At 62.6% G+C, this 113,211-nt stretch carries 107 protein-coding genes (1 of these 107 cut by a window edge); 39 read left to right on the top strand and 68 right to left on the bottom strand.

The window, feature by feature from the left end:
- Positions 1-601, top strand: the 3' portion of a protein-coding gene (locus tag PDMSB3_RS24025; RefSeq protein ID WP_007176506.1) for a helix-turn-helix transcriptional regulator. The gene continues 401 nt to the left of window position 1, outside the view; the window shows 601 of its 1,002 coding nt (coding positions 402-1,002); its start codon lies beyond the left edge, outside the window; it ends in the stop codon at positions 599-601.
- Positions 602-699: 98 nt separating this feature from the next.
- Here PDMSB3_RS24025 and PDMSB3_RS24020 read toward each other — a convergent pair whose 3' ends face one another.
- From PDMSB3_RS24020 to PDMSB3_RS24010, 3 genes are all read right to left on the bottom strand, one after another.
- Positions 700-1,461 carry an ABC transporter permease gene (locus PDMSB3_RS24020; protein ID WP_007176505.1) on the bottom strand — a complete coding sequence of 254 codons (762 nt, stop codon included), beginning with the start codon at positions 1,459-1,461 and terminating at the stop codon, positions 700-702.
- Positions 1,458-2,384 carry an ABC transporter ATP-binding protein gene (locus PDMSB3_RS24015; RefSeq protein WP_035517087.1) on the bottom strand — a complete coding sequence of 309 codons (927 nt, stop codon included), beginning with the start codon at positions 2,382-2,384 and terminating at the stop codon, positions 1,458-1,460. The genes PDMSB3_RS24020 and PDMSB3_RS24015 overlap by 4 nt, the downstream gene beginning before the upstream one ends.
- 130 nt (positions 2,385-2,514) lie before the next feature.
- Complete coding sequence (locus PDMSB3_RS24010; RefSeq protein ID WP_157187686.1) at positions 2,515-2,904, bottom strand: response regulator; 390 nt, start codon at positions 2,902-2,904, stop codon at positions 2,515-2,517.
- Between the two features lie 21 nt (positions 2,905-2,925).
- On the opposite strand from PDMSB3_RS24010, the gene PDMSB3_RS24005 reads away from it, so the two are divergent.
- Entirely contained in the window at positions 2,926-3,330 is a 405-nt protein-coding gene (locus tag PDMSB3_RS24005) for a hypothetical protein (RefSeq protein ID WP_007176501.1), read from the top strand.
- Positions 3,331-3,497: 167 nt separating this feature from the next.
- On the opposite strand, the gene PDMSB3_RS24000 is transcribed toward PDMSB3_RS24005, so the two are convergent.
- From PDMSB3_RS24000 to PDMSB3_RS23990, 3 genes are all read right to left on the bottom strand, one after another.
- Complete coding sequence (locus PDMSB3_RS24000; RefSeq protein WP_007176500.1) at positions 3,498-5,168, bottom strand: tannase/feruloyl esterase family alpha/beta hydrolase; 1,671 nt, start codon at positions 5,166-5,168, stop codon at positions 3,498-3,500.
- Positions 5,165-6,298, bottom strand: coding sequence for an OpgC domain-containing protein (locus PDMSB3_RS23995; protein WP_007176499.1), 1,134 nt, complete (start codon positions 6,296-6,298; stop codon positions 5,165-5,167). The genes PDMSB3_RS24000 and PDMSB3_RS23995 overlap by 4 nt, the downstream gene beginning before the upstream one ends.
- Positions 6,299-6,417: 119 nt before the next feature.
- On the bottom strand, positions 6,418-6,741 hold the full coding sequence (locus PDMSB3_RS23990; RefSeq protein WP_157187685.1) for a hypothetical protein: 324 nt from the start codon (positions 6,739-6,741) through the stop codon (positions 6,418-6,420).
- 116 nt (positions 6,742-6,857) lie between these two features.
- On the opposite strand from PDMSB3_RS23990, the gene PDMSB3_RS23985 reads away from it, so the two are divergent.
- From PDMSB3_RS23985 to PDMSB3_RS23975, 3 genes are all read left to right on the top strand, one after another.
- Positions 6,858-8,033 (top strand): acyltransferase family protein, encoded by a 1,176-nt coding sequence (locus PDMSB3_RS23985; protein ID WP_007176498.1) that lies wholly within the window; start codon positions 6,858-6,860, stop codon positions 8,031-8,033.
- A gap of 217 nt (positions 8,034-8,250) precedes the next feature.
- Positions 8,251-9,045: a sulfite exporter TauE/SafE family protein gene (locus PDMSB3_RS23980; protein ID WP_007176497.1), complete on the top strand. Its 795-nt coding sequence runs from the start codon at positions 8,251-8,253 to the stop codon at positions 9,043-9,045.
- 84 nt (positions 9,046-9,129) lie between these two features.
- Complete coding sequence (locus PDMSB3_RS23975) at positions 9,130-9,384, top strand: hypothetical protein (protein ID WP_007176496.1); 255 nt, start codon at positions 9,130-9,132, stop codon at positions 9,382-9,384.
- An 84-nt stretch (positions 9,385-9,468) separates the two neighbouring features.
- Here PDMSB3_RS23975 and PDMSB3_RS23970 read toward each other — a convergent pair whose 3' ends face one another.
- Entirely contained in the window at positions 9,469-11,379 is a 1,911-nt protein-coding gene (locus tag PDMSB3_RS23970; RefSeq protein ID WP_007176495.1) for an ATP-dependent metallopeptidase FtsH/Yme1/Tma family protein, read from the bottom strand.
- A gap of 841 nt (positions 11,380-12,220) precedes the next feature.
- A complete protein-coding gene (locus PDMSB3_RS23965; protein ID WP_007176494.1) occupies positions 12,221-12,493 on the bottom strand; it encodes a hypothetical protein in 273 nt (90 codons plus the stop codon).
- Between the two features lie 287 nt (positions 12,494-12,780).
- On the opposite strand from PDMSB3_RS23965, the gene PDMSB3_RS23960 reads away from it, so the two are divergent.
- Positions 12,781-13,821, top strand: a complete 1,041-nt coding sequence (locus PDMSB3_RS23960) for an AraC family transcriptional regulator (protein ID WP_007176493.1) — start codon at positions 12,781-12,783, stop codon at positions 13,819-13,821.
- Between the two features lie 3 nt (positions 13,822-13,824).
- On the opposite strand, the gene PDMSB3_RS23955 is transcribed toward PDMSB3_RS23960, so the two are convergent.
- Complete coding sequence (locus tag PDMSB3_RS23955; RefSeq protein WP_165187970.1) at positions 13,825-15,135, bottom strand: MFS transporter; 1,311 nt, start codon at positions 15,133-15,135, stop codon at positions 13,825-13,827.
- A gap of 242 nt (positions 15,136-15,377) precedes the next feature.
- On the opposite strand from PDMSB3_RS23955, the gene PDMSB3_RS23950 reads away from it, so the two are divergent.
- On the top strand, positions 15,378-16,001 hold the full coding sequence (locus tag PDMSB3_RS23950) for an ABC transporter ATP-binding protein (RefSeq protein WP_035516493.1): 624 nt from the start codon (positions 15,378-15,380) through the stop codon (positions 15,999-16,001).
- Between the two features lie 141 nt (positions 16,002-16,142).
- Here PDMSB3_RS23950 and PDMSB3_RS23945 read toward each other — a convergent pair whose 3' ends face one another.
- The 7 genes from PDMSB3_RS23945 to PDMSB3_RS23915 all read right to left on the bottom strand — a co-directional run bounded on the left by PDMSB3_RS23945 (position 16,143) and on the right by PDMSB3_RS23915 (position 21,744).
- Complete coding sequence (locus tag PDMSB3_RS23945; RefSeq protein WP_007176490.1) at positions 16,143-16,457, bottom strand: antibiotic biosynthesis monooxygenase family protein; 315 nt, start codon at positions 16,455-16,457, stop codon at positions 16,143-16,145.
- Positions 16,458-16,563: 106 nt separating this feature from the next.
- A complete protein-coding gene (locus tag PDMSB3_RS23940) occupies positions 16,564-17,523 on the bottom strand; it encodes an O-fucosyltransferase family protein (RefSeq protein WP_007176489.1) in 960 nt (319 codons plus the stop codon).
- Positions 17,524-17,775: 252 nt separating this feature from the next.
- Entirely contained in the window at positions 17,776-18,126 is a 351-nt protein-coding gene (locus PDMSB3_RS23935) for a copper-binding protein (protein ID WP_007176488.1), read from the bottom strand.
- Positions 18,127-18,163: 37 nt separating this feature from the next.
- Positions 18,164-19,459: a multicopper oxidase family protein gene (locus tag PDMSB3_RS23930; protein ID WP_007176487.1), complete on the bottom strand. Its 1,296-nt coding sequence runs from the start codon at positions 19,457-19,459 to the stop codon at positions 18,164-18,166.
- A gap of 1 nt (position 19,460) precedes the next feature.
- Complete coding sequence (locus PDMSB3_RS23925) at positions 19,461-20,891, bottom strand: TolC family protein (protein ID WP_165187968.1); 1,431 nt, start codon at positions 20,889-20,891, stop codon at positions 19,461-19,463.
- Positions 20,888-21,214, bottom strand: a complete 327-nt coding sequence (locus tag PDMSB3_RS23920) for a hypothetical protein (RefSeq protein WP_007176485.1) — start codon at positions 21,212-21,214, stop codon at positions 20,888-20,890. Before PDMSB3_RS23920 ends, PDMSB3_RS23925 begins: the two co-directional genes overlap by 4 nt.
- A gap of 89 nt (positions 21,215-21,303) precedes the next feature.
- Positions 21,304-21,744 carry a hypothetical protein gene (locus PDMSB3_RS23915; protein WP_007176484.1) on the bottom strand — a complete coding sequence of 147 codons (441 nt, stop codon included), beginning with the start codon at positions 21,742-21,744 and terminating at the stop codon, positions 21,304-21,306.
- A 152-nt stretch (positions 21,745-21,896) separates the two neighbouring features.
- On the opposite strand from PDMSB3_RS23915, the gene PDMSB3_RS23910 reads away from it, so the two are divergent.
- A complete protein-coding gene (locus tag PDMSB3_RS23910; protein ID WP_165187966.1) occupies positions 21,897-22,094 on the top strand; it encodes a heavy-metal-associated domain-containing protein in 198 nt (65 codons plus the stop codon).
- Positions 22,095-22,217: 123 nt separating this feature from the next.
- The gene (copM, locus tag PDMSB3_RS23905; RefSeq protein WP_007176482.1) at positions 22,218-22,613 is read left to right on the top strand and encodes a CopM family metallochaperone; all 396 of its coding nucleotides are present in this window, start codon (positions 22,218-22,220) and stop codon (positions 22,611-22,613) included.
- A gap of 158 nt (positions 22,614-22,771) precedes the next feature.
- On the opposite strand, the gene prpF is transcribed toward copM, so the two are convergent.
- The 3 genes from prpF to prpC all read right to left on the bottom strand — a co-directional run bounded on the left by prpF (position 22,772) and on the right by prpC (position 28,162).
- A complete protein-coding gene (gene prpF, locus PDMSB3_RS23900) occupies positions 22,772-23,959 on the bottom strand; it encodes a 2-methylaconitate cis-trans isomerase PrpF (protein WP_165187964.1) in 1,188 nt (395 codons plus the stop codon).
- 134 nt (positions 23,960-24,093) lie between these two features.
- Positions 24,094-26,691: a Fe/S-dependent 2-methylisocitrate dehydratase AcnD gene (gene acnD / locus PDMSB3_RS23895; RefSeq protein WP_007176480.1), complete on the bottom strand. Its 2,598-nt coding sequence runs from the start codon at positions 26,689-26,691 to the stop codon at positions 24,094-24,096.
- A gap of 301 nt (positions 26,692-26,992) precedes the next feature.
- Positions 26,993-28,162 carry a bifunctional 2-methylcitrate synthase/citrate synthase gene (prpC, locus tag PDMSB3_RS23890; RefSeq protein WP_007176479.1) on the bottom strand — a complete coding sequence of 390 codons (1,170 nt, stop codon included), beginning with the start codon at positions 28,160-28,162 and terminating at the stop codon, positions 26,993-26,995.
- A 222-nt stretch (positions 28,163-28,384) separates the two neighbouring features.
- On the opposite strand from prpC, the gene prpR reads away from it, so the two are divergent.
- The 3 genes from prpR (at position 28,385) to PDMSB3_RS23875 (ending at position 32,466) form a co-directional block, all read left to right on the top strand.
- Positions 28,385-30,346, top strand: coding sequence for a propionate catabolism operon regulatory protein PrpR (gene prpR / locus PDMSB3_RS23885; RefSeq protein ID WP_165187962.1), 1,962 nt, complete (start codon positions 28,385-28,387; stop codon positions 30,344-30,346).
- Positions 30,347-30,641: 295 nt separating this feature from the next.
- Positions 30,642-32,000, top strand: coding sequence for an MFS transporter (locus PDMSB3_RS23880; RefSeq protein ID WP_165187960.1), 1,359 nt, complete (start codon positions 30,642-30,644; stop codon positions 31,998-32,000).
- Positions 32,001-32,139: 139 nt separating this feature from the next.
- On the top strand, positions 32,140-32,466 hold the full coding sequence (locus PDMSB3_RS23875; RefSeq protein ID WP_007176476.1) for a hypothetical protein: 327 nt from the start codon (positions 32,140-32,142) through the stop codon (positions 32,464-32,466).
- A gap of 62 nt (positions 32,467-32,528) precedes the next feature.
- Here the strand turns inward: PDMSB3_RS23875 and PDMSB3_RS23870 are convergent, their stop codons facing one another.
- A complete protein-coding gene (locus tag PDMSB3_RS23870) occupies positions 32,529-33,254 on the bottom strand; it encodes a haloacid dehalogenase type II (RefSeq protein ID WP_007176475.1) in 726 nt (241 codons plus the stop codon).
- Between the two features lie 333 nt (positions 33,255-33,587).
- On the opposite strand from PDMSB3_RS23870, the gene PDMSB3_RS23865 reads away from it, so the two are divergent.
- The 10 genes from PDMSB3_RS23865 to PDMSB3_RS23820 all read left to right on the top strand — a co-directional run bounded on the left by PDMSB3_RS23865 (position 33,588) and on the right by PDMSB3_RS23820 (position 43,076).
- Positions 33,588-34,946 (top strand): MFS transporter, encoded by a 1,359-nt coding sequence (locus PDMSB3_RS23865; protein ID WP_007176474.1) that lies wholly within the window; start codon positions 33,588-33,590, stop codon positions 34,944-34,946.
- Positions 34,947-35,003: 57 nt separating this feature from the next.
- Positions 35,004-36,221 (top strand): acyl-CoA dehydrogenase family protein, encoded by a 1,218-nt coding sequence (locus tag PDMSB3_RS23860; RefSeq protein ID WP_007176473.1) that lies wholly within the window; start codon positions 35,004-35,006, stop codon positions 36,219-36,221.
- A 23-nt stretch (positions 36,222-36,244) separates the two neighbouring features.
- A complete protein-coding gene (locus PDMSB3_RS23855) occupies positions 36,245-36,796 on the top strand; it encodes a flavin reductase (RefSeq protein ID WP_165187958.1) in 552 nt (183 codons plus the stop codon).
- 2 nt (positions 36,797-36,798) lie between these two features.
- On the top strand, positions 36,799-37,506 hold the full coding sequence (locus PDMSB3_RS23850) for an EthD family reductase (protein WP_007176471.1): 708 nt from the start codon (positions 36,799-36,801) through the stop codon (positions 37,504-37,506).
- Between the two features lie 28 nt (positions 37,507-37,534).
- Entirely contained in the window at positions 37,535-38,485 is a 951-nt protein-coding gene (locus PDMSB3_RS23845) for a LysR family transcriptional regulator (RefSeq protein ID WP_007176470.1), read from the top strand.
- Between the two features lie 20 nt (positions 38,486-38,505).
- On the top strand, positions 38,506-39,405 hold the full coding sequence (locus PDMSB3_RS23840) for a LysR family transcriptional regulator (protein WP_007176469.1): 900 nt from the start codon (positions 38,506-38,508) through the stop codon (positions 39,403-39,405).
- Positions 39,406-39,529: 124 nt separating this feature from the next.
- A complete protein-coding gene (locus PDMSB3_RS23835) occupies positions 39,530-40,852 on the top strand; it encodes an MFS transporter (protein WP_007176468.1) in 1,323 nt (440 codons plus the stop codon).
- Positions 40,853-40,951: 99 nt separating this feature from the next.
- A complete protein-coding gene (locus tag PDMSB3_RS23830) occupies positions 40,952-42,001 on the top strand; it encodes an amidohydrolase family protein (protein ID WP_007176467.1) in 1,050 nt (349 codons plus the stop codon).
- Positions 41,998-42,666: an RraA family protein gene (locus PDMSB3_RS23825; RefSeq protein WP_007176466.1), complete on the top strand. Its 669-nt coding sequence runs from the start codon at positions 41,998-42,000 to the stop codon at positions 42,664-42,666. The genes PDMSB3_RS23830 and PDMSB3_RS23825 overlap by 4 nt, the downstream gene beginning before the upstream one ends.
- A gap of 11 nt (positions 42,667-42,677) precedes the next feature.
- Positions 42,678-43,076, top strand: coding sequence for a hypothetical protein (locus tag PDMSB3_RS23820; RefSeq protein ID WP_007176465.1), 399 nt, complete (start codon positions 42,678-42,680; stop codon positions 43,074-43,076).
- 24 nt (positions 43,077-43,100) lie between these two features.
- Here the strand turns inward: PDMSB3_RS23820 and PDMSB3_RS23815 are convergent, their stop codons facing one another.
- The 3 genes from PDMSB3_RS23815 to PDMSB3_RS23805 form a co-directional block, all read right to left on the bottom strand.
- Entirely contained in the window at positions 43,101-43,955 is an 855-nt protein-coding gene (locus PDMSB3_RS23815; RefSeq protein ID WP_165187956.1) for an AraC family transcriptional regulator, read from the bottom strand.
- 21 nt (positions 43,956-43,976) lie between these two features.
- Complete coding sequence (locus PDMSB3_RS23810; RefSeq protein WP_007176463.1) at positions 43,977-44,690, bottom strand: alanyl-tRNA editing protein; 714 nt, start codon at positions 44,688-44,690, stop codon at positions 43,977-43,979.
- Positions 44,691-44,817: 127 nt separating this feature from the next.
- Positions 44,818-45,594: an SDR family NAD(P)-dependent oxidoreductase gene (locus PDMSB3_RS23805; RefSeq protein ID WP_007176462.1), complete on the bottom strand. Its 777-nt coding sequence runs from the start codon at positions 45,592-45,594 to the stop codon at positions 44,818-44,820.
- Between the two features lie 198 nt (positions 45,595-45,792).
- Here PDMSB3_RS23805 and PDMSB3_RS23800 point away from each other — a divergent pair, with 198 nt between their 5' ends.
- The 3 genes from PDMSB3_RS23800 to PDMSB3_RS23790 all read left to right on the top strand — a co-directional run bounded on the left by PDMSB3_RS23800 (position 45,793) and on the right by PDMSB3_RS23790 (position 48,328).
- Positions 45,793-46,380 carry a TetR/AcrR family transcriptional regulator gene (locus tag PDMSB3_RS23800; protein ID WP_035517082.1) on the top strand — a complete coding sequence of 196 codons (588 nt, stop codon included), beginning with the start codon at positions 45,793-45,795 and terminating at the stop codon, positions 46,378-46,380.
- A gap of 191 nt (positions 46,381-46,571) precedes the next feature.
- The gene (locus tag PDMSB3_RS23795) at positions 46,572-47,576 is read left to right on the top strand and encodes an aliphatic sulfonate ABC transporter substrate-binding protein (protein ID WP_007176460.1); all 1,005 of its coding nucleotides are present in this window, start codon (positions 46,572-46,574) and stop codon (positions 47,574-47,576) included.
- A 134-nt stretch (positions 47,577-47,710) separates the two neighbouring features.
- A complete protein-coding gene (locus PDMSB3_RS23790) occupies positions 47,711-48,328 on the top strand; it encodes a hypothetical protein (RefSeq protein ID WP_232064312.1) in 618 nt (205 codons plus the stop codon).
- A 77-nt stretch (positions 48,329-48,405) separates the two neighbouring features.
- Here the strand turns inward: PDMSB3_RS23790 and PDMSB3_RS23785 are convergent, their stop codons facing one another.
- The 7 genes from PDMSB3_RS23785 to PDMSB3_RS23755 all read right to left on the bottom strand — a co-directional run bounded on the left by PDMSB3_RS23785 (position 48,406) and on the right by PDMSB3_RS23755 (position 56,341).
- Positions 48,406-49,275 (bottom strand): alpha/beta fold hydrolase, encoded by an 870-nt coding sequence (locus tag PDMSB3_RS23785; protein WP_007176458.1) that lies wholly within the window; start codon positions 49,273-49,275, stop codon positions 48,406-48,408.
- 100 nt (positions 49,276-49,375) lie between these two features.
- The gene (gene mhpT, locus PDMSB3_RS23780) at positions 49,376-50,614 is read right to left on the bottom strand and encodes a 3-(3-hydroxy-phenyl)propionate transporter MhpT (protein WP_007176457.1); all 1,239 of its coding nucleotides are present in this window, start codon (positions 50,612-50,614) and stop codon (positions 49,376-49,378) included.
- Positions 50,615-50,708: 94 nt separating this feature from the next.
- The gene (gene dmpG, locus PDMSB3_RS23775; protein WP_165187953.1) at positions 50,709-51,725 is read right to left on the bottom strand and encodes a 4-hydroxy-2-oxovalerate aldolase; all 1,017 of its coding nucleotides are present in this window, start codon (positions 51,723-51,725) and stop codon (positions 50,709-50,711) included.
- Positions 51,726-51,738: 13 nt separating this feature from the next.
- Positions 51,739-52,680, bottom strand: a complete 942-nt coding sequence (locus PDMSB3_RS23770; protein WP_007176455.1) for an acetaldehyde dehydrogenase (acetylating) — start codon at positions 52,678-52,680, stop codon at positions 51,739-51,741.
- A 24-nt stretch (positions 52,681-52,704) separates the two neighbouring features.
- Positions 52,705-53,511, bottom strand: a complete 807-nt coding sequence (locus PDMSB3_RS23765; protein ID WP_165187951.1) for a fumarylacetoacetate hydrolase family protein — start codon at positions 53,509-53,511, stop codon at positions 52,705-52,707.
- Positions 53,512-53,529: 18 nt separating this feature from the next.
- Entirely contained in the window at positions 53,530-54,480 is a 951-nt protein-coding gene (locus tag PDMSB3_RS23760) for a 3-carboxyethylcatechol 2,3-dioxygenase (RefSeq protein ID WP_165187949.1), read from the bottom strand.
- 1 nt (position 54,481) lies between these two features.
- Positions 54,482-56,341 (bottom strand): bifunctional 3-(3-hydroxy-phenyl)propionate/3-hydroxycinnamic acid hydroxylase, encoded by a 1,860-nt coding sequence (locus PDMSB3_RS23755; RefSeq protein ID WP_007176452.1) that lies wholly within the window; start codon positions 56,339-56,341, stop codon positions 54,482-54,484.
- Between the two features lie 249 nt (positions 56,342-56,590).
- On the opposite strand from PDMSB3_RS23755, the gene PDMSB3_RS23750 reads away from it, so the two are divergent.
- The 3 genes from PDMSB3_RS23750 (at position 56,591) to PDMSB3_RS23740 (ending at position 58,986) form a co-directional block, all read left to right on the top strand.
- Positions 56,591-57,403, top strand: a complete 813-nt coding sequence (locus PDMSB3_RS23750; RefSeq protein ID WP_165187947.1) for a DNA-binding transcriptional regulator — start codon at positions 56,591-56,593, stop codon at positions 57,401-57,403.
- 207 nt (positions 57,404-57,610) lie between these two features.
- Positions 57,611-57,901, top strand: a complete 291-nt coding sequence (locus tag PDMSB3_RS23745) for a hypothetical protein (RefSeq protein WP_007176449.1) — start codon at positions 57,611-57,613, stop codon at positions 57,899-57,901.
- Positions 57,902-58,302: 401 nt separating this feature from the next.
- On the top strand, positions 58,303-58,986 hold the full coding sequence (locus PDMSB3_RS23740; RefSeq protein WP_197740272.1) for a glutathione S-transferase family protein: 684 nt from the start codon (positions 58,303-58,305) through the stop codon (positions 58,984-58,986).
- Between the two features lie 73 nt (positions 58,987-59,059).
- Here PDMSB3_RS23740 and norR read toward each other — a convergent pair whose 3' ends face one another.
- Positions 59,060-60,652: a nitric oxide reductase transcriptional regulator NorR gene (norR, locus tag PDMSB3_RS23735; RefSeq protein ID WP_165189604.1), complete on the bottom strand. Its 1,593-nt coding sequence runs from the start codon at positions 60,650-60,652 to the stop codon at positions 59,060-59,062.
- Between the two features lie 111 nt (positions 60,653-60,763).
- On the opposite strand from norR, the gene hmpA reads away from it, so the two are divergent.
- Positions 60,764-61,945: an NO-inducible flavohemoprotein gene (gene hmpA, locus PDMSB3_RS23730; protein ID WP_007176446.1), complete on the top strand. Its 1,182-nt coding sequence runs from the start codon at positions 60,764-60,766 to the stop codon at positions 61,943-61,945.
- Between the two features lie 516 nt (positions 61,946-62,461).
- Here the strand turns inward: hmpA and PDMSB3_RS23725 are convergent.
- Both PDMSB3_RS23725 and PDMSB3_RS23720 read right to left on the bottom strand, forming a co-directional pair.
- Positions 62,462-62,983 carry a phasin family protein gene (locus tag PDMSB3_RS23725; RefSeq protein ID WP_165187945.1) on the bottom strand — a complete coding sequence of 174 codons (522 nt, stop codon included), beginning with the start codon at positions 62,981-62,983 and terminating at the stop codon, positions 62,462-62,464.
- Positions 62,984-63,388: 405 nt separating this feature from the next.
- Entirely contained in the window at positions 63,389-64,420 is a 1,032-nt protein-coding gene (locus PDMSB3_RS23720) for an alpha/beta hydrolase (protein ID WP_165187943.1), read from the bottom strand.
- A 297-nt stretch (positions 64,421-64,717) separates the two neighbouring features.
- On the opposite strand from PDMSB3_RS23720, the gene PDMSB3_RS23715 reads away from it, so the two are divergent.
- From PDMSB3_RS23715 to PDMSB3_RS23700, 4 genes are read left to right on the top strand one after another with little or no spacing between them, the layout of a single operon-like run.
- The gene (locus tag PDMSB3_RS23715) at positions 64,718-66,244 is read left to right on the top strand and encodes an efflux transporter outer membrane subunit (RefSeq protein ID WP_007176443.1); all 1,527 of its coding nucleotides are present in this window, start codon (positions 64,718-64,720) and stop codon (positions 66,242-66,244) included.
- The gene (locus PDMSB3_RS23710; protein WP_007176442.1) at positions 66,241-67,314 is read left to right on the top strand and encodes an HlyD family secretion protein; all 1,074 of its coding nucleotides are present in this window, start codon (positions 66,241-66,243) and stop codon (positions 67,312-67,314) included. Before PDMSB3_RS23715 ends, PDMSB3_RS23710 begins: the two co-directional genes overlap by 4 nt.
- Before the next feature lie 50 nt (positions 67,315-67,364).
- On the top strand, positions 67,365-70,094 hold the full coding sequence (gene rbbA / locus PDMSB3_RS23705) for a ribosome-associated ATPase/putative transporter RbbA (RefSeq protein WP_232064423.1): 2,730 nt from the start codon (positions 67,365-67,367) through the stop codon (positions 70,092-70,094).
- 2 nt (positions 70,095-70,096) lie between these two features.
- Positions 70,097-71,221 carry an ABC transporter permease gene (locus tag PDMSB3_RS23700; protein ID WP_007176440.1) on the top strand — a complete coding sequence of 375 codons (1,125 nt, stop codon included), beginning with the start codon at positions 70,097-70,099 and terminating at the stop codon, positions 71,219-71,221.
- A gap of 82 nt (positions 71,222-71,303) precedes the next feature.
- On the opposite strand, the gene PDMSB3_RS23695 is transcribed toward PDMSB3_RS23700, so the two are convergent.
- A complete protein-coding gene (locus tag PDMSB3_RS23695) occupies positions 71,304-71,756 on the bottom strand; it encodes a CBS domain-containing protein (protein WP_007176439.1) in 453 nt (150 codons plus the stop codon).
- 314 nt (positions 71,757-72,070) lie between these two features.
- Between PDMSB3_RS23695 and PDMSB3_RS23690 the strand changes: the two genes are divergently transcribed.
- Positions 72,071-72,577, top strand: a complete 507-nt coding sequence (locus tag PDMSB3_RS23690) for a hypothetical protein (RefSeq protein ID WP_007176438.1) — start codon at positions 72,071-72,073, stop codon at positions 72,575-72,577.
- Positions 72,578-72,612: 35 nt separating this feature from the next.
- Here PDMSB3_RS23690 and PDMSB3_RS23685 read toward each other — a convergent pair whose 3' ends face one another.
- The 27 genes from PDMSB3_RS23685 to PDMSB3_RS23555 all read right to left on the bottom strand — a co-directional run bounded on the left by PDMSB3_RS23685 (position 72,613) and on the right by PDMSB3_RS23555 (position 100,403).
- The gene (locus PDMSB3_RS23685; RefSeq protein WP_007176437.1) at positions 72,613-72,942 is read right to left on the bottom strand and encodes a chaperone modulator CbpM; all 330 of its coding nucleotides are present in this window, start codon (positions 72,940-72,942) and stop codon (positions 72,613-72,615) included.
- Entirely contained in the window at positions 72,939-73,880 is a 942-nt protein-coding gene (locus PDMSB3_RS23680) for a DnaJ C-terminal domain-containing protein (protein ID WP_007176436.1), read from the bottom strand. Before PDMSB3_RS23680 ends, PDMSB3_RS23685 begins: the two co-directional genes overlap by 4 nt.
- A 155-nt stretch (positions 73,881-74,035) precedes the next feature.
- Positions 74,036-75,043, bottom strand: a complete 1,008-nt coding sequence (locus PDMSB3_RS23675; RefSeq protein ID WP_165187936.1) for a D-2-hydroxyacid dehydrogenase — start codon at positions 75,041-75,043, stop codon at positions 74,036-74,038.
- A gap of 13 nt (positions 75,044-75,056) precedes the next feature.
- Positions 75,057-75,560, bottom strand: coding sequence for an aromatic-ring-hydroxylating dioxygenase subunit beta (locus tag PDMSB3_RS23670; RefSeq protein WP_007176434.1), 504 nt, complete (start codon positions 75,558-75,560; stop codon positions 75,057-75,059).
- A complete protein-coding gene (locus PDMSB3_RS23665) occupies positions 75,553-76,827 on the bottom strand; it encodes an aromatic ring-hydroxylating dioxygenase subunit alpha (protein ID WP_007176433.1) in 1,275 nt (424 codons plus the stop codon). The genes PDMSB3_RS23670 and PDMSB3_RS23665 overlap by 8 nt, the downstream gene beginning before the upstream one ends.
- Positions 76,828-76,900: 73 nt before the next feature.
- Entirely contained in the window at positions 76,901-77,896 is a 996-nt protein-coding gene (locus PDMSB3_RS23660; RefSeq protein WP_165187934.1) for an ABC transporter substrate-binding protein, read from the bottom strand.
- A 141-nt stretch (positions 77,897-78,037) separates the two neighbouring features.
- The gene (locus PDMSB3_RS23655) at positions 78,038-78,766 is read right to left on the bottom strand and encodes a GntR family transcriptional regulator (protein ID WP_165187932.1); all 729 of its coding nucleotides are present in this window, start codon (positions 78,764-78,766) and stop codon (positions 78,038-78,040) included.
- Positions 78,767-78,910: 144 nt separating this feature from the next.
- Entirely contained in the window at positions 78,911-79,498 is a 588-nt protein-coding gene (locus PDMSB3_RS23650) for a UbiX family flavin prenyltransferase (protein ID WP_007176430.1), read from the bottom strand.
- A 52-nt stretch (positions 79,499-79,550) separates the two neighbouring features.
- Entirely contained in the window at positions 79,551-80,555 is a 1,005-nt protein-coding gene (locus PDMSB3_RS23645) for an ABC transporter substrate-binding protein (protein WP_007176429.1), read from the bottom strand.
- A gap of 71 nt (positions 80,556-80,626) precedes the next feature.
- Entirely contained in the window at positions 80,627-82,222 is a 1,596-nt protein-coding gene (locus PDMSB3_RS23640; protein WP_165187930.1) for a UbiD family decarboxylase, read from the bottom strand.
- Between the two features lie 38 nt (positions 82,223-82,260).
- Complete coding sequence (locus PDMSB3_RS23635; protein ID WP_007176427.1) at positions 82,261-83,796, bottom strand: class I adenylate-forming enzyme family protein; 1,536 nt, start codon at positions 83,794-83,796, stop codon at positions 82,261-82,263.
- Positions 83,783-84,685 carry a VOC family protein gene (locus tag PDMSB3_RS23630; RefSeq protein ID WP_165187928.1) on the bottom strand — a complete coding sequence of 301 codons (903 nt, stop codon included), beginning with the start codon at positions 84,683-84,685 and terminating at the stop codon, positions 83,783-83,785. The genes PDMSB3_RS23635 and PDMSB3_RS23630 overlap by 14 nt, the downstream gene beginning before the upstream one ends.
- Positions 84,682-85,116 (bottom strand): PaaI family thioesterase, encoded by a 435-nt coding sequence (locus tag PDMSB3_RS23625; protein WP_007176425.1) that lies wholly within the window; start codon positions 85,114-85,116, stop codon positions 84,682-84,684. Before PDMSB3_RS23625 ends, PDMSB3_RS23630 begins: the two co-directional genes overlap by 4 nt.
- Positions 85,117-85,132: 16 nt before the next feature.
- Entirely contained in the window at positions 85,133-86,146 is a 1,014-nt protein-coding gene (locus tag PDMSB3_RS23620; protein ID WP_007176424.1) for a zinc-binding dehydrogenase, read from the bottom strand.
- A gap of 98 nt (positions 86,147-86,244) precedes the next feature.
- A complete protein-coding gene (locus PDMSB3_RS23615; RefSeq protein ID WP_007176423.1) occupies positions 86,245-87,054 on the bottom strand; it encodes an ABC transporter permease in 810 nt (269 codons plus the stop codon).
- A gap of 10 nt (positions 87,055-87,064) precedes the next feature.
- Complete coding sequence (locus PDMSB3_RS23610) at positions 87,065-87,844, bottom strand: ABC transporter ATP-binding protein (protein WP_007176422.1); 780 nt, start codon at positions 87,842-87,844, stop codon at positions 87,065-87,067.
- A complete protein-coding gene (locus tag PDMSB3_RS23605; protein ID WP_007176421.1) occupies positions 87,841-88,584 on the bottom strand; it encodes a GntR family transcriptional regulator in 744 nt (247 codons plus the stop codon). The genes PDMSB3_RS23610 and PDMSB3_RS23605 overlap by 4 nt, the downstream gene beginning before the upstream one ends.
- Before the next feature lie 191 nt (positions 88,585-88,775).
- The gene (locus tag PDMSB3_RS23600) at positions 88,776-89,825 is read right to left on the bottom strand and encodes a porin (RefSeq protein ID WP_007176420.1); all 1,050 of its coding nucleotides are present in this window, start codon (positions 89,823-89,825) and stop codon (positions 88,776-88,778) included.
- 529 nt (positions 89,826-90,354) lie between these two features.
- Positions 90,355-91,479, bottom strand: a complete 1,125-nt coding sequence (locus tag PDMSB3_RS23595; protein WP_035517070.1) for an ABC transporter permease — start codon at positions 91,477-91,479, stop codon at positions 90,355-90,357.
- Between the two features lie 14 nt (positions 91,480-91,493).
- A complete protein-coding gene (locus PDMSB3_RS23590; RefSeq protein WP_232064310.1) occupies positions 91,494-93,017 on the bottom strand; it encodes an efflux transporter outer membrane subunit in 1,524 nt (507 codons plus the stop codon).
- Positions 93,017-94,102 (bottom strand): HlyD family secretion protein, encoded by a 1,086-nt coding sequence (locus tag PDMSB3_RS23585; RefSeq protein ID WP_007176417.1) that lies wholly within the window; start codon positions 94,100-94,102, stop codon positions 93,017-93,019. The genes PDMSB3_RS23590 and PDMSB3_RS23585 overlap by 1 nt, the downstream gene beginning before the upstream one ends.
- On the bottom strand, positions 94,099-94,806 hold the full coding sequence (locus PDMSB3_RS23580; RefSeq protein ID WP_007176416.1) for an ABC transporter ATP-binding protein: 708 nt from the start codon (positions 94,804-94,806) through the stop codon (positions 94,099-94,101). The genes PDMSB3_RS23585 and PDMSB3_RS23580 overlap by 4 nt, the downstream gene beginning before the upstream one ends.
- Before the next feature lie 158 nt (positions 94,807-94,964).
- The gene (locus PDMSB3_RS23575; RefSeq protein WP_232064309.1) at positions 94,965-95,411 is read right to left on the bottom strand and encodes a hypothetical protein; all 447 of its coding nucleotides are present in this window, start codon (positions 95,409-95,411) and stop codon (positions 94,965-94,967) included.
- 123 nt (positions 95,412-95,534) lie between these two features.
- A complete protein-coding gene (locus PDMSB3_RS23570) occupies positions 95,535-97,841 on the bottom strand; it encodes a glycoside hydrolase family 65 protein (RefSeq protein WP_165187924.1) in 2,307 nt (768 codons plus the stop codon).
- The gene (locus tag PDMSB3_RS23565) at positions 97,828-98,622 is read right to left on the bottom strand and encodes an HAD family hydrolase (RefSeq protein WP_197740271.1); all 795 of its coding nucleotides are present in this window, start codon (positions 98,620-98,622) and stop codon (positions 97,828-97,830) included. The genes PDMSB3_RS23570 and PDMSB3_RS23565 overlap by 14 nt, the downstream gene beginning before the upstream one ends.
- Positions 98,623-98,625: 3 nt before the next feature.
- A complete protein-coding gene (locus PDMSB3_RS23560) occupies positions 98,626-100,008 on the bottom strand; it encodes an NAD-dependent succinate-semialdehyde dehydrogenase (protein ID WP_007176412.1) in 1,383 nt (460 codons plus the stop codon).
- 113 nt (positions 100,009-100,121) lie between these two features.
- The gene (locus PDMSB3_RS23555; protein ID WP_007176411.1) at positions 100,122-100,403 is read right to left on the bottom strand and encodes a hypothetical protein; all 282 of its coding nucleotides are present in this window, start codon (positions 100,401-100,403) and stop codon (positions 100,122-100,124) included.
- Positions 100,404-100,977: 574 nt separating this feature from the next.
- Between PDMSB3_RS23555 and PDMSB3_RS23550 the strand changes: the two genes are divergently transcribed.
- Positions 100,978-102,207 carry a porin gene (locus PDMSB3_RS23550; RefSeq protein WP_165187922.1) on the top strand — a complete coding sequence of 410 codons (1,230 nt, stop codon included), beginning with the start codon at positions 100,978-100,980 and terminating at the stop codon, positions 102,205-102,207.
- A gap of 91 nt (positions 102,208-102,298) precedes the next feature.
- Here PDMSB3_RS23550 and PDMSB3_RS23545 read toward each other — a convergent pair whose 3' ends face one another.
- From PDMSB3_RS23545 to PDMSB3_RS23520, 6 genes are all read right to left on the bottom strand, one after another.
- On the bottom strand, positions 102,299-103,054 hold the full coding sequence (locus PDMSB3_RS23545; protein ID WP_165187920.1) for a FadR/GntR family transcriptional regulator: 756 nt from the start codon (positions 103,052-103,054) through the stop codon (positions 102,299-102,301).
- 78 nt (positions 103,055-103,132) lie between these two features.
- A complete protein-coding gene (locus PDMSB3_RS23540) occupies positions 103,133-103,591 on the bottom strand; it encodes a Zn-ribbon domain-containing OB-fold protein (RefSeq protein WP_165187918.1) in 459 nt (152 codons plus the stop codon).
- On the bottom strand, positions 103,588-104,769 hold the full coding sequence (locus PDMSB3_RS23535; RefSeq protein WP_165187916.1) for a thiolase C-terminal domain-containing protein: 1,182 nt from the start codon (positions 104,767-104,769) through the stop codon (positions 103,588-103,590). Before PDMSB3_RS23535 ends, PDMSB3_RS23540 begins: the two co-directional genes overlap by 4 nt.
- The gene (locus PDMSB3_RS23530) at positions 104,766-106,073 is read right to left on the bottom strand and encodes a CaiB/BaiF CoA transferase family protein (protein WP_165187914.1); all 1,308 of its coding nucleotides are present in this window, start codon (positions 106,071-106,073) and stop codon (positions 104,766-104,768) included. Before PDMSB3_RS23530 ends, PDMSB3_RS23535 begins: the two co-directional genes overlap by 4 nt.
- Positions 106,074-106,135: 62 nt before the next feature.
- Positions 106,136-107,098, bottom strand: coding sequence for a PDR/VanB family oxidoreductase (locus PDMSB3_RS23525; protein ID WP_165187912.1), 963 nt, complete (start codon positions 107,096-107,098; stop codon positions 106,136-106,138).
- 26 nt (positions 107,099-107,124) lie between these two features.
- Positions 107,125-108,447, bottom strand: a complete 1,323-nt coding sequence (locus tag PDMSB3_RS23520; RefSeq protein WP_165187910.1) for a Rieske 2Fe-2S domain-containing protein — start codon at positions 108,445-108,447, stop codon at positions 107,125-107,127.
- A gap of 321 nt (positions 108,448-108,768) precedes the next feature.
- On the opposite strand from PDMSB3_RS23520, the gene PDMSB3_RS23515 reads away from it, so the two are divergent.
- The 4 genes from PDMSB3_RS23515 (at position 108,769) to PDMSB3_RS23500 (ending at position 112,430) form a co-directional block, all read left to right on the top strand.
- Complete coding sequence (locus tag PDMSB3_RS23515) at positions 108,769-110,112, top strand: MFS transporter (RefSeq protein WP_165187908.1); 1,344 nt, start codon at positions 108,769-108,771, stop codon at positions 110,110-110,112.
- Between the two features lie 11 nt (positions 110,113-110,123).
- Positions 110,124-111,218 (top strand): CaiB/BaiF CoA transferase family protein, encoded by a 1,095-nt coding sequence (locus PDMSB3_RS23510; protein ID WP_165187906.1) that lies wholly within the window; start codon positions 110,124-110,126, stop codon positions 111,216-111,218.
- Positions 111,219-111,721: 503 nt separating this feature from the next.
- Entirely contained in the window at positions 111,722-112,123 is a 402-nt protein-coding gene (locus tag PDMSB3_RS23505; RefSeq protein WP_007176409.1) for a hypothetical protein, read from the top strand.
- Positions 112,124-112,172: 49 nt separating this feature from the next.
- Complete coding sequence (locus PDMSB3_RS23500) at positions 112,173-112,430, top strand: hypothetical protein (protein WP_007176408.1); 258 nt, start codon at positions 112,173-112,175, stop codon at positions 112,428-112,430.
- An 88-nt stretch (positions 112,431-112,518) separates the two neighbouring features.
- Here PDMSB3_RS23500 and PDMSB3_RS23495 read toward each other — a convergent pair whose 3' ends face one another.
- Positions 112,519-112,989 carry a hypothetical protein gene (locus PDMSB3_RS23495; RefSeq protein WP_165187904.1) on the bottom strand — a complete coding sequence of 157 codons (471 nt, stop codon included), beginning with the start codon at positions 112,987-112,989 and terminating at the stop codon, positions 112,519-112,521.
- Between the last annotated feature and the right edge of the window lie 222 nt (positions 112,990-113,211).

Genomic DNA, 113,211 nt, shown 5'->3' with positions numbered 1-113,211 from the left:
GTTCGTGCTGACCAGCTACGAGTCGCAGAGCTGGCTCACGCGCTATTTCCGCGAGCGTTATTTCGAACTCGACCCGCGCGTCGCACTCGCCTCGCCGACCGGTATGCCGTTTCTCTGGAACACGGCCGACATGCGCGCCGATCTGCCGCGCGCGCAAATGCGCAGCGAGCGGCTTGGCGGCCTGATCGACATGCTGGAGGCGACCGGGCGCAAAAGCGGGATCCTCACGCAAATGCCGCTGCCCGAACCTGAGTTGAGCGCGAGCCTGTGCTTCAACTCGGAGACCGGCAATCCCCGCTGGATGACCGAATCGATCGTGGCGGAAACGCTAATGTTCGCGCACATGATCCACGAATTCATCTGGACGCACGCGAAGAGCGTGATCGGCATCGCGCCCGCGCAGCAGCAGCGCGTCACGCTGAGCGAATTGCAGCATGCGGTGCTGCGCGCGGTCGTGCAGGGTCAGCGGGACAAGGAGATCGCGTACTTCCTCGGACTGTCGCCGCATAACGTCGACTATCACCTGCGGCGTCTGCGGCAGTTGTTCAACGTGCGCAACCGCGTCCAGTTGATCAATGTCGCGCAGGCGTATGTGTCGTAGAAGTTAAGCTGGAAAGAGCGCCGTGGCCGGCATGCCGGTGGGGGTCGGCACAGGAAACGATGGCGAACCGGCCGTGCGCCGGTTCGCCATCCGCCCGGTTAGCTCTTGAGCCGGTAGCCGGTCTTGAAGATCCACGCAACGATCAGCAGAAACACCGCGAGGAACAACGCCGTCATGCCGAGGCTCACCTCGACGTTCACGTCGGCGAGCCCATAGAAACTCCAGCGGAATCCGCTGACCAGATAGACGATCGGATTGAACAGCGTCACGACCCTCCAGAAAGGCGGCAGCATATTGACCGCGTAGAAGCTGCCGCCGAGGAAAGTCAGCGGTGTGATGATCAGAAGCGGCACCAGTTGCAGTTTCTCGAAGCTGTCCGCCCAGATACCGATAATAAAACCCAGCAGACTGAACGTGAGCGCCGTGAGTACGAGAAACAGGATCATCCAGAACGGATGCTGCACCTGCAGCGGCACGAACAATCCGGCTGTCGCGAGAATGATCAGCCCCAGCAGAATCGATTTGGTGGCCGCCGCGCCCACGTAACTCACCACGATTTCCAGGTACGACACCGGCGCGGACAACAGTTCGTAGATCGTGCCGGTAAAGCGCGGAAAGTAAATCCCGAACGACGCATTCGAAATGCTTTGCGACAACAGCGACAGCATGATCAAACCCGGCACGATAAACGCGCCGTAACTAATGCCGTCCACTTCCTTGATGCGCGAGCCGATCGCCGCGCCGAACACGACGAAATAAAGCGAAGTCGAAATCACCGGCGCGATGATGCTCTGCATCAGCGTGCGCCAGGTGCGCGCCATCTCGAACTTGTAGATCGCGCGGATTGCGTAGAGATTCATTGGTCACCTCGGAGCAGACTGACGAAGATGTCTTCGAGCGAACTTTGCGTGGTCTGCAGATCCTTGAAGCGGATGCCGGCGTCGTCGAGCGCCTTGAGCAGCGCGATGATGTCGGTGCGCCCGCCCTCACCCTCGTATGTGTAGATCAACTCGTTGCCGCCCTTCGCGACGGCGAGCCCGTAGCCGGCGAGCGAAACCGGCACTTGCGCGAGCGGGCTCTCCAGTTGCAGCGTCAACTGCTTTTTGCCGAGCTTGCGCATCAACTCCGTTTTCTCTTCGACCAACATGATTTCGCCCGCGTTGATTACGCCGATGCGGTCGGCCATTTCTTCGGCTTCGTCGATATAGTGCGTGGTGAGGATGATCGTCACGCCGCTCTGCGCCAGCGAGCGCACCAGTTTCCACATGTCGCGGCGCAACTCCACGTCCACGCCGGCAGTCGGTTCGTCGAGGAACAGCACGCGCGGTTCGTGCGAGAGCGCCTTGGCGATCAGCACGCGGCGCTTCATGCCGCCCGAGAGCGTGATGATCTTGCTATCGCGCTTTTCCCACAGCGACAGGTCGCGCAGCACCTTTTCGACGTATGCGGGGTTTTTCGGCTTGCCGAACAGGCCGCGGCTGAACGACACGGTCGCCCAGACGGTTTCGAAGGCGTCGGTGGTCAACTCCTGCGGCACCAGGCCGATCAGCGAGCGCGCGGCGCGATAGTCGTTCGCAATGTCGCGGCCGTCCACCGTTACGCTGCCTTCGCTCGCTTTGACGATGCCGCAGATAATGCTGATGAGAGTCGTCTTGCCCGCGCCGTTCGGGCCGAGCAACGCAAAGATTTCCCCACGGTTGATCGCCAGATTGATGTTCTTGAGTGCATGAAAACCGCTGGCATAGGTTTTCGACAGGTTCGTGACCGAGACGATTGGCTGCATGGAATCGATGATGGCAGACACCGTTGTTTGATTGGAAGGAGCGGTGTTGAAGCGCCGCCGCACCCGCAATGTAATGGAAAGTGCGAAAGCGTGCAGCGCATTGCGGCGCAGCATCGGGAACACGTGGGGTTCAGGCTGGGGTGCGCGCCTGGCGCAACGCGCCCGGAAAGCGGCTGGCAGTCACGCGCTGAATTTCTTCGGTCGACACTGGCTTCAACAGATAGCGGTCGAAGCCCGCTTCGCGCGAACGCTGGCGGTCGGTTGCCAGCCCATCAGGGCTGGGCGAGACGCGTTCCGCAGGCGTTTCCACACTATCTCCCCGGTCGGTTTTTTCGGCGAGCGGCGCGATGTGCAGCCGATGCCTACCTTTCTGCCGCTTCTTCGGCATTCGCCAGGAATGGCCCATGCTCGCTATCAAGCATGCTGCCGTGGCCTTCGCGTTAAAGCGGACACGCTCAAGCAAGGCACACCGCTTGCGGCAGTTCATGCATGTGAGCGACAAGCGCTTGCGTGAGATCAAACCGACTTATGGAGGTCAACCATGAAACACGTTACCAGGATGGTTTTTGCTTCGGCGCTCGTGATGGCATTATCGGGCGGAGCATACGCACAGGCCGGCGGCGGTGCGGGTGGTGGTGGCGGCGCGGCAGGTGGTGGAGGAACCGGCGTGGGTGCCGGCGGCGGCACGACAGGGGGAGCCGGCGGGATCGCAACGCCCGGCGTGGGCGCCGGATCGATGAAGAGCCCGAGCGATTCGGGCTACGGTACGCCCGGCGTGACGGGCACTGGCGGTGGCGTGGGCACGGGTACTGGCGCATCGCCGAATAGCCCGTCGACGAACCGTTCCAATAGCGGCATGAGTAACGGCATGAGCAACGGCACTCGCAGCGGTACAGGCAATGGCATGAACAACGGTGCTGGCGGCACGATGCAAAACGGCCAGTAAACTCTGGTCCCGCGCATGCTTTGAATTGCTGAGTTCGAATGGGGCGGCGGCGCCTTTGAGTGGCGCCGCCCTTCTCTTTGTGCAACCGGAGCCTGCTCCGGAGCTGCAACCATGCATACCGGCTTTTCAATTTCCACGACGCTTCTTGCAATGCAAGACTCTGCCGGTCACGGCTCAGCACAGACAAAGCTGCTGGCCAGGTTCACATTGCCCTTGCCGACGTAGCGAGGAAACAGCGGATAGCGGCACAGCGGACGTGAGCGGCCATTGGTCGGCGCCGCGATATCGGTCGCCGTCAAGGTCTCGGGCGAAGCGCCGCGCGTCACCCAGTTATCGAGCGCGCCCAGCAGATCGACGGATGGAATGAACACGCCGCTGCCGTGCTGGAATCCCGGCACCATGTACAAGCGCATGAAATTATTGACCTGGTCGATGCCGAACCGCTCGACCAACGTGTCGTAATAGCTAATGGTCTGGTTCGGGCTGATGACTTCGTCGGCGAGGCCTTGCAGCGTGATGAGCTTGCCGCCGCGTGCAATGTAACGCGTAAGGTCGGGGTTCATCGCGCCGATCGTCTGCGACAGCGCGACCAGTTGCGCGCGATATTTTCCGGGGTGTTGCGGGTCGAACCGGAGCGAGTCGAAGCCGGCGTCGCGCGCAACGAAATAGCGGATGTAGCCGTCGCCCTGCGCGAACAGATAACCATTGGCGAAGAACGTCGGCACCGGCAGGCGTTCCGGCTGATGCGCGAGGCCGAGCAGGCCGTTCAGACGCGTGCCCTGAAAAATGTTGTAGCCGCTATAGCCGCTCACGTCCCAGGCCAGACGGTAGGGCAACGAGAGTCCGTCGCGCATCACGAGCAAGGCGGAGAGTTGCGTGTCGGTGAGGCATTCATCGTGAGACGGCGTGCGTCCGGCGCAGCGCAGCGAGGCGATGATGTCGGCTTCGCGCTCGCGGCACGCGGCGACGTCGCTGACAATGCCGTCCGCCGCGCCGTCGAGCCGGTCACACGTGGCGACTGTGCGTTGATAGACGTGTTCGAGCAGCAACGGCGGGATGAAGCCGCCGGGCGTGTTGTACTCCGCCTGGCCGAGCTTCACGCCGAGCAGACGCACGCCGGAAAAATTGAGTGCGGGCGAATTGGCGATCACGCCGTCGTAGTCGTCAGGAAAACGCTGCATCACGGTGTAGCCTTCGCGGCCGCCGGTCGAGCCGCCGGCGAAATACATCCGTTGCGGCGGGCGGCCATATGCGCGGGCAATCAGCGCAAGTGCGGCGTCGTGCGTTTTCTTCAGATGCGCAAAGCCGAAATTCGTGACCGCCTCATCGACAAGACCGAAGACCGCGACCGACGAATCGCCGACATGCCCCGAGTCGTCGCCGAACGTGGCGTACCCCTGCGCGAGCGGCGCGCGATTCGGCGAAAACGGCATCACGCCGGTTCCGCTGACCACAACGCCGTTATAGCCGCCGCCGCCGATCTGCAATGCGCGACCGTTCCAGCGTCGCGGCAGATTCAGATCGAAACGGATGTCGGGTGTGGTGGCTTTGACGCCCTTGATACGGCCGGTGATACGGCAATACTCGACGCCCTGCTGATTGCCCGGCGCGGTGGCGCTCACCATGGCCGCGCTTTCGATCTGCGCACCGGCGGTCGGCAAGGCAATGAGTTCGGGCGGCAGAATGGCGCCCGCGAATTCGGCGCAGCGCATGGCGAGCGGCGCCTCTTTGGGCGCGGCGAACGCCGGGTGGGCGGCGAGCCACAACAGCGCACCGGCAACCTGGATGGCCGCGCGCGACTCGCGCGCGGCACGCGCAGGATCCCAACTCGCCCTCATCCGTAACCTGCGCCATTGGCAGCCGCACCCGTCTGCTGCCCTTTCCAGCCACGCCAGCCGCGCGCGATCATGAGTACGGCGCCGATGGCGACGAGATCGCCGCCCAGTCCGATCAGCACCCCGCGAAAGCCATGAAATGTGTGCGGCGTCGCCGTATCGACGATCAGGGACACGAGCGTGCCCGCCACGAAACACACGAGCCCGGTGCGGCCGACCGTAACCACGGCGGGCAACCGCCGCGCGAGCCACGCGATGCTGCCCATGCGCACGAACTGCGCGGCGACCCAGGCAATGACGATGAAATTGATCACGCGATCGGGAGAAAGGTTCTGTTTAAACGTGCCGGGCAACGGTTGCGTCAGCACGAAGAGTTTGACGATAGCGAACGCCAGCACGGCCACGGCCGCGCCCCACGTGCACCAGCGAGCGGTGCGGGTAGCATGGAAGCGCTCGCTGACGGGCTGCACCCGGGACAGGATTCCGAGCACGAACATCAACTGCCATGCAAACGGATTAAAAGCCCAGTCGGCCACCTCGTCAATGCTGAACAATGCGGCCAGCGGCCGGGCGAGCGCCCAGATCGCCACGCTCAAACCCAGCGCCAGCAGCGGCGAACGCCGGGCCAGCGGCACCGCGAACGGCACGCACAGCGCGAAGATCACATACATGGGCAGCACGCTCGACAGATAAGGCTGGCGCCGCAGCAGCATGATATCAAGCGCTTCACGCAGCGGCTGAACCGCGAAAAGCGGCCATCCGGTCAGGTCGACCATGGGACGGTTCAGGTTCAGCATGGCGAGCACGGCGCCGGACAGCAGAGTCAGCACCGCCGTCAACAGATAGGCGCGGTAGATTTCCCAGCACCGCCGGACAAAGCGCAACTTCGCCGCACTCTCGCCACGTTTTGCGAGCACCGCCGTATAAGCCGCCGCCGACGCATAGCCGCCGAGAAACACGAACACTTCTGCCGAATCGCACAGCGCGTAGGCGTGCAGCATCAGATGCGAGAGCGTGCTGCCGGGAATATGGTCGAGCACGATGACGATCAGCACCACGCCGCGGAAGAAATCCACTTCGATAGAGCGTCCCCCAAGGGGATCTCCTCCCAGGCGGCCGCGACGGGTTTCCATTCAGGTTCTCGCAGGAATGGCGCACCCATGTCGTGCGCCGTTTTTCGTAGGAACACCATGACAATAAAACGTTCCCGCCGATGCCGCGCGGCCCATCCGCGCGCGCTGACAACCGGCCTCTAATTCCACATCGCGCAGCGGCAATCTGAAATACGGCTGTCGGCATGCGGTAATACTGAGTCGTCACCTGTTCCGCCTATTCGATTCGCGGCAAGAATTGCGCTTTTAAAGCGCCGGCCGAGAATGCAATCGGTAATGGGCGCGGAAAATAAATCGCCGGATGCGATGCACGATTTTTTTCGCTTTTTTTCATCGTAGGATGATTTCATGCACGCCCGTCGGACCTCGCGCATTTCAAGCGATGCCACCTTCGACGGCGGCCACTCATGTGGACCGGACACGCGGTCAGCCGATCCGCGATCGGCAGGCACGTCGAGCGTCATTGCGACGCCTTCTATTCGCCGCGGCTGACCTGAGCGTCACCGAGCGCCCCGGTCCTTCCATTACCGTCCAGAACGGCCGCGCCGCGCGCGCTACCTTCGCACTGGAAGACGACCACATGAACGACAGAATTGCCGGCTTCGACGGATTGCGTGCGATCGCAGTCCTGATGGTATTTTTTCAGCACCGCCTGTTCGGCGACATCGGCGAGATCGGCCATCTCGGCGTATGGATCTTCTTCGCGCTGAGCGGATTTCTGATCATCGGCATTCTTTCCGCTCAACGCACGCGCATTGAAAACGGCGCCAGCCGATTCGGCGCCGAATTGAAGCGGTTTCTGTTTCGCCGGACCCTGCGCATATTTCCGATTTACTACCTGATGCTGCTGGTGATGTGCGTACTGATGGCGTTCGGCCTGGCGAGTCCCGAACTGGCGAGCGGCATGCCGTTTCATTTTGCTTACCTGTCCAATATCTGGATCGGCTCGGTGCTGCACTACTGGCCCGGGCGCTACTCGCATTTGTGGAGCCTCGCGATCGAGGAGCAGTTTTATCTCGTGTTCGCGCCGCTATTGTTGCTGCTTGCCTCGAGACGGCATCGCGCGGTGTGCCTTGTGATCGTCGTGGCCGGACTTGTTTCGCTAATGGCGATGCGCGCGGCGCATTGGCAGGACATCACCATCTACACGCACCCGCTGACGAACTTCTGGCTGCTCGCGTTGGGCGGAATCGGCGGCTTGATGATCGCGGGCAAAGAGCGCCGCTTGCGAGCGTGGCTCGGACACGGTGCGACGCTCTTCGCGTTGAGCCTCGGGCTCGTGGCCTTCTGCGCGACCGAACCGATGTGGAGCGAGCTGGGCAACCCCATGCTGTTCACCGCGGTCAGTGCCGCGTACGGCCTATGCATCGCGGCGCTGGTGTGTTCGATTGCGTGCTGCCGCAACGCGGTGATCATCGGCCTGCTCGAAACGGGCTGGCTGGTGAGCTTCGGGCGAATCAGCTATGGCTTTTATCTCTATCACAACCTGATCCCCGACCTCACGCGCAATCATCACGCCGCCGCGCTCTTCGGCGGCGTGGTGCCCTTGTGGGCGCACGTCGCGGGCATTGCAGGGTCGTTTGCGATTGCGCTCACGATGGCAGTTCTGTCATGGCGGCTGATCGAGGAACCGATCCTGCGGTTGAAGACGCGGCGTGCGGCGGGGCCGGCGTATACGCCGGCCGCATTGCCGTCGCGTCACGAGCGAGTCGAGCCGCCATTGACGGAAGAGCGCACCGCGTCGGACGCGGTCTGACATCGGCAGGTCTTACGTTTCGCTTGCACGCGGCGCATGTGAGGGCGCGGTATCATGCGGCCTCACTTAGCCGGCTGCTTCGAATCTCGCGCGACACTCGGGACCGAACTGGCCAAACGATAACAACAAGCCACCGCCCGCGCGTTGTCCGGTCGATCCGATCCGCGCGCCGGCTCGCGGACTCCAACTCGCGGTTTGCAGCCCGCGTTTTTCAGACATGCCTCATTTCACTTTCGCCGACGGCGTTCTCGGCGCGAGCCTGCAAGCGCTCGACTTCTACGCATTGCTAGGCATTGCCGCCGCGCTCCTGCTGGGCGGCATGGTCAAGGGCGTGGTCAGCATCGGCGTGCCGCTCGTGGCGATGCCGATCCTCAGCCACTTCCTGCCGATCAAGGAAGCGGTTCTTCTGCTGTCGATGCCGATCATCCTCGGCAATATCCCGCAGGCACTCGAAGGCGGAGAGCTGCTGCCGACCGTCCGGCGCATCGCCGCGCCGCTGATCGGCACCGTGATCGGCAACATCGTCGGGGTGAGCGTGCTGATTTCGCTGGCGCCGCATCGCGCGCAAGCGGCTGCTGGCGCGTTGCTGATGATCGCGGCATTGCTGTTGCTGGCGTCCCCGCGGCTTACGCTGTCGCCGACATGGGCGAAGCCGGCGGGGTTCGTGCTGGGCTTCGGCGCCGCGCTCATGGAGAGCATCGCTTCGGTGCCGGGCCCTTTGCTCGCGATGTATCTGATCGCCACGGGCGCCACGGGTAAAGCGTTCACGAAGCAGATCGCCATCATTCTCGTGGTTTCGATCATTACGCTCGTCGCGACATTCAGCGGCGGCGCGCATGCCCGCTGGACGGATCTGGCCATATCGGCCTGCGCGAGCGTGCCGGTGATCGTGGGAATGCTGCTGGTGCGGCCCTTGCGGGACCGGTTGCCGCCCGGCGCGTTTCGGGCGCTCGTGCTCGTATTCGTGGTGGCCGCCGCGGCGCAGATGATCTGGAAATCGGGCGTTTTATAAGCCTGACCGCTGCGCCGGTTCGAAACGGCCGTGGTACGCGCATTGCTGCCCAATGGTGTCATCCTCACCAACCGGAGAGATCTCGTGGCAACCAAGGCCAATTCCCCGAACGAACACGAGCCCGAGCGCCAGGCCGAAGAAGACCCCGGCAGCCGGCCTACCGAGGTTTCCAAGCCTATTGGCGACGCCATTCCTACGCCAGTCGAACCGGGTCTCGATCAGCCGCTGCCGAAGAAAGGTGAAACGCCACCGCCTGCCGATAAAGCCAAGGACGAGGCGTTGGGCGACACTGACACGCCTGCCGGTGTTCCACCGCCCGGGCCGTCGGATTTTGCGTAGCGCGGATCGTCAAAAGACAACGGGCGGCGCCGATTGCCGGCGCCGCCCGCGAGATGTCACACAACCGCGCAGTCAGTCATTCGTTCAAGCCGCCGCCGGCTCGTGGACGATTTTCAGTGTGCTTTTGTGCTCCCTGATCAACCGGTACACGGTTTCTCCGGGCACAGTCTCCTGCTCGAGCAGTTCGTCGGCAATAGCGCGCAGCACCGGTTCGTACGCATGCAGCAGCGCATGGCACAACTCGTTCAATTCCTTGAGCAGCACGTTCGCGTGTTCGATCGCACTCTTCATCTGCAACCCCGCATACTGCGACGGCAGTGCCGCAAGGCTGAACAGGTTGCCTTCGGCGTTAAAGCCGAATTTCGACACCATGTCCAGACTGATGCGCGAAGCTTCCTGCAAATCCGAAGCAGCGCCGCTCGATGCTTCGGAGAACGTGAGAATTTCCGCGTTGCGCCCGCCGAGCAGCACCTGGATTTCATTGCGGATCTCGCTCTCGCGATACAGGTGCTTGTCCTGTGCTTTCGTGATGAGCGCAACGCCCAACGCGCCGCCGCGCGGCAGGATCGTGACTTCTTCCAGCACTCCCGTGCCCAGCAGCGCGGCAACGAGACCATGCCCCGCTTCGTGCACGGCGATACGCGTGCGTTCGTCTTCGCTCAGTGCGCGCTCGGCGCCGCTCACGTCGCCGATGCGCGCAATCTTGATCGCCTCCATGAAATGCTTCGAAGCGATTTCGGTGTCGCCGGATTTGCGCGCGACGAGCCCCGCCTGATTCACCACCATCGCCACCGTTGCCGGCGACAGGCCCGTGGTCAGTCTCGCCAGTTGGTCATAGTCGATGTCCGCGGACTTCGACTTCAGCTTCTCGGCATAGAAGCGGAAAATCTTCGCGCGGTCTTCGCGATCGGGCAAACGGACCTGCACCGTGCGATCGAAGCGGCCGGGCCGGCGCAATGCCTCGTCCAGATTGTCGGGATGATTGGTCGCCGCAACGATGATGACCCCTTCGTTCGAAGCGAAGCCATCCATCTCCGCCAGCAACTGATTGATGATGCGGTTGCTCTCGGCTTCGACCGGACCGCCGCCCGTATCCGTGCGTTTGGCGAGACCGTCCGCTTCGTCGATGAAAATCACCGTGGGCGCATTCTTGCGCGCCAGTTCGAACAGATGCTTGACCTTCTGGATGCCGACGCCGTAGTACTTCGCACTGAAATAACTGCCCGTGATCGAAATGAAGTTCGCGCCGCACTCGCCCGCCAGCGCCTGAGCGAGGCGCGTCTTGCCGACACCCGGTCCGCCCACCATGAGAATGCCGCACGGCGCGCGCACGCCCATCGACGTGAACTGTTTCGGGTCGGACAGATAGCTGCGAATGTCCGCGAGTGCCGCCTTCGCTTCAGACGCGCCGATCACGTCGTCGAAACGCAGCGCGGGCGCCCTGTCGAGAAGCCTCGCGCCGCCGCGCATTTCGCGCCGCATGAACCACACCATGCCGCCGATCAACAGCAGCGGAAGCAGCACGCTGATGGCGTCGCGGGTCTGGTCGAACACCTGCAGCCAGCGTGAGCCGCCGGTACGAATGTCCGCGTCGGGAAGCCAGACGAGCTGGTATGCGGCGGCCTCGCCGGATTTGGGTTCGCCGAGCAGAAGCGCATGCGAGAACGTCGCGTTGTGGTCCGTGACGAAGTATTTCGTGCCGTCGCGCCTCGAGATCAGGATCGCGTTGGGACTCACGCCAACCGCGGCAACGTGGCCGTCGTGAATATCGCGCAGCATTTGCGACGCGTCTTTCTCTTCATGCGTCCATGCCGAGGCATCGCGGCGCATCTGGTTCGCGACGCCGGTCAGCGCCGGCGCGACCTGCGCCGCGCGTTGCTGGTAATGCCACACGCCGAATGCGAACACCCCCCCGATGAGTGCTGCCGCCACCGACATGGCGATCTTGCGTCTGCGTGTGCGTCTTTTACCAAGCGAGTTCTTTCCCGGCTTCATGAGTCACTTCCAAAAACGGGCTCAAGGCGAGCCCCGATACTTGTCAAAATCAGATGGGCAGAGGTTGGCGAAAGGGAATCGACAGAGGCGACACCGTGCATGACCCAGAAGAAAGGACACCCAACCATGCGTCCCTTTTAACGGACAGAACACGGTCAATTATGCCGTGCCGCCGTTTCTTCAAAATCGCGGAAAAAGCCTGTTTCTACCGTCTATCCGGCGATTTTGGCTACCGGATTGCTGGGGAGCGGGCGTTGCGCGCATTGCAGTCACGAGCCGCTCCAGCGCACAGTTTATCAGCGCTAAATTCGTCGCGTATTCTGCATACCTACATTTAACCGCTCCCCAATTAAAGCGGTCAGAATTACAGTAGGACCCTCTTTTTCGACGGGCGATGCCGGCGCAACCTTGTGTATGGATTTAGTGCTAGCGCTCGCACCGCGCAGCAAACGGCGTGAGATGCCAAGCCATTGCACGCGATGGAGAATGACCAACAATCGGCATGTTTTCGCCACCGCAAAATACTGCGGGCGATCAGGAAGGAATCACGTTGTGCGCGAGGGAATTGTTCGGCGCTAATCGAGCGATGCGCACCGTTGGCGGAAGTCATTCACCGCCTCATGAGCGAGAAGGTCGTCGGAGGCCGACCCCGCAGCACGGAGTCGCGCCGCGAATGTCGATTGCAGGTCAGGCTGGGCGGATGTGCGACGGGCCTCTGCGGGCCCGTTCGCACCCTCGCCACTTTCTCTCAGGTTCTTCAGTTTTTATTACCGATGCCGGCATGCATCGATCTGGTCCTCCTCTGCTCAACCCCGGTTCTCGTGCTTGTTCTTCGGTCGGTTCAGGCGGCCGTGCGCGGCTTCAGCGCGATCGGCGCGTCACTCGCGAGTCTTTCGAGGAGTTTCGTCACACGCTGCCGCTGGGCGGCAATCAGTTCGTAAGTCTCTTCCAGCGCCCGAATGCGTTTTTCCCAATACCCGTGGTCGAGCGAATGCAGCCCGCCGGACGCGTCCCCACGCGTCACGTACTCCACCACGCTCTCGAGATGCCGCAGTTGGCCGTCCACCAGCGTGGCCGGACGCCGCGCGGTCGGCCGCCTGTCCGTGCCGCCCATTCTTGATACCCCGTGAATTGCCTGCCGGCAAAGTCTGTTTTCGCTCCCCGCGCCGCTGATAGCGGATCGGCGCGCTTTCCATGCGCAGTTGCGATTCCGATACGGCGGCAGCGGTCCACGGCGTGCCGCGCCGTCGGCGAAAACGGTCTGCATCTAGTCGCGCAACATTAATGCAGCTTTTTTGTTAGGCTTGACCATCCGTCTCAAATTTATGGCGACGGCGATAAATCTCCCATGCATTGCGCATACTCGCCGAAACCGCACTCCTCGCTCGCAGCCATCGATTCATGAATCAGCGCTCACTGCCGCATCACCTGGCCGCAGCCGCAGCCGCCCATTCGCGCTCCGCCATTTCGACAAGCCGTTTCAGCACGCACGGCCTCGCGCCCGACGAACAGTTCCTGGCCTGGCGCCAGCGCGTGGGACATGTGGTCGACGCGCCGCCGTCGAAGGCGCAGGTTGCCGGGGGATTTCGCGGTGAAATCGATTTATACGCGGTCGGCGGCATGGTGCTGACGGACTGCAGTACCGATTCGATGCTGCTGGAACGCTCGGTGGCGCGCGTGTCCACGGACTCGCGTCGCGATTACGTATTTCAGCTCTTCGTGGAAGGGGAAGTCGGCCATGTGACCGGCATGCGCAAGAAGCGCAGCGAGCCGGGTTCGGTGCAGGGCATCGTCGCGTTCGACCTGAACCAGCCGTTTCGCGCCGAACGCCCTGAATGCCGCCTCCTGAGCCTGTTCGTGCCGGCCGCCGTGGTGGACGAGGAGTTGCGCGACGGCGCCGCGATTCACGGCCGTATCGTCCAGCAGGGCTCGCCGCTGACCGGCGTCGTGCTGGATCATATGACGGCTCTCGCCCGCGAAATTCCCAACCTCGATCCGGCCAGCGCCGTCGAGGCGCTGCACGCGGGCGCGCAGTTGATGGTAGGCACGTTTCGCAAGGACGCGCGCCTGAGCGGCACGGGCCGCGCCGCGCTGCAAGCTGCGGTGATGGGCCGGGTACGCCGCTATATCGAGGCCAATCTGCATCAGGGCGACCTCACGCCGACCAGCGTGGTCCAGGCGCTGCAGTTGAAACGCGCGACGATCTATCGCTGGTTCGAGCATGAAGGCGGTCTTGGCGCCTACATTCGCCATCGGCGCCTGCGGGAGGCGGCGGACGAACTAGTTCGTTACCCGCACCTTCAGGTGACGGAAATCGCTTTCGGCCTCGGCTTTCAGAGCGCCTCCGACTTCACCCGCGCCTTTCGCCGCGCTTTCGACATGAGTCCGCAAGACATGCGCGCCCGCGCATTCGACCTACGGCAATTGCGCAGCGCGGCCTAGCGCTCAGGCGAGCGGCGGCGCAACGCTGGCGGCGCGGACGCCCGCTTCCGTCTGCTCTGGAAACGCCTTCAGCGCCGCGAGCGTGAACGCGGTCGCGCCCATCAGATACCACGCCGGAACCATCGGATCGCCGCTCCGGTTGATGAGCCACGTCACCAGAAACGGTGAAAATCCACCGAACAGGACCACGCCGAAGCTGTAGATCACCGACAATCCGGCCGCGCGCCGGTGAGCGGGGAACGCCTCCATCATCAGCACCGAACCGGCACCGGCGTTGTTCACCGCGAGCGCCACGTAAGCCGCGATGATCACGAGCGACACGAGATTGCCCGCGCCGTGCGTCAGCGCCCAGAAAGCGGGCCAGGCCGCCGCCAGCGAAGCCACGAGCGATACGTACTGCAGCGTCTTGCGGCTCGCGAGCCGGTCGGCCGCGAGCCCGATCAGCGGCGTCACCACGAGAATCACGAGGCCGGACAGACAGGCCGTCAGCAGGCTGATGGTCGGCGGCCGGTGCAATGTACGGACCAGGTAGGCCGGCATGTAGAACACAGTGACGTAGATGCTCACCGAAGGCGCCGCCATCATCAGAAGTCCGCAGACGAGCGGGCGCATGTGCTCCGCGAACAGACGCCGCGGGCTGAGCCGCGTACGCTGCTGCGGCGCCGCTGCCGGCATCCGGCGCCGCAGATACCAGCCGACCGGGCCGATCAGCCCGCCCAGCACGAACGGAATGCGCCAGCCCCATGCATGCATGGCGGCGGGCGACAGCAGCGCAGTGGTGCTCGCGCCGACCAGCGCGGCGGCGAAAGCGGCCGCGCCCTGGCTGGCGCCACGCCAGCTGACCATGAAACAGCGATGCCGGTAGCCGGCCGACTCCATCAGCGACGCCGACGCCGGGCCGATTTCGCCGCCCGCCGCGAGCCCCTGCATCAGGCGCGCGAGCACCATCAGCACGGTCGCGGTCGGACCGATCGAGGCGTAACCCGGCAGGCACGCGATCAGCCATGTGCCGAGCGTCATCAAGGCGAGCGATGCGGTGAGGCCGGCTTTACGGCCACGGCTGTCGGCAATGTGGCCGATCATGATCGCGCCGAGCGGACGCATCACAAAGCCCGCGCCAAAGGTGGCGAGCGAGAGCAACAGCGACGACGCGGGATCGTGCGACGGAAAGAACAGATTGCCGATCGCGACAGCCGCAAAGCTATAGACGGTAAAGTCATAGGCGACGAAACCATTGCCGATCACGATGGCGGCAACGATACGCCCGAGTTCTGCGCGGGATAGTGGAACCGCTTTGCCGGCAGCAGTGTGCATGAGGTGCAATCGACGAATCCGTCGAGGTATTCAGGAAGGTGGCGAGAAAAACGAGGTTGCTATTCTAACGGCCCAGGCGGGCGCAACTTTACGTCATGCAGCGGGTTCTTTCAGCCCCTGGTCTACTACAGGCTTACATGCTCTTACTCCGACGCGGCTTCGAGGCGACGGCGGAGGCCACCCACGCTGCTACACTTGCGCCACGCTACCCTGTAAAAGACACCCGGCACACGCTCCAACCCATGCTTCGATTCGAAAACCTCAGCAAGCGCTACGGCGAACGCCTCATCTTTCAGGGACTGCATGACGACATCACCTCCGGATGCGTGGCGTTGAACGATGAGTCCGGCAGCGGCAAATCGACCTTACTCGGCCTCCTTGCGGGCACGATCGAGCCCGACGCCGGCGAGGTGTGGCTCGGCGGCCATTCGTTGCGCACTGCGCCGCTCGCCGCGAAATCCGTGCTCACTTACGTGCCCGAAGACTGCATGACCTATCCGGATCAGACCGGTCGCGAATATCTGAACAAGGTGGCATCGGCGAGAAAAACCGCGGTAACGGGCGATACCCTGGACCTCGCGGACCGCTTCGGCCTGACGCCGCATCTCGACAAACGCTTCGAGCAGATGTCGTTCGGTACGCGCAAGAAGATTTTCCTGACTGCTGCCGTGCTCGGTGAGACCCGCGTTCTGATCGCGGACGAACCCGTCGGGGGACTCGACGCCGCCGCGCGCGCCGTACTGGTTGATCTGTTCAGAACCCTCGCGCAAACGCGCACGGTGTTTTTCTCGAGCTACGACACGGTTTTTACCGATGCGTGCGAGGCACGCAGTGTGACTTTCGCCGACCTCGGCGGGCGCGGCTAGGTCGTCCTGCTGGTGCCGTCGTGCACGAGCGCCCACCATGAACGGATCGCCGGTTTTGAACTGCGCTCGCGGCCGCGAACGAAACCCAACGCAAGGCGCCCCTTGGGTGACGTACGCGGCCCAATAGCCGAAGTCACGCGTTCATTTGACGGTCTGAATGACCTCGAAGCCTTCGAATTCCGGATGTCCGAGATAGAGCACCCGGTTGTCTCCACCGGCGTTGCGATGCGCCGCGCGAAAGGCCTCGGATTTCGTCCAGCCTTCGAAGGACGCGTAGTCGTTCCATATCGTATGGCTGGAATACAGAACGTGATCTTCCTTCTGTGGCCCCTTCAGAAGATGAAATTCCACGAAGCCCGGCACCTCTTTCAGATGCGTATCGCGCGTTGTCCAGAGATGTTCGAAAGCGGCTTCGGATCCGGGCGTCACTTTGAAACGGTTCATGGCAATGTACATGCTGAAGGCCTCTTTGCAGTCACGATAGATCTCGCGGGCTTTGATTATATGCCCGTCAATCTTCCGATCAATGTCACGACCGCGAGACAGCAGAAAGCGTCCGTTTTCAGGCCGCTTTGTCTTGCGCCACCTGTTCGAGCCAGAGCCGGCTGTCCGGAAACCAGAATGCATCCGGCCGCGGCGGCGATACGAGTTTCACCGGCAGCGACGGGTTGAATATTCGGGACCATGCCGATAGATACGATGGCGTCTTCACCAGATATCCGCAACGGGATAACAGCAGACTGCAGACCAATGCTTCACGACCGATTTCGAGCCCAGGGTAGCCGCTGAAATGAACCGGCGTGTTGCCGCTCGCGAGCAATTTCGCGGGCGCCACCTTGACCGGCTTGCGAAATGGCCAGGCAACGAAGAAGTCGAGAAAGGCCTGTTCGTCGCTTGAAACGAAAATGTTAGTGAGGTGCGGGTTTTCAGCGAGCGTCGTTTCCATGTGGCGACAGAAATCGCTCCATGAAACCGGAATGGCTTCCAGCGTCTTGTCCGTGCCTCTGAAATGCGCGCCGAGCGTCGACATGCCGATTTCGAGTTGCCGGCAGATGGTGTCGACCTCGTCCTGAATATGGCCCGCTGGCCGGTAATGTGCGAAGAATAGCTCGCTGGCGCTCCCGAGTTGAAGCCGGGCCTCGTAGCGTTGACGAAATCCCAGTTGCACGAGATCGCGAACCGTAGACTTTCTCACCTTGCGGGTGAGCGACGCCGTGGCCTCGCCATGCATGGAATCGAAGAAGGCCGAGAACCAGTCCATCTTTCCTTCAGGATCGCCGTAGAGCCCACCGCGAGCACTAATGCACGGCGACAGGCATTTCTCTTCGCAATACATCAGGATAAACAGGACCATTTGCATCACGGAGAAAAAACCGGAGTTCTCCTGAATTTCAATGGCAAAGATTCCCCTGTTCAAACGCTGTGTAGCATGAAGCGAAATGCGACGTGGTGTGGCCACGGAATGCTTGAACCCCTCGCTGCGTCGGATCTTTTTCGCCCGATCGACTACCTTTCTCAGCATGCCCGTCTCCTGATGGGATCTAGGTATTCTTTGAAGTCGCCCGCGTCTGTGCACAATGAAGTTCACGACGCCCGAGAATAACATTTCAAAAGCGCGCGTCGAGTAAGTTCGGCTCGACTTGGTGAGCTACCGCACAAAAGAGGCGGTAAGACTTCCCGTGAGAGACCTCGACCATGCCTGCCCAAGCTGCCTTGCCGTCCGGGAAACGCTTGCCGTCTGGCTCAGCGGGGCCGGGCAGGCACGCCGGGCCCGCTATCGCTTCTCCAGTTTCATCACCGTCAGCGCCCCGTCCACCTCTTCAGCGACGAAGTCGATGCTATCTCCGGACTTGACCTGCGAGAGCATTGCCGGATCTTTCACCTTGAACGCCATGGTCATCGCATCCATGCCGAGGTTTTCCAAAGGACCATGCCTGATGGTCAGCTTGCCGGCAGCCAGATCCACTTTCCTGACCTCGCCATGCGACATACCGGCCTTCGCGTCACCGCCCACCTGAGCGCCGTCCGCACTCGCCGCTGCATGGCTCGCCGGTTCCGCCGCATAGCTCGAAGCGGAAATCGTCAGCATGCAAACCGTCATCATCGAAATCAATACATTCTTCATCTCACCCTCGCCAAAGTTAAATATGTTCGTCACGACATCAACCGTCCGGCAACTCGCCGGTATATTCATAAGCCACTGTTCCCTTGGGATGCGCGAACCAGCCCGGATCGCGGTAATCGTCTCGCCCTAACCCTTCGCGTACTTTCACCACCGTGAACATGCCGCCCATTTCGAGCGCGCCGAATGGTCCGGTGCCGGTCATCATCGGCAGTGTGTTGTCGGGCAGCGGCATTTCCATTGCGCCCATCGAACCGCCCGTGCTACCCATCGCCATATAGTCGGGCACCAGCCGGTTGATACGTTTCGCCAGGTCTTTCTGCGGCACGCCGATCATGTTCGGAACCTGATGCCCCATCGCGTTCATCGTGTGATGCGACTTGTGGCAATGAAACGCCCAGTCGCCCGGACGATTCGCCGTGAACTCGATAGCACGCATCTGCCCGACTGCGATATCGGCCGTGACCTCGGGCCAGCGCGCGGAAGGCGGAATCCAGCCGCCGTCCGTGCCCACTACTTCGAAGTGATAGCCGTGCAGATGAATCGGGTGATTGGTCATCGTCAGATTGCCGACGCGGATACGCACGCGATCGCCCGCACGCACCGGCAACGGATCGATGCCCGGAAACACGCGCGCGTTCCATGTCCACATATTGAAGTCGGTCATCTCGTTCACGCGCGGCGTGAAGCTGCCCGGATCGATATCGTAGGCGGACATGACGAACACGAAGTCGCGGTCCACCTGCATCACGCCCGGATCTTTCGGATGAACGATGAACATGCCCATCATGCCCATTGCCATCTGCACCATCTCGTCGGCGTGCGGGTGATACATGAAGGTGCCGGGCTTTTCCAGCCGGAATTCGTACACGAACGTCTTGCCCGGCGGAATGTGCGGCTGCGTGAGGCCGCCCACGCCATCCATGCCGCACGGCAGCAGCATGCCGTGCCAGTGGACCGTGGTGTGCTCCGGCAACCGGTTGGTCACGAAAATGCGCACCTTGTCGCCTTCAACCGCCTCGATGGTCGGCCCAGGCGCCTGGCCGTTGTAACCCCATAGATTCGCGTTCATGCCCGGCGCGAGTTCGCGCACCACCGGTTCCGCGGTCAGATGAAACTCCTTCCAGCCGTTCTTCATGCGCCACGGCAGCGACCATCCGTTGAGCGTGGCGACCGGCGTGTAAGGCCGGCCATTCGACGGCGCGCGCGGCGCCTGCATGGCGGCCGTGGCCATCGTGGGCGCTTCGGGCAGCGACGCGGCGCCGGCCTTGCTGACCAGCGCGGCGCCTAGCAAAGCGGCTCCCGAGCCGCCGATAAAATGTCGACGTGACACCATGTCATTGACCTTCCGATTCAGTGGACGACGCCGCTTGCGTCGTGAATGCGAGCGGCGTCGCGATAGCAGCAACCGGCAACCGGCCGCCGAGCGCCTGTTGCAAATCGGTTTGCGCGAGCCAGTAGTCTTTCAGCGCGTCGATAGCGCTATTCACCGCGCCGATCTGCTCGCGTGAATCGGCCAGCAGTTCGAACACGCTCGCGAGCATGCCGTTGTAGCGAAGCAGCAGTTCATCGGAGATGGTTTTGCGCACCGGCACGACTTCGTCCCGATAGTGCTTCGCCAGGTCGTAGCCGGACACGTAGGCCGAATACGATTCGCGCACTTCGGAGCGCGCGTCGATCGCGGTCCCGGCAAGGCGATTCACCGACTGCATGTAGATCGCTTCCGCACGCGCCACTTTGGCGCTGCCCCAGTCGAAAACGGGAATCTCGACGCTGATCTCATAGCCCTGCTCGCGGCCGTCCGAAGTCGTGAAATTGTTCTGATAGCCGACGTCCAGCGCATTGATGAAACGCGTCGCCTTGCTCAAGCCCAGTGCACCGGCTACGCTTTGCGTTTGCAGCTTCGCGGCCTGGATGTCGAGCCGGTTCTGCATTGCGAAGGCTTCCAGATCGTGCAGTTCGGGGCGCGTGGCTGGCAGATCGGGGAGACGCGCAGGCAGTTTGTACTGTGCTTGCGAACCCCAGAGCCCCATCGCGCGAGTCAACTTTTCTCGCGCGGACACCAACTGTTGTCGCGCTCTTGCTACTTGCGCCATCGTTTCCGCGTAAAAGGCCTGCTCGCGCGCGTAATCGAGCTTGCTGAAATTGCCGGCCTGCTGCATGCGTGACGCGAGTTCGGCGCTGGCCTCGGCCGAGTCCTTCACCTGCTCCGCGTAGACCGCCGATTGCCCGGCCGCAACTGCGTTGATGTAGGCGCGCCGGGCATCGGCGGCGACTTTGAGCATGGCGTCCGCGGTGAGCAAGCGGGTCTGCTCGAAACGGCGGCTTTCGATGCGCGTCGTCAGCGGCATTGTCAGCACCCGTAGCACGCCGAGCGTGAATGTGCGGCTGATACTCAGGTCATCGCCACCATGCGTGCGGCTGAACGAGAAGCCGGGATTCGGCAGGCGGCCTGCCTGAACGAGGTCCGCTTCAGCGATGCCGAGCTCGCTATACGAAGCCTGCAGACCGCGGTTGTTCAGCAGTGCGATCTGGACCGCGTCGTCCATGCTGAGCGGCGTGGACAGCAGTTCTTGCGTGCGGCTGGCGGCGGTGCGTCGATCTTCATCCGTTTTTATCAGTACGGCGTCTTTGCCGAGCCGCTCTGAGGCCGCGGTCGAAACGGTGCCGAACCCGCCGTCTTTTGAGAATGTCGTGCAGCCGGCGAGCAATGCCGTTGCAATAGCAATTGCAATCGCGGGGGAAAATGGGAACACACGCGGCCTCATTTTGCCGCCCCTTCGTGGTGGGAGCCGTGGGCATCGTCTTTGGCTTCGGCGATACCCGGATTGACGCCCGAATCGACGCCCGAATGCATCGTGCCGTGGCTCATTCCAGCGCCATCAGAAGGATTGGTCACCGCGCGATTGAGCGCCTGCCAACTCGTTGTTTGCTGCTCGCGGTACGGCCGATAATCGGCCAGGGCGGACGGCACCTCGACCGCAGGCACGGATACGGCCGCATCCGCTGGATCGGGAAATATGGGCATGGCGTGCACGAGCGCCGGCAGATATGCCGTCGCGCCGAGCAGCGCCGCAATGAACATTCGCATGGATAGTCTCGTCGTAGACCGTGCCGATGGACGACACACGGCCGCCATCGAGACGAAATGGAACACCGCAGCGCGGGGCTGCGAGAGAACTAGACGAGAGGAAGTCGGGGAGGACGTTCGACGCCGTCGGTCAGAAACGACGCGACGCGCACAGCGGGAGGCAGAGGAACAGCGAACTGAATGGCGCTAGCGGACAGAGAGGCCGCCGGCGTGATCGGCAACGCGCCGCCGAAACAGCAGGACGCGCAGGCGGAGCAAGCGTGCACGTGATGCTCGCTGCTGCCCGGGTTGTAATGCTGAAGGTGAGCACCGGCGATAGGGTCGGCTTGAGCGGCCTCCATCCCGGCATGGTCATGATGTTGAGCCATTGAACCGGCATGCTCGTGATGCGTGGGCGCCCCATCGCCCACGTAATGCGAAGACTCGCATTTCATGGAGAGGGCCGCGAACGACTGAACCGGAAGGCTCAGCGCAAGCAGCACGACGATGAAGAGTTTGCGCCAGCAGGACATGGGTACGAAGTCTAGCATGCGGTTCCGGGAAATCGTATGACCGGGACCACGCCGCGTGTGCCCGCTTTTAGTGCGGCGATACGGTTTCGACCTGCCCGCAAAAAGACGCTTGACCTTACCGCCGTGGGAAGGTTCACGCTTAAGCCATGACTTCTCATCGGAGGTAGGAAATGGAATTCACCGTCCCGGACATGTCGTGCGGCGGGTGCGCCAACGCCATCACACGTGCTGTCATGAGTCTCGACCCGGCTGCAAAGCTCGAAGTCGATCTCCCCGTTAAAATCGTCAAGGTCATGTCGACGCTGGCACCCGCGCAATTCATCGAGGCCATCGAAGCGGCGGGCTTTCATCCGTCGCTGAGAACCTGATCACCTGAAAGCCTGACCACCTGATAGGATCGCCGCCGGGAAGCGGAAGCGGGAGCACGCCGCCGTTTTCGCTTGCCTGCATCAGCGTCGTTCGAGACAACCTTTTCCCAATGGACATCCGCTATGAAAAACCTTCGCGCCTTTCGTGCCCTCTGTCTCGTCGGCGGCTTTGCGTTTGCTGTCGCTGCCGCGCCCGTCCACGCCCAGCAACCGGCGGCCATGCCCGGCATGGATATGTCCGGTTCGGCGGACGCCGGCACCGGCGAGTCGACGCAAGCGTTCAAGGCCGCCGACGACAAAATGATGCAGGACATGAGCGCCGACTACACGGGCGACGCCGACAAGGATTTTGTCGCGCACATGATTCCGCATCATCAGGGCGCGATTGAAATGGCGCAGGTCGAGTTGAAATACGGCAAGGATCCGGAGCTGAAGCGGCTGGCAAGGAACATCATCAAGGCACAGCACGAAGAAATCGCGTTTATGAAGGGATGGCAGGCGAAGCACGGGGTGAAGTGAGCGGGCGTGCCGCCCAGGTCCGATTTCCGCTACCTCGCCCCAGCACCTCCAAACCCGCTTTCCTTCCCGACTTCGTCCTTTCTGGACGAAATCGGGAGGTCCGCAAGCTCGCGTGCCGGCGAATCGTCGATATGATGCTGACGGCGCCGGCAAGCTCCTCACCTCTCCTGCGGCACCCGCACCCAGCCTTCCATCAACACCCGCGCGCTGCGGCTCATGATCGCCTTCGTGACCGTCCACTCTCCGCCGCTCTCGCTCGCCTCGGCGCCAACCCGCAAGGTTCCCGAAGGATGCCCGAAGCGCACCGACTTCTTCGCCCCGCCGCCCGCCGCGAGATTCACCAGCGTGCCCGAAATCGCCGCCGCCGTGCCGATCGCCACCGCGGCCGTGCCCATCATCGCGTGATGCAGTTTGCCCATCGACATCGCCCGCACCAGCAGATCGACGTCACCCGCGCTGATGCGCTTGCCGCTCGACGCCACATAGTCGGCCGGCTTCGCAACGAACGCGACCTTAGGCGTGTGCTGGCGCGTCGCGATCTCGTCGAGATGCTTGATCAGCCCCATGCGCAGCGCGCCGTGCGCGCGAATGGTTTCGAACATCGCCAGCGCTTTTTCGTCGCTATTGATGGCGTCCTGCAATTCCGTGCCCTTGTAGCCGATCGATTCCGCATCCACGAAAATGGTCGGAATACCCGCGTTGATCATGGTCGCCTTCAGCGTGCCGACACCCGGCACTTCGAGGTCGTCGACCAGGTTGCCGGTCGGAAACATCGAGCCGCCCGCGCCCTCTTCTTCCGCGGCCGGATCCATGAATTCGAGTTGCACTTCAGCGGCCGGAAACGTGACACCGTCGAGTTCGAAATCGCCGGTTTCCTGCACGGCGCCATTGGTCATCGGCACATGCCCGATGATCGTCTTGCCGATGTTCGCCTGCCAGATGCGCACGGTCGCCACGCCATCGCGCGGAATCCGGCTCGGGTCGACGAGACCCGCGCTGATCGCAAACGGTCCCACGGCGGCCGAAAGATTGCCGCAATTGCCGCTCCAGTCGACGAACGCCTTGTCGATCGACACCTGCCCGAACAGGTAATCCACGTCGTGATCGGGCCGGCCGCTTTTGGCGATGATCACCGTCTTGCTGGTGCTCGACGTCGCGCCGCCCATGCCGTCGATCTGCTTGCCGTACGGATCGGGGCTGCCGATCACACGCATCAACAGCGCATCGCGCGCGGCGCCCGGCACCTGAGCGGCCTCGGGCAAATCCTGCAAGCGGAAAAACACACCTTTGCTGGTGCCGCCGCGCATATAGGTGGCGGCAATCTTGATCTGAGGTTGGTGGGCCATGAAAGTCGTGTCCTGATGTGGGCGGACGGTCCCCAAGGGGACTTCCGGCAGAGGGCGTACGGCATGCCGCGCCGTATCGCCCTGTCCCGCGTTAAAACGTTCGCTGCTTCAAGCGATCTGAAAACCAGGCGGCCTCAAGCGGCCGCTTTCGTCGATTCGAGGAAGTCCTGCGCAAAACGTTGCAGCACACCGCCGGCTTCGTAGATCGAGACCTCTTCGGCAGTATCGAGCCGGCACGTGACCGGCACTTCCACGCGCTCGCCGTTCTTGCGATGAATCACCAGCGTGAGGTCCGTGCGCGGCTTGCGCTCGCCGATCACGTCGAAGGTTTCCGTGCCGTCGATACCGAGCGTGAGCCGGTTTACACCAGGCTTGAACTCCAGCGGCAGCACGCCCATGCCCACCAGATTCGTGCGGTGAATGCGCTCGAACCCTTCGGCGACGATCGCTTCCGTGCCGGCAAGACGCACGCCCTTCGCCGCCCAGTCACGCGACGAACCCTGGCCATAATCGGCCCCGGCAATCACGATCAACGGCTGCTTGCGCTCCATATAGGTTTCGATCGCTTCCCACATGCGCGTGACCTTGCCCTCGGGCTCGATGCGCGCCAGCGAACCCGCCTTCACCTTGCCGTCTTCGAGCACCATCTCGTTCTTCAGCGTGGGGTTCGCGAAGGTGGCGCGCTGTGCCGTCAGATGGTCGCCGCGGTGAGTCGCATAGGAATTGAAGTCTTCTTCCGGCAGGCCCATCTTCGCCAGATATTCGCCCGAGGCGCTGTTCGGCAAAATCGCGTTGGACGGCGACAGGTGATCGGTCGTGATGTTGTCGCCGAGCACGGCCAGCGGGCGCATGCCCTTGAGCGTGCGCTCACCCGCGAGCGCGCCTTCCCAATACGGCGGACGGCGAATGTACGTGCTCATGGGGCGCCAGTCGTAGAGCGGGCTGGCCTTCTCGCCCGTGTCGACCGTGACCGCGAACATCGGCTCGTACACCTTGCGGAATTGCTCCGGCTTCACGCTCGACGCCACGATCGCATCGATCTCCGCGTCCGACGGCCAGATGTCCTTCAGCGTGACGGCATGACCGTCGGCGTCGATACCGAGCACGTCTTTCTCGATGTCGAAGCGGATCGTGCCCGCAATCGCATAAGCCACCACCAGCGGCGGCGACGCGAGGAATGCCTGCTTGGCGTACGGATGAATGCGGCCGTCGAAGTTGCGGTTGCCCGACAGCACGGCGGTCGCATACAGATCGCGATCGACGATCTCTTTCTGGATCGCCGGGTCCAACGCACCGGACATGCCGTTGCACGACGTGCACGCATACGCGACCACGCCGAAGCCCAGTTGCTCCAGATCGTGCAACAGCCCGGCTTCTTCCAGATACAGCGTGACCGCCTTCGAGCCCGGCGCGAGCGAAGTCTTCGCCCACGGCTTGCGCGTCAGTCCGCGCCGGTTCGCGTTACGCGCCAGCAGACCGGCCGCGATCATGTTGCGCGGATTGTTGGTGTTCGTACAGCTCGTGATGGCGGCGATGATCACCGCACCGTCCGGCATCAGGCCAGGCTCGTTCTCCACCTTGCCGCTGATGCCGCGCGCCGCCAACTCCGACACCGGCAGACGGCGATGCGGATTGGACGGACCGGCCAGCGTGCGCACCACGGTGGAGAGGTCGAACTTCAGCACGCGTTCGTACTCCGCATGCTTGAGGCTGTCCGCCCACAGGCCGGTTTCCTTCGCGTAGGTTTCCACCAGTTTGACGAGCTCGTCGTCGCGGCCGGTGAGCTTGAGGTACTTGATGGTCTGTTCGTCGATATAGAACATCGCGGCCGTGGCGCCGAATTCAGGCGACATGTTGGCGATGGTCGCGCGGTCGCCGAGCGTGAGGTTGGCCGTGCCGGGGCCAAAGAATTCGAGGTACGCGCCGACCACTTTTTCCTTGCGCAGGAATTCGGTCAACGAGAGCACGACGTCGGTCGCCGTAATGCCTTCACCCGGCTTGCCCGTCAGTTCCACGCCGACGATATCCGGCAGGCGCATATACGACGCGCGGCCCAGCATCACGCTTTCCGCTTCGAGTCCGCCCACGCCGACGGCTATCACGCCGAGCGCGTCCACCATCGGCGTATGGGAATCGGTGCCGACCAGCGTATCGGGAAAAGCCACGCCGTCTTTCACCTGCACCACCGGGCTCATGCGCTCGAGATTGATCTGATGCAGGATGCCGTTACCCGGCGGAATCACGTCGACGTTCCTGAACGCGCGCTTGGTCCAGTTGATGAAGTCGAAGCGGTCTTCATTACGGCGGTCTTCGATCGCGCGGTTCTTCGCGAACGCATCCGGATCGAAGCCGCCGCACTCGACAGCGAGCGAATGGTCGACTACCAGTTGCGTCGGCACCACGGGGTTGACCATTGCCGGATCGCCGCCTTGCGCGGCAATCGCGTCGCGTAGACCGGCGAGGTCGACCAGAGCGGTCTGGCCGAGAATGTCATGACAGACCACGCGCGCCGGGAACCACGGGAAATCCAGTTCGCGCTTGCGTTCGATGATCTGCTTGAGCGACGCGACGAGCGTGACCGGGTCACAGCGGCGCACGAGATTCTCTGCCAGCACGCGCGACGTGTACGGCAGCTTGTCGTATGCGCCGGGCTGAATGGCTTCGATGGCGGCACGCGTGTCGAAGAAATCGAGCTGGGTGCCGGGAAGGCGTTTGCGGTTTGCGGTATTCATGGCGTAGGGGACAAAACAGTAATGATCCGGGGACGATGGCGGCGGCCGATCACAATCAGCTGCCCCTTTTTCTAGCGCTTCCCTGGCGGGCCGGTCAGGTACGTGTAGTTTAAGCTCGCGGCAGTGTGCCGGTTGGATTTGCCGGCGTTCACGTCGACGCGCCGCAAAAAACAGCCTTGGCTCGGGGTTCCAGCGAGCCAAGGCCCAATTTCATTGCGTCGCGCTCTCGAGACGCAATGAAGGAAAAGTACTTGCCCTGGCGCGTCGACCCTTTGCGCGCCGAACAGTACTCACGGCGTCGTCAAACACGCTTTGCGAGCGGCACGAACGGCAGATCGTCGGGCCCGGTGTAATTCGCGCTCGGACGGATGATCTTGTTGTCGATACGCTGCTCGATGATGTGCGCGCTCCAGCCCGCCGTACGCGCGATCACGAAGAGCGGCGTGAACATGGCGGTGGGCACGCCCATCATGTGATACGAGACCGCGCTGAACCAGTCCAGATTCGGGAACATCTTCTTCGCGTCCCACATCACCGACTCCAGCCGCTCGGCAATGCTGAACAGCTTGGTGTTGCCCGCTTCCTTCGAGAGCGTCTTCGCGACTTCCTTGATGACCTTGTTGCGCGGGTCCGAAATCGTGTACACCGGGTGGCCGAAGCCGATCACTACTTCCTTGTTCTCGACGCGGCGGCGGATGTCCGCTTCGGCTTCGTCAGCGTTCTGGTAGCGCGACTGGATCTCGAACGCGACTTCATTCGCGCCGCCGTGCTTCGGTCCGCGCAGCGCGCCGATCGCACCGGTGATCGCCGAATAGATGTCCGATCCCGTGCCCGCGATCACGCGGCCCGTGAAGGTCGACGCGTTGAATTCATGCTCGGCGTACAGGTTCAGCGACACGTGCATCGCGTCGACCCATGCGCTCGACGGCTCCACGCCGTGCAGCAGATGCAGGAAGTGGCCGCCGATCGAATCGTCGTCGGTTTCCACCTCGATGCGCTTGCCGTTGTGCGAGTAGTGATACCAGTACAGCAGCATCGAACCGAGCGAGGCCATCAGCTTGTCGGCGATGTCGCGCGCGCCCGGCAGGTTGTGATCGTCTTTTTCCGGCAGCACGGTGCCGAGCACCGACACGCCGGTGCGCATCACGTCCATCGGATGCGCGGCGGCCGGAATCCATTCGAGGGCGGCCTTGACGTTGGCGGGCAGGCCGCGCAGCGCCTTGAGCTTGGTTTTGTACGCGGTGAGTTCGGCTTGCGTCGGCAGCTTTTCGTGAACCAGCAGGTACGCGATCTCTTCGAATTCGCAGGCGCTGGCGATATCGAGAATGTCGTAGCCGCGGTAGTGCAGGTCGTTGCCGGTCTTGCCGACCGTACAAAGGGCCGTGTTGCCCGCCGTCACGCCCGACAGGGCGACGGATTTTTTCGGTTTGAACGCGCCCGTGTTCGGCGTGCTGTTATCTGCTTCGCTCATGACTGTCTCCAGATTCCAGATGTATGGGGGATGCTTCACCGGGCCTTAAAACGCAAAGAACGGGCCAGCCGCCCGAGTGCGCGCTAAGTGCCTGATTTAACAAAAGACTCCCGGCCTCGCCGGATCGCCATCGATTTCACAAGTGAAATGCTGATTTCAAATTAGAAATGGATGCGCGCATAATAGACGGACATTTCCAGCCCCGCCGCGAGCCGCCCCGCCTTGAGCACACCTCTTTTCGAAACCGCCCAGCGTCCCCGCATCTGGGCGCTCAGCATCAGCCGCCTGCGCGATCTGTTTTTCGATATCGCCGGCGAATATGTGGAACGCGCGGACCTGCGCATCGTCGCGCACGGTTTCGAAGACGCCGTGCGCGAAGTGGAAGCCGCGGGCGCGGGTCGTCCCGATGTCGTGATTGCCGGCGGCTCGAACGGCGCGTATCTGAAGACGCGCGTCTCAGTGCCAGTCGTGCTGATCGGCCCGACCGGTTTCGACGTGATGCACGCGCTCGCTCGCGCGCGCCGCGACGGCGCGAAGGTCGCACTCGTCACGCACGGCAACACGCCCGACGAAGTGCTGCGCTTCTCGGCAGCCTATGCACTCGACGTCACGTTCGCTTCCTATCAATCGGCGCAGGACGCGGAGAGCGTCGTGCTCGATCTGCGCGATCGCGGCATCGACGTGGTGGTCGGCCCCGGACTGGTCACGGATCTGGCCGCGAATGCCGGCATGGGCGCGGTGTTTCTCTACTCGCGCGCCTCGGTGCGCGCGGCTTTCGATACGGCGCTCGAAGTCGCCCAGGCCACACGGCGGGAAACGGTTCGGCGTCAACGGCTCGACAATCTGCTGCAGCATCTGCGCGACGGCGTCGTCGCGCTCGACGCGCAAGGGCGGGTCGAAGCGATGAACCAGCGCCTTGCGAGCGTGCTCGGCCTAGATGCGGCGAATGCGGTGGGCCGCGTGCTGCTCGAACTCGCGCCCGATCTCGCGGGCAGCCTGCCGGACGCGGACGGCGACACGTTCTGCACGGTACGCGGCGCGAGCTATGTCGTGCATCGCGGGCCGCTTGCCAGCACCGGCTCGGCGGCGGGCACCGTGCTGACGTTTCAGGAATCGCGCGCGGTGGAACGGCTCGACCGGACCTTGCGTTCGCGCCAGCGTGTGCAGCAGTTCAGCGCGCGTTACCGGCTCGCCGATATCGTCGGCGCGTCCGAATCGATCGAACGGGTGCGCACGCTCGTCAAACGCTATGCCCGCTCGGACGCCACCGTGTTGATCCTCGGCGAAAGCGGCACGGGCAAGGAGATGGTCGCGCAGAGCATGCATCAGCTGAGCGCGCGGCGCGACTTCGCGTTCGTCGCGATCAATTGCGGCGCGTTTCCCGAGGCGCTGCTGGAGAGCGAACTGTTCGGCTACGAGGAAGGCGCGTTCACCGGCGCGCGCAAGGGCGGCAAGGCGGGGCTGATCGAAGTGGCACATCGCGGCACGCTGTTTCTGGATGAAATCGGCGAGATGCCGCTGTCGTTGCAAAGCCGGCTTCTGCGCGTGCTGCAGGAGCGCGAAGTCGTGCGGCTCGGTTCGACCGAGCCCACGCGGGTCGACATTCGCGTGGTCGCGGCGACGCATCGCGCGTTGACCGAGGGCATCGAAGCAGGGAGCTTTCGCGCCGATCTCTACTACCGTCTCAACATTCTGAGCATCGCACTGCCGCCGCTGCGCGAGCGGCCGACCGATCTGCTGCCGCTCGCCGTCGAACTGCTGCTGCAAGCCGCGGCGCGTGAACCGAGGCTCGCCGCGCGTTTGCCCGACGCGGCCGCCGCCGAACACCTGCTCGCCGCACTCGATGAACCGTTCAGACGTTACGCGTGGCCCGGCAACGTGCGCGAATTGCAGAACGTGATCGAACGGATCGCCGTGGAACTCGCCGACGCGGACGCGGTTCCCGAAGACACTACGGAAGCCGCTTTCACACGCGACATGTTGCGCACGGTCGCGCCTGAAATCGTCGGGCCCCACGCGCGCGGCAGGAAAGCCGCGCTATCCCTGCGCGAGCGCAGCCGTCACGTGGAAGCTGACGAAATCCGCGCCGCGCTCGCCGCGCACGACGGCGACCGCGACGCGGTCTGTAAGGCGCTCGGCATCAGCAAGACGACGCTATGGCGGAAGCTGAACGCTACACAATAGGTAGGCAATAGGTAGGCGCTGCGCTTGCGGACCATACGCTCGCGCGCGAGAACACCGGCGGCGAATACTCGCGGGCAGGCGGCGTGAGGTTCGAGGGCATCCACGAGAGTGTCGGGTAATCCCGCGTTGACCCTTCGTTGTCGAATTACTTACAGTTCGATGTTTGTTCGAATAAAGAATCACGGTTCTACATACGAACAAACTAGAAACGGAAATCAAATGACGACCGGCTCGCCCGCGCAATGGCCGCTCGTTACGGCGGGCCTTTCCGTATTCCGCAGCCAGGAGACACATCATGAGTCGCAGTCACGCTGTGAACGTTCAGACCTTCATCAACGACCATCCGTTTTCGCCGTTCCAGTGGCTCGTCTTCTTCATGTGTTTCATCATTGTCCTGCTGGACGGTTTTGACACGGCCGCGATCGGCTTCATTGCGCCTTCGCTGATCGCCGAATGGGGCATCACAAGGCCGACACTCGCGCCTGTGCTGAGTGCGGCGCTGTTCGGTCTTGCCTGCGGCGCGCTCGGCTCGGGACCACTGTCCGACCGGCTCGGACGGCGCTCCATGCTGCTCGGCGCCGTGCTGCTGTTCGGCGTGGCGTGCCTCGGTTCGGCCTTCTCGAACAGCATCGAACAATTGACCGCGCTGCGCTTCATCACCGGTGTCGGTCTCGGCGCGGCCATGCCGAACGCCGTGACGATGATGGGCGAATACTGCCCGGATCGTCGCCGCGCGACGGTGATCAATCTGATGTTCTGCGGCTTTCCGCTGGGTGCCGCGTTCGGCGGATTTCTCGCGGCGTGGATGATTCCGCATTTCGGCTGGCGAAGCGTGCTGCTGCTCGGCGGCATTACTCCGCTGTTGCTTCTGGTCGTGCTGGTAATCCAGATGCCGGAGTCGGTGCGCTACATGGTGGCCAATAGCCAGCCGGTCGAACGGATTCGCGCGGCGCTCTCGCGCATTTCGGCCGAAGCCGCGCAAGCGGGCGCCTTCATCATGACCGAAACCGCGCCGCAAACCGGCGGCAAGGGCGTGGCCGTGGTGCTGTCGCGCTCGTACATCATCGGCTCGGTGATGCTGTGGGTTGCCTATTTCATGGGCCTCGTCATCTTCTACGCGTCGATCAACTGGATGCCGATCCTGCTGAAAGACGCAGGACTCACGCCGCAACGCGCGACGCTGATTTCCGCGCTGTTCCCGCTCGGCGGCGTGGGCGCGGTGCTGTGCGGCGTGCTGATGGACCGCTTCAACGCGAACCGGATCATTGCGGCCTGCTATGCGTTGACGGCCGTGAGCGTGTATTTCATCGGCCAGGCGGTAGGCAACGTGGGCGCGCTCGTGTTCATCGTATTCGTGGCCGGCGTGTTGATGAACACCGCGCAATCGTCGATGCCGGCGCTCGCCGCCGCGTTCTATCCGACCGAAGGCCGCGGCACGGGCGTGGCGTGGATGCTCGGCATTGGACGCTTCGGCGGCATTGCGGGTTCGTTCCTCGTGGCCGAACTTACGCGCCGCCATTTCACCTTCGCGGGCATCTTCGCGATGGTCGCGGCGGCGGGTCTGATTGCGTGCGTGGCGTTGCTGATCAAGCAGGCGGCACGGCCACATGTGGCGAACGTGAGCGCGTCGAAGACCGAGTCGTTTGGACATTGAACGCCCGAGCGGGCCGTGCGTGAAAAAACGCTGCACGTGAGTTCCCGATAAACTACGGCGTTGTCGACCCGTTCGGTTGCCGCGGTGGTGGATGCCAGCGCTTTCGCACCGTTGCTCATCTAACCACAGGATTCAGGGAATGAAACGCGTAGTTGTATCCGCGCTGCTTGCGGTGTGCCTCGCGCAACCGGCCGCTCGAGCCGTTGCGCAAACCGTCAGCGATCAGTGCTTTGCAATCGGCGATATCGCGGGTCAGGTGGCCTCGTGGCGCGCGCACAAAAAGACCCGGACACAAGCGCTCGATCAGGCGGCCCGCTATTACAAGGATGCGGCGGACCGTCAGGCGGTCAACGCCATCATCGAAAAGATCTACAGCCCGGACGCGCCGCACATGACGCCGGATCAGGCCAGCATGGCGTTCACGTCGGACTGCGTGAAGCATAAAGCACAGGCACCCACGCAGTAGCGCCCGCATCAACCACCGCTCGCGAGAACCGGTGCGCCGCAGCGCTGATTCCGGCTCGCTCGCTACTTGGGCTGCAAAGCCTGCTGATGCGCTTTCACCAGTTCGGCCATGCTATTGAAGCGGAAATCGACTTTCGGCTGCGAACCCGGATCCATCGTCGCGCCGAAGCCCTGCTTCGCGTGCCGCCGATAAATCCAGCACGACGCCAGGCCGAACGCGTTCGCCGGCTGGTGGTCGTGGAACAGGCTCTCGGCCGTGTGCAGAATCTTCTCTTTGGCCACGCCCCGTTCGCCCAGCTTTTCCAGCATGTACTCGAAATTGCGCGGCGACGGCTTGTATGAACCGACATCTTCGGCCGTGAAGATCGCGTCGAATTCGACCTGCAATTTCGCGTTGCTATAAGCAAAGCTTTCATTGTCGACGTTCGACAGAATCACGAGCTTGTAATGCCGCTTCAGGTATTGCAACGCCGCGGCCGAATCGTCGAACGCCGGCCAGTTCTGAATGAACTTGCCGTACGCCACGCAATCGGCGAGCGTGTACGGCACCTGCCACTCCTCCGCGAGACGCTTGTAGACGATCGGCAGCAGTTCCCGATAACGCCGCGCAGGCGTGTACTTCTGCTGCGACGATTCATGCCGTGCGTGCGCTTCGAGCACCTGGTCACGCGTGAGGGGCGGTTCGACACGTGCGAGGAGCGGCCGCAAACCTTCGAAAATGCCGGTTTCCCAGTCGATCAACGTCCCGTAGCAGTCGAAGGTCAGCGTATCGAAGTCGGTCAGTTGCATTCCAGTTCCCTCCGTGATTCGCAGGATAAGACCACACAGTGTAGTGGCATGGCCTGCGCATGGCCAAATCTCAGTTGCCCGAACGAAAGCCCACAGCATTGGCGTTCCGAAGAAACGCAACCGCCGCCGTCGCCCCGATAGCCCCGATAGCCCTAGCGAAATAGCGTAACCGTCATGCATACGATTCATGACGGCCATTTTTGGCCCGAATTTGACCGCGTTTTTTCACGGTCCTATCGTTCGACATGCCTGCCGGGCTCGTCTCGCCGCTCCAGCCGAACAACGAACATGGCGAGAACGCGCGACCCTCCACATCGTGACCCTCCACCTGCCATGAACTCTGACGCGACAGCCGCTCTGACACCCCTGCCCGCAATCCGGCCCACTAGCAAGGTTCGTCGCGCAGTGACGACCGCCGTGCTCGGTCAGGTGCTCGAATGGTACGATTTTTTTCTCTACGGCACCGCCGCCGCGCTCGTGTTCGGCAAGCTGTTCTTTCCGGTGGGCAGCGATCCGTTGACCGGCACGATCGCGGCATTCGGCGGCTTTACGGTGGGCTTCATCGCGCGGCCCATCGGCGGCGTGTTGTGCGGCCATATCGGCGACCGCTACGGCCGCAAGACGGTCATGATGCTGACGCTGCTCGTCATGGGCACGGCCACCGTCTGCATGGGCCTTCTGCCGACCTATCAGCAAATCGGCCTCGCGGCGCCCGTCATGCTGGTGCTGCTGCGCATTCTGCAAGGCCTCGCCGCCGGCGGCGAATGGAGCGGCAGCATCCTGCTGATCCACGAAAACGCGCCGGCCGCGAGACGCGGCGCCCTTGCGGCCTGGAGTCCGTGCGGCGCGGCGTTCGGCTTCGTGCTGTCCACCGCCGCGTTTCTTCTCGTGCAAACGCTCTCGCCCGCCGACTTTCACAGCTGGGGCTGGCGCGTGCCGTTCCTCTGCAGCGCCGTGCTGGTCGCGCTCGGCCTGTGGATGCGCCGCTCCGTCGACGAAAGCGCGGAGTTCGCCGAAGTCAAGGCCACGCACCGCGACGCCCGCATGCCGATCGTCGAAGTGCTGCGCCAATGCCCGCGTCAGGTGTTGACGGTGTTCGGCCTGCGCTTCGGTGAAGGCGCCGCCTCGTACATCTTCTTCGCCTTCTCGATTGCGTATGGCCAGTTCATCGGCCTCAAATCGAGCTGGATGCTCGGCGGTCTGACCGTGTCGATGCTGCTGATGATCCCCGTGTCCCTGTTGATGGGGCGCCTCACGGACCGGATCGGCCGCAAGCCGGTCTATCTCGTCGGTGCGGTGGCGATGGTGCTGGTCGCCTACCCGTATTTCGCGTTGCTCGGCTCCGGCGTGCTGTGGAAAGTCATTACGGCGCTCGTACTCGCCAACAGCATCACGCTCGGCATTCTCGAAGGCGCACAGCCTGCTTTCATCAGCGAGTTGCTGCCTGTGCATCTGCGTTTCTCAGGGCTCGGTATCGGCCGCGAGATTTCGTCGGTACTCGGCGGCGGACTCTCGCCGATGGTGGCGACCGCGCTGCTCGCGCATTACCGCAGCGCCGCGCCGGTGGCTATTTATCTCGTCGTACTCGGTTTGATCACGGTACTCGCCACCTGTTTCGCACCGGAGACCTTTCCCAAAGCACTGCGGCTTCAGGCCAGGACCAAAGAGCACGCCGGGCAGGAAAGCGTCTGACGCCCCGTCGACACCGCTTCGTTCGAACTCATTCACTCCAATTCTCAAGCCGTCACCATGCAAAGCCTTCCGATGAGCAGTCATTCGACCTACGCCTACGAGCCTCATGCAATCGGTCACACGGACTCGTATCCCGACTACGCGGGCCCGATCACGCTCGATGCGCTGATCGGCGAGATCGAACGCCGCCGCGACGAGTTCGATCAACTCTCGCATGTGCCGCGCGACATGATCGCGAAGATGAAGCGCGCGGGCATCTTTCGCGCAAGCACGCCGCAACGTTTCGGCGGCGACGCGCTGCCGCCCGCGCAATTCCTGCGGATACTCGAACGCATTGCGCTCGCCGACGGCTCCGCAGCCTGGGTCGCCGCGTTCGGCTCGGCGAACACCTATCTCGCCGCGCTGCCGATCGAAACACAACAGCAGATCTACGCCACCGGCCCCGATCAGGTTTTCTCGGGTGGCCTCTATCCGCTGCAACCCGCGAACCCGGCGCCGGGCGGCTTCCTGGTCAGCGGGCAATGGCGCTTCGCGAGCGGCTGCAAAGGCGCCGACTGGATCGGCGTCGGCATTGGCGGCACGCCCGCCAACGCCGGCGGAGCGGCTGCGGGCAAGCCGTTTACCGCGGTGCTCCCCGCGCATGAGGTCGAGATCGTCGAAAACTGGAACGTAGTCGGCATGCAGGGAACCGGCAGCCACGATCTGCGGCTGCGTGAAAAATTCGTCGATGCACAATGGACCTTCGTACGCGGCGGCGCGGCGCTGATCGACGAACCGCTCTACCGCTACCCGGCTATCGCCTATCAGGCCCAGGTGCACGCCGCCGTGAATATCGGTCTCGCGCGAGCGGCACTCGATCTGCTCACGGGCATGTCCGGCTCGACCAAAACCACGACCGGCGCACCGCGCCTCGCCGATCGCGGCTATTACCGCTCGGGCCTCGCGAAAGCGGAGGCCAGTTGGCGCAGCGCCCGCGCGTTCTTCTACGAATCGGCCGAAACCGCGTGGCAGACGATTATCGACGGCGATGCCGTCTCGCAGGAGCAGGCCAATCTGTTGCGCCTCAGCGCGACACACGCCGCGCAGGTCGGCGCCGAAGTGGTGATGCAGGCCTATCAGATGGCGGGCATCGCTGCGATCTATCGCGAGAGCCGGCTGCAGCGTCTCGTGCGCGATTCGATCGTCGTGACGCAGCATGCGTTTCTGGGCGAAGGCACCTATGACGCGTCCGGCGCGTTGTTCGCCGGCGTGCCGCCGGTCACGCCTTTTCCGTAAGGTAGCACGCCCCGCCTCGCGCAATGCAGAAGGAAAACAACGTGACGATCGAAGACACCAGAAAACGTTTCCGCGACGCGACGGCGTGCCTGCCGGCCGCCGTCAACATCATCACCACGGATGGCCCCGGCGGCCGCTGCGGCATCACCGCAAGCGCGGTGTGCTCGGTAACGGACGCGCCTCCCACCATGCTCGTCTGTATCAATCAGGCCAGCTACGTGCATGACGTACTGCATCGCAACCGCAGCGTGTGCATCAATGTGCTTGCCGCGGAGTGCCAGGAGCTCGCGCGCGATTTTGCCGGCATGACAGCGTGCTCGATGGACGAGCGCTTCGGGCGCCACGCATGGACGGCAGGCGCGTCGTCGGCGCCGGTGCTGGAAGATGCGATCGTCAGTCTCGAAGGCGAGATCGTCGACATCAAGCAGGTCGGCTCGCACTCGGTCATGTTCGCGCAGATCCGCCACATCGCGTTGCGCCCGGATGGCGACGGTCTCATCTATTTCGGGCGGCAGTTTCATCGCCTGATACGGCCGCAGGCTACAGCGCCGCTTGCCGCGCAAGCATCGAGGTGAGCGTGGAAGTCTGCCTCTTTCTGATTGGCCACGGTGCGCCTGCGAGTGAGGCGAGGTCTACCGACCTGTCGCGATTCGAAGCGGCATCGCAAGGCATTGAGGGATTGCGCCGTTTTGCGATCCACGTGCCTGCGCAAGCGGACGACTGCGATCCTTTGTCGAAGACCGACGCCTCCGCATGCCCCCGCTGCGTGCTGCAATGGTATTTCGACGACCTCGAACTGCTCGAACAAACGCTGCAACCAGGGCACGCGATGCACGACCTGGCAGACGGTTCGTCGAACAACGGTCTCACCTTCACGCAGCAGGTCATGGCGGTCAGGACGTTCGCCACCCCGGATCCGGCCGGCCCTGGCACCCGCGCCGAACGCTGCACGTACCTCGTCAGCTATGAAGGCGAAGCGCAGGACTTCAACGCGTGGCTCACGCATTACCTCGCGCATCACTCCCCGCTGATGGCGCAATTGCCCGGCATTCGCGAGCTCGAAATCTACACGCGGCTCGATTACCGGTCAGGTCTGCGCATCGGGCGCGCCACGGCCATGCAACGCAACAAGGTCGTCTTCGACGATCCTGCGGCGCTGGCCGCTGCGCTCGCGTCGCCCATTCGCGCCAGCATGAAGCAGGACTTCATCGCCTTTCCGCCGTACAACGGCGCGACACTGCATTTCCCTATGCGTAGCATTTACGGTAATCTGAAACCCAAATAAACGCCCTCCCTCGCCGCGATCGAACCTCATGAGCAAGTCGCACCCCGGCATTACGGACTTGAACCTGCTGCGTGTGTTTCTGGCCATCTCCGATCTGCGCAGCCTGACCGCCGCCGGGGAGCGTCTTGGACTCACGCAACCTGCGGTCAGCCATGCGTTGCGCCGGCTGCGGGCCTTGTTCGACGACCCGCTCTTCGTGCGAACGCCCACCGGCATGGTTCCCACCGACGCCGCGTTGCGCCTGCACGCGCCGCTTACGCAGGCGTTCAGCATCATCAATGTCGCGGTCCAGCAAATCGCGAGGTTCGACCCCGCCACGGCACAACGCGTGTTTCGTGTGTCCATGTCGGATATGTCGGAGTTCTATTTCCTGCCGCCGCTTCTTTCAATGCTCGACCGCAACGCACGCGGCATTCGCCTGGAAATCGCGAATGTCTCCGTCGACTCGGTGAGCTCGGCCATGCGCAGCGGCGAGATCGATCTCGCGCTCGGCTATGTGCCCGGTCTCGATCCCGGTTGCGTGAGCAAGACGCTCTTCGTCGACGAACATGTTTGCGTGGTGCGCGCCGGCCACCCGCTGCGCAAGCAGAAGCCTACCAAGGAGGATCTCGCGAACCTGCGTTACGTCTATGCGAGCACCAACGCAACCGGCCACCGGATGGTCGAACAGTGGCTGGAGGAACTCAATCTGCGCCGTGATATCGTGCTGCGCCTGCCGCATTTCGTGGTGGCGCCGGAGATCGTTCAGCATACCGACCTCGCGGTGATTTTCCCGCGAAGTATCGCGCAGCGCTTCAACCGCAATAAGGCCTTTCGCATTCTGCCTTTGCCGTTCGCGCTGCCGCCCATTGAAATCCAGGTTCACTCGCACTCGCAATTTTCGGCGGACCCGGGCATTGCCTGGCTGCTCGAAGCGATCTACGACATGTTCCATCAACCCACGGTTAGCGCGGAAACGGCCGGCCCCGTACTGCGATAGGCACGGACGAAAGAACCCATATGAACCTCAGGGCCCTGCAGTGTTTCGTGATTCTCGCGGAGGAACTCAATTTCAGCCGCGCCGCCGAGCGCCTGCATATCGCACAGCCCGCGCTGAGCCAGCAGATCCGTTCGCTCGAAGAGCGACTAGGCACGCAGCTGGTCGATCGGGCAAGACGCCCGCTGAGCCTCACCGAGGCCGGCCACTATCTGTGCAGCGAGGCGCGCCAGATACTCGGCACGCTGGAGCAGATGACGGTCGTCGCGCAGGAAATAGGCATTGGCCGGCGTGGCTGGCTGAGCATCGGCTTCACACGTTCGTCGATGTACAGCGTGCTGCCACCGGCGCTCAAAGCGTTTCACGAGGCGTTTCCGCAGGTCGAGCTCAAGCTCTTCGAAATGCTGACCGAAGAACAGACCGACGCGCTGCGCGACATGCGCATTCACATCGGCATTGGCCGGCAACCGCTGGCGGTTGAAGGCTGCACGTCGTATCCACTGCTGAGCGAGTGCGTCATGGCCGCGCTCGAACCCGGCCACCCGCTTGCCGCACACAAGAAGGTGCGCATTGCCGATCTCGCCGATACCCCGTTGATTCTTTATCCGAAGCATCAGAACGCGCAGTTCAAACGCTCGGTGCTGTCGCTCTACCGCGATGCGGGCATCACCCCGGTCGTCGCGCACGAAGCATATGAAATCCAGACCGCGATTGCATTGGTGGCCGCGGGCCTGGGCGTGACGTTCATCGGCGAATCGGTGGCGCGGCACGGGCGCACCGACGTGGCTTTCCGCCATCTCACCGGACCGGGCTCGTCGTATCGCTCCACACTCGCGGCCACCTTCCGCACCGACGACCCGTCGCCTCATCTGCGGGCGTTTCTGGCTTGTCTCCCCGCGCCGCTGCCGAACGCCACACTATAAGCAAAAAATTATAGAAGCATAAGCAAGCGGTCTTGGACTCCCTGCGCGCACGTTCTTATCATTGACCCACACATGATTAGAACGCGGCCACGGCTACGGCCGTCGCAGCAAGGTAGGAGACAGGATGACCGCGATCAACGAAGCCGTAACCATGCGAAAAGTCTACGGGCGCCTGATGCCCCTGCTCTTCGCGATGATGTTCTTCAACTATCTCGACCGGATCAATATCGGTTTCGCCGCGCTGGACATGAACAAACAGCTCGGTTTCAGTCCGGCCGTGTTCGGCTTCGCGGGCAGCATCTTCTTTGTCGGCTACATGGTACTGGAAGTGCCGAGCAACCTGTTGTTGCATCGCGTCGGCGCACGCCGCTGGATCGCACGCATACTGCTCACGTGGGGCGCGGTCGCCGCCGTCACGGCGTTCGTATTCAACGATTCGAGCTTCTACGTGCTGCGCTTTCTGCTCGGCGTCATGGAAGCGGGTTTTCTGCCGGGCGTCGCGGTCTATCTGACGAAATGGTTTCCCGTACGCTACCGCGCGCGTGCGGTGGGCGGCTATATCATTGCCGGTTCGTTTTCGGCAGTGCTGGGCGGTCCCATTTCCACCGCGTTGATGACCTACGCGAACGGCATTCTCGGCTTGCAGGGCTGGCAATGGATGTTCATCCTCGAAGGCGTGCCGGCCATGCTGCTCGGTCTGCTGACGCTGCGCATCATGACCGAGCGTCCCGCCGACGCCGACTGGCTGTCCGGCGACGAAAAGCGCTGGCTCGAATCGACGCTCGCCGCCGAGCGCGAAGCGGTGGGCGGTAACGCGCATTTTCCGCTGCTGCGCGTGGCGGGCGACATCCGCGTATGGAGTCTTGCCTGCCTGTTCGGTTGTGCGCTGGTCGGCATTTATGGCCTCTTTCTGTGGCTGCCGCAGATCGTCAAGAGTCTCGGCCACCTGACCAATCTCGAAGTCGGCTTTCTGTCAGCCGCGCCGCCTTTGCTAGGCGTGCTGGGCACGTTCCTGATCAGCCGCAGTTCCGATCGCACCGGCGATCGCAAGAAGCACCTCGCATTCGTGTACGGCATGAGCGCGCTGGCCATTGCCGGCAGCGCGTACGCGCCGAACCCCGTGATCGCTTATGCGCTGCTGTGCGTGACCGGTTTGTTCATCTATGCGGGCAATCCGCTGTTCTGGAGCCTCGCGTCCTCATTCAGAACCGGCGCGGCAGGCGCCGCGACGATCGCGCTGATCAACACCATCGCGCAATTCGGCGGCCTGGTCGGCCCGTGGAGCATCGGTCTCGTGCGCAATGCCACCGGCAACTTCAAGCTGGCCTTGCTGACGATCGCAGCCTTTCTGGTCGTCGCGACGATCATCGCGCTGGTCATGCGAGTCACGCCCGCGGAGGACGAAGCGCGCTCCCTCGCCACCGGCGACGCCGCTCCGCGCGCCTGAGAAACGGCGCGACCGGACAGACAGGTTGAAACGACAGCGGACTGAATCCGCGCGTGCATCACATGCACGCGCAACGGCAACTTACAGGATTTGCACACCATGATCATCGATTGCCACGGTCACTACACGACCGCACCACCCGCGCACGAAGCCTGGCGCGATCAGCAGATCGCCGCGCTCAGGGACGGCGGCACGCCACCACCCCGCCCTGTCATTAGAGACGACGAGATTCGCGAGAGCATCGAAACCGGCCAGTTGCGGATTCAGCGCGAACGTGGGACCGACCTCACGATTTTCTCGCCGCGCGCGGCCGGCATGGGCCATCACCTTGCCACCGCCGAAGCCAACGCACGCTGGTCGAGCGAATGCAACGACCTCGTGCACCGCGTGTGCGGCCTTTTTCCGCGCAACTTCGTCGGCGTGTGCCAGTTGCCGCAGGCGCCCGGCGTGCCGCCTGCGAACTGCATCGCCGAATTGCGGCGCTGTGTCGAAGAGCTCGGTTTTATCGGCTGCAATCTGAATCCGGATCCGTCGGGCGGCCACTGGTCCGGCTTGCCGCTCACGGACCGCTCCTGGTATCCGCTCTATGAAGCGATGGTGGAGCTCGACGTGCCGGCGATGATCCACGTCTCCTCGTCGTGCAATCCGAATTTCCATGCGACGGGCGCGCATTACATCAACGGCGACACGTCGGCGTTCATGCAGTTGCTGCAGGGCGATCTGTTCGCCGACTTTCCCACGCTGCGCTTCGTCATTCCTCATGGCGGCGGCGCCGTGCCGTACCACTGGGGGCGCTATCGTGGACTCGCGCAGGACATGAAGCGCCCGTTGCTTACCGAATACCTGCTGAACAACGTGTTCTTCGACACCTGCGTCTATCACCAGCCCGGCACCGAACTGCTCGCCAAGGTCATTCCGGTCGGCAACATCCTGTTCGCGTCGGAAACCATCGGCGCGGTGCAGGGCATCGATCCGGAGACCGGCCACTATTACGACGACACGCGCCGCTATATCGACGCCATCGAATGGCTCAGCGACGCGGACCGCCAGCGTATCTACGAAGACAACGCGCGCGCCGTGTATGCGCGGCTCTCGCGGCAAATCGATCGACAACTCGCTACACCGGCAACTCAAGGGGCAACGGTATGAATCCAATCGGATGGCGCGAATACGAGTCCGCGCCGCAGGCCAACCCGGCCACACTCGAAGCATTGCGTGAACTCGCGGTCTCGCTGCTGAGCGACAACATGGCGCGCGCGAGCGGCATGGTGGGCTTGCGGCCCTATCATCAGCCAAGAGCGATGGCCGGCACCGCCGTCACGGTTCACACGCGGCCGGGCGACAACCTCGCGATTCATCGCGCGTTCGACTTTTGCCGGCCCGGCGACGTGCTCGTGATCGACGGCGCGGGCGAACTCACACAGGCGCTGATGGGCGAGATCATGGCCAGCTTCGCGGAAAGTCTCGGCGTGCAGGGTCTCGTGATCGACGGCGCGATACGCGATGTCGGCGCGCTGCGCCAGCGCGATTTTCCAGTGTACGCGCGCGGTGTGACGCATCGTGGCCCGTACAAGAACGGACCGGGGGAAATCAACGTGCCGGTCACGGTCGGCGGCACGGTGGTGCATCCTGGCGATATCATTGTCGGCGACGAAGACGGCCTGCTCGCCATCGCCCCGGCCGACGTGGAAGCGGTGATCGCGGGCGCGCGTCGCCAGCATGCGAAAGAAACGGCGGCGTTAAAGTCGATTGCCGACGGCAGGTTCGACCGCTCATGGGTCGTTCCGCACCGGCAACGGATGATGAACAACTGATCGCGGACCTCATGGCGCAATACCTGAACACGGCAACTTTCCTCGAACTCGCGCGCGCTGCGCAGACGCGCGCCGCCGCGCCCTGCTCGTGCACGAAAACACCGCTGGAAGGCTGGCAATCGCAACCTCTGTCGCTCGATGAAACGCAGTTCGAGGAAATCGGCACGTTGTTGCGGGAGGACGATCCGGAGCCGACGTTCAGCGAGTATCTGCCGGGTAAGACCACTTACTGGGCAGCGGACGCGCCTATCGCACCGAGATACTTTCCGTATAACCGGTGCGCCGTGTGGCAATGCTCGTTGTGCGGGCGGCTTTATCTGCGTTACGTGGAAGGCGGCGGGTATTTCGTCGACCGACGGATTCGCGCGGTCCAGGCGGCGTTGATCGAAGACGTGCCTTTAGAAGCGTGATGGTGGGGGCAAACCTCGCGCCACCTAATGCCCCGGCTTCAACGCCGCATACGTGCCTGGCGTAATGCCATACGCGCGCTTGAACAGGCGGTTGAGATGGCTTTGATCGTAGAACCCCACAGCCGCGGCGGCCGTCGCCGCATTGTGGCCCGCCGCGAGCATCCGCTTCGCCGCCAGCAACCGCACCTGCGTCGCGTACGCGTGCGGCGGCAAGCCGAACGCCTTGCAGAAGGCGCGCGTGAGGTAATAGCGGCTCAGGCCGACCAGTTCCGCCAGTTCGTCGACGGAGATATCCCGCTCGTAATTGGCGGCGACGTACTCGCGCACCTGCTCCATCTTGCGTGCCTCGCGCCGCGGTTCGACCGGCTCCTCGCCTGAACGCCCATAGCGCCCGACCAGCATGCCCATCGCGGCCCACCAGTTCGCCTGACGCTCCATCAGCGAGACGGAGCCCTGTTCATCCAGGCTGGCATGCGCCTTGACCAGCAGGCCCGCGAGGTGCGGGTCCTGGTAGAGCCCCGGCGGAATCAGCAGCGGCTTGTCGGCGCGTGCGTCGGGAGAGAAGACCGCGCTGAGCGCGCCAAGACCTTCCATGTCCAGATAGATGGCGCGATAAATCCATTCGCGGCCTTCCCAGACCTCACCGCTATGGTATTCGCCGGGCCCGAAAACCAGCACGCTGCCGGGTCCGGCAATCTCGCTGCCGGCGCGTGTATGACATTGGCCCGCGCCGGCCTCCGTCATGACAATGACGAGTTCGTCGTGCAGATGCCGGTCGAACTTGTGATTGCCGTAACGGGCGCTCGCGAGACACGCGCCGTCCAACGCGCCGTCGCGCCAGCACACCACTTCCGGCTCGCATTTATCCGATGTCTCCATAGTTCGCGCTCCGTGTGCCCTTCAAACCAGCTCGATTCTGACCCGGCGATTGCGACGGCCCTTGTTCTCGATCTTCGCGATGCGGATGGGCCGCGACTGCGCGGTATTGGTAAGATGCGTGCCGCCGCACGCCTGCCGGTCCAGATCGCCGATTTCGACGATGCGCACCGTGCCGTCCGGCGTCGGCGGCGGAGCGACCGAGAGGCTGCGGATCAGACCTTGCGTGGCTTTCGCTTCGGCTGCGCTGACGTAGTAGACGCGCACCTCCATCGCGTTGCGGATCACCTCGTTGGCGGGTTCTTCCAGCAGGCGCAGCGCGTCATTATCCGCGTCGGGCAGATCGAAGTCCATGCGCGCGGTGCCGTCGGCGTTGATCTGCGCGCCGGTCACGAGCGCGCCGGCAAAGCGCTGATACACCAGCGCGTTGAGAATATGCGTAGCGGTATGGAGCTGGGCGACCGTGGCGCGGCGCGCAGCGTCGATAGCCACCTGCACATTGCCGGACAGTTCGAGCGGCTCGTCGAGCAGATGCCACAGCACGTCGCCTTCCGCCGCGACGCCGGTGATACGCACCGCGCCGTGCGCGTGCGTCAGCGTGGCCGCGTCCGACACCTGGCCGCCGCCGCCCGGATGCAACGCGGAACGGCCCAGCACGACCGCGCCCGGCCGTGCGGCGATCACGGCCGTTTCGAAGTCCAGCAGATCCGGCTGCTCATGGCAAAGATAATGCGGCACCTTGATGTCCTCGCAGGAATTGACTGAATATGCCTAAGCATAGCCAGTCCCGTGCGGGGCCGTCTTGGTTAAAAATGCCCTTCGGGCGGATCGCGGCGCCCCGCCGCGGACCCGGCTTCAATCCGCTTCAACCCTGGCGGAAAATCGGCGCACCCCACGGCGCGCCGATCGTGCCGCCATCCACGACGATCTCGGCGCCCGTCATTCCCGACGCGTCGCCGGACGCAAGGAAAAGCACCGCTGCCGCGACTTCTTCCGGCGTTGCGAGGCGGGCCATGGGAATACGCGGCGCAAACGCCTGTTCGGTTCCGTCGAGCGTCGCGCCTTCGCGCGCGCCACGCGTCCAGATCGGCGTACGCGTGCCGCCGGGAATCACCGTATTCACACGAATGCCGCGCTGCACGAGTTCCGACGCGAACACCTTCGCCATGCCCGTAATGCCGGCTTTGCTAGCGGAATACGCCGCCGCCCCCGGCGAACCGAGTTCGCGCATCACCGAGCCGTTCAACACCACCGCGCCGCCCGCGCTCATCAGCGGCAGTGCCGCTTGAACCGTCAGAAAAACCGCCGTCAGGTTGGTGCGAAGAATCGCCTCGAACGCGGCAGCCGAGGTGCCGCCGAGCGGCGTCGGCCCGGAGATGCCTGCGTTGGCGAAGACGATGTCGAGCGACCCGAAAGCGCCTTTGATCTGTTCGAACAGCGAGCCGATTGCCGCTTCGTCGTCGAGATTGGCCTGCACGCCCAGCGCGTTTTCGCCCAACTCCGTCACCGCCTGGTCGAGCTTCGCACGGTCGCGGCCCGTGATCACCACCCGCGCGCCTTCGGCGATCAGAAGTTTTGCCGTGACGAAACCAATGCCGCTATTCCCGCCAGTCACCAACGCTGTCTTTCCAGTGAAACGCATCATCTCTCTCCTTGATTGCGCCGCCCGCGCACCGGACATCACGGCGGCGCAGCGGCTGGAACGATTGAATCAAGCGGCAAAGCGCCGCTGCACGCGGACATCTCGCAAGACGCCCTTAGCCGGACAATCTGCATGTTGATCATCATGCACATTTTCAGTATTATGCTCATCATACAGATTGTCAAGAGGGTGACGGAAATGGGCTACTCGCAGGCGCAAAAAGCAGAAAGCCGGCAGCGCGTTCTGGAAACAGCCGCGCGGCAAATCCGGGAAGACGGGATCGAGTCGCTCGGCGTGGCGGACTGCATGCGGCGCGCCGGGCTCACGCATGGCGCGTTCTACGGCCACTTCGCTTCGCGTGACGCGCTGATCGTAGAGGCGTTGGAATATGCAGTCGCGCAGAGCGAGAAACGTATCGCGGCGTTGAACACGGGGTCGGGCGAGGCCGGATCAGCGAAGAAAGACCCGTTGCGGGCAATTGCCGACGTATTCCTCAGCGACCGTCATATCAGGAATCCCGGCAGCGGGTGCGCGCTGTGCGCGCTTGCCGGCGAAGCGCGGCATGCGGCACCGGAAATCCGCGAGCGTCTGACGCTTTACGTGCACAGGCTCGCGTCGCAAATAGCGCAGACGCTGGCGGGGCATAGCGAAAGCCTGGCGCTCGGCATCGTTGCGACCATTGTGGGCGCGGTGACGCTGGCGCGTGCTGTCGACGATCCCGAACTCGCCAGATCGATTCTTGCCGGATCGCTCGATCTGATCGTGGCACAAGGCGGCGACGCTTAACGGAAACGGCGCCCGCCTGCATTTGAAGACACCTGCGTGCAGTCGCACGCCGGGCGATTCTTCAAGGCTCTTGGTCCTTATGCGCTGGCGTTCGATGATTAGCTGAAACTGTCAGTTAGCGTCGCGCAGGGTCGTTGCTAGGATGGCCGATTGGCCTTCCCATTCAGACTCGACTCAAAGGACACTCATTCATGGCGCTGTTCACAAGACGGGCTTTCATTCGCGTCGCACTGGCTTCCTCGCTGACCACGATCGCGGCGCGGAGCAATGCGCAAACATCGGCCTCGAATGGCCAGCTGGTCGCGCTGCGGATCGGCTATCAGAAGTCGTCGACCCTGATCACGCTCCTCAAGGCACGCGGTTCGCTCGACAAGGCGCTGGCGCCGTTGGGCGTTCGCGTGTCATGGAATGAATTTTCGAGCGGCTTGCCCCTGACCGAAGCGCTTAATGTCGATGCCGTCGATTTCAGCGCCGACGTGGCGGACACCGTACCGATCTTCGCGCAAGCCGCGCATGCAAACTTCGTCTATGTCGCGCAGGAAGCGCCGTCGCCGGGCGCGCAGGCGATCATCGTCAAGCAGGACAGTGCGCTCCATACGCTCGCCGATCTCAAAGGCAAGCGCATTGCCGTGACCAAGGCCGCCGGCAGTCACTACCTGCTGCTTGCGGCGCTCATCAAGGCGGGCCTTACGCCCGCGGATGTCCGCATCAGCTACCTCACGCCGGCCGACGGCCGCGCCGCCTTCGAGCGCGGCAGCGTGGATGCGTGGATCACGTGGGATCCATACGTGGCATCCGTCGACCACGAGGCCGACGTGCGCATTCTCGCGGACGGCAAGGGGCTCGCTTCATATCAGCGCTACTACCTTGCATCGAACCGCTTCGCGACGGCGCACCCTGATGTCATCCAGATCGTATTCGACCAGTTGACGCAAGCCGGCGATTGGTTGCGCGCGCACCCTCAGGAAGCGGCCCAGACACTCGCGCCAATCTGGGGACTCGACGCCGCCACCATCGAACGTGCGAATGCGCGCCGCAGTTATGCGGTACGCCCTGTTCTTGCGCAGAATTTCGGCGAGCAGCAAAAGATCGCGGATACGTTTTTTCAGGCCGGATTGTTGCCTGCCAGGGTGGACACGGTGCAGGCGCAACGCTGGGACTTCGGGGCGAAACGCGCGGAGGCTGCGGGTAGCTGACACGCGGTGTCAAAACGGTGTCAAAACGTACGGAGAAAACCGAATAAATCGCGTTGCGGAACGCCGCTCCAAATGTTTTTGGACAGTCGATTATCATGATTCGATCACCTCACTCGAACGACTCGGTGTTGGATATGACGAATACAGGCAAGGCTTTGATAATCGCGCTGGTTCTGGTGGATCTGGGATTCATCGCTTACCAGTTGCTCCCGAAAGGCGAGCGCTCCGAAGCGGCGTCCGCCGCGGTAACGGCCGACTCCGCCACTACGGCGGCGGTCGATCCGCGATTGGACGGCACGCATGTAACCGCCGGCAACGTGGTCTCCACTACGCCGTCTGCGAACAGTACGGGCGAGATCGCGGGCGCGCCGTTGGCGTCCCAATCCGGCTCCGTCACCAACGAGGCGGAAACGGCCGCAAAGCCGCCAGGACAGCGCCATAAACAGGTTCGCGCGGCCGGACCGACCGAAACGCGCGAATCGGTGACGGCGCAGCCGGTCAACCGCGCACGTGACGACCTGAGCCGCCACGGCTCGAATGCCGTCGCGGCGGCCATGACGGAACAGCTCGTCAGGGAGTCTTCCAAACCCGATCCGTCGCTGCCGCTGCCGCCGCCAATCCAGGCCGCGCCGGGCAGCCAGGATCACGGCGGGTCGAACCCCGTTGCCGCCGCGATAACGCAGGAACTGGTGCGGGAATCCGCACGCGTCAATCCAGCCCCGCAGACACCCGCACCGGGCGGCACGCAGTAAGACCGTAGTCCGAAATAACCGGATGGCGGCGCCCATGCGTGGGCAGCCGAGTCTCGCCGACGTGCGCGCGGCAAGCTTCAGTGCGCGAGAAAGTCCACCACCATACGGTTGAATTTCTCCGCATGTTCCCACTGCGCCCAGTGTCCGCAGCGGCTGAAAATATGCATCTCGGCATTCTGCATACCCGCGACGAGGCGCAGACCCACATCCATCGGCACAAAGCGATCGTCGCGCCCCCAGATCACCAGCGTCGGCGCCGCAATCTCGCCGAGACGCGGGCCGAAGTCGTTGAACTGCTTCGGATTGGCCGCGAGACTCTTCACGAAGTTTTCCAGATGATCACGACGCGCCAGCATATTGTCGAGCCGCGCCTGCATCAGATCGTCGGTCAGCGCCCTGGCATCGAACACGAAGACGTTCATCATCCGCTTCAGGTTGTCGATTGTCGGTTCGCGATACAGGCCTTGCAGCAGCTTGATGCCTTCTGTCGGCATCGGCACGAACTGGCTGGGGCCGCCGGTTCCACCGCCCATCAGTACCAGTTTGCCGACACGCTGTGGATTGGCGAGCGCGAACGCCACGGCGCTATGACCGCCCATCGAATTGCCGATGATGTGCACGCGTTCAATGTCGAGCGCATCGAGCAAGCCCTTCAGCGAACGTGCGTTGAGTTCGGAGCGCGAGCCGTTGCACACGACCGGATCGCTTTTGCTCCAGCCCAGACAGTCCAGCAGGATGACCCGATAGCCCGCCGCGACGAGCGGCTCGACGTTGCGATTGAAGTTCGCCCAGCCGCTCGCACCCGGGCCCGAGCCGTGCAGCATCACCACGGTTTCGGCGCCCTGGCCGGCGTCGTTGTAGTGCAACTGCACTTCTCCTTCGCCTTCCTTGATACGCACGAATTTGCTGGTCGACGCTTCGGTGATTGCCGATACATTCGAGGTCATGTTGCTTTCCTTGATCTGAAGAGAATTGATTGGCTGCGCACACCGCTCAGTCGCGCGCGAGCAGCATTCGGCGGCGCTATTGCGCTATTGCGTCATTGCGTCATTGCGCGGCAACCGGCGCGTAGACCGGCGCCGGCTTGCCAACGGCGAGCCACGCCGCAACCGCCGCGACCGCGATCAACGGAATGCTCGCGCTCAGCAGCACAGATGCGCTCTGCCCGATCGCCAGCAACTGTCCGGCGATCAAAGGTCCGAGAATCGAGCCCATGCGCCCCACCGCCACGGCGGCGCCCACGCCGGTACCACGCACGTGCGTCGGATAGACGCTGCTCGCGAGCGCATACAGCACCGACTGTCCGCCGACCAGAAACAGACCCGCAAGCAAACCGCCGCACGCCATCGACACACCGCCGCTCGCCGCCACGAGCGCGGCCAACGCCGCGGCAATGCCCAGATACATGCCGGTCACGGTGCGACGCTTGCCGATGCGATCCATCAGGCTTGCGATCACGATCGCGCCGATGCCGCCGCCGATGTTGAACATCATCTGCACGACGCCCGATTGCACGCGCGTGAGTCCACGGCTCAGCACCAGCGACGGCAGCCAGTTGATCAGGAAGTACAGCACGATCAACGTGCCCAGATAGCTGATCCACAGCGCGACCGTCGTGCCGGCTCGCCCTTCCTTCCACAATGCCTGCGCGATGCCGGACGGCGCCTCGCCCAACCCACGCGAGCCGCCGGAGCGCGCGGCAACGAAATGCGCCGACTCGCGCATGAAGATCGCCAGCAACGGCAGCACCAGCAGCGGTCCCACGCCGCCGACGTAGAAGATATGCCGCCACCCCGCATCGCCCGGACTCACGATGCCGATCACCGCCGCGAGCGCCGCACCGAACGGCATGCCGCAATACATCGCGCCCACTGCCGTATTGCGTTGATCCGGCGAGGCCGCTTCCGAGCACAGCGCGATCAGGTTCGGCATTGCGGCGCCCAGACCGAGTCCCGTGAGAAAGCGCGCGGCCAGCAGACTGTTCAGGTCCCACACCTGCGTAGTGGCAATCGAGAAGATGCCGAACAGCGCGACCGAGAGCATCAGCACGCGCTTGCGGCCAAGCTTGTCGGCGAGCCGTCCGCCAATCGCCGCGCCGGGCAGCAGGCCGAGCGCGCCGATGCTGAATGCCCAGCCCATCTGCGCGACCGCGAGATGAAATTCGCGAGCCATGCGCGGCGCCGCGACGCCGGTCGATTGCAGATCCAGCCCTTCCAGTAACGCGACGATCAGGCATAGGCCGATCGTGACGGCACCGGTGGTGCGAGTATTGGTTGATCGCTGCATAAAAAGTCTCCAATGTGTTTTCAGCATCGCTCTTGGCGGCGATAACGCTGGGTGGTTGCCGGCGGCTCGGGCAGCCGCCAGGCTTCTAAAAAAGCTAGACGCCGGCCGCGCGTTTCAGGTCCAGCGCCACGTCGACGATCATGTCTTCCTGGCCGCCGACCATGCGCCGCTTGCCCAGCTCGACCAGAATGTCGACGGCTTTCAGGCCGTACTTCTTCGCGGCCACTTCGGAATGCCGCAGGAAGCTCGAATACACGCCCGCATAACCGAGCGCCAGGGTTTCACGGTCCACGCGTACCGGACGGTCCTGCAAGGGCCGCACGATATCGTCGGCGGCATCCATCAGCGTGTAGAGATCGGTGCCGTGGTGCCAGCCGGCGCGCTCGGCCGCGGCAATGAACACCTCCAGCGGCGCATTGCCCGCACCCGCGCCCATGCCCGCGAGACTCGCATCGATGCGGTCGCAACCTTCTTCCACCGCGACGAGCGAATTCGCGACGCCGAGGCTGAGGTTGTGGTGCGCGTGCATGCCGGTCTTGGTCTCCGGCTTCAGCACGGCCTTCAATGCGCGAAAGCGCGCACGCACGTCGTTCATGTTCATCGCGCCGCCGGAGTCGACCACGTAAATACACGTTGCTCCGTAGCTTTCCATCTTTTTCGCTTCGACGGCGAGGTTTTCCGGCGTGGTCATGTGGCTCATCATCAGGAAGCCGACCGTGTCCATGCCGAGTTCGCGCGCGTATTCGATATGCTGCTTCGAAATGTCAGCCTCGGTGCAATGCGTGGCGACCCGCACGATACGCGCGCCCGCCTGGTACGCCGCCTTCAGATCGTGAATCGTGCCGATGCCGGGCAACAGCAGCGTGGCGATCTGCGCGTGCCCGACCACGTCGGCGACCGCTTCGATCCACTCGAGGTCGCTATGCGCGCCGAAGCCGTAGTTGAAACTCGACCCTTGCAGACCGTCGCCATGCGCGACTTCGATACTGTCCACCTTTGCGTTGTCGAGCGCGCGAGCGATCTGCTGCACGTTGTCGATCGAATACTGATGACGGATCGCGTGACTGCCGTCGCGCAGCGTCACGTCGGAGATATAGAGTTTCCTGTCCATGAGAAGCGTCTCCTTAAGCCTGCACGAGGGATTGCGCCATGCGCTCCGCGGTCGCGAGCGCGGCCGAGGTCATGATGTCGAGATTGCCCGCATACGCCGGCAGATAATGCGCCGCGCCTTCGACCTCGATGAACACCGAGGTCTTCAAACCGCTGAAGCGGCCAAGGCCCGGAATGTTCAACGGCACGTCGGCGGCGATTTCGTCGAACTGCACTTTCTGCTTCAGACGGTAGCCGGGCACGTACGCATGCACGGCAGCGGCCATCGCTTCGATCGAGGCTTCCACCTGCGCGCGGTCGGCGAGATCCGACAGCACGTAGACCGTGTCGCGCATCATCACCGGCGGCTCGGCCGGATTGAGCACAATGATCGCTTTGCCTTTGGCCGCGCCGCCCACGGCTTCGATCGCCTTCGAGGTGGTTTCGGTGAACTCGTCGATATTCGCGCGCGTGCCGGGACCGGCCGACCTGCTGCTGATCGACGCGACGATTTCCGCGTAGTGCACCTTCGCCACGCGCGAGACCGCGGCCACCATCGGAATCGTTGCCTGACCGCCGCACGTCACCATGTTGACGTTGCGGCTGTCCAGATGTGCGTCGAGATTCACGACCGGCACGCAGTACGGCCCGATCGCGGCAGGCGTCAGATCGATCAGCCGGATGCCAGGTTTCAGCGCGCGCAGGAACGCGTCGTTCTTCACATGTGCGCCGGCCGAGGTGGCGTCGAACACGAAGTCGATGTCCTCGAACACCGGCAGGCGCGTCAGCCCTTCCACGCCTTCGTGCGTAGTGGCGACGCCGAGCCGCGCAGCGCGCGCGAGACCGTCGGACGCCGCGTCGATACCGACCATTGCCGCCATCTCCAGGTGCTCGCTGTGCCGCATGATCTTGATCATCAGATCGGTGCCGATGTTGCCGGAGCCGATGATCGCGGCCTTGAGTTTTTCGCTTGCCATGTGAGTCCTCAGTCGGATGATTGCTTATGCGGAGAAAATCGCGCGAGCGCTGCCGAGGCCTTCGATCTGCGCGCTGAACGTGCCGGGCTGCGTCACCGCGACCATCGGGCCGAGCGCGCCGGTCATGAGGACGTCGCCGGCTCGCAGCGGCGTGCCGAGTTGCTGCAGCCGGTCCGCGAGCCACACGGCGGCGTTCAGCGGATTGCCGAGACACGCAGCGCCGTTGCCGCGCGAGAGCGTTTCGGCATCGTTCGAAAGGGTCATCGCGCAAGCCGAGAGATCGACGTCGCGCAGCAGCACGGGGCGGCTGCCGAGCACGAAGCGCGCGCTCGACGCGTTGTCCGCGACCGTATCGACGAAGCGGATATTCCAGCCCTCGATGCGGCTGTCCACGACTTCGATTGCGGCGACCGCGTACGCCGTCGCGCGAATCAGGTCGGCGTAGGTGTGCTTTTCATGCGTGAGATCGTGTTCGAGTACGAGCGCGATTTCCGCTTCGACCTTCGGCTGGATCAGTTCGCCGAGCGGCACCGGCTGGTTGTCGCCATACGCCATCGACGCGAACAGCGCGCCGAAGTCCGGTTGATCGACGCCGAGCTGCCGTTGCACCGCGGGGGAAGTCAGGCCGATCTTGCGGCCGACAATACGCTCGCCGGCGGCCACTCGCGCCTCGACGTTGACCTGTTGCACTGCATACGCGAGGCCGGCGGCGTCGGCTGCGTTCAGATGGGCGAAGCGCTCGTCGTCGCGCAACGGCGCGATGGTCTGACGCGTGTGTTCGGATTCGTGCAACCGCAGGGCCAGCGCTTCAGCATTGCTTCGATGGTTCATATCGGGTTCCGTGATTCGTCAGGCGGTTTCGGCAATGGGCCGCGCGTGCATCGCGCCGAAGCCCGCGATCCACTCGGGGATCGGCCGGTAGTAATCGAGCGTGGCGCGATAAGGTCCGTACGCCTGCAGCGCGCCGAATGCGGCGATCCACGTGCGGACCTCGTGCGCGGACTTGCCTGCCTCGCGCGTGATCGCGGTATCGGTGAAGCCGTCGAGCGCGGGCAATTCCCCTTCTTCGAGCAGCTTCAGGAACGCGCGGTCCCATTCGGGATTCAGCGGATGCAGGCGGCTGTCGCCCGCGGCGAACGCGCGGGCCGCCGCGACAGTGCGGGCCTGGCGCGCCGCCCGGGCTTCCGGCGATGGATTGCGGCCAGCGATCAGACGCTCGGCGACTTCGTCCGTGGCGCCCGCCAGTTCGGGCACCGGCGGCTCGTGCGAAATGCCGCCGGAGCCGATCACCAGCACGCGTTGACCGGACCGCGCGAGGCTGCGGCCCAGCGCGTCGCCGAGCAAACGCGCACGGCGGCACGACGCCATAGGCGGCGCGACCGAGTTGATGAACACCGGCACGATCGGATAACGGTCCAGTGAGCCGGTGAGAATCTCCAGCGCCTGCGCGCAACCGTGGTCGACCTGCATCCGGTACGACAGGGCAACGTCGACGTCGGCGGCGAGCACGGCTTGCGCGAGATCGAGCGCGATGTCGGCGGGGACCGCAAGCTGGCCCGCCAGACTGCCGAAGTCGCCAACCGCGCTCGCCGAAGCGCCGATGCAGAACGGCGGCATCACGTCGTAGAAGAAACCGTTGTAGTGGTCCGGCGCGAACACGACGACCAGTTGCGGATCGAAGGCCGCAACACGTGCGCGCGCCGCCGCGTGAATCCGCCCGACTTCCTCGACGACGTCCGGCGCCGGATCGCAGTAGCCGCTAAGCGGCGTGTGGGAAAGACATTCGAGCAACACCGGCATGTCAGGCTCCGGTCGCAACGGCCGCGATGGCCGCGACGCTTTCCGACGCGACGGCCCGCTCAGGCACCGCAAGCTTCACCGCGGGCCACTCGCCCGGCTTCAGCGAGAGCTTGACGGCAAGTTCGCCGATGCAGTCCGACACCTGTTGCGGCGTGCACATACCCGCGACGAAACGATCGGGCCGCAGCAACACGACCGACTCCGGCACACGTGCGAACCACTCCTTCAGCCGACCCTGCACATCGCCGATGGCGATCACGCCCTCCGGCACGTCGTCATGAAAAGCCAGCTGATTGTCGGGCTTGGCGAGCACGAAACAGCCGCCGAGGCGTTGCCACGTTTCGCGCGCAAGCGGCGACAACCCGAAGGTGGGATCCGAGCCCCAGCCGATAATCGCAAAGCGACTGCCGAGCACGTCGTCCAGACGCACGACGTTGCCGTCCACTGTGCGTACACGAGGCTGAATGAACATGCGCCCAACCGGCGAGTGACACAACGGATCACGGCCGTACACGAGGCGGCCGAGCAGCGACTCGCGCTTCTCGCTCATCAGGCCGAGCAGCCGGCCGGGCGCGGAATGACCGGAGCGTTCCAGCACGCGAGCCAGCACGCCATGCTTGCGTTTGCGCTCCGCCAGCAGGACCACACCCGTTTCGTAGCGCGGCATCGGCTTGAAACGCATCTCCACGAAGTAGCGCTTCATGGCGGGGACCACGTTGAAGGTCCGCACGAAGGCGTCGCGGAATTTGATGCCGAAGCGGCTCGTCGGCGCGAAGATGTCGCCCGCCACTTCCGAGAGATGGATCATCGAGCGGGCGTGAGCGCGGCGCTCCGCCGTGTAGGTGTCGAGTAACGCGTCGCCGGCGATCTGCTTGACCACCATTGCCAGCTTCCAGCCGAGATTGCTAGCGTCGCGAATCCCGCTGTTGTAGCCCTGCCCTTGCCAGACCGGCATGATGTGCGCGGCGTCGCCGGCCAGCAGCACGCGGTCCACGCGGAAGGTGCTGGCGAGCCGCGCATTGTGCGTATAGACACGCTTGCGGATGTAGTCCACCTTCTGCGGATCGGCCACCACCTTGCGGATCAGCGCAGCCATGTTCTCCGGCTTCGACAGTTCCTCTTCGGTTTCTCCCGGCATGACCATGAATTCGAAGCGGCGAATGCCGTGCGGCAACGCCGCCGACACGTACGGCCGTTCTGGATCGCAATGCATGTAGATGTGCGGCGAGCCGATCGGGTCATTACGCACATCCACCACGATCCATTGATTCGGTTTCGTACGTCCCTCGAAAGGCACGTCGAGCATGCGGCGCACGAAGCTGTTGCCGCCGTCCGCGCCGACCATGTACGACGCGCGCACCGTGCGGCGGCGGCCTCTCTCGTCCTCCGCCTCGATCGTCACGCCGGTCGCGTCCTGCGTGAACCCGCTCACGCTGGTGCCGAACAGCACCTGGACATGCGGGAAGCGGCGCAGCCCTTCGTACAGCACACGATCAGCGAGCGGCTGGATGAATGCATTGCGGCGCGACCAGCCGAATTCGTCGGTGCGCGGTTCGATCGACGCGAAGCAATGACCGGTGTGCGTGACGAAGCGCATCCAGTGGTCAGGCGTGGTGTGCGGCAACAGCACGTCGGCGAGGCCGACCGATTGGAACACGCGCAGCGCTTCGTCGTCGAGACCGATGGCGCGCGGATAGTCGATGATCTGTTCGAGCTTTTCCAGCACCACCACGCGCACGCCCTGCAAGCCCAGGTAATTGGCGATCATCAAACCAACGGGACCGGCACCGATAATCGCCACGTCGGCGGACACGGTTTCGCAGCGGCGGCTCGCGGCCACCGGATCATTCGATGAGGGCATACTGTCTCCTTTCCCGCGAGCGGCCGAACGCGCCGCCGCTTCAGATAGCGGACTTGTTTGAAATATCCAGGGAGAGCACGGCGTGACGATTGCGTATCGCCATGGCGAAAAAGTCGCGCATGAGATGCGGCATCTCGCGTCTCCATGAATCGTTGATTTGCTCGCAGTCTAGGACTCGCGCCGTACGGCCTCAACAATTTGTGAGAAATGTGCATAGAATGCACATGGTTGATTTAATGAGGTTTTCTGGTGACAAAATACACAAGCGTGCGGGGGCTCGCGCGCGGCCTGCAGGTGCTGCAGGCGCTCAATTCCGTGGAAAGCGGCCGCGCCACCAGCCAGCAGATCAGCGATCTGACCGGACTGCATCGCACCACCGTGCGACGACTGCTGGAGACGTTGATGGAGCAAGGTTTCGTGCGGCGCAGCGCGTCGGACGACAGTTTCCGCCTGACGCTGCAGGTTCGTTCGTTGAGCGAAGGTTTTACGGACAACGAACGGATTGCAATGATCGCACCGCCGATCATGGGACAATTGCTGCAGCGCGTTGCGTGGCCTTCGGACCTCACTACGCCGGACGGCGACGCGATGATCATCCGCGAAACGACGCACCGCTTCAGTCCGCTCTCGTTTCACCGTTCGATGGTCGGGCGCCGTTTGCCGATTCTGCTGACCGCTGCCGGGCGTGCCTACTTTGCGATGTGCCCCGACGGCGAGCGCGAGGACATTCTCGAATTGCTGCGCTCGGGCGTGGGCGGTGAGGAGCAGAAAGCGCTCGCCGCCAACGACACGTTGATAAAGAGCCTCGTGAAACGGGTGCGCACGGACGGCTTCGGCTCCAATCACGGCGACTGGTCCGCGCAAAGCAAGATCGGCGCGGTCGCCGTTGCGATCGTCTCGCGCGAACGTGTGCTGGCGAGTCTGAATGTGGTGTTTCTTTCGCGGGCGGTGACGCTCGCGGAGGCGAAACGACGCTACGTGCCGGAGCTCCAGACCGCAGTGCGCGAGATGGTTGCCGCGCTCGAATCGCAGGATGAGTCGGGTGGAAAGAAGCCGGAGTGAAGGACGTGGCGCCGGCGGGGTTCCTGCGTATATTCACTGCCGTTTACCCTTTGCCGTTCGCCGCTTACCGCGCGCCTATTCTTCAGCGGAATACTCGACGCCCCAACCACCGCAGATTGACCAAAAAACAGGCTTCTGTTCGCCGGATTGAAACCCACCGTGCAGGCGCACACTGACATCGTGCCAATCGCGCAAAAGGAGCCTCAAATGTCTTCCCGCCACGACAAAAACGACGAGTTCGAAATCGGCCTGCCGGCTGTTTCGACGACTGAATGGACGAGCCCGGTGCCGGGCGCTGACGCCGATACGATGCGCGGGCTGCACCTCGCATCGGAAAGCGTGTTGTGCCTCGCAACGCAGACTTACGACGCGGTTGCGCGCGGCGACGCGGCGGGTGCGCAAGCGGCGCGCGCCTCGCTCGAACAGCAATTGGCACTGGCCACGCGCCTGATCGACGAGCTTCTGCTCGACGGCGCCGGCCCGCACACGACGCATTGACCGGCCGGCAGGCCGGACAGCACCAATCGCAGTCTCAACTTCTGAAAACTGAAATGAGCGCTCTGACGGTAGTTCTCTGCATCTGGTTCATGGTGGCCGTTTGTGCCGTTCTCTTCATTCGCGGCGCCAACCCGCGCGTAGGGCGTCCCCGCAAGGCGCCGCAAAAGCGCCCGGCGCGCTTTTCGATCGCGGAGTAACAGCGCGCTGGCGGCAGCGATTCGCTCGTGACAACACGTGCGAATTCTTCGAACGATCTCATCGGAATAGTTGTACGGCAAACGCGGCCCGGCGGCCCATCATCACCACAGGTCGCAACGACCCGGCCGCCATCGCAGCGTAAGTGCGACCGGCAATGTGCCGCACGGCCGTCATTTGCGTAGCCCTATTCCACGGAGATCGTCATGCTGAAGTTTTACTTCCACCCCTCGCCGAACCCGATGAAAGTCGCGTTGATGCTCGAAGAACTGCAGACCCCGTTCGAGTTGATCGCGGTCGACACGTTCAGGGGCGAGCAACATCGCCGCGAGTTTCGCGAGATCAACCCGAACGCAAAAGTCCCCGCGATTACCGACGACGGCGTGACCGTGTTCGATTCGCACGCCGTCTTGCTGCACCTCGCGGCGAAACACGAGCGCTTCCTGCCGACATCGGCTGCCGAGCGTGCGCAGGCCTTGTCGTGGCTGATGTTCGTCGCGACCGGACTGTCGCCGTTTTCGGGCCAGGCGGTGCACTTTCTGCATCACGCGCCGACGCCGCTGCCCTATGCGCGCAATCGCTATCTGAAGGAAGTCGAGCGCCACTATCGCGTGCTGGACGAACGCCTCGCGACGTCGAAGTATCTGGCCGGCGATACTTATTCGGTCGCGGATATCGCACTGTGGGGCTGGGCCAACTTCGCCGGCTACATTCTCGGCGAAGCGGGTTTGAGCGCGTATCCGAACGTAAAGCGCGTGGTGGACGAAATCTCCGTGCGTCCCGCCGCGGCACGCGCACAGGCCTTGAAGAACAAGCTGACGCTGAAAGCCGAGTTCGATGAAGAAACACGCCGCGCGCTGTTTCCACAAAACGAAGAAATGACCGCTTGAGCGTCCTGCTGTTGGACATGCCGCGCAACCTGTTGCCACTTTGCGGCGGTTGCGCGGCCAGGCATATTGCGGGTTATTTGAGGCCAAGCCGTTTGGCCAACCGGTTCAGATTCGCCCGATCGAGACCGAGTTCGCGCGCAACCGCTGCCCAATTCCGGTTGTGGCGCGCCAATGCGTCGAGAACGGTGGTCCGCTCGAACTCGGTCACCGCGCTGCGGAAGTCCTTCACGCCGGTCCCGGCCGGATCGGCGGGCATTTGACTTGTGGTTTCGTCCGGTGCGGCCGACAGCGCGAAGTCGGTGGCGGTCAACGTCAGAATCCGACGGCGCTCGCGATTCGCGGCTAGCGCCTTGAGCGCGCTCCGCCCGATCAGATGCTCGAGTTCACGCACGTTGCCCGGCCACGGATAATGCAGCAGCGCGGCTTGCGCATCCGCCGCGAGACGCAGGCTCAGCAGCCCGAGCCGGGAGCGATTCTCTTCAAGGAAAAAACCTGCGAGAAGCAGCACATCGCGGCCGCGTTCGCGCAGCGGCGGCACGCGTAACGGATAGACGCTGAGACGATGATAGAGGTCCGCGCGAAAGCGCCCCGCGCGCACCTCTTCGGCGAGATCGCGATTGGTGGCCGCGATCAGCCGCACGTCGACCTTGTGTTCGTGGTCCGAGCCGATCCGCTGCAACTGGCCGTTCTGCAGAACCCGCAACAGCTTGGCCTGCACGAGAAGCGGCAGTTCTCCCACCTCGTCGAGAAACATCGTTCCGCCATCCGCCAGTTCGAATTTGCCGCGCCGGTCCGACGACGCGCCGGAGAATGCGCCCCGCACATGCCCGAACAGTTCACTCTCGACCAGCGTGTCGGGCAGCGCGGCGCAATTCAGACTGACGAGCGGCTTATTCGCGCGCGACGAGAGCGCATGAATTGCGTTGGCCACGAGTTCTTTGCCGACGCCTGTCTCGCCGGTGATCAGCACGGTCAGATCACTGCCGGCGACAACCTCGATCTCCTGCATCAACTGCGTGTGGGCTTCACTGCTGCCGATCATCTCACGCCGACTCTGGCTACTCGCCTGCCGGTAGGCCTCCGCGCGCCGCCTCTCCGCCTCGCCGCTGCGCGCCAGCGTATCGATCCGCTCGACGACACTCACCGTAGCCGCTGCAAGACTCAGAAACGCCTGTAGCGAGGCCATGTCGATGCGATCGAAGCGCGCCGGGTCCAATGCATCGAGCGTGAGCAAACCCCACGGCCGGCCGCGAACAAACAGCGGACAGCCGAGGCAATCGTGAACTTCGAGATGCCCGGTGGCGCCTTGCACGAGGCCGTCGTAGGGATCCGGCAAATCGGAGTCGGCGGCGAAACGCGTCGGCTCCGAGCGCGACAGAAGTTGCTCGAAGCGCGGATGGTCGGTGACACGAAAGCGCCGCCCAAGCGTATCGCTGCTCAAACCGTCGATCGCGAGCGGCACCAGCGTGTCGCCTTCCAGACGCAACAACGCCGCCGCGTCGCCGGGAAACAGCGTCCGCAGGCTGCTGAGCAAACGGCGGTAACGCTCGCGGTCGGACAGGTCGCGCGAGAGATCGAGGATCAGGGGCGTGAGGACGTCGAGCAGTGCCTGCGCAGTCAGATCGACTCCGTCTGGAGTCTTTGCGACCAGGGTCGAATTGACCATCATCGAATTCAGATCGTTGATTTATTTGCATTTTATACCTGGCACGAAACATGGATAGAAAAGCACGACAGTCGATGCACGACTGACTACCCATTCACACCAGGACTATTTATGCTTTCCGCCGAACACCGCGCTATCGTCAAAGCCACCGTTCCTCTTCTCGAGAGCGGAGGCGAAGCGTTGACCACGCACTTCTACAAGATTCTCATCGGCGAACATCCCGAAGTGCGTCCCATGTTCAACCTCGCGAATCAGGCAAGCGGCGCGCAGCCACGCGCGCTGGCCAACAGCGTGCTGATGTACGCGCGTCACATCGATCAACTCGAACAACTCGGCGGGCTGGTCTCGCAGATCATCAACAAGCACGTCGCACTGAATATCCTGCCGGGGCACTATCCGATTGTCGGACAGTGCCTGCTAAGAGCCATCCGCGAAGTGCTCGGCGCCGAAATCGCAACGGATGCGGTCATCGCAGCGTGGGCCGCCGCATATCAACAACTTGCCGATCTGCTGATCGGGCTCGAAGAAAAAATCTACGCCGAGCGGGAAGCGGCGCCGGGCGGCTGGCGCGGCACGCGGCTCTTTCGTGTCGCGCGTAAAGTGCGGGAGAGCGACGAGATCACGTCGTTCTATCTGCGCCCCGACGACAACGGCGAGTTACTCGCGTTTCATCCGGGACAATATATCGGCGTACGGCTGTATATCGACGGCGAAGAAGTACGCCGCAATTACTCGCTCTCGGCCATGTCGAATGGCCGCGAATACCGTATCAGCGTAAAGCGCGAACCGAATGGAAAGGTGTCGAATCATCTGCATACGCACGTCAACGAAAACGACACAGTCGAACTGTTTGCGCCGGCCGGCGACTTCACGCTCGAACCGGGCGACAAGCCGCTGGTGCTGATTAGCGGCGGCGTGGGCATCACCCCCACGCTGGCCATGCTGCAAGCCGCGTTGAATACCCGTCGTGTCGTGCACTTCATCCACTCGGCACGTCATGGCGGCGTTCATGCATTCCGCGACACGATCGAGCAACTGGCCGCGCGTCACCCGCAATTGAAGCGTTTCTATTGCTACGAACAGCGCCGCGCCAACGATGCCGACGCCGATGGCATCGGCTATCTCGACCAAACGCGTCTCCATGCCTGGCTGCCGGAAACCCGCGACGTCGACGTCTATTTCCTCGGCCCGATCGCGTTCATGAAGGCCGTCAAGAAGCATCTGAAGGCGATCGGCGTGCCGGAATCACAAAGCCGCTATGAATTCTTCGGCCCGGCTGCGGCGCTGGAATAAACCCTGGTGGATTGGTCACGGCTGCGTTGGACACGCCGCTGGCTGGTCCATTTCGAACGGGCATCCGGGACACCCGTTCGATTCTTCCGCCTTTAGCCTTTACGAAGACGTCTTTACGATGCCGCGCAAGCGCCTCAGTAAAGCGTCAGCATGCTCGCGATCAACCTTTGATATTTCGCGCTGATTCAGTATCGCCTCGATGCGCTGACGCCAATAGCCCGGGTCACTCACTAACGACGTGCAAGCCATCGAATCACCTTTGGAAGTTAATCTCTCAAGCGTTGTGACTATCGTTTCGATATGCAGAAGATCATTCTTAAAAGAGGCGTGACTTCCCATTACATTCCCGGCTAACTTTTTTAGCGCCTTCGGATCGCCCTTCGAACGAGTTGGCAAGCAATGCGATACCCATTTCGTCTCCGAATCGGTCGATCCGTCCTGCTTGCAGGAAAGCGGAGCAACAGCCGTGAAGCGTTTGCGCCAGGCTGTGTGAGCATTGCTATTGGTTGATCTGCTTTATTTGTCCCGCGTAGGCACAGGTGCGGCCTGGCCTGCCTGCGCCACGGCAATGGCTTGTGCGGCGGCTTTGCGCATTGCTTCGTAGGCTACCCCCGCGCTGGAAACCGCGGACTTGAACACGGTGACCGCGACCTCCGAACCTGCCGGCGCATTGCGGGAAAAATCGTCCATGGCCGTCTGCATTTTTGCGTTCGACTGCGCGAAGCGATCTTCGAAGAGTTTCAGAAACTCGGCCTGCGCGCTATTCGCAATTCCAAACAGGTGACTGTTATACGACAGCACTTTCTCCGCCACCGGTTTCGCATTGCCGGCTTGATAAACAAACAATTCCATCGGCGTCTTACCGGAGACGGCCAGTTGCCAGGCCTGTTCGCTCTCGGCGAGCGTGGCCCTGGCTGCCTGCAGGTTCAACCTGGCCAGTTCTTCAAAATACTGGAATGTTTGCTGCGCCAACGAAAATGCGACGGCAACATTGGCACTTTGCATGGAGATAAACTGATCCGGCGTCGAAAAATACACTCTGCACTCCTTCTTTAAACCTGCACATTGCTCCAGACGAGGTATGCGAAAACAGCCTGCAAGCATGCGGATTGTTGGCCTGACGGCTCCCAGTCCCCTCGAATCGTTCTGCGATACAGAATTAGATGAAACATTCTAACTTTGTTAAACCGGCGTCTGGCGCACTGTTTTGTAGGTAGTTACCCTTGGTTAATCGCGTTGATTTGACTGAAGAATTGGGCGGTCCGAAGGTTCGGTGGGCCTCTGCAACGGACTTATGAATCGCAATCCGCGGTTGCACAGCGGGCGAGTCGGGCGGCAGCACCCAAGCGTCGCGGTCGTATCGGCAACGAACGGCGGGGGCGGTCTCGCGGGGCGTAGCGGATCGCGATTCGTGACGAGCAAGGTCACGGACGCAAAGTCCCCTCACAACCGGGCGACGTCGGCGATTGCATCGGCGAATGCCTTCGGCGCCTCCTGCGGCAGGTTGTGGCCGATACCGCCGCCAATGTTCCGGTGCGCATACTTGCCGGTGAACTTCTTCGCGTACGCTGCCGGTTCGGGATGCGGTGCGCCGTTCGCGTCCCCTTCCATCGTGATGGTCGGCACGGTAATGACCGGCGCCAGTGCCAGACGCTTCTCCAGTTCGTCGTATTGCGCCTCGCCCTTGACCAGACCCAGACGCCAGCGATAGTTGTGTATCACCACCGCAACGTGATCCGGGTTGTTGAACGACTGCGCCGAGCGCTCGAAGGTTGCATCGTCAAAATTCCATTTCGGCGATGCCGTATGCCAGATCAGTTTGTTGAAGTCGTGGCGGTTCGCTTCGTAGCCTGCATAGCCTCGCTCCGTGGCGAAATAGAACTGATACCACCATGCCAGTTCCGCCTTCGGCGGCAACGGCGCCCGGTTGGCTTCCTGACTGCCGATCAGATAGCCGCTCACCGACACCATCGCCTTGCATCGCTGCGGCCACAGCGCCGCGATGATGTTCACCGTGCGCGCGCCCCAATCGAAGCCGCCAAGAATCGCCTTGTCGATCTTCAACGCGTCCATCAATGCAATGATGTCCACGGCAATGGCCGCCTGTTGCCCATTGCGGGGCGTGTCCGCTGAGAGGAAACGCGTCATGCCGTAGCCGCGCAGATACGGCACGATGACGCGGTAGCCCGCGGCTGCCAGCAACGGCGCGACTTCGGCGAAGCTGTGGATATCGTAGGGCCAACCGTGCAGCAGGATCACCACCGGCCCATTCTGCGGACCTGCTTCTGCATATCCCACGCTCAGCGTGCCTGCGTCGATCTGCTTCAGGTTATCGAAGCCGGCGGCACGTGGCCCCGCGTTCGTACCGCTCGCCTGCGCGTGGGCGATTCCGCCGAGCCCGAGTTCCATCAGGCTGAGGCCCGCAAGCGCCGTCCCGAGCAGACGGCGACGCCGGTCATTGATCCGGTCAGACATGGCTATTCTCCTTGTGTGCGAGAGCGTCAAGCCAGATGAACCGGCCTGGAAGCATTAGACCCGGCAGAAGTGTCTGGCTTGTGTCGCCAATGCCCGCGGATGAAACGTCATGTATCGGGCCGCGGGCCAGATACATTGCGATACAAGGAAAGCGGCCCCGACCTGTCCGTATCCACATGATCCAGATCAAGCTGCCCCATCCATAGCGTCGGTTATAAGTATTTGCAGCATAAAACTTGCTGGGGCACGGGCCATTGCCCTGATCGAAACACCCTGGCCAATTCACCAGACGCTCACATGTTCTCATCGCCGCATTCACGACCGCCGCCAGCAACACGCCGCTCGCCTCGCAGCGGCACACGGTTCGCATCGGCGCTCGTACTGGCAGCGGCGCTCGGCGCCGGCGGATGCATGTCGCTCGCGCCGCACTACGTACGCCCCGCGCTGCCGGTTCCCGACACCTGGTCGACCGGGTCTTCCGCCGACGGAACATTGTCCGCCGACGCCACATCGGCCGCCAGCCAGATCGACTGGCGCAGCTATTTTCCCGACGCCCAACTGCAGGCCCTGATCGAGCAGGCGCTAACCGGCAACCGGGAACTGCGCATTGCCGTGCAGCGCGTCGAAGAAGCTCGTGCAACGTACGGTATCCGGCGCGCCGACACGCTCCCGACGATCTCCGCTGGCGGCTCCTATGTCCGTTTCCGCGCGCCTGGCGTACTCCTGCCCGGCGGAAGCATCGACGGTGAGGCGTATCAGGTCGGGCTGACGGAAAGCAATTGGGAGCTCGACTTCTGGGGCCGCGTGCGCAACCTCAAGGACGCAGCCCTTGAGGAATTTCTGGCGAGCGACGCCGCGCGCCGTGCGGCCACCATCAGCGTGATCGCAAACGTAGCGGACAATTATCTGCTGCTGCGCGAACTCGATGAGCGTATCGCCGTTGCACGCGAGACGATCGCAAGCCGCTCTGAATCGCTGCGCATTTTCCGCCGCCGCTTCGAGGTGGGAGCGATCTCGAAGCTCGATCTCCGGCAGTCGGAAATTCTGCTGCAGCAGGCGCAAACGCTGGTTGCGCAACTGGAACAGTCGCGAGCCGCTCAGGCCCACGCGCTCGCCGTCCTGGTCGGCGCGGCCGCCCCGCTGCTCCCGGCACCGCTGAACGACGCGAGCGTTGGCCCGGATCTGCATGCGGGACTGCCGTCGTCATTGCTGGAGAGGCGTCCGGACATTGTCGCGGCGGAACATCGGCTGCGGGCCGCGAACGCGAATATCGGCGCGGCACGCGCGGCATTCTTTCCGCGCGTCACGCTCACGGGTGCCATCGGGTCGACGAGCACCGATCTTCAGCACCTGTTCGCGTCGGGTAGCGGCGCGTGGATCTTCACGCCCAACGTCTCACTGCCCATCTTCGATGCCGGGCGCAATCGCAGCAATCTGGAACTCGCGAAGGCCCGCGAAGGCGAAGCAGTGGCGCAATACGAAGAAACCATTCAGGACGCCTTTCGCGACGTAGCCGACGCACTGTCGGCAAGAGAGTGGCTCGCCGCGCAGGTTCAGGCGGAAACCGACACGCTGGTGGCGCAGTCCGAGCGCGCGCGGCTTGCCAGGCTGCGATACGACAACGGCGCGACACCGTTTCTGGAAGTGCTCGACGCGCAGCGCGATCTGCTCAACGCACGGCAGCAACTGATACAGACACGGCGCGCATTGCTCACGAGCCGCGTCGCGCTCTATGCCGCGCTGGGTGGAGGCGTGCAGGATGCAGATCCGACTCCCCCGCCTTCAGCCGCTGACATCACACTCAAACAAGGCCCATTGCCATGAGCCCCAGCAGAAAAAAACTGACGCTCGGCGTCGCCTTACTGGCCGCGATCGTTGTGGCCGGATACTACGGCTGGACGATGTTGCATGACTCGGGCCCCGCAGCAGGTTTCGTGAGCGGCAACGGCCGCATCGAGGCGACCGAAATCGACGTGGCAACCAAACTGGCCGGCCGCGTCGAGACCATTGCCGTCGACGAAGGCGACTTCGTCAAGGCGGGGCAGCCGCTTGCGACCATGCAGGTGACCGTGCTCGACGCACAGCTTGCCGAAGCCCGCGCGCAACATCAGCAGGCGATCAACACCGCGCTTAGCATCGAAGCGCAGGTCGTGCAGCGGCAGAGCGACAAGGTGGCTGCCGAAGCCGTGGTCTCCCAGCGCGAAAGCGAACTGGACGCCGCGCAACGCAAGCTGGCGCGCTCGGAAACGCTGTCGCGCGACGGCGCGTCGTCCATGCAGGAACTCGACGACGATCGCGCCCGCGAGCGCGGCGCGCAAGCCACGGTCCGCGCCGCGAGAGCCCAGGTCACCGCCGCCCAGGCTGCCGTCGACGCGACACGTGCGCAACTGGTGGCCGCGCATTCGGCGGAGCGCGCCGCTCTCGCGACCGTTGCGCGCGTCGAAGCCGACATCAGCGACAGCCAGTTGACGGCGCCGCGCGACGGCCGCGTGCAATATCGCATCGCCGAGGCCGGCGAAGTGCTCCCCGCGGGTGGCAAGGTTCTCAACATCGCCGACCTCTCCGACGTCTACATGACGTTCTTCCTGCCGGAGACGGTGGTCGGCAAAGTCGCGCTGGGCGCCGAAGTGCGCGTGATACTCGATGCCGCGCCCACCTATGTGATTCCCGCCACCGTCTCCTTCGTCGCCAGCACCGCGCAGTTCACGCCGAAGACCGTGGAAACCAGCAGCGAACGCCAGAAACTGATGTTCCGCGTCAAGGCGCGCATCAATCGCGAACTGCTGCTGCAGCATCTGAAGCTCGTCAAGACAGGCCTGCCGGGCGTCGCGTGGATCAGGATCGATCAGCACGCCGCGTGGCCTGCTTCGCTCGCGATCAAGGTGCCGCAGTGAGCGGCGTGACGGCGGCTGAAGCTCCGCCGGTCATCCGGCTGAGCAACGTCATGCTGCGTTATGCGAAAACCCTTGCGCTCGACAACCTCACGCTGGATTTTCCCGCCGGCCGCATGACCGGGCTGATCGGGCCCGACGGCGTCGGCAAGTCGAGCCTGCTGGCGCTCGCAGCCGGCGCCCGCGCGGTTCAGCAAGGCACCGTCGAGGTGCTCGGCGGCGACATGCGCTCGCGCCGGCACCGCGCGCTCGTCTGCCCTCGTATCGCCTACATGCCGCAGGGTTTGGGAAAGAATCTGTACCCGACACTGACCGTCGAGGAGAACCTGCAGTTCTTTGCGCGGCTATTCGGCCACGACGCCCCGGAGCGCCGCCGGCGCATCGACTCACTGACCCGCAGCACCGGCCTGAAACCGTTTCTGGCGCGCCCGGCGGGCAAACTCTCCGGCGGCATGAAGCAGAAGCTGGCGCTCTGTTGCGCGCTGATCCACGACCCCGATCTGCTGATTCTCGATGAGCCGACCACCGGCGTCGATCCGCTGGCACGCGCGCAGTTCTGGAATCTGATCGCGAGCATCCGCAAGGGCCGCCCCGGCATGAGCGTGATCGTCGCAACGGCTTACATGGACGAAGCGCAGCGCTTCGATTCGCTCGTCGCGATGGACGCTGGACGGATCCTCGCGACAGGCGAGCCACGCGCCCTGCTCGAGCGCACGCACAGCGACACGCTGGAAGCGGCGTTCATCGCGCTGCTGCCGGAGGAACGGCGCCGCGGTCATCAGCCGGTCGTTGTCGAACCGCTGCCGGCCGACGCCGCTGCCGACCTCGCCATCGAAGCACGCGATCTGACCATGCGCTTCGGCGATTTCGTCGCGGTGGACCACGTCAGCTTCCGCATCCGCAGCGGCGAAATCTTCGGCTTTCTCGGCTCCAACGGCTGCGGCAAGTCGACCACGATGAAGATGCTGACCGGACTGCTGCCCGCCAGCGAAGGCTCGGCCAAGCTGTTCGGACGCGAAGTCGATCCCAACGATATCGACACGCGCACCCGCGTCGGCTACATGTCGCAGGCCTTTTCGCTCTATGGCGAGCTGACGGTTCAGCAGAATCTGGTGCTGCATGCACAGCTCTTTCACGTGCCGCCGCAGGAGATTGCCGCCAGGGTCGACGAGATGGTGAGCCGCTTCGGCCTGAGCGACGTACGCGACGCGTTGCCGGACAGTTTGCCGCTCGGCATGCGCCAACGCCTCTCGCTGGCGGTCGCGATGGTGCACAAGCCGGAACTGCTGATTCTCGACGAACCGACTTCAGGCGTGGACCCCGTCGCTCGCGACAACTTCTGGCAGTTGATGATCGAGCTCGCCCGCCGCGACCAGGTCACGATTTTCATCTCCACGCACTTCATGAACGAGGCAGAGCGCTGCGACCGCATCTCGCTGATGCATGCGGGCCGCGTGCTCGCGACCGAGGCACCGGCGGAACTCGTGCGCCTGCGCGGCACGGCAACCTTGGAGGAGGCCTTCATCGGCTACCTGATCGAAGCGGGTGCCGACAAGGCCGAAGAAGGCGGCGCCGAAGCAATGATCGAAGCGCCCGCAAGCACGAGCGATTCCGGGACGGGCACGCTGGATCGATCCTCGAACCGCTCCCGCCCTCGCGCGTTCAGCCCGAGCCGCGCCCTCACCTATATCTGGCGGGAGGCGCTCGAATTGCGCCGCGACCCGGTACGTGCCACGCTCGCCCTGCTCGGTTCACTGGTGTTGATGTTCGTGATGGGCTATGGCGTGAGTCTCGATGTCGAAAGCCTCACTTACGCGGTTCTCGACCGCGACCAGACCGAACTGAGTCACGACTACGCGCTGAACATGTCGGGTTCGCGCTATTTCGTGGAACAGGCCCCGCTCAGCGACTACAACGATCTGGACAAGCGCATGCGCAGCGGTCAGCTCTCGCTCGCCATCGAAATCCCCCCGAATTTCGCACGCGATCTGCAACGCGGCGCCCCGGTGCAACTGGGTGTGTGGATCGACGGCGCAATGCCGCAGCGCGCGGAAACCATCCGCGGCTATGTGCTCGGGCTGCATCAGGCCTGGCTGATGGATCAGAGCATCCACCGCCTCGGCCTGACACCGGCCGCGCAGGTCAACATTGAAACGCGCTTTCGCTACAACCCCGACGTGAAGAGCGCCCCGGCGATGGTGCCCGCGATCATCCCGCTACTGCTCCTGATGCTGCCGGCCATGCTGACCGCGCTGGCGGTAGTGCGTGAGCGCGAACTCGGCTCGATCATCAATCTGTATGTCACGCCGGTCACGCGCAGCGAGTTTCTGTTGGGCAAGCAGGTTCCTTATGTCGTACTGGCGCTGCTCAATTTCCTGCTGATGACCATGCTGGCACGAATCGCTTTCGGCGTGCCGGTCAAAGGCAACTTTCTGACGCTACTGGCCGCAGTGCTGATCTATAGCATCGTCGCGACCGGCATGGGCATGCTGGCATCCACGTTCACCCGCAGCCAGATTGCCGCGATCTTCCTGACCATGATCGGCACGCTGATCCCGGCCATCCAGTTTTCCGGCCTGATCAATCCGTTGTCTTCGATGGAAGGCAGCGGGCGCATAATCGGCTCGATCTATCCGGCCACCTACATGTTCACGATCAGCCGCGGCGTGATCAACAAGGCGCTGGGCTTTACCGATCTTCACGCACAATTCTGGCCGCTGCTGGCCGCCATACCGGTGGTACTCGGCTTGACCACGGTACTCCTCAAAAAGCAGGAGACCTGAGCATGCGCCGCCTCTCGAACATCTACCGACTCGGGATCAAGGAACTGTGGAGCCTGTGGCGCGACCCGACCATGCTGGTGTTGATCGCGTATACTTTCACCGTGGCGATCTATTCCGCCGCTACCGCGCAGCCCGACACGCTGCATATGGCACCGATCGCGATCGTCGACGAAGACGCCTCGCCGTTGTCCGCCCGCATTGCTTCGGCGTTCTTTCCTCCCCAGTTCGGCATTCCTCGCCTGATCGCCCCCGCGCAGGTCGATCACGGGCTCGATACGGGCGAATACACTTTCGCACTCGACATTCCGCCGAACTTCCAGCGCGACGTGCTGGCCGGAAAACCTGCGTCGATCCAGCTGAACGTCGACGCGACCCGCATGAGCCAGGCGTTCACAGGTAGCAGCTACGTGCAGCAGATCGTGACCGACGAGATTTCCGGCTTTGTCGCGCGCTATCGGGACACCGCGCCGCCGCCCGTCGATCTCGCCGTGCACATGCGCTTCAATCCGAATCTCGATCAGACCTGGTTCGGCGCGCTGATGGAGATCATCAACAACGTCACGATGCTGTCGATCATTCTCACGGGCGCCGCGCTGATCCGCGAGCGCGAACACGGCACGATCGAACATCTGCTGGTCATGCCGGTCACTCCGGCAGAGATCATGCTGGCGAAAGTCTGGTCGATGGGACTCGTGGTCATGGTGGTGGCCACGGCTTCGTTGACCTTCGTGGTGCGCGGCGCGCTGCATGTGCCGATTGAAGGCTCGGTGGCCCTGTTCATGGTCGGCACGGCGCTGCATCTGTTCGCCACGACTTCGATGGGCATTTACATGGCGACGCTCGCGCGCAGCATGCCGCAGTTCGGCATGCTGCTGGTCCTCGTGCTATTGCCGTTGCAGATGCTCTCCGGAAGCATCACGCCGCGGGAAAGCATGCCGAAGATCGTTCAGGATGTCATGTTTTTCGCACCCACTACTCACTTCGTCGAGCTTGGGCAGGCCATTCTGTATCGCGGCGCCGGCCTCGATGTCGCATGGCGGCCGTTTCTGATCCTGATTGCGATCGGCTCGGTGCTGTTTGCGATGGCATTGCGGCGTTTTCGCAGAACCATCGGTCAGATGGCCTGATACGTGTGCGTTGGGTCCACGCGAGTTCGACATCTCTCTGCTGCTCCGACGCCCCGACGGATACCTGACCTCGCATGAACGGTCACGCGCGTTGTTTCTCCTCGAAATGCGGCTGCCGCCCTGTCACAAGCGATAGTTCGGCGAGCAGGACGCATGTCGCATCGAGCAGATCGTCGAACGAAAGCAGTCCAACCAGTTCGCCCGCATTGCTGACGACAGGCATGCGCCGTATGGCGTGCAGACGCATCCGCTTCACGACCTGCCACACGTCTTCCCCCTCGTATGCGACGATGAGCGGCGAGGACATGACGTCGCCGACAAAAAGCCCGAACGCATCGACTTCCCGTGCGAGCACCGCGAGCACGATATCGCGGTCAGTCAGCAGGCCGCGAGGGTGAATCTTTCCATCCGCGCTTTTCTCCACCGCCACAACATCGCCAACGTGACGATCGCGCATGATCTTGCATGCGTCGAGAACGGTTGCGTTCAGCCCGCACGTCACAACGTCTCTAGTACAGATATCGCCTGCATTCATGTCCCGTATCCTCCTGTGTGGAAAGTCCCTCTCAAATCGGGACTCGATCTGATACTCAGACTAGACGGATAAACGAAGCAACCATTGATTCCAGTCAACCGGGACGTTCTCCCAATAGTCGATACGCGCACGCATGCCGGACACCGGGTTGCGCCAGTAGCGCAATCCGCGCAATCCGTTCAACAATCGCAACGTTGGATAGGTTGATTTGTATCAATCCCCTCTTGAGCATGAACTCTAAGGTGGGATCAACTGGCGCGAGAATGCGTCGCCCTTGAGGTGCCGTTCCGCGGCGATATCAGATAGAGGCCTTCATGTCGAACACCGAAGAAGTTTTATGGCTGCTGGATCGTGCTGCGACGCTCGACGCCGCCGTTCGAGATCTCGCGCTTGCGCTCGAAACGCCCACCGAGGATCCGCGATTCGCGCTCAAAGGAATCGTCTATAAAGCATTGAGCGGCCAGCACGGCTTTTCCGTCACGCTTCACGGCCTCACCCTTTCACCCGTCTACGAGCAGGTGCTGGATCGCTCCCACGATTATCCCGATCTTTTCGCGCGGATTCACCTGTGCCTGCCAGGAGATGGCGGGAAGCCGGGAAAATGCATCATCAGTCTTCTCGTTGCCGACACCGGCGACTATTCGGACGATGGCACCACCCGGTTCGACTACAGCACGCACGACGTCACCGGCAGACCCAGCGACCTCGGCCGCTACCGGATCTCGCTCGCCATTGCCCGAGCACTGCAGGCCGCTTTACCAACGCTTTCCGCCGCGCAAGCCGCATGCGGTCCCGCGTCAGCGGATCATCAGGTAGCCTGACGAAAGCCGTGCAGCAGGACGTCGCGCAGGCGCGCCTAGCTTCCGCGAGGACGCTTGACACGCGAGCGCAACACGTCGATCTCGTCGAGCAGATCGAGCGCTAACGCAACGCCGGGCGGATTGATCTGGAAGTCGTGCGCGAGCCGCTGCGCGGTCTGCACGCGCCGCAACGCCGCGCCGCTGAAGCGCCATTCCTGCGGCTGCTCGCCCTTGGGCTCGAACACGCCTTCGGAAACCCAGAGCGTCAACTCCTCCTCCGATGCCCCGCTCACCCGGCTCAATTCGACCAGAGTGAATTCGATGTTCTCATCGACAATCTGCCCTTGCAAATAGGTCGTCGTACTCGTCTCTTTCACGATAATCACCGATAGAAGTGCGCGCGCGGATCGAAATTGAACGCCTGCCGCATCGCATCGTAAGCGGCCTTCGCTGATTCGCTATCCGCCGGCGGCAGGACAATGTTCAGAATCACATACAGATCGCCAGGCGGGTTGGCCGGAATGCCCTTGCCTTTGAGCCGCAAGCGCCTGCCGCCGGCGGAACCCGCCGGCACCGTCATCTCGACGGAACCGTCGGGCGTGGGCACGGTAACCTGTGCGCCGAGGGCCGCCTCCCACGGTGCCACCGGCAACTCGAGCGAAACGTCGCGCCCGTCCACCTGAAAACGCGGATGGTCCCGAAAAGCGATTTCCAGGTAGAGGTCGCCGGCCGTTTCGGGCGTGGCGCCTGCGGATCCCTGGCCGCTTAGCCGCAGATGCTGGCCCGCGCGGATCCCCTTCGGAATGGTGACATTGAGCGTGCGCGTTTCCAGCGAAACATGGCCTTGCGCATCGACCACCGGCATTTGCAGCGAAATCGAGCGCTGCGCGCCGCGATAGGCGTCTTCGAGATCGATCAATACCTTCGCGTGATGGTCTTCGCCGCGCGCATCGAAAGACCGCTGCCGCGGATGCGCACCACGCGCGCCGCCAAACATCTTCTCGAAGATGTCGTGGAAGTCGGCTTGCTCGCCGGGCCCGCTGCCCGCCCCGCTGAATTCGAAACCTTCGTCCCAGTTCGGCGGCGGCTGGAAGTCCTGGCCGTTGCGCCAGTCGCTGCCCATGCGGTCGTAGGCGGCGCGTTTCTCCGGATCCTTGAGCACCTCGTAGGCTTCGCCCAACTCCTTGAAACGCTCTTCGGCGTCGGCGTGCTTGCTGACGTCCGGGTGATACTTGCGCGCAAGTTTCCGATACGAACGTTTGATGTCATCCTGAGACGCGCTTCGCTCGAGACCCAGGATTTCGTAATAGTCTTTGTATTTCATGCTGGCGGCAAACCCATGAGAGACGGAGGCGGCAATGGGCATCCATCGCGTGGCGATCACGGATCGACTTTATACCAATCTGGGCAGGGCGGCAAAGTTGGGGCTTCGGTACACCGCCGTTGCACCGGCGCCGATCGTGAACCCCATCGCCCCGCTCAATAATCGCGAGTGCGATCGACGATATTCGCCAGCGCTTCGCCGCGCAGCAATCGGGCGAAATTTGCAAACCAGAGTTCGAGCACCCGCAGGTTGTAATCGGGCGCGTCGCACGAAATGTGCGGCGTGACGACGAGTCCCGCCACGTCCCACGCCACATGGTCCGCCGGTAACGGTTCGGGATCGAACACGTCGAGCAATGCGCCGCCGCACTCTCCGGAACGCAATCGCTCAAACAACGCCGCTTGGTCGATCAGCGCCGCGCGCGAAAGGTTGACGACGCCCGCACCGGGCCGCATGCGGGCGAGGCGCGCGGCGGAAAGCAGGTCTCGTGTCTGCGGCGTGAGCGGCGCCGTGATAACGACGAAGTCGGCCTGAGGCAGCCAGTCGTCGAGTGCGGAGATCGTTGCGAGTACATCGACTGCTTCCACCGCCTGCGCCGGTGCCGCACCGCTCCGGTTCAGTGCAATGACTCGCAAGCCGAGCGCGCGCGCCGCGTGGCTCGCCGCCATGCCCAGATCGCCGAAACCGATTATCAGCGCCGTCTTGCCGCGAATCGACGTGGTGAGCCGCGCGTCCCAGCGATGCTCCCGCTGCGCCTGCAACACGGCAGGCAGTTGCGCATTCAGCATCAGCAACGCCATTTGCGTATATTCGGCGGCCTTATCGCTATGAATACCGCTACTGTTCGTCAGGATCAGGTCGCGACGCAGGCGATCGAGCGGCATCAACTGATCGACGCCGGCACCTGTCGTGTGAATCCAGCGCAGACGTGGCGCGTCGTTCACCACCTCATGCGGGAATCTCGACGCCAGCAGGAAGTCGACGTCGTCGAGCGGACGCGCGAACCGCTCGCCGTCCCAGCCGAACGTCACGTCGATTTGTTGTGCGAGATCGGGATGGCGCGCGCAGGCGACCTGCCACACGGCTTCGTGAAGATGAAAAGGCGGCGACTGACGCCGCTGGCTTTCTAGGTGCAGCCGGTAACGGCGGGCGGGTTCGGTCATCCGGGCAGCATCCTTACAGAGGCAGCGCAACGAGTGTGTCGTAGCGGCACGAATCCGTGACGACGGTGCGCTCGCGCAGCAGCGCGCGGCCGCCCTCGACAACGATCTGATCGATATAACGTCCGACGCTGAACACAACCATGCCACCTTCATAGCCGGTTCGCACGACCATGTAGCTGGTTTCGCAACCGATCAGCCCGTCTTCGACGCTGACGATTTCGGTCGGTCCAAGTACATGGCGGTAGACATGCGGCTCGAACACATTAACCGACTGGATCGAACTGACGCGATCCAGCAGCATGCCGCGCGTGTTGCAGAACCAGATACCGAAATCGCGACCGGCTTCGAAATCGGTGCGCGTGAGAATGCGGTAAGTGCAATCTTCGGTGAAGAACTCCGGCCAGCGGTCGAAGTCGCCATTGTCGATCGAACTGCAATAGTGGGCCATCAGGCGCGCGATACTCGCGCCCGTCTGGGTGCTGACCTCCAGGTCAGGGTAGCGCGTCGTGCTAGACATCCATCAGTTCTCTATAGAATTTCCAGAAGCCGCGTACCGAGGTTTCGGTCGCGCGGGTCGCCATCGGGCCGGTGCCCTTGCCGCCCATCTCGATCACCGCGGCGTCGTCAAGATCGCCGCGAATACCCTTTTCGACGAACGCGCCTATCGTGCCGTCTTCCATCGAAACAAAACCCGCGGGCCCGACGAGATTGCTCTGCTTGCGCCGGATGAGCGTTTGCTCCGGCGTGTCTTCCTCGAAGCCGAGCACGGTCCAGATCAGTTCGCATCGATCCACGCCGAGCGGCACCACCTGCCGCACGCCGATGGAATTCATGATCTGATGCAGCACGAAGCCCGGAAAAATGCTCTGGATCGCATTGGTGATCTGATCGGGATACTCCATCCATTGATCGATCAGCGAAGGATCCTTCAGGCCGAAATCGTCGCGCATCGCACGAATCACACCGGAGTCGTATGCCTGATCGCCAACGTCGGTATAGCGCTTCGTAAAGGTGATGTGATGCCGGCTATCCTCATCCTGCAACGTACCGCCTTCCGCCGACAACCGGTTGATCTTGAAGGTCGAGAAAAACGCATGCAGCAGGCTCGGGTGGTAGTTGTCGCGGCTATTCTCGACGTAGAGTTTCCAGTTGTTGTGCATCACCTGACTATAGCGGCCAAGTATCTTTACCTGCCCATATAGTGTGCGCTCGATGTGCTGCACCATTGTCGGTCCGAGATAGTCCTTCAGTGCAGGGGCTTCTTCGGAAAACGACCCGAACACGAGGCCGCGGATGGTCTCCACGCGCAGCTTCGTCAGACGGAACTTCGATTTGTCGAAATCCTCGGGCATGCCGCCTTTGCCCTGCACGCCCTTCTCGAATGCGACGCTCGTCAGTTCGCCGTCGAAGTTGTAAACCCAGTTGTGATAAGGGCAAACGAAGTTCGGACGCTTGCGGTGCCCCTGCGCTTCGTAGCAAAGCACCGAGCCCTTATGCACACACTTGTTCACGAGCGCACCAATGGTGCCGTCCTGTTGGCGCACGACAATGACCGACGTATGACCGACCTTGGTCGTGATGTAGTCACCCGCGTTTGGAATCTCGATGTCGAGGCAGAGGAAACTCCATGTGGGCCCGCGAAACACGGCATCCTGTTCGCGCTCGTAGGTTGCCGCATCGGAGAACACACGTAGCGGCACGCGCGTAATGCCCTCTTCCGGCCAGCGGATCCGGCTAGCCGGAAATCCAATGGTCGCGACCGTACCGTCGCACTTTCCCGTCATATTGCTGCTCCGTTGATGAAGGCCCGTACTCCAGAGCAGCCCTTGTGGCCCCGGACCCATTCCTGATATCCGCTCATTTGGCTGCTTCCGAGTCGAGATAAGGCTTCTGATAGAAAAGATCCGCAGGAAGCTCGCCCTTCAGCGTGCCGGCGGCCTTGAAAACTTCGAAGGTGCGTTTCAGTGTGTCGATGTCGCCCGATTTGAACGAGACCGTATTCATGGTCGTCCAGTGATCGCCGTAAAAACGCGCGCCCTGGTCACTCATGTTGCCGGCCTTCTTGAGTATCGCCACGACCGCGTCGGGATTGGCCGCGCCGAAGGCCAGCGCCTCGCGCATCGCCGCGAGCACTTTCGCCGCATCCGCCGGGTTGTCCTTGAGCCACTCGCTGCGCATCACAGCGACACCGATATAGGGCGGTGTGCTCGCTTTCGTCATCTGTTTCCATTGATCGGACAAAGTCGTGATGACGCGGACTTTCTGCGCACTGTCCGGCACTTGCGCCACCGTGGTGGGGCGCATGACTGCGGCATCCACGTTTTTCTGAACGAGGAACTGCGCAAGACGCGGCTCGTCGCCCGCAACCAGGCGATAGTCGGCAAGCTTGAGCCCGTAATTGCCGTCGAGCACGGCGGTGCCGACGCCGGTGGTCGCACTGCCGATTGGCGACATGCCGACTTTCTTGCCGCGCAGTTCAGCCGCGGAATGGATCGGCGAATCCGCGAGCACGACGATCTCCGCATCGACAATCTGCGTAGCGGCCACCATCCTGACCGGCACACCCTGCTGGCTCAGGCTGAATGCTCCCGCGAGGCTCGTGCCGAATGCCAGATCGATCGCATTCGAAGCCAGCGCGGTAGTTGGTCCGTTCACGTCCGGAAAATGGAGGAACTGCACCTGCAGACCCTGTTTCTCAAAGAACTTCTGCGCTTCGAGCACGGCACCGAAACCGAGACTGGTGCCGCTGGTCCAGTAGCCCACGCGCAGCGGCGCCGCATACGCACTGGTAAGGCACGCGCCGGCTATTACGAGTGCGCATGCTGCCTTTAGAACGGAACGAAATGATTTCATGGTGCTTTGCCTGAAGTAGCGACGCAGCCGGTCTCTCCAGCGTCGTCTTTGAAGGATTACTAAATGTCCTTATCAAAACATAAAGCACGGTTCAACCATTCATCGAGAGATTCCGCCTGAAGCAAAGGCGGAATCTCCGTATTACTTGCCGATCGCTACTAGCGGCGCGTGCTCGAAGTCCTGCTTCATGCTGCGCAGCACGCGCTCCATCGTCATGTCGCGAAACTTCTCGATGTGCCGGCGCGTAATGCGCGCGCCCGACTTGCCGTCGCCTGCCGACAGCACCTCGACCAGCTGGCGGTGATCGTCGGCGATTTCCGGGCTGTCGTCTTCGTCACTAAAACCGAGCGCCACCAGCCGCGCCATTTCGTCGAACAGCACCGAGATGCTGCGCACCAGACGTTCGTTGCCCGACGCCATTGCGATCACCAGATGAAACTCACGGTTCGCATCAAGGAAAAAACCGATCCGGTTGCCGTGATTCTTCGACGCCGTATTGCCGCGCGCGGAGCGGTCGATCCGCATCAGCGCCTTCGCGTCCACCTTGCCGGCCGCGAGCCGCGCGGCCTCGGGTTCGAGAATGAGCCGCAGCGCGAACACCTCTTCGACATCCTTCAGCGTGACCGGCACGACGACGTAGCCGTGTCGCGGCACCGAACGCACCAGCCCTTCGTGCGTGAGACGCGCAAGCGCCAGCCGGCACGTCGACTTGCCGACACCGTATTGCTCCATCAGCGCAGCCTCGGTCAGCATGCTGCCCGGTTTCAGCGAGCAGGACAGTATTGCCTGCCGCATGGCCAGATAAGTCGACTCGCCCAGCAACTTGCCCTCGGCCGCGGCCTTGCCTCCAGAAATTACTTTTCCTTCCATATCGCCCCCGTACGCACTATCCAGGAATGGCTGCGTATTATGCTTACGTCATTTTGTAGGCACCTCACCAACCTCAAGTCATTCTAGGAGATGCATATAGGGAAGTAAACTGAACACAAAAAAAGCACCCTGTCGCACCGTCTATCAGGCAGCAGTGCCGCTCCAGCGGCGTACGGTTCGTGATTCGATATCGAACAGGTCAAGCACGCGCCCGAGCGTATGATCGACCATCTGCTCGAGCGTTTCCGGCAGCGCGTAGAACGCCGGCACTGGCGGATAGACGATCGCACCGGCGTCCGTGACGGCTGCGAGACTGCGGATATGACCCGCATGCAACGGCGTTTCGCGCACCATCAGCACGAGACGGCGGCGTTCTTTGAGCATCACGTCTGCCGCTCGCGAAAGCAGCGAACTAGTGCAGCCGGTGGCCACTTCCGACAGCGTCTTGATCGAGCACGGCGCAACGATCATGCCGTCTACGCGAAACGAGCCGCTCGAAATCGCCGCGCCGATATCGGTATTCGGATAGTTGACGTCCGCGAGTGCTTGCAGATCGGCGAGCCGCATCTGCAACTCCTGCGCAAGCGTCACCTGTGCGGAACGGCTGACCACAAGGTGTGACTCCACGTCCAGATCGCGTAACAGACGAAGCAAACGCACACCGTAGATCGCGCCCGAAGCGCCGCTGATACCGACCACGATGCGTCGCCGTGCTGCGGATTGGGATCTCATGCAACATCTCCTTTCTCCGCCGGATGCGGCCATTGCCCGCGTAAACGCGTCCTCATGGCTTTTGACCCGCTATGATCTTCTTTGCCGTTTCGTACGGCCCGGTGACGAATACGTCGGGCGGAAGCGTGCCTTTGATCGAGCCGCTCGCCGCGAAGATCTGCTGCTCGCGCTTGAGCGTGTCGATATCGACTGGCTCGAAGGAGATGCTGTTCAGCTCGGCCCAATGCGCGGCATAGATCTGCGCGTCGCTTGCGGGCAGATTGGCGACTTTCTGCAGGATCGCCGCGACCTGATCCGGATGCGCGTTGCCCCAGGCGATTGCATTGTGAATCGCCACAATCAGCTTCGCGACCGATTGCGGATCGCGCTGGATCAACTCCGTGCGTGCCGCAGCCACGCCCAGATAAGGCATCGCATCGGACTTCGTCAGCTTGTGCCATTCTTCCACCAGCGTGCCGAGACGTCGCGTCTTCACTTCCGTCAATTGCGCGACCGTGACGGAGCGCAGCGCCGCGGCGTCGACCTGGTGCTGCACGAGAAACTGCGCGAGGCGCGCCTCATTGCCCGGCACCAGCGAATAATCGCCGGCGTTAAAGCCGTAATTCGCTTTCAGCACCGCGGCCGTCATCAACGCGACCGAGCTTCCCGACGGCGACATGCCAATCTTCTTGCCGCGCAGCTGCGCGATCGACTGGATCTGCGAGTCGGCGGGCGTGACAAATGTGACATCGGCCGGCGCCGTTGCACCGAAGATCTTGATCGGCACGCCGGTCGCCGCGATGCTGAATGCGCTCGCGCCCGCCACGCTGAAGCTCACGTCGATCACATTGGCAGCGAGTCCGCTCGCCGGTGCATTAACCTCGGCGAAGTGCACGAAACGTGCGTCGTCTATGCCGGCTTTCTTCAGGAAGTCGCCGGTTTCCAACACGGCGCCGAGGCCGAGGCTCACGCCACTCGTCCAGTAGCCGATGCGCAGCGGCGCGGCCTGCGCGGACAGCGCGAGCAGGAACATCACGGCGGCAAACAGCGCACGCCTTGCAAGCAGGTAGGGTTGCATCAGGTCAGCTCATCAATGGGGTGGATGGAGCGCTGCCGGCCCGCGCAGCGCACTGAACGGCATCGCGGCAATCAGCGCCGCGTCGGCGGCACGGCGTCGAAGCGCGAACCGCGCACGCACAGCTTGCCTTCCGCGGTTTTCCACAACTGCTTGCGTTCATGCAGTTCGCCGAGCGCGCGGGCCAGCGTGCGGAAGTCGTATTTCGACAGCCGTTCGGCGAGTTCGGTGTAGTAAAGCGGCGTGTCGCCGATGAGCGTGAGCGCTTCCGCTGCAGCCTCCTCCACCTGTTCCGGCTCCGACACATGCACCGTATCCGCCTTCCCGCCAACGTAGTCCGCAATCTTCGCCGTATCTGCGTACGCATACGAAATGCGCTCGTAGCGCTCGTGCGGAATGCCTTCCGAGATCGTTGCGTCCACACCGACCTTGGCGCCCGTCGGCACCATGCCAGGCGGCATCACCGGCAGGCTCGGGTCGAGCGGCTTGGCGCGCGCGCCGGGAATCACGATCAGATCGCGGTCACCCTGCACGCGCGTCGCGATCGCCCATTCCACCTGTTCGCCGTTGAACACGTCGATGTCGTCATCGACAACCACCACGTGCTTCAGATCCATCACCGACAGCGCCGCCAGCAGCGCGTTCTTGCCTTCGCCCGCCTGCTTCCTGATCGAAATGACCGCATGCCAGAATGCGCGGCCGCCCAACGTCACGTTGATGTCCTTCACCTGCACGCCGGCCGTGCGCAGCGCGCTGCGGATCGCCTGATAGCGCGTCGGTGCCGCGAGCCACGTGTTTTCCCACGGCATATGCAGCGAGTAGTACATCGCATCGCGCCGATGCATGATCGCCTTGATGCGCACGTCCGGATTCCAGTGCAGCCCGCCCATCAATGCGGTGAATTCGCCGAAACGGCCTTCCGGCTGCGTCCAGCCCGTCGGCAGGATTTCCGCTTCGATCACGATCTCCGAGTCGGCGATATAAGGCAGATCGACAGTCTCGCAAGGCGCCAGTTCGACCGGCACGCCACGAATGCCGCCCGCGATCGCCATTTCATCCACGCCAATCGGTGCGCGATAGCCGGCGCCCATGATTTCCATCGGATGGTTGCCGATCGAAATGGAGATCGGGCACGGACGTCCCTGTTCGTAGGCACGCTGCGCGAACATGCGCATATTGTTCGGCGTTACGATGTCGATGCCGCTCAGTGCCTTTTCCTTAACCATGAAGCGGTAAATGCCGCTGTTCAGGCCGTACTCCGGATCGCGAGAAATCACGATGCCCGCGGTAATCATCGGGCCACCGTCGAAAATCGAAGACATCGGAATAGGCAGGCGGAACAGATCGACATCGTCGCCTTTGTAGATCACTTCTTTCGTGGCCGACGTGGCAACGTATTTAGGAGGAATCGGGTTCTGAATGCCATGCGCCAGCATCTTCTCGATTTCGGAGTAGCTGTCGCAACCCATTGCCATCATCGCGCGCTCCTGCGTGCGGATAATGCCCGACAGCAGCGGCATGTCGTAGCCGATCACGTTATGAAACAGCAGCGCCTTGTCGCTCTGGTCGACAAGCGTGCCCACGTGGCGGATATCGACGGGCTGCCGGATATCCACCAGTTGCTGTGCCGCGCGCAGCCGTTCCAGGAACTCGCGAAAGTTCTCGTTCATACTGAACTCCATGATGTTGAATGTCGTGTCGGTTTCACTTACGCGGCCTCGCTATCCTGCAACGACGCAAGCGCTATGGCTTTCAATGCGGCGCGATCGATCTTGTTCGTGGACGCGAGCGGCAATGCGTCGACGAACCAAACGCGCCGCGGGTGCTGGTATGCGGGCGCATGCGTCAGCGCATACTGTTTGGCTTCCTCTTCCGTTAGCGACGCACCCGCGCGCCGCACCACAAACGCCACCGGCTTGGTTCCCTTGATATCGTCGGCAACCGGCACCACGCAAGCCTGGACGATATCCGGGTGCGTCTCGAGCATCTGCTCGACTTCACCGGGAAAGATGTTTTCGCCGCCCGACACGAACATGTCGTCCGCACGGCCGACGAACGCATAGAAGCCCTGGTCGTCGCGGTGAAATACGTCGCCGGTTATATAAAAGCCATCTGCTGTCACCGGTAGCGGCAGGTCCGGCCGGTTGTGGTAACCGAGCATGACGGCAGGGCTTTTGACGGCCAGCACGCCGGTTGCCACACCTGTCGGCGGTGCGTCGAGCAACTTGACGCTGACTTCGGGATGCGGATATCCGACCGACAGCAACGGCGGTTCGATCCCCTGCGGGTGTGGCCCGAACACGATCGGCCCACCTTCAGTCGTGCCGTAGACATTAGTGAGCTTCGCATTCGGCAGTACCTCGCCGATCTGCGCAAGCAGACTTTCGCTGACGGGCGCCGAACCCATCCGGATGAAACGCACCGATGAAAGATCCGTTCGCGCGAGCAACTCCTTTTCGCGCAGCATCATCGCAATCATCGGCGGCACTGAGGTGAGCCACGTGACCCGATAGCGCTCGATCGCCGTGATGTACATGCGCGCGGTGAATTGCGGAAGCAGTACGACCGTACCGTGCCCGTACAACGACATCAGCACGAGCGTCAGCGCGTTCATGTGATACATCGGCGCGGCCACCAGAAAGCGATGCGCCGCCGGTGGCTGCGCACGCGCTCGCGTACGCGCCACCCACAGATGGCTGCCGTGCGACAGCATCACGCCCTTCGGCTTGCCGGTCGAGCCGGACGTATAGAGAAACATTGCCGGCATGTCGGGCGTGGGGACGAAAGTCTCGAACGGGCCAGGTTCGACGAACGAAGCGAAACTTTCCTCGCCCGTCGAATCGAATACGACTGTCGGCAGATCGTCCGGGCAATCGGCAAGTCGCGCGGCGTCGCAAAACATCAGACGTGCACCGCTATCGCGAATCACAAAAGTGGAGAGCGCGGGTGGAAACCTGAAGTTGACGGGCACAGCGACCATTCCCGCGCGCATGATGCCGAGCAGCGCCGCGACATATTCGGCGCGATTCGCCGCAAGAATGGCAACGCGCTCGCCGACTTTCAGACCGCGCCGCACCAGTGCACGCGCGACGCCGTCAGCCAGCGCGTCGAGTTCCCCGTAGGTCATGCGCGTATCGTGCCATGCGCAACCCGTTTCATCTGGTTCCCCAAGCGCGATCACTGCAAGCTTGCACGGATCGCCGTCGGCGTCGATCAGATCGCCGAGATTCTCAGGCGTGGGCATGTTCAACTGCTCCGATAAATTCAATGACAGTATTGAGTTCGCCTAACAGCACGACAACGGACGACACGCCGCTCTGCGCATGGGCCGGCGCCATCAGCCGCACGACGCTCTCGTCGACGTGGGACGCGAGCGCGTCCAGACGTGCGCGCATCGCCGCAAGGTCGCTTACCTCGACGACGACCGCGCCAAAATAGCTGTCGCGTCCTGCTGCGTTACATACGAGGTCGCCATAGCGCGCGCGATATGCCGCGCCATCGATAAAGTCCAGATCGAAATCACGCAACGCAATGCGCGAGCGGTGGGAGGACGGCGATGTGAGATCCGACTCGCCGGCAATCAGCGCATAGCGGCGCGCTTCGAGTTGCGGGTCGTCGCTCACGATCACACATTCCTTCAGGCGTTGCGCGCCGTTCGGATGCTTCGTCCATTCGGCACGGAAGACCCATTCCGGCGTGAGGTGCTCGCAGAAATAGACGCGCCCGGCGGACAGTTCTTCGGCCGCGAGCCGGGTTGTCCGGAAACGGGCGATCTGCTCGACGCCTCCAATGTCCACGGGCCGCGTGAACGACTGCGGTTCACTGGCACGCACGCCGGCATCGATCAATCGCGCATAGGTTTCCTGCGCGTCGTCCGTCTTGAACACGAGACCGTCTATACCCAGACGGCTTTCGAGAATCTCGCGCCGCAACGTGGTGGCGCCGGGCGGTAGGCCGACCAGTTCGAGATAATGTCCATCGAACATCATCAGGTGATTGACCGAGCCAAGCGAGTGATAGCCGCGCGGGGTAGACGCGAAGCCGAGCGCTTCGAAACACGACGCCGCGGCGTCGGTTTCGAACATCGCGTTCACGACCACATGGTCAAGCGTCGATGTCGCCGTGTTCATCATGCCTTCGGCGCGGGTGCGGGCGCGGTCGAATAGACGCCCCGGCCGCTTGCGAGCAGCGCGCCGGACTGGTCGTAAATATGCGCCTCCGCAACCGAAATCGCGCTACCGAACTTCACCACCTTACCGCGCGCGATGAGATCGCCGGGCATCGCCGCGCGGTGATAGTCGACGCGCAGATCGATCGTCGGTACGCCGCGGCCCGTTTTCGACACCAGCGCCCAGTCGGCCGTGAGGTCGATCAGCGCGGCAAGAATGCCGCCGTGCGTGTACCGGCGTTCGGGGTTCACGACCCACTCTTCGCGCCACGTCGCGGCGATTTCGATCGAGTCCTCGCCGACTTCGAGCACGCGCAGACCGAGCCACTGGTGGTAAGGACCACGCGTAAGCATTGCCTGAACCTGCTCCGCGGTAAGTTGCTGGTTATCAGCCATTCGAGTCTCCGTACTTTTATGGGGTAACGACGATCTTGCCGAGCACTTCCCGATCGCGAATCATGCGCAGGCCTTCGGCTGCCTGTTCGAGCGGCAACACCTTGTCGATCTGCACGGCAATCTTCTTCGTACGAATCAATTCCATCAGCGCCGCGAGGTTGTCGTCGTAAAAACTGTTCGAACCGATCACGCGAATCTCGAAGCTCCAGATGTAGCGCAGGTCTTCCTTCGGATCGTGGCCCGCGGTCGCGCCGCAGACGAGCAGGCTACCGCCGCGTTTGATGCATTTGAGCGACGGCACCCACGTATCGCCGCCGGTGAAATTGATTACGACGTCCGCGCCGCCTTCATAGCTGCGGCGTTGCGGCTTGCCGTACTTCTCGATGACCCACTTCGAGAAATCGGTGTCGCGATAGTTGATGACGTGATCCGCGCCCATCGCCTTGAGCCGTTCAGCCTTGTCCGCACTGCCGGCGGCCGCGATCACTTCGGCGCCGAGCATTTTGGCAAGCGTCACGCAACCGGTCCCGACGCCGCCGCTCGCACCCAGAATGACTACACGATCGCCCGGCTTGATGGTGTTGTGCGTAACGAGCATCCGGTGCGCCGTACCGTAGGCGACCGGCAGCGACGCCGCTTCTTCGAACGTCACGCCTTCGGGCATTGCGATCAACTGGTCTGCGCTGACGAGGCAGTATTGCGCCATGCCGCCGTCGAGCATTTCGCCCATCAGACCTTTCTTCTTGTTGAGCGGATTGACGAGCACGCGCGCGCCGACCGACCAGTTTTCGACGTTGTCGCCAACCTCCGTGATCTCCCCCGCCATATCCAGACCGATGACCACAGGCAGCGGCACCTTGATGCCCGGCATGCCCTTCACCGTGAAGACATCGTGATAATTGAAGGAGGACGCGCGCACACGGATGACCACATGACCCGGCACCGCCTTCGGCATCGGCATCTCGCCGACATGGAGTTTGTCGACGTCACCGTGTTCAGAGAGAATCAAAGCCTTCATCGTACTGCTCATATGTACTCCTATTTATAGAATGCAAACGCATTACTTCTTCGTAAATGTTCGACTACTTCAGCTCGCGGCGCGGCAGCGGTGCGCCGCGAGCCCATTCTCTATGCTCGCTTCTTCCAGCGAAACAGGTGGTTTTCAAGCGGCTTGAGAATGCCGTACTCGAGCACCACCATCAGCACGACCATAGTGAGTGTCCATGCGAAAACCTGATCGGTCTGAACAAGATCCGCCGCCTGACGCAGCCGGTAGCCGACGCCGTTCGAAGACCCGATCGTCTCCGCGACCAGCGACACCCGCCAGCCGAAACCGAACGCAAGGCGCGCACCGGAGAAGAAATACGGCAGCACGGTGGGCAGATAAATCTTGGTCATCACCTTGCTGCGCGACATCTGAAAGCTGCGGGCAAGCTCCACGTATTCGGCGTTGACGCTTTGTGCGCCCTGCCATACGTTCGTGAGAATCAGCGGCATCGCTTCCATGAACACGACGAAGATGGTCGTACCGTTCGAGATGCCGAACCAGATCAACGCGAAGATGGCCCAGATCGCGGCGGATACCGTGTTGACCACCGACAGCACCGGTTCGCAGAAACTGCCGAGGCGCCGGTTCGCGCCAAGCAGGATGCCGAGCGGCGTGCCCACTAGCGCGGCCAGAAGGAAACCCGCGACGACGCGGTACAGCGTAATGCCAAGATCTTCGGCAAAGGTGCCGGTGGCGATCAGGTCAAGCAGCGCGTTCCACGTTTTTCCCGGACCAGGCAGAATGAAGGCAGGCACGCGTTGCGCCGCCAGCCACCACACGATCAGGAAGATGGCGAGCAGCGAAAGACGTTGACCGGCGACTTTCGCAAAGCGCGTCAGTCGCCCAAACCGTGCGGGAAAAACAGAACTGGCGGTCGAAACAGAAGACATCGCAACGTCCTTAAATGAGGGCGCGCACGCGGCGCACCGTTTCCGCGACTTCGGCGGCGAGCGGGTCGCGCGGTCGCGGCAGGTCGATCATCAGCGCATCGCGCACGCGTCCCGGCCGTGGACGCAGGACAACCACCTTATCCGCGAGCACGATGGCTTCTTCCACGTCGTGTGTGACGAATACGACGGTCATCTTCAACTGCTCGCGGATTCGCAGCAGTTCCGCGTGCATCTGCGAGCGCATCTGCGGATCGAGCTTGGAAAACGGTTCGTCCATCAACAGGATGTACGGCTTCACGACCAGGCTGCGCGCAAGCGCCACCCGGCTGCGCATGCCACCCGAGAGTTCGTGCGGGTAGGCGTGCTCGAATCCTTCGAGGCCGGTCATCTTCAGCGCGGCCAGCGCGCGTTCGCGCCGCCGTTCGGCGTTGAGCGAACCCGCTTCGAGACCGAATTCCGTGTTCGCCACGATCGTGCGCCAGGGCAGCAGGCGGTCCTCCTGGAACATGTAGCTGACCACGCGGGTATCGTGCGTCGGCTCGCCGGCCACTCCGTCGATCCGTACGTCGCCCTGATCCGCCTGTGCCAATCCTGCGATGATGTTGAGCAACGTGCTCTTGCCGCATCCGGACGCGCCGACGATCGCCAGCACCGAACCCGAAGGCGCGGTCAGACTGATGTCTTCGAGCACAGCCAGCTTGCCGTAGTGCTTCGAAACGTGCTCCACTTCCACCGCGTTGCGTACCGTGGTTGCCTTCTCGAACATGGCTTGAGTAGTCACAGCGTTCATCGTGCGCCTCGCAGCGGAACGATCGGTGCGCCCGCATGCGTGTCGCGCAGGCTCGCCATTACCTTTTCCATCGTCATGTCGCGGAACGTCGCCACATGCCGGTGCGCGATCTGCTCGGCGCGCTTGCCGTCGCCGCTCGCGAGCGCGCTGATCATCGCCGTGTGGTCATGGCGGATCTCCGGCTTGGTGTTCTGCACGCCGAAGCCAAGCGACACGAGTCGCGCCATGTCGTTGAGCAGGCCACCCAGCATGCGAACCAGCCGGCCATTGCCCGAACATTCGGCGATCGCCATGTGGAAAGCCGCATTCGCGTCCATGAAGATGCCGATCCGGCTGCCGATGCCAAGCGACGTATCGTCGTTGCGGCACGCGCGCTCCAGCCGGTTCAACAGATCGATATCCGCCTTGCCCGCAGCGAGGCGCGCCGATAGCGGCTCAAGCTCAAGGCGAAGCGCAAACACTTCTTCGACATCCTTCAACGTAATCGGCGTCACCACGTAACCCTGACGCGGCACGATGCGCACAAAGCCTTCCTGTGCGAGACGCTGCAGCGCCACCCTGCAGGTTGCCTTGCCGATGCCGTAGCGTGCGGTCAGCGCGCTTTCCGTCAGCGTGGCGGCCGGTTCGATTACGCAGGACAGAATGTCCTGACGGATTGCAGAACACGCCCGCTCGCTAAGGAGTTTTGCTTCGTTCGAACAGTCGATCAATTCCACCGTCGGAGCTGCAGGATCTTTCACGACACCTCTCCTTCGTCTCGTAGGCTGCTCACAGGGATCCGTGTGGGCAGGTGATGAGTTAACTTAGAACAGCCATTAAAAAAATGCACGTAAAAAAAGGTGACTTCTGAGCTGTTCAGCGATATGTCACGCCGCTCCCGGGCCTCTCCCGCATGACATATCCGCATGGCGTTCACTGCGCCTTCGTGCCGTCAGAACGAATGCAGTATGCCGAGCTGCGCGCCCGTCACGCCTTCTCCGCGCGTCGGCGTGTTCGGCGTGATGGGCCCGTTGGCGATCAGCGCATAGGTCGCGCCGTGGCGGTTCACGAGCCGTTCAAACGTTCCATAGACCAGCGTCCGCTTGCTGAAACTGTAGAACGCGCCAACGCTTACTTCTCCCGCATTGTTGTCCTGCCCTGAACTATCCTGCGCGTAACCGACGCCGGCCGCGAGCCGTAGCGCCGGTGTGACGTTGTAGGTCGTCGATAGCGAATAGACGCTGTGATATTTGCCTTGGACATTGGTTGAAATATTCGAGCCGAGGTTGTTGCCGCGGTAATAGCCGAAATAACCCGTCAAGCTGCCGAACTGATAACTACCGCCGGCGAACGTCGTCTTCGTAATGTTTTTCCCGTTCGCGCCATTCTGTTCCGCGTGGCTGACGCCGAGGTATAGCGGGCCGCGCTGATAATCGATCGAGCCCACGTAGGCGTTCAAAGCGTCGTGCGGCGACGTCTGACCGCCCAGGCTCGCACCCGCGGAGAACGTGAATCCCGCGATGTTCGGCGACCAGTACGTGATCATGTTGTCGTAACGGAACGAGAACGTCGACGCGTTGTGAAGAAACGAGCCGTACGTACCGCCGGAGAACGCGTCGAACTTGCTATGCATCAGCAGCAGCACCGAGTTCTGGCGTCCGAAACGGAATTCGCCATACGGCGTACCGAGACCGACCCACGCACTGCGGCTGAAAGCGAGCGTGGAATCCGTCGCCGCGCCGGAGTTCGTGAGAATTCCGTTCTCGAGATCGAAGGTCGCACGCAAGCCGCCGCCGAGATCTTCACTTCCTCTGATCCCCACGCGGCTTGCCGACAGACCGCCGCTCTGCATCGCGGTCTGCGCGCCCTTGCCCCCTGCGTTCGTATAACCGAGGTACGTATCGAGAATGCCGTACAGCGTGACCTCGGCCCGGGCCGGCGTCACTGTCACGGTGCCAAGTGCAACGAGTGCTGCAGAACATGCCAAAGCCATCTTGCGCATTTCAGATTCCCGTTTCGGTAAATGGTTAATGTCGGATTACTAAGCATCTCAGCGTGAGCCGCTTTGTCGATTTATTTCCTGGACGAGGCGCGCAAGAAACGCATCCTGGTGAGATGCTCACAATCAACCAGTAAGCGCTCGACGATTGACTTTAGAACGACAAAAAAGAGAAGCACAACAAATATTTCTGGACATCTCAAGCGTGAGATGCTTACGCACGGGCCGCGCGTTGCCGGTCTGGGCTCGTTATTTTTTCAGCGCGGTGTCGCGGAGAGAGGCTTGCTGACGGAAATTTGGCGGCATGGGAAGACCGCCGCGCGGAGTTGGTACCGGGCGATCTATTCCGTGAATATTGCCTAAGAGCGCGGGATGCGCGATTTGGAAAGGGCAATCATTGGGCCGCGCGGCGCGACGGTGCCGTATCGGATTCGGCTCCTCGACACGCAGTTATGTACCGGTTGCAGCAACGCCTGAAGCGCGCCGTCCCGGAGCCGACAACAATCCGCTACTACGCTCAGACGCCGCGCGGCTATCCTCTGAAAATATCGAACGGCTCGATCTTTAGCACCTTGCGTACGCCGATGTAACTGGAGATTCCCGCAATCAGCACGACCATGCCGAACGCCAGAGCAAGATTCCAGAAGGTCGTAATTGCCGCGTAGTTGGGCAGCAGGCTTTTGGCAATCGAAATCACCAGCGTCACGAGACCGATCCCGAGTCCATAACCCGTGAGTGCAGTAAAGGTCGCCATGAAAAGGATCATGTAGACCAGCTCGCGCCCCTTTGCACCGATAGCCTTGAGCGCACCGAATTTATCCAGGTTTTCGAGGATGAATGTGTAGAACGTCTGGCCCGAAATAGATAGCCCAACTATGAAGCTGATAATGGTCATCAACAGGATGTTGGTTCCAATACCCGTTTTGTAGGTGTAGTAGTCGGCGATCCGCTCGTTGAATTCATTCTTGGTCAAGGCCAGATACCCTAAATTTTCGACCTGCCGTTTGATACCGGCAATGGCTGCGTCATTCTTCGCCTGCACCAGGATATAGGAAATAGTGAATCTCGTTCCCGGAATGTACTGGATCGCCCGGTTGTAGGTCGTATAGAGCGTCGGCACACCGTTCAGCCCATTTGCGGCAACCCTGGCCGTGCCGACAATGACGCCGCGATGGTCGTTGATTTCGAACGTCGTGCCGATCTTCGGATTTTCCAGCTTCGAAAATTCAGAGTCGTCGACCACCAGGAAGGCGTCGTCGGCATAGATATCGAGAATGTTTCCCTGCTCCATTTGTGGACGGCCAAACAGGCTCGCGTCGTCCAGCCCGACTACGTTGACCGATTGATAAGTGCCGTCCGCCAGCTTCACCTGTGCGCCACCAATGAACAACGGCACGGCGTAGCTAACGCCGTCCATACTGATCACCGCGTCCAGCAGGTAGTCCGGCAGCGGAAAGGACGTGGTCGGCGTATTGACGGCCGGGTCCATGATCCACATTGTCGCGCCGATATTGGTGACAGTCGAATAGGCGCGGTTCAGGATCCCGGCGAACATTGCCGTCATCTGCGCCATCAGAAACACGGCAAAGGTAATGCCGATCAGCAACGCGGAGAACTTCGCCTTGTCGTTGACCAGCAGCTTGAATCCGATGCGCATGATGCCGCTGTATTTCACGGAGCGTCCCCTTTGCTGACCGAAGCTTGCACATTCCACCAGCCTCCGCCCAGTGCGACGAACAATGCTACGGTATCCTGATATCGCTGTGCGACTGCCTGGAAGTACGCGATAGTTGCCTGATGAAATTGAACGTCGGCAACCAGCACATCCAGATATCTCACCATGCCGGCGCGGTAATTTAATTGCAGGAGATGCAACGCAATGTCCGCATCCCGTCTCGCTTCAACCTGGGCTTGCAGAGCCTGCGCGTCATGGTCGAGTGCATTCAGTGCGTCGGCAACCTGGGCGAACGCGGTGAGAACCGTCTGCCGATAGTTCGCCTGCGCCTGCTGGAACGCGTCGATTGCCGCCTTACGGCCATACCATAGGCTGCCGCCTTGAAACAGCGGAAGCGTGATAGAAGGACCAATGCTCCAGAATCGGAAACTGTCCGCCGAGAGATTGCCAAAACTCGTCCCCCCCGCACCGTAGGTACCGTTCAGGGCGATGCTCGGGAACATGGCCGCTGTCGCCACGCCGATGTTCGCACTGGCGATATGCAATGCGGCTTCAGCAGAGAGGATATCGGGACGCTGGCGTACCAGGTCCGACGGCAGGCTTATTGGAAGATCCGTTGGAAGCGCGAGCGAACTCAGGTCGATCTCCGGCAATCTCGCCTCGGAGGGCAGCAATCCCTCCAGCGTTGCAAGCAGATGCTCGGTCTGACTGATCTTCTGTTGCAGCGGTGCGATTAACGCCTGGTTGCCGGCAATCAGACTGCGAACGCTCAATACGTTGGCGTAAGCTGCCGTGCCTGAGCGCACTTGCGCTTCGGTAGCAGCAAGTTGCTGCTTCTCCAGCTCAATCAGCTGTTCGGTCGCAACGAGCTCGGCGGCATAAGCAGCCCGCGCTATCGTGGTATTGACCACGTTAGCGGACAAGGTTACATACGCGGCTTTCTCCGCATAGCGCTGATAGTCGGCTTGCGCGCGCAATCCTTCCACCGTGCGACGCTTGCCACCGAATACGTCGAGTAAATAGCTTACGCTGCCACTCGCGGTGATCAGGTTGAAGATGCTTCCTGGTGTCTGCAGACCGTTTCTCAAAGGCGCGGAGCGCGCGCGGGTGGCATCGAATTCCGCGCCGATTTGCGGGAAAAATACGCCATAGCCCGCCCGAAGATTGTCCTGACTCGCCCGCAAACTCGCTTCCGACGCGGCCAGCGTCGGATTGTTTTCCAGTGCCTGCTGAACGATCGTGTTCAGTTGATCGGATTTGAAAAGCGTCCACCAGTCGGCGGGAATCTCCGCGCCGCGTGTGAAGCTTTGAGCTTCGTTATCCGCGGCGACAGTCGACGCCGACAGCTGTTCGCGCGTGTAATCATTCCCGGCCGGCGGCGTGGGACGCACGAAATCAGGACCCACGGAACAAGCCCCAAGCACTGCCACCGCGATTGCAGCGACAGACAACCCGCCAGCAATGCGCGGCCGTACGTGCTGCGCAAGGCATTCGCCCTCTTCGCCGTCGCGCGTGGCCATTATTTCGACCCTATGAATACATCGACCAGCAGACCCGGATAAACCATTGGCAGGTCCTGCTTCCTGAAGCGGAAGATAACCGGGAGTACTCTCAGGTCCACCTTCTCCTGGCGTTGATTCGACAACTCGATCTTGGGTGAAACATAAGGTTGCACACGGACGAATTCGAGCGGCACCTTGACGTTGGTGCCACGAATCGACAACTGCGCCTGGATGTGTGCCGGTGCAGGCAGTCTCGAAACGAGTATCTCGTCGACGTAGCAGCGAACCGCCAGATAATCCTGAGAGGCCCCCATGACCACGAGCGGATCGAATCCCTGCGTGTAGGCATCGTAGACACCTTGCGACGAAACGTAACTGCCGGATGTCCCGTTGATCGCCAGCACCACACCGTCTGCCTGCGCTTTGAGCGAATACTTTTGCAGCAGCGCGCTGGCGGCTTTGTATGCCTGGGTGAGTGCCTCGTACTGCTTCTGCTGATTGTTTATGTCGTAACTCCACGCACCCGCCCGGGTCAACTCATATTGCCTTTGCGCGACGTCCAATCCCGCCTCGGCCTGCGCGACGGCGTCCCGTGCTGTATCGACTACGTCCTTGCTGATCGATCTCTGGTCCAAATCGTAAGACGCTCGACGCTTCTCATACTGATCACGCGCTGCCTTGAGGTTGGACTGAGCCTGCTCGACCTGAGCCCTGGTGACCGCAAGCGTCTCCTTGCGCGGCTCTGCCTTGAGTTCCTGCAAGACCGTCAGTGCCGCTTCGGACTGTGCGCGTAGTTGCGCGGTGGTCGCCCTTTGCACCGAATCGTCGATAGTTATCAGCGGAGTGCCGGCCGCCACATGGTCGCCTTCATGCACCAGCACCTGGGTGATCGGGCCGGACACCTCAGGGTAGATATTGATGTTCTCGCCGCCGCGCTGTTCGCTTTCGACAATACCGTCCGCGTAAATCGCCGTCACGTAGGGGTTGCTGACCGGTGCAAATGCCGGGGGCTCGGCCTTACGCTCGATTCCGAACAGGTACGCGCCAACCAGCCCGGCCACAATGCCGATGATCGAAAGGGCGAAGATGAGCTTGTTTCTCACTCGGTCCCCTTGTCGAGTCCAGTGATGCGACCGTCTTCCATATGGATGATCCGGTCGGCATACTCGTTGATCCGGGCGTCGTGGGTCACGATCACAATGCACCGGCTCTGGTTGAGTATCTTCTCCTTGACGAAGGAGATGATCATCTTTCCGGTATCGCCATCGAGCGAGGCGGTCGGCTCGTCGAGAATCAGGATCTGTGGGCCACTCACAATGGCGCGCGCAATCGCCACGCGCTGCTGCTCGCCCCCTGAGAGCTTTACTGGGAGAATTTCACTGCGCTCCTTCAGTCCGACAACCTCAAGACATTTTCTGGCCGCGACGATCGATTCATCCCAGTCGAGGTGTTTGAGGATCAACGGAATGGCAACGTTCTCGGCGCTCGTCAGGCGGGGAAACAGATGATAGTCCTGAAACACAAAGCCAATCGTATTGAGACGAAAGTCCGCCAGTTGATCGTTGGTGAGTTGCCATATGTCGCGGCCATTGACTTTCACGCTGCCAGCGTTGGGCCGCAAGATGCCCGAAATCATGCTTAGAAGCGTGGTCTTGCCGCTCCCGGACGGGCCCACAATGAACAGCATCTCGCCAAAGTGGGCGATGAACTCGACCTCACTCACAGCAGTCATTCGCGTCGCACCATCGCCGAACCACTTGGTCAGCCCCGTTGCGAAGATCGCCTCAATTTTTCCTTCATCAGGCATTCTTTTTCTCAGTTGAAAGCTTGCTCGTGGAAACCGGGTGCTAAGGATGTGGTTCGATCGGCATTAACCGCGTTGCGGCAAACAGCAAGGCAAGCGCTGTCCAACGCTCGCGGGCGTCAGTCACAAGGCCTGCATCGTGGATGACGACGGCGTTCACCTCAATGCCCGTTGCAGAAAACCGCGGTGAGGAGAAAGGGAACCACTTCCCGGATGCCTGCGTCGCTCCCGGACTGTCGTGCGAGGGCCTCCACTGACTCGGCGGCACCGGTTACCACCACGCCGTACGTCGGTGCCGCAATCGGATCACCGCTTCCCTGTTTGAACATCGGATCGCCCTGCGCATAACCGAAGACTGCATAGACATGAAATCCGAATGCCGTCAGGTCACCGCCATGAACCGGCCGGAACGCGTTGACGGAGTTCGCTTCAATCCGCATGGGGGTTGGATCGATAGATTGATCGTCCAGCAATGATGTGATAAATCCGTGCGCGCTCGATTTGCAGTCGAGTTGCGGGTCGATTGCATGGGCGTGACCCGGGACCGGAGAAATCATCCCGGCTAACCACACAAACACGCCCAGAGTTCGGAATACAGAATTTTTCATCTTGCCCACGCGGAAATGGTATGACACGTCACACATTCGCATGTCTGCCGCCGGAAGTCGGTACGGTGGCCGCGTGTCCGCACAGCGGTCAGTTTCCACTCTGTCACCGCAATTGCCCATACTTCAGGCAACACCTGCCTGCGTTTTACTATTCACGACCAGCGGCTCCGCACTGCTTAGCGCGAACAGTTCACCATTGATGGCCAGCTTCAGCGGATCACCCGTTTCCAGCGTTACACGTACCCCGGCACTCGCGTCATTTATCTCGATCCTCAGATGACGGCCGCGCCATTGCATCGGGAAGGAAAGGCTCTTCCACGCCGCGGGCAACGCCGGGGCGAGACATAGATGATCACCGGCAAAGGACACACCGGCAAAGCCAAGAACCGCTATCATCCAGATGCCACCGAGGCTTGCAATGTGCACACCGCCTTCCGTGGCCACATGTGTATCGTCGAGATCGATGGCGGAGGTCTGGCGAAAGAAATCGAGCGCGACTTCGGACTGGCCCAGTCTGGCCGCGACTATGCCGTGCATGGCGCGACTCAAGGAACTGCCATGACCACAACGCGACGCATAGTATTCGAAGTTCGCCGCAGCGGAGCCGCGAGGAAACTCCTCCGGCAGCAGCGCCAGCAGCGCTACCACGTCTGCCTGCTTGACGATCCGGGACCGCTGGATACGCTCGCGGCCAAGCACGACGTCGATTGGAACCGACCGGCCGGCATAGGCGGCGATATCGATGTCTTCAAGCGTAAAAAATCCGGCGAACTGCTCGAACAGACCCGTGTTCGAATCGAAGCCTGTGGCAATCGTCTCTGCAACCCTGCCCCACCGCTGCAACTCGGCCTCGTCGATTTTCAGTTGACCCGACAGGCGTCGCCAACTTTCCGGCCAACTCGTACGCAGCAATGCCGCCGTTTCGATAGCGCGCCGGATGTTCCAGCGTGCCATCACGTTCGTAAAGGCGTTGTCGTCGATCGACTCGTGATATTCATCCGGTCCGATCACGCCACGGATATGACAACGGCCATCGGACTCCAGCTTTGCACGGCTTGCCCAGAAACGGGCGGTCTCCAGAAGAATCTCGGCGCCGGCCTCGCGAAGGAACGCATCATCTCCAGTCGCATGCCAGTATTGCCAGACAGCGTACGCAACGTCCGCGCTGATGTGTTGTTCCTGCTTGCCGCAGTTGACATCCACGAGTTTCCGATCCGGGCCGACGACCTGAAGGGGGCACGTCTCCGCGCCGGTATCGGCCGATTCCCAGGCATACAACGCCCCCTGCCAGCCCATTGACGCTGCTTTCTGCCGGGCTCCGGCGAGCGTATTGAAGCGGTACATCAGCAATGCTCGTGCCGCCTCAGGCCACGTCAACGTGTAGAACGGCAGCAGATAGATTTCCGTGTCCCAGAAGACGTGACCGTGATAGTCGTCGCCCGTCAGCGCCTTTGCAGCGATTGAAACGTGTTCGTCTGCAGGATTGGCCGCGCCGTTCAGATGGTAGAGCGCAAATCTTAGAGCCCGTTGTGCGGACGGATCGCCCTCGACTTCGACCTCGCTGCATGCCCAACGGTCTTGCCATGCCCTCTCGTGCACCGCCACCAGAGCCGGCCAACCGAGGGTTTGCGCGGACGCCAGGGCTTCCTGTGCAGCACGAGCCGGATCGATATCATCCTTGCCCGCGCGAGTCATGGCCACCATTCGCGTGAGACATATCACCTGCCCCGGCGTCGACGTCCACTTCCACGACCATTGCGACAGGCCGCATACGGTAAAAGGAATGAGCTGCCGGTCGATCTGCAGCGTTACTGCAGCGGCGACTGCGAGCCGGGTACCGGAAGACCGCGTGCGCCACACGCTGAGGCCATGCTCCGAGCGCTCCGATAACAGACCGACATCCACCGCATCGATCGATGCTTCGAGCGTCACCTCAATCGCACCCTGCTCCATCTCCAGCAGAATGATTTGCATACCGATCGCGCGCTGGCTGAGAGAAGCCATATGGAAACTGCGCATCTTCACGCCGAAAGCGGACTCGTTCGACAGGTCTCCTTTGCCGATCACCACGCCCCGGCGCATGTCGAGAATCCTCTCCTGGCGCGCTTCGTCATCGACGTGATGTATGAGAGGCTCTCCTTGCAGGAGAATGCGGACCTTCAGCCAATCGGGCGCCACGGCGAGTTTGGGGATGCCGGGTTCCTCACCGGCTGTATCGAACACGCCGGCAACGAGTGTACGCGAGGTGGCCGCCCAGCGGCCGCCACGGTGTATCGCGCGCACGCCTCGCACACCGAAAAAGCCATTGCTGATTGCGAAGCGCGCGGCGCGGCTACGTTCAAGCAAAGGGTCGTAGCCGCCTTCCCGCGCGATCCAGCTCGAATCGGCGGTCGGGCACATCAACCGGTCCCACTGTTCAGGACTGTTCATAAATCCGCCGCCAGAGTTTTCCACGAGACAGTTGATCGAGATCCACTTCGTCCAGAGTGGTCACGACCAGATTGGCTCCGGCCTCCCAGAGCGAGTTCGCGTCATCCAGCCGCGCAACCCCGAGTGCCGTCATTCCGCCTGCACGGGCAGCCTCGATACCCGCCGGTGAATCTTCGACCACGAAGCAGTTCGCGGGCGCGGCGGGCAACTCCGCGGCAGCGAGCAGGAATATCGCCGGATCCGGCTTGCCGGCGGGCAAATCCCGGCCGCAGACATTGGCGCCGAATACATCGAAGAGACTGTGATGGTCATCGAGCCGGATGCCCCGCATCATGTCGTTGGCGTTTTTCGAGGATGACGCGACGGCAATCGCAAAGCCGAGCCTTCGCACCGCATTGACGAAGCGAAGTGCGTCGGCGAAAGCGGACACGGCTCCTGCGCCGATGAGCGCCTCCAGCCGCCTCTGCTTGCTCTCTGCGTAAGCTTCGGCACGTTGTGCGGCGTTCGGCACGCCGAGCGTTTGCAGCGCGGCAAGCGCGCCGCTCAGCCGTGGCTTGCCGGCCACCTGGGACTGGTACATCGCCGTGGTGAACCTTTGTTCGTCGGCGAAGCCCCTGAGCGCTTCGCGCCAGGCACGTTCGTGAGGAGACGCAAGCAGCACGCCGTCGACATCGAAAATGCCGGCGGAGAGCGTGCCGTGAGGGTCCGGCGCGGGGGCCTGGGCTTCTCGATCTGTCATGCGTGGCATCTCTCCAGAATAATGGGGGCGGCCGCCCCCCATCGCTCACACCGGCGCGTTGAGATGCGCGGTGCGAACCAGCTTCTTGTTGACGAACTCCTGGATGCCCATGTTGCCCAGCTCGCGTCCGTAGCCCGAGTCCTTGATCCCACCGAACGGCAGTTCCGCATCGGACCAGTCGATGTTGTTGATGAACATCATTCCCGTATCGACGCTGCTCGCAACCCGCTTGCCGCGCACGATGTCTTCTGTGAAGACGGAGCCGCCCAAACCGAAGTCGGAATCGTTCGCCAGGGCAATCGCCGCGGCTTCGTCCTTCACACGGAAGAACGACACGACCGGGCCAAAAAACTCGTCGCGGAAAGCGGGGTTGTCCGGTTTGATATCAGTCAGAATGGTGATTTCCATAAACGAGCCGGGGCGATCGATCCGCTTGCCGCCCATCAACAGCGTGGCGCCGTTCGCCACCGCATCGTCGACCTGCTTGAGCAGTTGAAGAAGCGCTGCTTCGCTAGAGAGCGGACCCTGTGTCGTCTTTTCATCCATCGGATCGCCCGGCCTGAGTTCCGACAACGCCGCCTTGAATTTCTCGAGGAACCTGTCAGCAATCGAATCGAGAACGATAAAGCGCTTCGCTGCACAGCAGGTCTGGCCGCCGTTATACATGCGTCCCCACACTGCCCACGGAATCGTCTTTTCGAGGTCGGCGTCATCCAGCACGATGAATGCATCGCTGCCGCCCAATTCCATCGAGGTTTTCTTGAGGTTCTGCCCGGCTCGCGCGGCGACGCTTTTGCCGGCCGCGACGCTACCGGTCAGTGCCACGCCCTTGATACGCGGATCGTCGATCACACGCTCGGCCTGCTCATGCGAGATTAGCAGGTTGGTATAAGCGCCTTTGGGTGCACCCGCATCGATCAGTAGCTTTTCGAATGCAATCGCGCATTGCGGCACACAGGCCGCGTGCTTGACCACGAGGACATTGCCGGCCATCAATTGCGGGCCCGCGACTCGCGCCAACTGGTAATACGGGAAATTCCACGGCTCCACGCAGAAGAGTACGCCGAACGGGCTGCTTTCCATGTGGGCTTCGCCAACCTTCGGCTCCAGCCTGACCGGAGCAAGAAACGCTTCAGCATGCTTCGCGTAGTAGGCAAGAATATCGGCGCTGAAATTGACCTCGCCTCGCGCTTCATTGATACGCTTGCCCATTTCCAGCGTCGCCAGCTTCGCGAATTCATCCACATGAGTGCGCAGCAAGGCGGCCGCTTTGTTAAGGATCTCGGCGCGCTGAGCGTAGGTGGTCTGCTTCCACGTCTGGGAACAAGCCTGAGCGCTCGCGAGAGACTGTTCGAGCTGCGCGTCGGTCAATTGATCGAAGCGCTTCAGGGTCTCGCCACTGTTCGGGTTGATGCTTGCGTATGCCATGTTCTTGTCTTCCAGGGTGAGTGTTCATGACTTGACGGCGCCGGGGGGCATTTGAATCGTTCAGGCCCGGCCGACGTTGACAGGTGCAGGTGCATTACGATGCCGCGCGGGCATCAACTATGCGCAAGCGAGTCGCCCAGCAACTCGTCACGCTCGGCCGAATCGGATAGAAGGAACTCCTTTCTCGCCTCGTCAACCACTTTCCGGACGTATTCGCCATATCCGGCGCCGCCGAATTCCTCCATGTCCCAATTGCGGGCATGGACATCGAGCGAATGAGATTTCGGCATTGGAATGGCAATCCCGGCCAGACCCGCCGGCGTGGACGGGCCTCGCAGCAGGCGTTGCTGAACTTCCTGCCGGATCTGTTCGCGGCTAAGGACTTTCTTCGACATGATGGGGCTCCGGAAAGGCGAACATGCGCTGGACGCGGATGTCGGTTGGAAATCGGCTCACAAGGGAGTTTCAGCGCACGCCGTGGTGGCCTGCGCAGACTGGCTACTCTGCGCAGAGTCGAATCCGGTTATCCACCCGCTCCTGCGACATGTTCTTCGCCGGATCGCCGACTCCCGGTCGCGCAATAAATCGTGACCGTTCCGAATCAATATCGCACGCTGCGATTCGGCCTCTTGACCCACGTCAATTGATCCTGCTTTCCTCGCCAGGAGCGGTTGGCGATTCGGAATTCGGCGCGCTCGCAGGCTCTTCAACCCGGAAGAACTGGTGCCGGGAGTCAGTCATCCGTCAGGAATAAATCGAGCACGAAAGCCGCCCGGGTTTCGCAAGCTAAAGCGCACGCCGTACGCCGACATCACCCACCAGGGTTGTCCTCAGGATTGACAGCACGAATCGTGCATCGCTACGATTGGCCCCACCACTTATGGTGGGCCAATTTGATGGAGCCAATTTGACTTCATCCACTGAAAGCCATTCGCAAATACGACATTCGATCGGAAATCCGGAGACACAATGAAGAAACCCATGCTGGTAGCGATAGCGATCGCCGGCACGGCCGCTTCCGCGGCTAACGCGCAAAGTTCAGTAACGCTGTACGGCCTGATCGACCAGGGGTTCAACTACGTCAGTAACGTGCAGACGGGCCGCGCCGGCGGTGCGCTCGCCGGCAAACACCAATATGCGATGTCGGACGGCGCAACGGGCATCGGCGGCAGTCGCTGGGGCCTGCGTGGGAGCGAAGATCTGGGCGGCGGCCTACGCGCGATCTTCACGTTGGAAAACGGCTTCAACATCAACACCGGCGGTCTCGCGCAGGGCGGCCTCGAGTTTGGCCGCCAGGCCTATGTGGGCCTCGCCAATCCATTCGGGCAGGTGACTTTCGGGCGGCAATACAGCATCGTCAGCGACATGCTCGCGCCGCTTTCAGAAGCCGGAGAAGTGCCCGGCCACATGGGCGCGAACCCCGACGATTTCGACGATCTCGGCCACTCCATCCGCATCAACAACGCGGTCAAATTCAGAAGCACGCCGTATGCGGGCATGACGCTGGGCGGCATGTATGCGGTGGGCGGCGTGGCTGGTGCGACGGTCCGCAACCAGGTGTGGGCGCTCGCCGCGTCGTACGCGAATGGACCGTTTGCCGCGGCCGCGGGCTACCTGAATGCACGCGACCCGAATCTGTCGTACTTCGGCACGAACGGCAATTCGGGCGGCAACACGGCCAATAACCTCGGCTCATTCGGCTCGGCTACCGCCGGTCAGTCAAATCCGATCTATGCGGGCTTTGCATCCGCCGCCACGCTGCAACTGCTGATCGCAGGCGCGAAGTATCACCTCGGCCCGGCAAGCATCGGCGCGACCTTTTCGCATGCGGGCTTCGGCGGCCTAGGCGACACCAGCGCTGGACCGAACACCTTGCACTATGCGGGCAGCGCTGTTTTCAACAACGGCGAAGTCAACGCGAGTTACGCATTCACGCCCGCCTTCAGCGTGAACGCTGCGTACAGCTACACGCGTAAAGCGAGCGTCGGCGCATATGACGGCGCGACCTATCGCCAGGGGACGCTGTCGACCGCGTACTTCCTGTCGAAGCGCACCGAGTTGTATGCTCTCGCCATCTATCAGAAAGCAGGCGGGACGGATTCTCTCGGCCAGGCAGCGGTCGCGTCGATCACGCAATTGACGCCATCGGCGACCGATCATCAGTTGCTTGTGCGTCTCGGCATAGTGCACACGTTCTGATTGGCGAAGACAGGCGCATCCACGAAAAAAGCCGGCTCCCCGTTGAGCCGGCTTTGTTCGCTTCGTGGGGCGCATATTGCCCGCGTGCCATTTACTTCGTCTTGCCCGTCCGTTTTGTCCCTGAAGCCGGCTCTTCGCCGAGAATCTCGTTCCACGCCTCCACGGCGCGCGAGAAATGCGTCTCCATCAATGCAGTGGCTTTCTTCACGTCGCGCTTCTTCACTGCTTCGTAGAGCTTTGCGTGCTGAACTGCCGAGATCTCACCGCGCTCGGGGTCGGCGAACAGCGCAAAGCGGCGGCTTTCCGAAATCCGGTAGAACGAATTGAGTAGCCGCACCAGCACCTCGTTGTGGGTGCAGCGCGCAAGAGCCATGTGGAATGCCGTGTCCTGCACCGAGATGTTGCCCTTGTTCGACAGCACCGCCTGGGTCGCGTCGATTACCGATGCGAGACTGTCCAGATCTCCTTCAGTGCGGCGTTCGCACGCCAGTTGTACTGCGCGCATCTCTAACGCCCAGCGGACCTCCAGCGTCTCCTTGACCTCTTTCATGGACGGCTCCGAGCCCATCTCCGTCAGCAGCACGATGGTCTCGAAGCTGCTGTCCGTAGACATGCGGCGCAGATAGATGCCAGAGTTCGGACGTGATTCGATGACCCGCAGCGCGCTCAGCGTGGAGAGCGCTTCGCGCAACGCGTTGCGACCCACGCCAAAGCGCTCCGCCAGCGCGCGCTCGGACGGCAACCGCTCGCCGCTTTCGTAGCCGCGCTCCTTGAAGAACGCCAGCATCTTGCCGACGAGCTCCGAGCGTGAAGTCGATTCGCGTGTAGCGGGAGGCGTTAATTGCATAAGGCTGAGAAGAAGAAAGTCGCAAGGACGGTAGCTGACGATTATACAGACAGCCCCCGCCCAAACCTCTCGGTACTTTCACGTCGAAAGCCGCCATTGCAGCAGACTGTAAGGCGTCGCGACGTCGGCATGATGTTCGAACACGCCAGTCACCGCAGCGCCCATTTCGATCTGCTGACGGGGATCGCCGAGCAGGTTGCCGAGCATGCGCACATGCCCCGCGTGCGGCAATTCCACCAGCACCACGAGATACGGTATCGCTTGAGCGAGCGCCGGGTGCGACGGGTGCCAGACGCGCTCCCAGCTGAAGATGCGGCCGCGCGGCGCCACTTCATGCCACGCGGGATCGAAGGTACGGCACCCGTGGCAGACCCACTCCGGCCCGAATTGCCAGGTGTGACAGTGCGCACAACGCTGCACGCGCAACTTTTCTTCCCGCAGACCCGCCCAATATGGCGCGGATAAGCCGTCCGGTTCGGGCACCGGGGCGGGAAGCCCGACGGGCAGATATGTCGACGAAGCGGATGAATCCGTCATAACGTTGCCTCCGATCCGAACAGCAGGCTGCTTGCCGGCGTCACCATCGGGCCGCCGATTACCAGCGCCACGTCATGCCGCGCCGCCTGACTGGTCGACTCGCCGCGCACCTGGCGCGCCGCTTCTATCACCAGCTCGAAGCCGTGCACGTAGCATTCGCCAAGATTGCCGCCGCTCGTGTTGAGCGGCAGCTTGCCCGACGGCGCGACGAGATTCTCCGGCGTTAAAAAATCGTTGGCTTCTTCCGGATGGAAAAACCCGTGCTCGCTCAGCGCCATCGCCACGCCTCCGGTGAAGTTCTCATAGCTCTGCACCACGCCGACGTCCGCGGGCGACACGCGCGCCATCCGGTACAAATCGCTTGAAACGCCGCTATAGTTGGCACTCGCGTAATGGGGCGCGTTGTGCGGCGAGGCGGCCGCTCGCCAGTCACCGCCACTCGCCGCGCCAAGCAGATACACCGGCCAATGTGGAAAGTCTTTCGCGCGTTCTGCGGCCACCAGCAGCAACGCGCCCGCGCCGTCATTCTCCATGCAGCAATCGAACAGACGAAACGGCTCGACGATCCAGCGCGATGCGTCGTACGCTTCGGCGGAAAGCGGTTTGCCGTGCATCACCGCGCGCGGATTGGCCTGCGCGTGCTGATAGGACGCGAGCGCGATCGCGCGCAGCGCTTCGCGGCGCACGCCGTGTTCGTGCATGAAACGCTGCACCTTCATCGCGAACTTCTGTGGCGGCGCAAGTACGCCATACGGCATCTGATATGCCATATCGCCGGAGATGGTCGCGCGCGGCGCCGCCTGGCCGAAGCGGCCGAACTGCCCCTGCGCGAGCCCGCGATAGACCAGCACGCACTGCGCCATGCCGCTCATGATCGCGGCCGCACCGTTGGCTACCGCGGCGGCACAGCCGCCGCCTCCGCCGCCCCACTGCATCGTCGTGGAGCGCAAGCGTTTCACGCCGAGCGCCGTGGCTATGCGCACCGCGTCGTTGCGATCGTCGGCGAACGAGGCGAAGCCGTCGATGTCCGCCGGGTCGATATCCGCATCGCGGCACGCCGCCAGCACCGCCTTGAGCAGAAGCTTGAATTCCGGGTCCGGCGCGCGGCCGGCACGGTAGTATTCGCTCTCGCCGACGCCCACTACCGCGACCTGCCCGCGCAGCGTGCGCTCCGTCATGACGTGGAGACCTCGGCACCGCCTGCGGCTGCGACCACCTGATTGCAGCTATACACCGCGCCGCCTTGCAACAGCGCATCCGCACCTTCGCCGGAGTACCCCAGCACCTCAGTCAGAATCGAGCGACTGTGTTCACCGACGCGCGGCGCGGGCGACGGATCGTCGATCGGCGTCTCGCTGAAGCGGAACGGCAGATTGATATTCGGCAGCCAGCCGAGCTCCGCATGTTCAAGACGGCTTACGAGCTTGCGCTCGCGTGCTTCCGGCGAACGCAGCGCCTCGCCGACCGTACGTACTTCGCCGCACGGGATCGACGCGGCCCGCATGCGTTGCTGCCAATGTGCCCAGGGGTGGCGAATGAACGCTTCGTCGAGGATACGAAACAGTTCGTCGCGCCGCGCGATGCGGCCGTTGCGATCGGCAAGCACCGGGTCGGCGGCCAGTTCAGGCATCTCCAGCACCTGGTTGGCGAGCCGATGGAAGATCTTGTCGTTACCGCAATTGATATAGAACGCTTTGTCCGCCGCTTTGAAAACTCCCGACGGACACGTATCGGGACTCGTGTTGCCGTGGCGGCGCGGCTCCTCGCCGGTGAACAGATGCTGCACCGTCGCGTAGCCGGTCATCAGCACAGCGTTGTCGAACAACGAAACCTCGACAGCCTGGCCCTTGCCGGTACGTTCGCGTGCAACCAGCGCGCCGAGCATGGCGTTGCTCGCCATCATTGCCGTGCTGATGTCCATTACCGGCGACAGCGCACGCACGCCAAGGCGATCCGGATAGCCGTTCATCGATACGAATCCGCTTTCGGCCTGCGCGATCGGGTCGAATCCCAGCCGGTCCGCGAACGCACCTTCGCGTCCATAAGCGGAGACCGAGCAGTAGATTACCTGCGGATTCAGCTCGCGGCATGCTTCGTAGCTCAGACCGAGACGCTCCATCACGCCGGTCGAAAAATTCTCCGCGACGATGTCCGCGGTCGCGACCAGTTCACGCGCAATGCGCTGCCCCTCCCCCGATTTCAGATCGAGCGCAATGCTGCGCTTGTTGCGATTCGCCCAGAGATAGGGGCCGCCGATGCTGGCGTCCTCGGGATGAGCCGGCGGATAATAACGGAACTCGTCGCCGCGCCCCGGCGCTTCGATCTTGATGACCTCCGCGCCCATGTCGGCCAGCATCATCGTCGCGAACGGCCCGGCGATAAAGTGAGTGAAGTCGACCACGCGAATGCCGGCGAGCGCCTTGGGCGCATTGGCGGGACGCGGCTCGTGCTCGGGAAATTCGTCGACCAGTCTGGAAAGCATGAAGTCTCCTCGTCGATGCGCGCGGCGCACCTTCTATCAGTGATTCGTGTTCGGTTTGAAGATCAGAGATCGAGCACCAACGTCGGCGACAACGACCCCGAACAGCACACCATCACCGCACGGTTCCCCGCCTTCTCCTCGTCGGTCAGATAATCGTCGCGATGATCGGGCACGCCGTCGATCACGCCCGTGCGGCAAGTGCCGCATACGCCGGCCGAGCAGGCGTACTGAACGTCGACACCGTGATCCAGCAGCGTGTCGAGGATCGTCTTGCCTGGCGCTACCGGGATACGTCTGCCGTCGCGCCGGAGCACCACGTCGAAGCCGCCGCCCGTCGCCGATTCGTTTGCGGCCGCGAAACGTTCGAAGTGCACCTGTGTGCGAGGCCGTGACGCGCATGCGTCGATAAACGCGTCGACCATGCCGCGCGGTCCGCAGCAATACAGGTGAGCGTCCACGGGCGCGCGTTCCACCACACGCCGCAAGTCGAGCCGCCCACCTTCACTTTCCAGATGCATGGTGATTCGCGAGCCGGCCTCGTCGATCTGCGCGAGATCGTCTGCATAAGCCGCACGTGAGCGCTCGCGCGCGGCATAGTGCAGTTGCCACGACGCGCCGGTGCGCTCGAGACGCCTGATCATCGAAACGATCGGCGTGATGCCGATGCCGCCGCAAATGAACACCGATTCCCGTGCTGCTTCGCACAGCGGAAAGTCGTTCATCGGTGCGCCGATCGTGAAGCGGTCTCCGACCCGCGGCGTGCGGTGCATCCATGCGGAGCCGCCGCGACCGGCCGCCTCGCGCTGCACGGCAATGACATAACGGTGGCGCTCATGAGGATCGTTGACCAGCGAATAGCTGCGCACACGGTCCTCGGGCAAATAGAGGTCGATGTGCGCGCCGGCTTCGAAGGCCGGCAAAACGGGCGTGTCGATGGGCCGGAATTCGTAGGACGCCACGTCGTCCGCTTCCAGACGGATCTGCGTAAGACGGACGTCGATGCGATCGGCGTTGTGCTGGGACATGATGTCGAACTCTCGCAGGCGGCCGCTCAGGGCGTGTAGCCGAAATCGGCGCCGAGTCGCGCGCGCATGTGTTCAGCGCCGTCGCTTTGCCACGGCGCGCCCGCAGGCAACGTCAACGACACGGCACGCACCATCCAGAGATCCGGGTCGTCCACCCGCACCGGCGACACACGTTCGGATGCCAACTTGCGCACGTTTTCGAGCAGCAGGCGCCGGGTCATCGCCACACCCGTATCGCTGATGCCGAGATTTTCCTTGCGGCGGTCGTAGATCGGCGCAACGCCCGACTGGCATGCGGCGTCCTGCACCCACAAGCCCGGCAGGCCCGAGAACCAGGTTTTTGTCTGCGCGTCGTAGTTGAACTGGAAAGCCGATTCGAGGTTGAACCGGGTCCAGTACTTCGCATACGGCTGCGTGACCGGTCGCGGCGCGAACGCATGCGCACTCGCGTGGCCGGTCTCGCGTCCCGCATGGCCGTCTTCGAACAGCTTGCGGGTTTTCTCGTAGAGCGGCGCGGCCGGCGTGTACGAGAACATCAGGCACAGTGTGTTCTCGTCGTCGATCGGCACCCATGCGTGGCCGCTCAGTTCCGGATACTTCGATTGCGGCGGCACGAGCGTGTAGAACGGAAACAGGAACTGGTTGACGCGCCAGTAGTGATGACTGTCGTCGAGTACCCGGCGCGACGCGATGCTGATGCCGAAATCGCGCCGCTGGCACTCGAACACAGGACGCAGGTCGCGCTTGGCGGTCCATTCGTTGATCGCGCCTTGCGAGTCGATGCGGCCGTGCAGGATCGGCGCGTGCGCCGAATCGATCTCGCCTTCCACCGCCTGCAGCCAGTTGCATTCCTGCACGCGGAAGCTGAAGTGCACGTTCTCCAGCGGCACCATGTTCCATTCGAGATTCGGCAGCGGCGGCAGCGTGTCCGCATCGGCCTCACCCATGTATGCCCAAACGATGCCGTTGCGCTCACGGCACGGATAGCTCCTGATCCGCACCTTGTCCTTGAGCCGGCTCTCCGCGGGCTCGGCGGGCGTATCGATCACCTGCCCATCCACGCCGAACTGCCAGCCGTGGTAGACGCAGCGCAATCCGCAGTTCTCGTTGCGGCCGAACACGAGCGGCGCGCCGCGATGCGGGCAGACATGATCGACAAGACCGACCCGCCCTTCGCTGTCGCGAAACGCAATCAGATCTTCACCTAGCAGACGCACGCGCTGCGGCTGGCCGTCGACGGTCAGATCCGACGACGGCAGGAACGGCAGCCAGTAAAGGCGCATGAATTGTCCGGTCGGCGTGCCGGGGCCGACACGCACCAAGGTCTCGTTGTCTTCGTGGGAAAGCATGACCGTCTCCATTGATAGCAAAATTGGTGGGACCAATTATATAAAGAATTCGGGAGTGGTCAACCGGGAATTTTTTCGATGGAGACGTTTTTGCAACCTTTGGCGGTATCCTGCCGGGGTTCATAGAAAATCATAAAACCCGCTCAAATAACTGTTTCTAATGCACTTTATCTTATTAACCACGGAGCTTTTCCGACTTCTCCGGCTGCGTCGCGCAGGCTTTCAGGGATTTCCCGGGCTTTGACGTTTTGCGTAGTCATTTTATAGTGAGCCCACCAAATTGGTCCCTCCAAACGAGGAACATAACAAGAGGAGATGAACATGAGCCTGTCGTCCCAATCCCCTATCGCGCCCTCGGCGCCAGGGGTTGCCGCCCTGGCGGACGCCGCCGATGTCGACGGCACCCGGGTGGTGTCGCGCGTCGGGCGACGCTTGATGTGGTATCTGATTGCGCTTTACGTGGTATCGGTGCTGGATCGCGGCAACCTCAGCTTCGCGTCGTTCTCGATGAACAAGGAACTGGGGCTCACGCCTCAAATGTATGCCGTCGGTGTCGGCATCCTGTTTCTCGGCTACTCGCTGTTCGAAGTCCCCAGTAACCTGGCGCTCGCCAGGTTCGGCGCGCGCATCACGCTCACGCGAATCGCGATGCTGTTCGGCCTGGTGACCATGTCGATGGCGTTCGTCACCGGACCGCGCAGTTTCTATACGGTGCGCGCGCTTCTCGGCATTGCCGAGGCCGGACTGACCCCTGGCGTCTTTCTGTTTCTGAGCTACTGGATTCCGCAGCAGCATCGCGCTCGCTACAACGCGATGTTTTCCTACTCGATCCCGGCCGCGTACGTGGTCTCGTCGCTCGTGTCCGGCGCGATCATGCAACTCGACGGCGCATGGGGCGTACCGGGCTGGAAATGGCTATTCCTGCTGGAAGGATTGCCCGCCGTGATGCTCGGCATCTTCGGCGCGTTCTATCTGACCGACAGGCCGCATCAGGCGAAGTGGCTCTCGAGCGACGAGAAGAGGTGGCTCGCGAAACAGCTCGAGAGCGGCGACGCACCGTCCGCTCACGGTGTACCCGAAGGCGTCGTGACGCTGCTGCGTCGCCCAGAGATGTGGGTGCTGACGCTAGGATATGTCGGCATCTTCTCCGGCAACGCGACGGTCGGCGCGTGGCTTCCCCAGATATTGCATCACACGGGCGTGCCGCTCAGCATCATCGGCTTCGTCACCGCACTGCCGCCGCTCGCAGGCATAGTGGGCATGACGTTCCTGTCGCGCCGCTCGGACCGCAGCAAGGAGCGCGTGCTGCACACTGTGGCCGCCATGCTGATCGCCGCGGCCGGCTACACCACCGTCGCCATGTCGGGCACGCTCGCCGTCGCGCTGTTCGGTTTCGCGTTGGCCAATATCGGTGTGTACGCGTCACTGGCGATCTTCTGGTCGATCCCGCAAACGTATCTGCCTGCCAGGGCCAAACCCGCCGTGATCGCGATCATCAGTTCGTTCGGTGCAATCCTGGGTGGCTGGGTCGTTCCAATGATGATCGGCCGCGTGCAGCAGCAGGCGCACAGCCTCGCCGCCGGCATGATCGTGGTGGCAATTCTCTTCGTGCTGTCGTCGGTGTGCGTATTCTTTGCCGGCCGGCGTCTCGCCTCCCATGCATGACAGGAGTAGCGATGAAACGAGGCCCTCTCTCCGGCGTGCGCGTGATCGAGTTCAGCGCGCTCGGTCCCGTACCCTTCTGTGCGATGCTGCTCGCCGACATGGGCGCGGACATCGTGCGGATTGCCCGTCCGGGCACCCGCACCGATGCCGATGACTTCATGCAACGCGGACGCCGTATCGTGCCGCTCGATCTGAAGTCCCCGGCGGACCGCCATACCGCGCTTGAACTTGTCGGACATGCCGACATCGTGCTCGAAGGCAGCCGTCCCGGCGTGATGGAAAAGCTCGGGCTCGGCCCCGACGTTTGCCTCGCGCGCAATCCGCGCCTGGTGTTCGGGCGGATGACGGGCTGGGGCCAGACTGGCCCGCTCGCCGCCACTGCCGGGCACGACATCAATTACATCGCGCTTGCCGGCGCACTGGATGCAATCGGCCCGGCGAATGGCGCGCCGGTGCCACCGCTTAACCTCCTCGGCGACTATGGTGGCGGCGCAATGTTTCTCGCGTTCGGCGCACTCTGCGCGTTGTGGGAAGCGCGCAATAGCGGCGAGGGCCAGGTGATCGACGCGGCAATGGTCGACGGTACGGCCACGTTGATGTCGCTGTTCTGCAAGCTGAGCGGGCTGGGCCAGTGGAACGACTCGCGCGGCACCAATTTGCTCGACGGTGGAGCGCCGTGGTATGACACGTATCGGACTCAGGATAATCGCTATGTCGCTGTAGGGGCGATCGAAGAACCGTTCTGGCAACTGCTGCTGACGCAGCTCGAAATTCCATCCGACAGTCTGCCGCCGCGATCCGACAAGACGGGCTGGCCGGTGATCCGCGCTGCGCTGGCAGAGCGTTTTTCGAGCCTCCCGCGCGACGCGTGGGCCGCGCATTTCCGCAATTCCGATGCATGCGTGAGTCCGGTTCTCAGCTTGCATGAAGCGGCAAGGCACGAGCATATGGCCGCGCGCGGAAGCTATGGGGTCGACAGCGATATGCTGCGACCGGCGCCGGCGCCGCGCTTGAGCCGGACACCGGCGATCCCGGCGGGGATATCCGAGGTCAGCAGCGCCGATCTGGTACTTGAAGGGTGGCGAGGCGGAATGGCAAAGCGCTGAGTACTTTCGGAAGACACACGCCGCCACTCCGGTGCGATATCCACCGCTTCGGGGTGCCCATCGTGTCGGGCGTGTCGCTTCCCGCATTCTGCGCAGCCGGTGGAACACCTGCGACGTCAAACCATACTGAATTGGAAAGTTATCCGAAGCTATTATCGATAGGGATACGATGCGGGCCGTCGCAGTGGCCCGCGAGCGCCTGTCAAAATCGCGCCTGACCTCGCTGGCGGCCGCCTGTTGCGGCACCGCCGCGCCCCGGGAACCGGCCACATATCGCACCGATGTACGCCCCCGTCATGCGCGGGGCGCGGACAACCTGCCCAACCCACGTTCCCTGCCTCGCCCCAGGCGGCGGGCCACGCCGCCCGCCGCGTGCGAATCCGCAAGCAATCGTGCTGCAACGAAAGATCGAAGCCGGCCGGACCACGATACTGGGCTCCGTCAGTCTTCCCTCACTCGATCCATTGCGCAGCCTTTCGCGGTCGGCGCGCGGAGAACACATCATGAGCGCCGAGAAAGCTATCTGGTTTCGACCCGCTTGGGGCTATGCAGCAGCCGCCGTGTGTGTCGCGCTCGCGGCCTGGGGCGCAGCGAGTCCACCGCCCACGCTCGGCATCGTGCAGGTGCTCGACCAGACCGACCGCGACATGCAATTGCCGCTCGAACGGTTTGCCGTCGAAGCGGCCAACACGGCCGCCTCGTCGTCGCAAGCACTGCGGCAGCCACAGCGGCAACTGCCGGCGCCGTCGCCGGGTCAGTCGCCACAGGATCGACGCATGAGCGACTACGTGCCCAATTGGACCGCAGGGACCGACAACGGCTTTGCCAGGCTGGGCACACCACGCCGGAAGACCGGCGCACCCGGCTACTACAGGAAGACCGACGACCACAAGAACTGGACGTGACCGGTCAACCCCGTTCATCCGACCACCCGCCAATCATCGGAGTTGTCCCATGATCAACCAATCGCTACGGCCGGCCGCGCTCACTGGAGCCACGCCGACGGCTACCATTTCGGACCCGAGGATCCGGCGCTGGTATGCGGATCTGATGGCCGACCGGCGCCTTGTTTGCGAGCACGATGGCGCACGCTGGATCGTCGCGGTCGACGGACGGCGCCTGGCCGACGAGCACGCATTCGAAGCCGCGGTGCACAGCGCCTATGCAATGACGCGCGCGCTCTCAGCGCTGGATAGAGCGCGGGCGGCCTGAGCAACCCGCGACACGCCTTAACAGAACACTCGAAGAATAGAAGCGAAGGGGAACCCACGAAAGCGCCGTCGCGACGACGGCTGCCCAATCACTCCTCGTCGGGGTACACGCCAGCCGACACGAGGCACACAAAGGCGGTCGCTTTCAGCACGCATTCCACCGAAGACAGCACGAATCCCAGCGGAAACACCCGATACTCGACCGGCAGCCCGAAGGCCACCGCCATCAGGCCGATCGTGCAAAGGAACGCGTAGGCGATCCGCGCCACACGGCTGCCGGCCAGAACGAAGCCCACCAGCGCGACCCACAGCACTTTGGCGACCACGCACGCAAGCGCATCGCGCGTGGACATGCTGACCCAGAGCTCGAACGGCAACTCCAACACAGACCAGACGGCGGTCGCGATGACGACGCTGCGCGTCCAGCGCCCGAGTACCGCAGGTTTGATCGGCGCCAGGTTCCGAGTGTGCCAGTCCGTCGTGTCGGCGTGCCGGGCGGCCGGCAAAAAACCCAGATCGCTGTCGTTCATCTCGCGGTGTGCTTCGTCCAGATATCGCATGTTGATGCTCCGGTGGCGCTCAGGTGTCGGCGCGCAATAAGCAATCCATCAATCGTGAGGAATGTGGCGCCGCTGCGCCGACTTCACGCGGCCTCGCCGGGTGCGAACCATTATTCGCCGCCGCGCCGCGCCGATCTTTTCAGAACGCCTGCGAGCTTTCGAAAATGCACGGCGTGCGCCGCACTGTCCTCACGCTACCGCCGACGTGCACCGCATCCTGCG

Source organism: Paraburkholderia dioscoreae (assembly GCF_902459535.1).
Lineage (GTDB): Bacteria > Pseudomonadota > Gammaproteobacteria > Burkholderiales > Burkholderiaceae > Paraburkholderia > Paraburkholderia dioscoreae.
The sequence above is the reverse complement of the archived record's forward strand: the minus strand, read 5'-3'. Positions and strand labels throughout refer to the sequence as shown.

What these genes read in the sequence shown, in the direction of transcription:
- PDMSB3_RS24020 (WP_007176505.1), bottom strand. Translation starts at nt 1,461, where the DNA reads ATGAATCTCTACGCAATCCGCGCGATCTACAAGTTCGAGATGGCGCGC.
- PDMSB3_RS24015 (WP_035517087.1), bottom strand. Translation starts at nt 2,384, where the DNA reads ATGCAGCCAATCGTCTCGGTCACGAACCTGTCGAAAACCTATGCCAGC.
- PDMSB3_RS24005 (WP_007176501.1), top strand. Translation starts at nt 2,926, where the DNA reads ATGAAACACGTTACCAGGATGGTTTTTGCTTCGGCGCTCGTGATGGCA.
- PDMSB3_RS24000 (WP_007176500.1), bottom strand. Translation starts at nt 5,168, where the DNA reads ATGAGGGCGAGTTGGGATCCTGCGCGTGCCGCGCGCGAGTCGCGCGCG.
- PDMSB3_RS23995 (WP_007176499.1), bottom strand. Translation starts at nt 6,298, where the DNA reads ATGGAAACCCGTCGCGGCCGCCTGGGAGGAGATCCCCTTGGGGGACGC.
- PDMSB3_RS23990 (WP_157187685.1), bottom strand. Translation starts at nt 6,741, where the DNA reads ATGACGCTCGACGTGCCTGCCGATCGCGGATCGGCTGACCGCGTGTCC.
- PDMSB3_RS23985 (WP_007176498.1), top strand. Translation starts at nt 6,858, where the DNA reads ATGAACGACAGAATTGCCGGCTTCGACGGATTGCGTGCGATCGCAGTC.
- PDMSB3_RS23980 (WP_007176497.1), top strand. Translation starts at nt 8,251, where the DNA reads ATGCCTCATTTCACTTTCGCCGACGGCGTTCTCGGCGCGAGCCTGCAA.
- PDMSB3_RS23970 (WP_007176495.1), bottom strand. Translation starts at nt 11,379, where the DNA reads ATGAAGCCGGGAAAGAACTCGCTTGGTAAAAGACGCACACGCAGACGC.
- PDMSB3_RS23965 (WP_007176494.1), bottom strand. Translation starts at nt 12,493, where the DNA reads ATGGGCGGCACGGACAGGCGGCCGACCGCGCGGCGTCCGGCCACGCTG.
- PDMSB3_RS23960 (WP_007176493.1), top strand. Translation starts at nt 12,781, where the DNA reads ATGAATCAGCGCTCACTGCCGCATCACCTGGCCGCAGCCGCAGCCGCC.
- PDMSB3_RS23955 (WP_165187970.1), bottom strand. Translation starts at nt 15,135, where the DNA reads ATGCACACTGCTGCCGGCAAAGCGGTTCCACTATCCCGCGCAGAACTC.
- PDMSB3_RS23950 (WP_035516493.1), top strand. Translation starts at nt 15,378, where the DNA reads ATGCTTCGATTCGAAAACCTCAGCAAGCGCTACGGCGAACGCCTCATC.
- PDMSB3_RS23945 (WP_007176490.1), bottom strand. Translation starts at nt 16,457, where the DNA reads ATGTACATTGCCATGAACCGTTTCAAAGTGACGCCCGGATCCGAAGCC.
- PDMSB3_RS23940 (WP_007176489.1), bottom strand. Translation starts at nt 17,523, where the DNA reads ATGCTGAGAAAGGTAGTCGATCGGGCGAAAAAGATCCGACGCAGCGAG.
- PDMSB3_RS23935 (WP_007176488.1), bottom strand. Translation starts at nt 18,126, where the DNA reads ATGAAGAATGTATTGATTTCGATGATGACGGTTTGCATGCTGACGATT.
- PDMSB3_RS23930 (WP_007176487.1), bottom strand. Translation starts at nt 19,459, where the DNA reads ATGGTGTCACGTCGACATTTTATCGGCGGCTCGGGAGCCGCTTTGCTA.
- PDMSB3_RS23925 (WP_165187968.1), bottom strand. Translation starts at nt 20,891, where the DNA reads ATGAGGCCGCGTGTGTTCCCATTTTCCCCCGCGATTGCAATTGCTATT.
- PDMSB3_RS23920 (WP_007176485.1), bottom strand. Translation starts at nt 21,214, where the DNA reads ATGCGAATGTTCATTGCGGCGCTGCTCGGCGCGACGGCATATCTGCCG.
- PDMSB3_RS23915 (WP_007176484.1), bottom strand. Translation starts at nt 21,744, where the DNA reads ATGCTAGACTTCGTACCCATGTCCTGCTGGCGCAAACTCTTCATCGTC.
- PDMSB3_RS23910 (WP_165187966.1), top strand. Translation starts at nt 21,897, where the DNA reads ATGGAATTCACCGTCCCGGACATGTCGTGCGGCGGGTGCGCCAACGCC.
- copM (WP_007176482.1), top strand. Translation starts at nt 22,218, where the DNA reads ATGAAAAACCTTCGCGCCTTTCGTGCCCTCTGTCTCGTCGGCGGCTTT.
- prpF (WP_165187964.1), bottom strand. Translation starts at nt 23,959, where the DNA reads ATGGCCCACCAACCTCAGATCAAGATTGCCGCCACCTATATGCGCGGC.
- acnD (WP_007176480.1), bottom strand. Translation starts at nt 26,691, where the DNA reads ATGAATACCGCAAACCGCAAACGCCTTCCCGGCACCCAGCTCGATTTC.
- prpC (WP_007176479.1), bottom strand. Translation starts at nt 28,162, where the DNA reads ATGAGCGAAGCAGATAACAGCACGCCGAACACGGGCGCGTTCAAACCG.
- PDMSB3_RS23880 (WP_165187960.1), top strand. Translation starts at nt 30,642, where the DNA reads ATGAGTCGCAGTCACGCTGTGAACGTTCAGACCTTCATCAACGACCAT.
- PDMSB3_RS23875 (WP_007176476.1), top strand. Translation starts at nt 32,140, where the DNA reads ATGAAACGCGTAGTTGTATCCGCGCTGCTTGCGGTGTGCCTCGCGCAA.
- PDMSB3_RS23870 (WP_007176475.1), bottom strand. Translation starts at nt 33,254, where the DNA reads ATGCAACTGACCGACTTCGATACGCTGACCTTCGACTGCTACGGGACG.
- PDMSB3_RS23865 (WP_007176474.1), top strand. Translation starts at nt 33,588, where the DNA reads ATGAACTCTGACGCGACAGCCGCTCTGACACCCCTGCCCGCAATCCGG.
- PDMSB3_RS23860 (WP_007176473.1), top strand. Translation starts at nt 35,004, where the DNA reads ATGCAAAGCCTTCCGATGAGCAGTCATTCGACCTACGCCTACGAGCCT.
- PDMSB3_RS23855 (WP_165187958.1), top strand. Translation starts at nt 36,245, where the DNA reads ATGCAGAAGGAAAACAACGTGACGATCGAAGACACCAGAAAACGTTTC.
- PDMSB3_RS23845 (WP_007176470.1), top strand. Translation starts at nt 37,535, where the DNA reads ATGAGCAAGTCGCACCCCGGCATTACGGACTTGAACCTGCTGCGTGTG.
- PDMSB3_RS23840 (WP_007176469.1), top strand. Translation starts at nt 38,506, where the DNA reads ATGAACCTCAGGGCCCTGCAGTGTTTCGTGATTCTCGCGGAGGAACTC.
- PDMSB3_RS23835 (WP_007176468.1), top strand. Translation starts at nt 39,530, where the DNA reads ATGACCGCGATCAACGAAGCCGTAACCATGCGAAAAGTCTACGGGCGC.
- PDMSB3_RS23830 (WP_007176467.1), top strand. Translation starts at nt 40,952, where the DNA reads ATGATCATCGATTGCCACGGTCACTACACGACCGCACCACCCGCGCAC.
- PDMSB3_RS23825 (WP_007176466.1), top strand. Translation starts at nt 41,998, where the DNA reads ATGAATCCAATCGGATGGCGCGAATACGAGTCCGCGCCGCAGGCCAAC.
- PDMSB3_RS23820 (WP_007176465.1), top strand. Translation starts at nt 42,678, where the DNA reads ATGGCGCAATACCTGAACACGGCAACTTTCCTCGAACTCGCGCGCGCT.
- PDMSB3_RS23815 (WP_165187956.1), bottom strand. Translation starts at nt 43,955, where the DNA reads ATGGAGACATCGGATAAATGCGAGCCGGAAGTGGTGTGCTGGCGCGAC.
- PDMSB3_RS23805 (WP_007176462.1), bottom strand. Translation starts at nt 45,594, where the DNA reads ATGCGTTTCACTGGAAAGACAGCGTTGGTGACTGGCGGGAATAGCGGC.
- PDMSB3_RS23800 (WP_035517082.1), top strand. Translation starts at nt 45,793, where the DNA reads ATGGGCTACTCGCAGGCGCAAAAAGCAGAAAGCCGGCAGCGCGTTCTG.
- PDMSB3_RS23795 (WP_007176460.1), top strand. Translation starts at nt 46,572, where the DNA reads ATGGCGCTGTTCACAAGACGGGCTTTCATTCGCGTCGCACTGGCTTCC.
- PDMSB3_RS23790 (WP_232064312.1), top strand. Translation starts at nt 47,711, where the DNA reads ATGACGAATACAGGCAAGGCTTTGATAATCGCGCTGGTTCTGGTGGAT.
- PDMSB3_RS23785 (WP_007176458.1), bottom strand. Translation starts at nt 49,275, where the DNA reads ATGACCTCGAATGTATCGGCAATCACCGAAGCGTCGACCAGCAAATTC.
- mhpT (WP_007176457.1), bottom strand. Translation starts at nt 50,614, where the DNA reads ATGCAGCGATCAACCAATACTCGCACCACCGGTGCCGTCACGATCGGC.
- dmpG (WP_165187953.1), bottom strand. Translation starts at nt 51,725, where the DNA reads ATGGACAGGAAACTCTATATCTCCGACGTGACGCTGCGCGACGGCAGT.
- PDMSB3_RS23770 (WP_007176455.1), bottom strand. Translation starts at nt 52,680, where the DNA reads ATGGCAAGCGAAAAACTCAAGGCCGCGATCATCGGCTCCGGCAACATC.
- PDMSB3_RS23765 (WP_165187951.1), bottom strand. Translation starts at nt 53,511, where the DNA reads ATGAACCATCGAAGCAATGCTGAAGCGCTGGCCCTGCGGTTGCACGAA.
- PDMSB3_RS23760 (WP_165187949.1), bottom strand. Translation starts at nt 54,480, where the DNA reads ATGCCGGTGTTGCTCGAATGTCTTTCCCACACGCCGCTTAGCGGCTAC.
- PDMSB3_RS23755 (WP_007176452.1), bottom strand. Translation starts at nt 56,341, where the DNA reads ATGCCCTCATCGAATGATCCGGTGGCCGCGAGCCGCCGCTGCGAAACC.
- PDMSB3_RS23745 (WP_007176449.1), top strand. Translation starts at nt 57,611, where the DNA reads ATGTCTTCCCGCCACGACAAAAACGACGAGTTCGAAATCGGCCTGCCG.
- PDMSB3_RS23740 (WP_197740272.1), top strand. Translation starts at nt 58,303, where the DNA reads ATGCTGAAGTTTTACTTCCACCCCTCGCCGAACCCGATGAAAGTCGCG.
- norR (WP_165189604.1), bottom strand. Translation starts at nt 60,652, where the DNA reads ATGGTCAATTCGACCCTGGTCGCAAAGACTCCAGACGGAGTCGATCTG.
- hmpA (WP_007176446.1), top strand. Translation starts at nt 60,764, where the DNA reads ATGCTTTCCGCCGAACACCGCGCTATCGTCAAAGCCACCGTTCCTCTT.
- PDMSB3_RS23720 (WP_165187943.1), bottom strand. Translation starts at nt 64,420, where the DNA reads ATGTCTGACCGGATCAATGACCGGCGTCGCCGTCTGCTCGGGACGGCG.
- PDMSB3_RS23715 (WP_007176443.1), top strand. Translation starts at nt 64,718, where the DNA reads ATGTTCTCATCGCCGCATTCACGACCGCCGCCAGCAACACGCCGCTCG.
- PDMSB3_RS23710 (WP_007176442.1), top strand. Translation starts at nt 66,241, where the DNA reads ATGAGCCCCAGCAGAAAAAAACTGACGCTCGGCGTCGCCTTACTGGCC.
- rbbA (WP_232064423.1), top strand. Translation starts at nt 67,365, where the DNA reads ATGCTGCGTTATGCGAAAACCCTTGCGCTCGACAACCTCACGCTGGAT.
- PDMSB3_RS23700 (WP_007176440.1), top strand. Translation starts at nt 70,097, where the DNA reads ATGCGCCGCCTCTCGAACATCTACCGACTCGGGATCAAGGAACTGTGG.
- PDMSB3_RS23695 (WP_007176439.1), bottom strand. Translation starts at nt 71,756, where the DNA reads ATGAATGCAGGCGATATCTGTACTAGAGACGTTGTGACGTGCGGGCTG.
- PDMSB3_RS23690 (WP_007176438.1), top strand. Translation starts at nt 72,071, where the DNA reads ATGTCGAACACCGAAGAAGTTTTATGGCTGCTGGATCGTGCTGCGACG.
- PDMSB3_RS23680 (WP_007176436.1), bottom strand. Translation starts at nt 73,880, where the DNA reads ATGAAATACAAAGACTATTACGAAATCCTGGGTCTCGAGCGAAGCGCG.
- PDMSB3_RS23675 (WP_165187936.1), bottom strand. Translation starts at nt 75,043, where the DNA reads ATGACCGAACCCGCCCGCCGTTACCGGCTGCACCTAGAAAGCCAGCGG.
- PDMSB3_RS23670 (WP_007176434.1), bottom strand. Translation starts at nt 75,560, where the DNA reads ATGTCTAGCACGACGCGCTACCCTGACCTGGAGGTCAGCACCCAGACG.
- PDMSB3_RS23665 (WP_007176433.1), bottom strand. Translation starts at nt 76,827, where the DNA reads ATGACGGGAAAGTGCGACGGTACGGTCGCGACCATTGGATTTCCGGCT.
- PDMSB3_RS23660 (WP_165187934.1), bottom strand. Translation starts at nt 77,896, where the DNA reads ATGAAATCATTTCGTTCCGTTCTAAAGGCAGCATGCGCACTCGTAATA.
- PDMSB3_RS23655 (WP_165187932.1), bottom strand. Translation starts at nt 78,766, where the DNA reads ATGGAAGGAAAAGTAATTTCTGGAGGCAAGGCCGCGGCCGAGGGCAAG.
- PDMSB3_RS23650 (WP_007176430.1), bottom strand. Translation starts at nt 79,498, where the DNA reads ATGAGATCCCAATCCGCAGCACGGCGACGCATCGTGGTCGGTATCAGC.
- PDMSB3_RS23645 (WP_007176429.1), bottom strand. Translation starts at nt 80,555, where the DNA reads ATGCAACCCTACCTGCTTGCAAGGCGTGCGCTGTTTGCCGCCGTGATG.
- PDMSB3_RS23640 (WP_165187930.1), bottom strand. Translation starts at nt 82,222, where the DNA reads ATGAACGAGAACTTTCGCGAGTTCCTGGAACGGCTGCGCGCGGCACAG.
- PDMSB3_RS23635 (WP_007176427.1), bottom strand. Translation starts at nt 83,796, where the DNA reads ATGCCCACGCCTGAGAATCTCGGCGATCTGATCGACGCCGACGGCGAT.
- PDMSB3_RS23630 (WP_165187928.1), bottom strand. Translation starts at nt 84,685, where the DNA reads ATGATGAACACGGCGACATCGACGCTTGACCATGTGGTCGTGAACGCG.
- PDMSB3_RS23625 (WP_007176425.1), bottom strand. Translation starts at nt 85,116, where the DNA reads ATGGCTGATAACCAGCAACTTACCGCGGAGCAGGTTCAGGCAATGCTT.
- PDMSB3_RS23620 (WP_007176424.1), bottom strand. Translation starts at nt 86,146, where the DNA reads ATGAGCAGTACGATGAAGGCTTTGATTCTCTCTGAACACGGTGACGTC.
- PDMSB3_RS23615 (WP_007176423.1), bottom strand. Translation starts at nt 87,054, where the DNA reads ATGTCTTCTGTTTCGACCGCCAGTTCTGTTTTTCCCGCACGGTTTGGG.
- PDMSB3_RS23610 (WP_007176422.1), bottom strand. Translation starts at nt 87,844, where the DNA reads ATGAACGCTGTGACTACTCAAGCCATGTTCGAGAAGGCAACCACGGTA.
- PDMSB3_RS23600 (WP_007176420.1), bottom strand. Translation starts at nt 89,825, where the DNA reads ATGCGCAAGATGGCTTTGGCATGTTCTGCAGCACTCGTTGCACTTGGC.
- PDMSB3_RS23595 (WP_035517070.1), bottom strand. Translation starts at nt 91,479, where the DNA reads ATGCGCATCGGATTCAAGCTGCTGGTCAACGACAAGGCGAAGTTCTCC.
- PDMSB3_RS23590 (WP_232064310.1), bottom strand. Translation starts at nt 93,017, where the DNA reads ATGGCCACGCGCGACGGCGAAGAGGGCGAATGCCTTGCGCAGCACGTA.
- PDMSB3_RS23580 (WP_007176416.1), bottom strand. Translation starts at nt 94,806, where the DNA reads ATGCCTGATGAAGGAAAAATTGAGGCGATCTTCGCAACGGGGCTGACC.
- PDMSB3_RS23575 (WP_232064309.1), bottom strand. Translation starts at nt 95,411, where the DNA reads ATGAAAAATTCTGTATTCCGAACTCTGGGCGTGTTTGTGTGGTTAGCC.
- PDMSB3_RS23570 (WP_165187924.1), bottom strand. Translation starts at nt 97,841, where the DNA reads ATGAACAGTCCTGAACAGTGGGACCGGTTGATGTGCCCGACCGCCGAT.
- PDMSB3_RS23565 (WP_197740271.1), bottom strand. Translation starts at nt 98,622, where the DNA reads ATGGGGGGCGGCCGCCCCCATTATTCTGGAGAGATGCCACGCATGACA.
- PDMSB3_RS23560 (WP_007176412.1), bottom strand. Translation starts at nt 100,008, where the DNA reads ATGGCATACGCAAGCATCAACCCGAACAGTGGCGAGACCCTGAAGCGC.
- PDMSB3_RS23555 (WP_007176411.1), bottom strand. Translation starts at nt 100,403, where the DNA reads ATGTCGAAGAAAGTCCTTAGCCGCGAACAGATCCGGCAGGAAGTTCAG.
- PDMSB3_RS23550 (WP_165187922.1), top strand. Translation starts at nt 100,978, where the DNA reads ATGAAGAAACCCATGCTGGTAGCGATAGCGATCGCCGGCACGGCCGCT.
- PDMSB3_RS23545 (WP_165187920.1), bottom strand. Translation starts at nt 103,054, where the DNA reads ATGCAATTAACGCCTCCCGCTACACGCGAATCGACTTCACGCTCGGAG.
- PDMSB3_RS23540 (WP_165187918.1), bottom strand. Translation starts at nt 103,591, where the DNA reads ATGACGGATTCATCCGCTTCGTCGACATATCTGCCCGTCGGGCTTCCC.
- PDMSB3_RS23535 (WP_165187916.1), bottom strand. Translation starts at nt 104,769, where the DNA reads ATGACGGAGCGCACGCTGCGCGGGCAGGTCGCGGTAGTGGGCGTCGGC.
- PDMSB3_RS23530 (WP_165187914.1), bottom strand. Translation starts at nt 106,073, where the DNA reads ATGCTTTCCAGACTGGTCGACGAATTTCCCGAGCACGAGCCGCGTCCC.
- PDMSB3_RS23525 (WP_165187912.1), bottom strand. Translation starts at nt 107,098, where the DNA reads ATGTCCCAGCACAACGCCGATCGCATCGACGTCCGTCTTACGCAGATC.
- PDMSB3_RS23520 (WP_165187910.1), bottom strand. Translation starts at nt 108,447, where the DNA reads ATGCTTTCCCACGAAGACAACGAGACCTTGGTGCGTGTCGGCCCCGGC.
- PDMSB3_RS23515 (WP_165187908.1), top strand. Translation starts at nt 108,769, where the DNA reads ATGAGCCTGTCGTCCCAATCCCCTATCGCGCCCTCGGCGCCAGGGGTT.
- PDMSB3_RS23510 (WP_165187906.1), top strand. Translation starts at nt 110,124, where the DNA reads ATGAAACGAGGCCCTCTCTCCGGCGTGCGCGTGATCGAGTTCAGCGCG.
- PDMSB3_RS23505 (WP_007176409.1), top strand. Translation starts at nt 111,722, where the DNA reads ATGAGCGCCGAGAAAGCTATCTGGTTTCGACCCGCTTGGGGCTATGCA.
- PDMSB3_RS23500 (WP_007176408.1), top strand. Translation starts at nt 112,173, where the DNA reads ATGATCAACCAATCGCTACGGCCGGCCGCGCTCACTGGAGCCACGCCG.
- PDMSB3_RS23495 (WP_165187904.1), bottom strand. Translation starts at nt 112,989, where the DNA reads ATGCGATATCTGGACGAAGCACACCGCGAGATGAACGACAGCGATCTG.